The organism is Thalassovita sp. (genome assembly GCF_034670005.1).
Taxonomy (GTDB): Bacteria; Pseudomonadota; Alphaproteobacteria; order Rhodobacterales; family Rhodobacteraceae; genus Thalassobius.
Genome location: NZ_JAXMOH010000001.1, coordinates 559,392 through 674,734, shown reverse-complemented (window position 1 = coordinate 674,734; position 115,343 = coordinate 559,392). Strand labels below are relative to the sequence as shown.

Annotated in this window: 93 protein-coding genes (2 of these 93 cut by a window edge); 39 read left to right on the top strand and 54 right to left on the bottom strand. The window is 57.5% G+C overall.

Going from position 1 to position 115,343, the window contains the following annotated elements:
• The 5 genes from pip to infB all read left to right on the top strand — a co-directional run.
• Positions 1 to 618, top strand: the 3' portion of a protein-coding gene (gene pip, locus VOI23_RS03330) for a prolyl aminopeptidase (protein ID WP_323781505.1). Its footprint begins 366 nt before the window's first position; only the last 618 of its 984 coding nucleotides appear in the window; its start codon lies off the left edge, out of view; it ends in the stop codon at positions 616 to 618.
• A 283-nt stretch (positions 619 to 901) separates the two neighbouring features.
• The gene (gene rimP, locus VOI23_RS03325) at positions 902 to 1,492 is read left to right on the top strand and encodes a ribosome maturation factor RimP (RefSeq protein ID WP_323781502.1); all 591 of its coding nucleotides are present in this window, start codon (positions 902 to 904) and stop codon (positions 1,490 to 1,492) included.
• A gap of 4 nt (positions 1,493 to 1,496) precedes the next feature.
• Complete coding sequence (gene nusA / locus VOI23_RS03320; RefSeq protein ID WP_323781499.1) at positions 1,497 to 3,116, top strand: transcription termination factor NusA; 1,620 nt, start codon at positions 1,497 to 1,499, stop codon at positions 3,114 to 3,116.
• A gap of 22 nt (positions 3,117 to 3,138) precedes the next feature.
• A complete protein-coding gene (locus VOI23_RS03315) occupies positions 3,139 to 3,759 on the top strand; it encodes an RNA-binding protein (protein WP_323781496.1) in 621 nt (206 codons plus the stop codon).
• A 10-nt stretch (positions 3,760 to 3,769) separates the two neighbouring features.
• Positions 3,770 to 6,271, top strand: a complete 2,502-nt coding sequence (gene infB / locus VOI23_RS03310; protein WP_323781493.1) for a translation initiation factor IF-2 — start codon at positions 3,770 to 3,772, stop codon at positions 6,269 to 6,271.
• Positions 6,272 to 6,670: 399 nt separating this feature from the next.
• On the opposite strand, the gene mutT is transcribed toward infB, so the two are convergent.
• The 3 genes from mutT to VOI23_RS03295 are packed head-to-tail and all read right to left on the bottom strand — an operon-like array spanning position 6,671 to position 9,179.
• The gene (gene mutT / locus VOI23_RS03305; protein ID WP_323781489.1) at positions 6,671 to 7,069 is read right to left on the bottom strand and encodes an 8-oxo-dGTP diphosphatase MutT; all 399 of its coding nucleotides are present in this window, start codon (positions 7,067 to 7,069) and stop codon (positions 6,671 to 6,673) included.
• A gap of 10 nt (positions 7,070 to 7,079) precedes the next feature.
• Positions 7,080 to 8,324, bottom strand: a complete 1,245-nt coding sequence (gene argJ / locus VOI23_RS03300) for a bifunctional glutamate N-acetyltransferase/amino-acid acetyltransferase ArgJ (protein ID WP_323781486.1) — start codon at positions 8,322 to 8,324, stop codon at positions 7,080 to 7,082.
• 3 nt (positions 8,325 to 8,327) lie between these two features.
• Positions 8,328 to 9,179, bottom strand: coding sequence for a peptidylprolyl isomerase (locus VOI23_RS03295; protein ID WP_323781484.1), 852 nt, complete (start codon positions 9,177 to 9,179; stop codon positions 8,328 to 8,330).
• A 177-nt stretch (positions 9,180 to 9,356) separates the two neighbouring features.
• On the opposite strand from VOI23_RS03295, the gene secA reads away from it, so the two are divergent.
• The 3 genes from secA to VOI23_RS03280 all read left to right on the top strand — a co-directional run bounded on the left by secA (position 9,357) and on the right by VOI23_RS03280 (position 14,738).
• A complete protein-coding gene (secA, locus tag VOI23_RS03290; RefSeq protein ID WP_323781859.1) occupies positions 9,357 to 12,074 on the top strand; it encodes a preprotein translocase subunit SecA in 2,718 nt (905 codons plus the stop codon).
• 101 nt (positions 12,075 to 12,175) lie between these two features.
• On the top strand, positions 12,176 to 13,156 hold the full coding sequence (locus VOI23_RS03285; RefSeq protein WP_323781481.1) for a hypothetical protein: 981 nt from the start codon (positions 12,176 to 12,178) through the stop codon (positions 13,154 to 13,156).
• Positions 13,157 to 13,178: 22 nt separating this feature from the next.
• Positions 13,179 to 14,738 (top strand): phosphate ABC transporter substrate-binding/OmpA family protein, encoded by a 1,560-nt coding sequence (locus VOI23_RS03280; protein WP_323781478.1) that lies wholly within the window; start codon positions 13,179 to 13,181, stop codon positions 14,736 to 14,738.
• Between the two features lie 33 nt (positions 14,739 to 14,771).
• Here VOI23_RS03280 and radC read toward each other — a convergent pair whose 3' ends face one another.
• The 3 genes from radC to dnaK form a co-directional block, all read right to left on the bottom strand.
• Entirely contained in the window at positions 14,772 to 15,530 is a 759-nt protein-coding gene (radC, locus tag VOI23_RS03275; protein ID WP_323781475.1) for a RadC family protein, read from the bottom strand.
• 143 nt (positions 15,531 to 15,673) lie between these two features.
• The gene (dnaJ, locus tag VOI23_RS03270) at positions 15,674 to 16,828 is read right to left on the bottom strand and encodes a molecular chaperone DnaJ (protein ID WP_323781471.1); all 1,155 of its coding nucleotides are present in this window, start codon (positions 16,826 to 16,828) and stop codon (positions 15,674 to 15,676) included.
• 74 nt (positions 16,829 to 16,902) lie between these two features.
• Entirely contained in the window at positions 16,903 to 18,831 is a 1,929-nt protein-coding gene (dnaK, locus tag VOI23_RS03265; RefSeq protein WP_323781468.1) for a molecular chaperone DnaK, read from the bottom strand.
• 219 nt (positions 18,832 to 19,050) lie between these two features.
• On the opposite strand from dnaK, the gene VOI23_RS03260 reads away from it, so the two are divergent.
• The gene (locus VOI23_RS03260) at positions 19,051 to 19,656 is read left to right on the top strand and encodes an alpha-ketoglutarate-dependent dioxygenase AlkB (protein WP_323781465.1); all 606 of its coding nucleotides are present in this window, start codon (positions 19,051 to 19,053) and stop codon (positions 19,654 to 19,656) included.
• A gap of 195 nt (positions 19,657 to 19,851) precedes the next feature.
• Here VOI23_RS03260 and VOI23_RS03255 read toward each other — a convergent pair whose 3' ends face one another.
• Positions 19,852 to 20,673 (bottom strand): ABC transporter permease, encoded by an 822-nt coding sequence (locus VOI23_RS03255; protein ID WP_323781463.1) that lies wholly within the window; start codon positions 20,671 to 20,673, stop codon positions 19,852 to 19,854.
• Positions 20,674 to 20,809: 136 nt separating this feature from the next.
• On the opposite strand from VOI23_RS03255, the gene cysQ reads away from it, so the two are divergent.
• The 7 genes from cysQ (at position 20,810) to VOI23_RS03220 (ending at position 29,540) form a co-directional block, all read left to right on the top strand.
• Positions 20,810 to 21,607, top strand: coding sequence for a 3'(2'),5'-bisphosphate nucleotidase CysQ (cysQ, locus tag VOI23_RS03250; RefSeq protein WP_323781461.1), 798 nt, complete (start codon positions 20,810 to 20,812; stop codon positions 21,605 to 21,607).
• Between the two features lie 43 nt (positions 21,608 to 21,650).
• Positions 21,651 to 22,898, top strand: coding sequence for a glycosyltransferase family 2 protein (locus VOI23_RS03245; RefSeq protein WP_323781459.1), 1,248 nt, complete (start codon positions 21,651 to 21,653; stop codon positions 22,896 to 22,898).
• A 134-nt stretch (positions 22,899 to 23,032) separates the two neighbouring features.
• Positions 23,033 to 23,923 (top strand): UTP--glucose-1-phosphate uridylyltransferase GalU, encoded by an 891-nt coding sequence (gene galU / locus VOI23_RS03240; protein WP_323781457.1) that lies wholly within the window; start codon positions 23,033 to 23,035, stop codon positions 23,921 to 23,923.
• A 151-nt stretch (positions 23,924 to 24,074) separates the two neighbouring features.
• Positions 24,075 to 25,343, top strand: coding sequence for a glycosyltransferase family 1 protein (locus tag VOI23_RS03235; RefSeq protein ID WP_323781454.1), 1,269 nt, complete (start codon positions 24,075 to 24,077; stop codon positions 25,341 to 25,343).
• 102 nt (positions 25,344 to 25,445) lie between these two features.
• Positions 25,446 to 26,396, top strand: a complete 951-nt coding sequence (locus VOI23_RS03230; RefSeq protein ID WP_323781452.1) for a glycosyltransferase family 2 protein — start codon at positions 25,446 to 25,448, stop codon at positions 26,394 to 26,396.
• Between the two features lie 33 nt (positions 26,397 to 26,429).
• Positions 26,430 to 28,109 (top strand): beta-1,6-N-acetylglucosaminyltransferase, encoded by a 1,680-nt coding sequence (locus tag VOI23_RS03225; protein ID WP_323781857.1) that lies wholly within the window; start codon positions 26,430 to 26,432, stop codon positions 28,107 to 28,109.
• Between the two features lie 6 nt (positions 28,110 to 28,115).
• On the top strand, positions 28,116 to 29,540 hold the full coding sequence (locus VOI23_RS03220) for a sulfotransferase family 2 domain-containing protein (RefSeq protein ID WP_323781448.1): 1,425 nt from the start codon (positions 28,116 to 28,118) through the stop codon (positions 29,538 to 29,540).
• Here VOI23_RS03220 and VOI23_RS03215 read toward each other — a convergent pair whose 3' ends face one another.
• From VOI23_RS03215 to VOI23_RS03175, 9 genes are all read right to left on the bottom strand, one after another.
• Positions 29,541 to 30,005 (bottom strand): PTS sugar transporter subunit IIA, encoded by a 465-nt coding sequence (locus VOI23_RS03215; protein WP_323781445.1) that lies wholly within the window; start codon positions 30,003 to 30,005, stop codon positions 29,541 to 29,543.
• Positions 30,006 to 30,047: 42 nt separating this feature from the next.
• Positions 30,048 to 30,617 (bottom strand): ribosome hibernation-promoting factor, HPF/YfiA family, encoded by a 570-nt coding sequence (hpf, locus tag VOI23_RS03210; RefSeq protein WP_323781442.1) that lies wholly within the window; start codon positions 30,615 to 30,617, stop codon positions 30,048 to 30,050.
• 248 nt (positions 30,618 to 30,865) lie between these two features.
• Positions 30,866 to 31,624 carry an LPS export ABC transporter ATP-binding protein gene (gene lptB / locus VOI23_RS03205; protein ID WP_323781439.1) on the bottom strand — a complete coding sequence of 253 codons (759 nt, stop codon included), beginning with the start codon at positions 31,622 to 31,624 and terminating at the stop codon, positions 30,866 to 30,868.
• 4 nt (positions 31,625 to 31,628) lie between these two features.
• Complete coding sequence (gene lptA, locus VOI23_RS03200) at positions 31,629 to 32,120, bottom strand: lipopolysaccharide transport periplasmic protein LptA (protein WP_323781437.1); 492 nt, start codon at positions 32,118 to 32,120, stop codon at positions 31,629 to 31,631.
• 7 nt (positions 32,121 to 32,127) lie between these two features.
• Positions 32,128 to 32,727 carry a hypothetical protein gene (locus VOI23_RS03195; RefSeq protein WP_323781434.1) on the bottom strand — a complete coding sequence of 200 codons (600 nt, stop codon included), beginning with the start codon at positions 32,725 to 32,727 and terminating at the stop codon, positions 32,128 to 32,130.
• A 28-nt stretch (positions 32,728 to 32,755) separates the two neighbouring features.
• Entirely contained in the window at positions 32,756 to 33,367 is a 612-nt protein-coding gene (locus VOI23_RS03190; RefSeq protein ID WP_323781432.1) for a ribonuclease H-like domain-containing protein, read from the bottom strand.
• Between the two features lie 807 nt (positions 33,368 to 34,174).
• Positions 34,175 to 34,789, bottom strand: a complete 615-nt coding sequence (locus VOI23_RS03185; RefSeq protein ID WP_323781429.1) for a response regulator transcription factor — start codon at positions 34,787 to 34,789, stop codon at positions 34,175 to 34,177.
• Between the two features lie 238 nt (positions 34,790 to 35,027).
• Positions 35,028 to 35,837, bottom strand: coding sequence for an enoyl-CoA hydratase/isomerase family protein (locus VOI23_RS03180; protein WP_323781426.1), 810 nt, complete (start codon positions 35,835 to 35,837; stop codon positions 35,028 to 35,030).
• Between the two features lie 62 nt (positions 35,838 to 35,899).
• Positions 35,900 to 36,682, bottom strand: a complete 783-nt coding sequence (locus tag VOI23_RS03175; RefSeq protein WP_323781423.1) for an IclR family transcriptional regulator — start codon at positions 36,680 to 36,682, stop codon at positions 35,900 to 35,902.
• Between the two features lie 117 nt (positions 36,683 to 36,799).
• Between VOI23_RS03175 and VOI23_RS03170 the strand changes: the two genes are divergently transcribed.
• The 3 genes from VOI23_RS03170 (at position 36,800) to VOI23_RS03160 (ending at position 40,138) form a co-directional block, all read left to right on the top strand.
• A complete protein-coding gene (locus VOI23_RS03170; RefSeq protein ID WP_323781420.1) occupies positions 36,800 to 38,962 on the top strand; it encodes a malate synthase G in 2,163 nt (720 codons plus the stop codon).
• Positions 38,959 to 39,381 (top strand): heme-binding protein, encoded by a 423-nt coding sequence (locus VOI23_RS03165; RefSeq protein ID WP_323781417.1) that lies wholly within the window; start codon positions 38,959 to 38,961, stop codon positions 39,379 to 39,381. The genes VOI23_RS03170 and VOI23_RS03165 overlap by 4 nt, the downstream gene beginning before the upstream one ends.
• Positions 39,382 to 39,595: 214 nt before the next feature.
• Positions 39,596 to 40,138 carry a VOC family protein gene (locus tag VOI23_RS03160; protein ID WP_323781415.1) on the top strand — a complete coding sequence of 181 codons (543 nt, stop codon included), beginning with the start codon at positions 39,596 to 39,598 and terminating at the stop codon, positions 40,136 to 40,138.
• Here VOI23_RS03160 and VOI23_RS03155 read toward each other — a convergent pair whose 3' ends face one another.
• Positions 40,139 to 40,693, bottom strand: coding sequence for a carboxymuconolactone decarboxylase family protein (locus tag VOI23_RS03155; protein ID WP_323781413.1), 555 nt, complete (start codon positions 40,691 to 40,693; stop codon positions 40,139 to 40,141).
• A 295-nt stretch (positions 40,694 to 40,988) separates the two neighbouring features.
• Here VOI23_RS03155 and VOI23_RS03150 point away from each other — a divergent pair, with 295 nt between their 5' ends.
• The 4 genes from VOI23_RS03150 to VOI23_RS03135 all read left to right on the top strand — a co-directional run bounded on the left by VOI23_RS03150 (position 40,989) and on the right by VOI23_RS03135 (position 45,715).
• Positions 40,989 to 41,423, top strand: a complete 435-nt coding sequence (locus VOI23_RS03150) for a GtrA family protein (RefSeq protein ID WP_323781410.1) — start codon at positions 40,989 to 40,991, stop codon at positions 41,421 to 41,423.
• A gap of 14 nt (positions 41,424 to 41,437) precedes the next feature.
• A complete protein-coding gene (locus VOI23_RS03145; protein WP_323781407.1) occupies positions 41,438 to 43,018 on the top strand; it encodes an NAD(P)/FAD-dependent oxidoreductase in 1,581 nt (526 codons plus the stop codon).
• Positions 43,019 to 43,066: 48 nt separating this feature from the next.
• Positions 43,067 to 44,875 carry a hypothetical protein gene (locus tag VOI23_RS03140; protein ID WP_323781404.1) on the top strand — a complete coding sequence of 603 codons (1,809 nt, stop codon included), beginning with the start codon at positions 43,067 to 43,069 and terminating at the stop codon, positions 44,873 to 44,875.
• Between the two features lie 78 nt (positions 44,876 to 44,953).
• A complete protein-coding gene (locus VOI23_RS03135) occupies positions 44,954 to 45,715 on the top strand; it encodes an ion channel (protein ID WP_323781401.1) in 762 nt (253 codons plus the stop codon).
• Between the two features lie 63 nt (positions 45,716 to 45,778).
• Here the strand turns inward: VOI23_RS03135 and gyrB are convergent, their stop codons facing one another.
• The 12 genes from gyrB to VOI23_RS03075 form a co-directional block, all read right to left on the bottom strand.
• Positions 45,779 to 48,196, bottom strand: coding sequence for a DNA topoisomerase (ATP-hydrolyzing) subunit B (gene gyrB, locus VOI23_RS03130; RefSeq protein WP_323781398.1), 2,418 nt, complete (start codon positions 48,194 to 48,196; stop codon positions 45,779 to 45,781).
• 108 nt (positions 48,197 to 48,304) lie between these two features.
• Positions 48,305 to 50,188 (bottom strand): nucleoside-diphosphate sugar epimerase/dehydratase, encoded by a 1,884-nt coding sequence (locus VOI23_RS03125; RefSeq protein WP_323781395.1) that lies wholly within the window; start codon positions 50,186 to 50,188, stop codon positions 48,305 to 48,307.
• Positions 50,189 to 50,367: 179 nt separating this feature from the next.
• Complete coding sequence (locus VOI23_RS03120; protein ID WP_323781391.1) at positions 50,368 to 50,979, bottom strand: sugar transferase; 612 nt, start codon at positions 50,977 to 50,979, stop codon at positions 50,368 to 50,370.
• A complete protein-coding gene (locus VOI23_RS03115; protein WP_323781388.1) occupies positions 50,976 to 51,830 on the bottom strand; it encodes an NAD-dependent epimerase/dehydratase family protein in 855 nt (284 codons plus the stop codon). Before VOI23_RS03115 ends, VOI23_RS03120 begins: the two co-directional genes overlap by 4 nt.
• Positions 51,831 to 51,917: 87 nt before the next feature.
• On the bottom strand, positions 51,918 to 53,474 hold the full coding sequence (locus tag VOI23_RS03110; RefSeq protein WP_323781385.1) for a class I adenylate-forming enzyme family protein: 1,557 nt from the start codon (positions 53,472 to 53,474) through the stop codon (positions 51,918 to 51,920).
• 74 nt (positions 53,475 to 53,548) lie between these two features.
• On the bottom strand, positions 53,549 to 54,658 hold the full coding sequence (gene recF / locus VOI23_RS03105; protein WP_323781382.1) for a DNA replication/repair protein RecF: 1,110 nt from the start codon (positions 54,656 to 54,658) through the stop codon (positions 53,549 to 53,551).
• A 62-nt stretch (positions 54,659 to 54,720) separates the two neighbouring features.
• Positions 54,721 to 55,839: a DNA polymerase III subunit beta gene (dnaN, locus tag VOI23_RS03100; RefSeq protein ID WP_323781379.1), complete on the bottom strand. Its 1,119-nt coding sequence runs from the start codon at positions 55,837 to 55,839 to the stop codon at positions 54,721 to 54,723.
• Between the two features lie 165 nt (positions 55,840 to 56,004).
• On the bottom strand, positions 56,005 to 57,396 hold the full coding sequence (dnaA, locus tag VOI23_RS03095; protein WP_323781376.1) for a chromosomal replication initiator protein DnaA: 1,392 nt from the start codon (positions 57,394 to 57,396) through the stop codon (positions 56,005 to 56,007).
• A 592-nt stretch (positions 57,397 to 57,988) separates the two neighbouring features.
• Positions 57,989 to 58,252 (bottom strand): 30S ribosomal protein S20, encoded by a 264-nt coding sequence (gene rpsT, locus VOI23_RS03090; protein ID WP_323781374.1) that lies wholly within the window; start codon positions 58,250 to 58,252, stop codon positions 57,989 to 57,991.
• Between the two features lie 195 nt (positions 58,253 to 58,447).
• Positions 58,448 to 59,224, bottom strand: a complete 777-nt coding sequence (locus VOI23_RS03085) for an enoyl-CoA hydratase (RefSeq protein WP_323781371.1) — start codon at positions 59,222 to 59,224, stop codon at positions 58,448 to 58,450.
• A gap of 64 nt (positions 59,225 to 59,288) precedes the next feature.
• Positions 59,289 to 60,140, bottom strand: coding sequence for a bifunctional DNA-formamidopyrimidine glycosylase/DNA-(apurinic or apyrimidinic site) lyase (mutM, locus tag VOI23_RS03080; RefSeq protein ID WP_323781368.1), 852 nt, complete (start codon positions 60,138 to 60,140; stop codon positions 59,289 to 59,291).
• On the bottom strand, positions 60,133 to 60,753 hold the full coding sequence (locus VOI23_RS03075) for a hypothetical protein (RefSeq protein WP_323781365.1): 621 nt from the start codon (positions 60,751 to 60,753) through the stop codon (positions 60,133 to 60,135). The genes mutM and VOI23_RS03075 overlap by 8 nt, the downstream gene beginning before the upstream one ends.
• A gap of 83 nt (positions 60,754 to 60,836) precedes the next feature.
• On the opposite strand from VOI23_RS03075, the gene ubiE reads away from it, so the two are divergent.
• A complete protein-coding gene (ubiE, locus tag VOI23_RS03070) occupies positions 60,837 to 61,580 on the top strand; it encodes a bifunctional demethylmenaquinone methyltransferase/2-methoxy-6-polyprenyl-1,4-benzoquinol methylase UbiE (RefSeq protein WP_323781362.1) in 744 nt (247 codons plus the stop codon).
• Between the two features lies 1 nt (position 61,581).
• A complete protein-coding gene (gene ubiB, locus VOI23_RS03065; protein WP_323781359.1) occupies positions 61,582 to 63,114 on the top strand; it encodes a 2-polyprenylphenol 6-hydroxylase in 1,533 nt (510 codons plus the stop codon).
• A 77-nt stretch (positions 63,115 to 63,191) separates the two neighbouring features.
• Here ubiB and VOI23_RS03060 read toward each other — a convergent pair whose 3' ends face one another.
• Positions 63,192 to 64,055 carry a phosphotransferase family protein gene (locus VOI23_RS03060; protein ID WP_323781357.1) on the bottom strand — a complete coding sequence of 288 codons (864 nt, stop codon included), beginning with the start codon at positions 64,053 to 64,055 and terminating at the stop codon, positions 63,192 to 63,194.
• Positions 64,056 to 64,129: 74 nt separating this feature from the next.
• Positions 64,130 to 65,272, bottom strand: coding sequence for an alpha-D-ribose 1-methylphosphonate 5-triphosphate diphosphatase (locus VOI23_RS03055; protein WP_323781354.1), 1,143 nt, complete (start codon positions 65,270 to 65,272; stop codon positions 64,130 to 64,132).
• A gap of 56 nt (positions 65,273 to 65,328) precedes the next feature.
• Here VOI23_RS03055 and VOI23_RS03050 point away from each other — a divergent pair, with 56 nt between their 5' ends.
• A complete protein-coding gene (locus tag VOI23_RS03050) occupies positions 65,329 to 66,012 on the top strand; it encodes a DUF1045 domain-containing protein (RefSeq protein ID WP_323781352.1) in 684 nt (227 codons plus the stop codon).
• On the opposite strand, the gene phnN is transcribed toward VOI23_RS03050, so the two are convergent.
• From phnN to phnG, 7 genes are all read right to left on the bottom strand, one after another.
• Complete coding sequence (phnN, locus tag VOI23_RS03045; RefSeq protein ID WP_323781349.1) at positions 65,994 to 66,539, bottom strand: phosphonate metabolism protein/1,5-bisphosphokinase (PRPP-forming) PhnN; 546 nt, start codon at positions 66,537 to 66,539, stop codon at positions 65,994 to 65,996. The genes VOI23_RS03050 and phnN overlap by 19 nt on opposite strands.
• On the bottom strand, positions 66,536 to 67,219 hold the full coding sequence (gene phnL / locus VOI23_RS03040) for a phosphonate C-P lyase system protein PhnL (RefSeq protein ID WP_323781346.1): 684 nt from the start codon (positions 67,217 to 67,219) through the stop codon (positions 66,536 to 66,538). Before phnL ends, phnN begins: the two co-directional genes overlap by 4 nt.
• A 61-nt stretch (positions 67,220 to 67,280) precedes the next feature.
• Positions 67,281 to 68,051, bottom strand: coding sequence for a phosphonate C-P lyase system protein PhnK (phnK, locus tag VOI23_RS03035; RefSeq protein WP_323781344.1), 771 nt, complete (start codon positions 68,049 to 68,051; stop codon positions 67,281 to 67,283).
• A complete protein-coding gene (locus VOI23_RS03030) occupies positions 68,048 to 68,920 on the bottom strand; it encodes an alpha-D-ribose 1-methylphosphonate 5-phosphate C-P-lyase PhnJ (RefSeq protein ID WP_323781341.1) in 873 nt (290 codons plus the stop codon). The genes phnK and VOI23_RS03030 overlap by 4 nt, the downstream gene beginning before the upstream one ends.
• Positions 68,917 to 70,005, bottom strand: coding sequence for a carbon-phosphorus lyase complex subunit PhnI (locus VOI23_RS03025; protein WP_323781338.1), 1,089 nt, complete (start codon positions 70,003 to 70,005; stop codon positions 68,917 to 68,919). Before VOI23_RS03025 ends, VOI23_RS03030 begins: the two co-directional genes overlap by 4 nt.
• Complete coding sequence (phnH, locus tag VOI23_RS03020; protein ID WP_323781335.1) at positions 70,005 to 70,574, bottom strand: phosphonate C-P lyase system protein PhnH; 570 nt, start codon at positions 70,572 to 70,574, stop codon at positions 70,005 to 70,007. Before phnH ends, VOI23_RS03025 begins: the two co-directional genes overlap by 1 nt.
• Positions 70,574 to 71,017: a phosphonate C-P lyase system protein PhnG gene (phnG, locus tag VOI23_RS03015; RefSeq protein ID WP_323781332.1), complete on the bottom strand. Its 444-nt coding sequence runs from the start codon at positions 71,015 to 71,017 to the stop codon at positions 70,574 to 70,576. The genes phnH and phnG overlap by 1 nt, the downstream gene beginning before the upstream one ends.
• A gap of 104 nt (positions 71,018 to 71,121) precedes the next feature.
• On the opposite strand from phnG, the gene phnF reads away from it, so the two are divergent.
• Both phnF and VOI23_RS03005 read left to right on the top strand, forming a co-directional pair.
• Positions 71,122 to 71,829 carry a phosphonate metabolism transcriptional regulator PhnF gene (gene phnF / locus VOI23_RS03010; protein ID WP_323781329.1) on the top strand — a complete coding sequence of 236 codons (708 nt, stop codon included), beginning with the start codon at positions 71,122 to 71,124 and terminating at the stop codon, positions 71,827 to 71,829.
• Positions 71,830 to 71,907: 78 nt separating this feature from the next.
• Positions 71,908 to 73,089: an alpha-D-ribose 1-methylphosphonate 5-triphosphate diphosphatase gene (locus tag VOI23_RS03005; protein ID WP_323781326.1), complete on the top strand. Its 1,182-nt coding sequence runs from the start codon at positions 71,908 to 71,910 to the stop codon at positions 73,087 to 73,089.
• Between the two features lie 237 nt (positions 73,090 to 73,326).
• Here the strand turns inward: VOI23_RS03005 and VOI23_RS03000 are convergent, their stop codons facing one another.
• The 5 genes from VOI23_RS03000 to phnC all read right to left on the bottom strand — a co-directional run bounded on the left by VOI23_RS03000 (position 73,327) and on the right by phnC (position 78,020).
• Entirely contained in the window at positions 73,327 to 73,941 is a 615-nt protein-coding gene (locus VOI23_RS03000) for a chloramphenicol acetyltransferase (RefSeq protein WP_323781323.1), read from the bottom strand.
• Between the two features lie 82 nt (positions 73,942 to 74,023).
• Positions 74,024 to 75,313 carry a phosphonate ABC transporter, permease protein PhnE gene (phnE, locus tag VOI23_RS02995; protein ID WP_416376500.1) on the bottom strand — a complete coding sequence of 430 codons (1,290 nt, stop codon included), beginning with the start codon at positions 75,311 to 75,313 and terminating at the stop codon, positions 74,024 to 74,026.
• 2 nt (positions 75,314 to 75,315) lie between these two features.
• Positions 75,316 to 76,194: a phosphonate ABC transporter, permease protein PhnE gene (gene phnE, locus VOI23_RS02990; protein WP_323781318.1), complete on the bottom strand. Its 879-nt coding sequence runs from the start codon at positions 76,192 to 76,194 to the stop codon at positions 75,316 to 75,318.
• A gap of 61 nt (positions 76,195 to 76,255) precedes the next feature.
• On the bottom strand, positions 76,256 to 77,158 hold the full coding sequence (phnD, locus tag VOI23_RS02985) for a phosphonate ABC transporter substrate-binding protein (RefSeq protein WP_323781316.1): 903 nt from the start codon (positions 77,156 to 77,158) through the stop codon (positions 76,256 to 76,258).
• Positions 77,159 to 77,216: 58 nt separating this feature from the next.
• On the bottom strand, positions 77,217 to 78,020 hold the full coding sequence (phnC, locus tag VOI23_RS02980) for a phosphonate ABC transporter ATP-binding protein (protein ID WP_323781313.1): 804 nt from the start codon (positions 78,018 to 78,020) through the stop codon (positions 77,217 to 77,219).
• 257 nt (positions 78,021 to 78,277) lie between these two features.
• On the opposite strand from phnC, the gene VOI23_RS02975 reads away from it, so the two are divergent.
• The 3 genes from VOI23_RS02975 to VOI23_RS02965 are packed head-to-tail and all read left to right on the top strand — an operon-like array spanning position 78,278 to position 82,591.
• Positions 78,278 to 80,254 (top strand): acyltransferase family protein, encoded by a 1,977-nt coding sequence (locus VOI23_RS02975; protein ID WP_323781310.1) that lies wholly within the window; start codon positions 78,278 to 78,280, stop codon positions 80,252 to 80,254.
• Positions 80,251 to 81,831: a GMC family oxidoreductase gene (locus VOI23_RS02970; RefSeq protein ID WP_323781306.1), complete on the top strand. Its 1,581-nt coding sequence runs from the start codon at positions 80,251 to 80,253 to the stop codon at positions 81,829 to 81,831. The genes VOI23_RS02975 and VOI23_RS02970 overlap by 4 nt, the downstream gene beginning before the upstream one ends.
• A complete protein-coding gene (locus tag VOI23_RS02965) occupies positions 81,818 to 82,591 on the top strand; it encodes an SDR family oxidoreductase (RefSeq protein ID WP_323781304.1) in 774 nt (257 codons plus the stop codon). Before VOI23_RS02970 ends, VOI23_RS02965 begins: the two co-directional genes overlap by 14 nt.
• Here VOI23_RS02965 and VOI23_RS02960 read toward each other — a convergent pair.
• Positions 82,586 to 83,341: a WecB/TagA/CpsF family glycosyltransferase gene (locus VOI23_RS02960; protein ID WP_323781301.1), complete on the bottom strand. Its 756-nt coding sequence runs from the start codon at positions 83,339 to 83,341 to the stop codon at positions 82,586 to 82,588. The two genes, VOI23_RS02965 and VOI23_RS02960, sit on opposite strands and share 6 nt — an antisense overlap.
• A gap of 170 nt (positions 83,342 to 83,511) precedes the next feature.
• Between VOI23_RS02960 and VOI23_RS02955 the strand changes: the two genes are divergently transcribed.
• The 6 genes from VOI23_RS02955 to VOI23_RS02930 all read left to right on the top strand — a co-directional run bounded on the left by VOI23_RS02955 (position 83,512) and on the right by VOI23_RS02930 (position 91,007).
• Positions 83,512 to 84,657: a Gfo/Idh/MocA family oxidoreductase gene (locus tag VOI23_RS02955; RefSeq protein WP_323781298.1), complete on the top strand. Its 1,146-nt coding sequence runs from the start codon at positions 83,512 to 83,514 to the stop codon at positions 84,655 to 84,657.
• Positions 84,645 to 85,610 (top strand): NAD(P)-dependent oxidoreductase, encoded by a 966-nt coding sequence (locus VOI23_RS02950; RefSeq protein WP_323781295.1) that lies wholly within the window; start codon positions 84,645 to 84,647, stop codon positions 85,608 to 85,610. The genes VOI23_RS02955 and VOI23_RS02950 overlap by 13 nt, the downstream gene beginning before the upstream one ends.
• A complete protein-coding gene (locus VOI23_RS02945; RefSeq protein WP_323781291.1) occupies positions 85,603 to 86,856 on the top strand; it encodes a glycosyltransferase family 4 protein in 1,254 nt (417 codons plus the stop codon). Before VOI23_RS02950 ends, VOI23_RS02945 begins: the two co-directional genes overlap by 8 nt.
• Positions 86,853 to 87,827: a glycosyltransferase gene (locus tag VOI23_RS02940; RefSeq protein ID WP_323781288.1), complete on the top strand. Its 975-nt coding sequence runs from the start codon at positions 86,853 to 86,855 to the stop codon at positions 87,825 to 87,827. Before VOI23_RS02945 ends, VOI23_RS02940 begins: the two co-directional genes overlap by 4 nt.
• Before the next feature lie 13 nt (positions 87,828 to 87,840).
• Complete coding sequence (locus VOI23_RS02935; protein ID WP_323781285.1) at positions 87,841 to 89,934, top strand: NAD-dependent epimerase/dehydratase family protein; 2,094 nt, start codon at positions 87,841 to 87,843, stop codon at positions 89,932 to 89,934.
• 110 nt (positions 89,935 to 90,044) lie between these two features.
• On the top strand, positions 90,045 to 91,007 hold the full coding sequence (locus tag VOI23_RS02930; RefSeq protein WP_323781282.1) for a CpsD/CapB family tyrosine-protein kinase: 963 nt from the start codon (positions 90,045 to 90,047) through the stop codon (positions 91,005 to 91,007).
• Positions 91,008 to 91,086: 79 nt separating this feature from the next.
• Here VOI23_RS02930 and VOI23_RS02925 read toward each other — a convergent pair whose 3' ends face one another.
• The 7 genes from VOI23_RS02925 to VOI23_RS02895 form a co-directional block, all read right to left on the bottom strand.
• Positions 91,087 to 92,373 (bottom strand): Wzz/FepE/Etk N-terminal domain-containing protein, encoded by a 1,287-nt coding sequence (locus VOI23_RS02925; protein WP_323781279.1) that lies wholly within the window; start codon positions 92,371 to 92,373, stop codon positions 91,087 to 91,089.
• Positions 92,374 to 92,806: 433 nt separating this feature from the next.
• Positions 92,807 to 93,475 carry a 4'-phosphopantetheinyl transferase family protein gene (locus VOI23_RS02920; protein WP_323781269.1) on the bottom strand — a complete coding sequence of 223 codons (669 nt, stop codon included), beginning with the start codon at positions 93,473 to 93,475 and terminating at the stop codon, positions 92,807 to 92,809.
• Positions 93,472 to 98,058: a MupA/Atu3671 family FMN-dependent luciferase-like monooxygenase gene (locus tag VOI23_RS02915; protein WP_323781262.1), complete on the bottom strand. Its 4,587-nt coding sequence runs from the start codon at positions 98,056 to 98,058 to the stop codon at positions 93,472 to 93,474. Before VOI23_RS02915 ends, VOI23_RS02920 begins: the two co-directional genes overlap by 4 nt.
• A gap of 4 nt (positions 98,059 to 98,062) precedes the next feature.
• A complete protein-coding gene (locus tag VOI23_RS02910) occupies positions 98,063 to 99,097 on the bottom strand; it encodes a glycosyltransferase family 2 protein (protein WP_323781259.1) in 1,035 nt (344 codons plus the stop codon).
• 1 nt (position 99,098) lies between these two features.
• Positions 99,099 to 105,491 carry a type I polyketide synthase gene (locus VOI23_RS02905; RefSeq protein WP_323781256.1) on the bottom strand — a complete coding sequence of 2,131 codons (6,393 nt, stop codon included), beginning with the start codon at positions 105,489 to 105,491 and terminating at the stop codon, positions 99,099 to 99,101.
• A 138-nt stretch (positions 105,492 to 105,629) separates the two neighbouring features.
• Positions 105,630 to 106,988 (bottom strand): oligosaccharide flippase family protein, encoded by a 1,359-nt coding sequence (locus VOI23_RS02900; protein ID WP_323781253.1) that lies wholly within the window; start codon positions 106,986 to 106,988, stop codon positions 105,630 to 105,632.
• A gap of 28 nt (positions 106,989 to 107,016) precedes the next feature.
• Positions 107,017 to 107,841 (bottom strand): glycosyltransferase, encoded by an 825-nt coding sequence (locus tag VOI23_RS02895; RefSeq protein ID WP_323781251.1) that lies wholly within the window; start codon positions 107,839 to 107,841, stop codon positions 107,017 to 107,019.
• Positions 107,842 to 108,040: 199 nt separating this feature from the next.
• Between VOI23_RS02895 and epsE the strand changes: the two genes are divergently transcribed.
• Positions 108,041 to 109,237 carry an exopolysaccharide biosynthesis GT4 family glycosyltransferase EpsE gene (gene epsE, locus VOI23_RS02890; RefSeq protein ID WP_323781248.1) on the top strand — a complete coding sequence of 399 codons (1,197 nt, stop codon included), beginning with the start codon at positions 108,041 to 108,043 and terminating at the stop codon, positions 109,235 to 109,237.
• A 12-nt stretch (positions 109,238 to 109,249) separates the two neighbouring features.
• Here the strand turns inward: epsE and VOI23_RS02885 are convergent, their stop codons facing one another.
• The 3 genes from VOI23_RS02885 to VOI23_RS02875 are packed head-to-tail and all read right to left on the bottom strand — an operon-like array spanning position 109,250 to position 114,773.
• Complete coding sequence (locus tag VOI23_RS02885) at positions 109,250 to 112,051, bottom strand: calcium-binding protein (protein ID WP_323781246.1); 2,802 nt, start codon at positions 112,049 to 112,051, stop codon at positions 109,250 to 109,252.
• Positions 112,048 to 113,388 (bottom strand): glycosyltransferase family 4 protein, encoded by a 1,341-nt coding sequence (locus tag VOI23_RS02880; RefSeq protein ID WP_323781243.1) that lies wholly within the window; start codon positions 113,386 to 113,388, stop codon positions 112,048 to 112,050. The genes VOI23_RS02885 and VOI23_RS02880 overlap by 4 nt, the downstream gene beginning before the upstream one ends.
• Before the next feature lie 2 nt (positions 113,389 to 113,390).
• Entirely contained in the window at positions 113,391 to 114,773 is a 1,383-nt protein-coding gene (locus tag VOI23_RS02875) for a hypothetical protein (protein ID WP_323781240.1), read from the bottom strand.
• 210 nt (positions 114,774 to 114,983) lie between these two features.
• On the opposite strand from VOI23_RS02875, the gene VOI23_RS02870 reads away from it, so the two are divergent.
• Positions 114,984 to 115,343: the beginning of a glycosyltransferase family 4 protein gene (locus VOI23_RS02870; protein WP_323781238.1), read on the top strand. Its footprint extends 831 nt past the window's final position; 360 of the gene's 1,191 nt are visible here — the first part of the coding sequence; the start codon lies at positions 114,984 to 114,986; the stop codon falls past the right edge of the window.

The following is a 115,343-nucleotide window of genomic DNA, read 5'->3' as shown; positions in this document are numbered from 1 at the left end:
GCGACATTGGCCCTGATCTATGCCCAAAGTCATCCTGGTGCGATCAAAGGTCTGATTCTGCGCGGCGTGTTTTTGGCCACCCAGGATGAACTCGATTGGTTTTATGGCGGCGGCGCCGGCAAGTTTTGGCCCGAAACCTGGGCGCGCTTTGCAGATCTGATCCCCGAGGAAGAGCGGGGCGATCTGATTGCCGCCTATCACAAGCGATTGTTTTCAGGCCATCTGCCGACCGAAATCAAATATGCCAAGGCCTGGGCGCAGTGGGAAAATGCGCTGGCTTCGGTCTATTCCACGGGGCATGGCGGCGAAAGTCCCGGCGAATATGCCCGCGCGTTTGCGCGGTTGGAAAACCACTATTTTACCAATGCAGCTTTCTTGGAGAAGGATCAGCAGATCCTCGATAACATGGGTAAGATCGCCCATATTCCCGGGGTGATCGTACAGGGGCGGTACGATATGATATGTCCGCCGACATCTGCCTGGGCACTGGCCAAACGTTGGCCGAATGCCGATTTGAAGATGATTCGTAATGCCGGTCACGCGCTGTCCGAACCAGGGATCAGCGCCGAACTGGTGCGGGTAATGGATCAGATCGCGGAAGAGGGCGGGCTGGGCTAGCGCTAGTGCCGCATCTGCTTGACCTTGCGCGGGACCGGGTTGTGGCCGGTCCGGCTTGGTTGAGAAAGATCGCAACGCCAAACGCTCCCACCCCCCCCATTGAATATGTTCTCAAATCAGGGAAAGCTTAGGTATTTGCATGAATCGATCGAGCTGCGGCACCGGGGCTTGATCTACCTGACAAAGCGGCGTATATCCCCCTCAACAGCGGCGCGTCGGACCTCTGACGCTCCACCGGGAAAGATCGACGGGCCGCGTGCCCGTTTTTTTGTGCTTGGATAAAATGACCAACGACCTGATAGCCAAAGCCGCGATGGACCGTCGTCTGGCCGAAATCATCACCCCCGTGATCGAAGACATGGGGTTCGAGTTGGTGCGCGTGCGCCTTATGGGTGGCAAGACCCACAATCTGCAGATCATGGCCGAACGTCCCGAAGGCGGGATCGAAGTTGATGAATGTGCCAGAATTTCTACCGCCGTATCAGCGGTTCTAGATGTCGAGGATCCGATCATGGATCAGTATACCCTCGAAGTCTCCAGTCCAGGTATCGACCGGCCGCTGACCCGACTGAAGGATTTCGAAACCTTCGAAGGATACGAGGTCAAGATCGAGACCACCGAAATGATCGACGGTCGCCGTCGTTTCAAAGGTGTTCTGGCCGGGGTCGAGGGCGACGAGGTCCTGATCAATCTCGACCAGGACGGCGCAGAAGTGACCGTTGGGCTGAACTTCGATTGGCTGTCTGATGCCAAGCTGGTTCTGACCGATGACCTGATTAAAGAGATGCTCAAGCAGCGCAAGGCTGCAGGCACCCTGAACGAAGACTCATTTGACGAGATTGAAACCGAAGAACCCGGTTCTCAGGAGGACTAAAGACATGGCAATCACTTCTGCAAATCAGCTGGAGCTGTTGCAAACCGCCGAGGCCGTGGCCCGCGAAAAGATGATCGACCCGTCGTTGGTCGTGGAAGCGATGGAAGAATCGCTCGCCCGTGCGGCCAAGTCGCGTTATGGCGCGGAAATGGACATTCGGGTGGCGATCGACCGCAAAACCGGCAGGGCGACCTTTACCCGTGTCCGCACGGTGGTCGAAGATGAGGAGTTGGAAAACTACCAGTCTGAACTGACCGTCGAACAGGCGCGTCAGTACATGGAAAACCCGCAAGTGGGTGATACCCTTGTCGAAGAAGTGCCGCCCGTTGAACTGGGCCGGATCGCGGCGCAATCGGCCAAGCAGGTGATTTTGCAGAAAGTCCGCGAAGCGGAACGTGATCGCCAGTTCGAAGAATTTCAGGATCGCAAGGGCACCATCATCAACGGTGTTGTTAAGCGTGAAGAATATGGCAACGTGATCGTCGATGTGGGGCGTGGCGAAGGTATTTTGCGGCGCAACGAAAAAATCGGCCGGGAAAGCTATCGACCGAATGATCGGGTGCGCTGCTTCATCAAGGATGTGCGCCGCGAAACCCGCGGGCCGCAGATTTTCCTGTCGCGCACCGCGCCGGAATTCATGGCTGAGCTGTTCAAGATGGAAGTGCCGGAAATCTATGACGGTATCATCGAAATCAAGGCTGTGGCTCGTGATCCCGGATCGCGCGCCAAGATTGCCGTGGTATCTTATGACAATTCGATTGATCCGGTTGGTGCCTGTGTCGGTATGCGCGGCAGCCGTGTTCAGGCCGTCGTGAATGAACTGCAGGGTGAAAAGATTGACATCATCCCATGGAACGAAGATGTGCCGACGTTCTTGGTGAACGCGCTGCAGCCTGCCGAAGTCAGCAAGGTTGTTCTGGATGAAGAAGCCGAGCGTATCGAGGTTGTGGTGCCGGATGAACAGCTTTCGCTGGCCATTGGTCGCCGTGGCCAGAACGTGCGCCTGGCGAGCCAGTTGACCGGTCTGGATATCGACATCATGACCGAATCGGACGAATCGGCACGTCGTCAGAAGGAATTCGAAGAACGCACCCAGCTTTTCGTCAACACTCTGGACGTTGACGAATTCTTTGCTCAATTGCTGGTGGCCGAAGGGTTCACCAACCTCGAAGAAGTCGCTTATGTTGAGCTCGACGAGCTGCTGGTGATCGACGGTGTTGACGAAGATACCGCCAAGGAACTGCAAGCCCGTGCGCGCGATTTCTTGGAAGCCCAGGCGAAAGCAGCCATTGAAAAGGCTCGTGAATTGGGCGTCGAGGACAGCCTGTTTGACTTTGAGGGTCTGACACCCCAAATGATTCAGGCCTTGGCCGAAGACGGCGTGAAAACACTGGAAGATTTCGCCACCTGTGCCGACTGGGAACTGGCGGGCGGCTGGACCACGGTGAATGGCGAACGGGTCAAGGACGAAGGGCTGCTGGAACCTTTCGACATGTCGCTGGAAGAGGCGCAGAATATGATCATGACCGCCCGCATCGCGTTGGGCTGGGTCGATCCTGCCGAGCTTGAAGCCGGAGAAGATGCGGCTGAAGGCGAAGACAACGCCGAGGAGGCCGAGGCCTGATTGCAGGTCTCGGGGGAACCGAATGACGCGCGGCGGACGTAATAAGGACCGGGAAGACGGTTCCGAGCGCAAGTGCATCGCCACCGGCGAGGTTCGGCCCAAATTTGGGCTGATCCGTTTCGTGGTGGGGCCGGATGGTCAGATCGTGCCGGATCTTATGGAAAAGTTGCCGGGGCGTGGAATTTGGGTTTCTGCGGATCGTGCCGCGCTGGAAAAAGCGGTAAAAAAGGGGCTGTTTGCCCGCGCTGCCAAACAACAGGTGACTGTGCCTGAAGATCTGCCGGATCTTGTGGAACAGGCGCTGGTGCGGCGGGTGATTGATTTGATCAGCTTGGCCCGGAAGGGTGGCGAAGCCGTCACCGGGTTCGAAAAAGTTAAGGATTGGCTAGTCAAGGACTATGCCGAAGTTTTGATCCAGGCCAGTGATGGTTCGGGTCGGGGCAAGTCGAAACTGCACACGCCGGAAGGCGGGTCGTTTATTGGTTGGCTAACAGCGGACGAGCTGGGTCAGGCCTTTGGGCGACAAACTGTAATACATGTGGTGCTAGGCGCTGGTGGTTTGACCCAGCGTGTAGTAGAGGAAGCCGCAAGACTTAAGGGTATGCGAGCCCTGGGCGGCGACGATGACCGCCGGAAAGGATGAAGAGAGCCAGATGAGCGACAACGACGGTAAAAAGACTTTGGGTGTACGTGGCGGGCCCCGTTCGGGCAATGTGAAGCAAAGCTTCAGCCACGGTCGGACCAAAAACGTCGTGGTGGAAACCAAGCGCAAGCGCGTTGTGGTGCCGAAACCCGGCGCAGCAAACTCAGGCGCTGGCAAATCGGGCCAGACAGCGGGTGATCCGTCCAGACGTCCGGCAGGAATTTCGGATGCGGAAATGGAACGCCGGATGAAGGCGTTGCAGGCGGCCAAAGCACGCGAAGTGGAAGAAGCCGCTACGCGTGTCGCCGAAGAAAAGGCGCGCGAAGAAGAACGCATGCGCCGCCGCGAAGAGGCCGAAGCCAAGGAACGTGAAGAGCGCGAACGCGAACAGGCGTTGAAGGCCCGGGCCGAAGAAGAAGCGCGTAAGAAGCAAGAAGCCGAAGACGCCGCCAAGCGCGCGGCTGCCGCTGCTGCTGCGCCGCCGGAAGACGGCGAACAGAAAACCCCGGCGCGGGCGCAGAAATCGGCTCCGACTGGTGGCGCCGCCGCACCCGGCCGCAAGAAAGAACGCGAAGATGACCGCACCCGCAGCAAAAGCAGGGATGATGGTCGTCGGTCTGGCAAACTGACGGTCAATCAAGCGCTTTCGGGTCGTGAAGGTGGACGGACAAAATCGCTGGCAGCGATGAAGCGGAAACAGGAACGCGCGCGGCAGAAGGCGATGGGCGCTCCGGTTGAACGCGAAAAGGTTGTCCGCGACGTTCGGGTGCCCGAAACCATCGTGGTATCGGAACTGGCCAACCGGATGGCGGAACGCGTCGCCGATGTGGTCAAGTCGCTGATGAAGATGGGGATGATGGTCACGCAGAACCAACCCATTGATGCCGATACCGCCGAGCTGATCGTTGAAGAATTCGGCCACCGTATTCAACGGGTGTCAGATTCCGATGTGGAAGACGTGATTCAACATGTCGAGGAAGACGAAGGCGATCTGAAGCCGCGTCCTCCGGTCATCACTATCATGGGTCACGTTGACCACGGCAAGACGTCGCTTCTGGATGCGATCCGGAATGCCAAGGTGGTTTCCGGTGAAGCGGGTGGTATCACCCAGCACATCGGTGCCTATCAGGTGAAAACCGAAAGCGGGTCGACTCTGACTTTCCTCGACACGCCGGGTCACGCCGCCTTTACTTCGATGCGGTCACGCGGTGCACAGGTTACGGATATCGTGGTTCTGGTTGTGGCTGCCGACGATTCGGTCATGCCGCAGACGATCGAAGCGATCAACCATGCCAAGGCCGCCAAAGTGCCGATGATCGTGGCGATCAACAAATGTGACAAACCTGCCGCCGATCCGAACAAGGTGCGGGCTGAACTGCTGCAGTACGAAGTGATCGTCGAAGAAATGTCAGGCGATGTGCAAGATGTGGAAGTGTCTGCCGTTACTGGACAAGGTCTTGATGAGCTTTTGGAATCGATCGCTCTGCAAGCTGAAATCCTGGAATTGAAAGCCAATCCTGATCGCGCCGCAGAAGGCGCGGTGATCGAAGCGCAGCTGGATATCGGCCGCGGTCCGGTTGCCACCGTTCTGGTACAGAAGGGGACGTTGAAGCAGGGCGACATCTTTGTCGTTGGCGAACAATGGGGCCGTGTCCGCGCACTTGTCGATGACAAGGGTGAGCGGGTACAGGAAGCCGGACCGTCGGTTCCGGTCGAGGTTCTGGGCCTTAACGGCACACCAGAAGCGGGTGACGTTCTGAACGTTGTGGATACCGAAGCCCAGGCGCGCGAGATCGCAGAATATCGCGAAAGCGCCGCGAAGGACAAACGCGCCGCTGCCGGGGCCGCAACCACGCTCGATCAGTTGATGCAGAAAGCCAAGGAAGACGAAAACGTCAAGGAACTGCCAATTCTGGTCAAAGCCGACGTGCAGGGGTCTGCCGAAGCCATCGTTCAGGCGATGGAAAAAATTGGCAACGAAGAAGTCCGCGTACGGGTGCTGCATTACGGTGTCGGTGCGATTACCGAAACCGATGTTGGCCTTGCCGAAGCGTCGGGTGCCCCGATTATGGGCTTCAACGTGCGGGCCAACGCGTCGGCACGGAATTCGGCCAACCAGAAGGGCGTGGAGATCCGCTATTATTCGGTCATCTATGATCTGGTGGACGATGTTAAGGCTGCTGCGTCCGGTCTGTTGTCTGCGGAAATCCGCGAACATTTCATCGGCTATGCCCAGATCAAGGAAGTGTTCAAGGTCTCGGGCGTTGGCAAAGTTGCTGGCTGTCTGGTCACCGAAGGTGTTGCTCGTCGGTCCGCCGGTGTGCGTCTGCTCCGCGACGACGTGGTGATCCACGAAGGCACATTGAAGACGCTGAAGCGCTTCAAGGACGAAGTCAAAGACGTTCAGTCGGGTCAGGAATGTGGTATGGCATTCGAAAACTACGACGATATCCGTCCCGGCGATGTGATCGAGATTTTCGAACGCGAAGAGGTCGAACGCAATCTGGAGTGATTTGTCGGATCAGGATTTTCCAAAATAAAAGGGGAGAGCTGATGCTCTCCCCTTTTTCTATTCCAGTAGATATTTCGCGTCAGGCGGCCTTTTGTGATACCGGATGTCCTGCGAATTCCCGGTCACCCACCCGGACAAGAATCTTACCGTCCGGCAGGCCCCGAACAAATGTTCCCTGAACAGAAACATAATTTCCAATCACGATCGTACGAAGCATTGTCTAATCCTCCCCAAAAGATTGACTTGCTCAAAATTTACGAATTTTTTGACGGGAAACCTACGAAAAAATGACGAATTGCCCCTAAATCTATACCAATGAGAAGGCTAATACGCTCAAAAGCAGGGGCCGCGGCAGTAAAAACTTTGTTTCTATGATGAGCAGATGTCCGAAGGCGCGGGTCACAGCCAATCTCGAAGAACTGGAATCAGTGGTATATCGGCCGGAGGCATCGGGTAATCGCGAAGATCGCGGGCATGCACCCATTTTAGAGTCTGACCTTCTTGTGGGTGCGGAATACCGTCCCATTTACGACAGGCAAAGAGCGGCATCAGAAGATGGAAACTGTCATAGCTGTGGCTGGCAAAGGTCAGCGGAGCCAGGCAGCTGGACCAGGTATCTATTCCCAACTCTTCCTTCAATTCGCGGACCAGGGCGTGTTCCGGTGTTTCCCCCGGTTCGATTTTGCCACCAGGAAATTCCCACAACCCCGCCATGGATTTTCCTTCTGGCCGTTGAGCCAGAAGGATACGACCATCTGTGTCGATTAGGGCGACGGCGGATACCAGAACAGTTTTCATCGGTACCGCCTCAGGACCGATAATCGGCATTGATCGAAATATAGCCGTGGGTCAGATCGCAGGTCCAAACCGTGGCCGTGCCATTGTCGAGGCCGAGATCGACTCGAATGACAATCTCGTCCTTTTTCATGTACGCGGCGCCGGCTTCTTCAGTGTAGGACGGAGCAACCCAGCCGTTCTCAGCAACGAGAATGTCGCCGAACCAGATCGTTAGTCGATCGCGTTCGGCGCGCTCGCCCGCCTTGCCGACGGCCATGACGACACGACCCCAGTTCGGATCTTCGCCGGCCACGGCGGTTTTCACCAGCGGCGAATTGGCGATGGCCATGGCAATACGATGCGCGGGACCATTGGCATTTGCACCGGTAACCTGCACCTCAATCAACTTGGTCGCGCCTTCGCCGTCCCTTGCGATTTGGATCGCGAGATCTTTCATCACCGCATGGAACGCATTGCGGAAGACCCGTACGCGCGGATCGGCGAAATCGGTGATCGGCTCCATGTCGGCCTTGCCGGTGGCGGCAACCAGAACCGTATCGGACGTCGAGGTATCCCCATCCACCGTCACACAATTGAAGGTCGAGGCATTGTCGAGCCAGAGGCATTGCTGAAGCACGTCGCGCGAAATCGCTGTGTCGGTGAAGATATAGCAGAGCATGGTCGCCATATCAGGCGCGATCATGCCGGAGCCCTTGGCAAAACCGGCGATCTTTACCTCGACACCATCGAGTGTAGCGGTCGCTGTGGCGCCTTTCGGGAAGGTGTCGGTAGTCATGATCGCATTGGCCGCATTGGAGATGTTGCCTGCGTCTTGGTTTTCGACCAGTTCGGCCACCTTTGCGGTGATCCGGTCATGGGGCAGCCGTTCGCCGATTACCCCGGTGGAACTGGTGAAGACCCGCTCGGACGGAAGGCCCGTAGCTTCGGCCACCGCGTCACAGATCGCCGCGACGGACCCTTCACCGGCGCGACCGGTGAAGGCGTTGGAATTGCCTGAATTGACGATGATCGCAGCCCCAGCATCGCTGTCGCCTTCGATCTTCGCCTGGCAGTCCAGAACATTGGCCGACCGGGTGGACGATCGTGTGAACACGCCGGTCATGGTGGTGCCAGGCGTTAGCAACGCTAGCATCACGTCGGTGCGGTCCTTGTATTTCACTCCAGCCTGAGCGGTGGCGAAGGTTACGCCTTCGATCACCGGTAGATCGGGGAAATTAGCTGGTGCCAGCGGGGAAACGGGAAGCTTGCCAGCCATTGATCAGTCCTCGAGTAGGCTGGGATCGGACAAAACGGCGGGATCAAGAGCATCCGCAGCGGTCCGGTCGATGTTGGCCTTGGCTGTCAGGTCGTCCAACAGCGCCGTGATGATCTTTTCCTGAAGGCCGCCTTCCAGTTCAGCGCGGACTTCGTCCAGGCTGGGCTTGGGGGCATCACGGGTTTCGATCAGTTTGATCACGTGCCAGCCGAATTGGGTTTCTACCGGATCTGAAATTTGTCCGGCCTCCAGTGCGACGACGGCTTTTTCAAACGATGGCACCATCATGCCTGGGCCAAACCAACCCAAAGACCCGCCATTGGGGGCCGATGGACCGGTGGAATGAGTTTTGGCGAGTTCTGCGAAATCGGCGCCGCTGCGAGCTTCTTCGGCGATTTTTTGCGCCTCTTCCTGGGTTTTTAACAGGATATGAGCAGCGTTATATTCAGGAGTGGGTTCGAAATCGGCATAGCTAGCGTCGTATTCCGCCTGCAATGCTTCTTCGGTCATAGCCGTTTTCAACACAGCGCCAATTGCACTATTTGCCAGCGCGGCGCGGCGTTGATTGTCCAGCTCGTATTGAATGGATTTGGGAAGGTCACCTTCAAGGCTTTGTTCCAGCAGGGTCTGTTGAATCACTTGGTTCAAAATGCCGGGCAGCAACGTTTCGGGCGGAAGTTGCTGATATTGCGCAGGCAATCCCCGATGGAGTTGCAGGACATGGCCAAGAGTGATCTCTGTCCCGTTCACTGTTGCGACCACATCCTCTGATTTGGGGCCGTCCTGTGCTGCCACTGGTAGCGCCATGCTGAGTGTTAATGCGGCTGCTGACAGGAAAGTGAGGCGTTTTGACATGGGCTGGGTCCTTTCAGGGCGCACTCTGGGCGCGTAACGTTGACACTGCACCAGCGTCCCCTTACATCGCCTTGAGGCCTTTGGAGCGCTGGACTTCGCACTTGTTTTATTCGGTGCATCAGGGGGCAGCAAGCAAATGCCACGCACGATATTGTCAACGACCGGATCGGAATGAACATGCTGGGTTTCGGAACTCTCGCCAAAAAGGTCTTCGGCACGCCAAATGACCGCAAAATCAAGGCGACGCGTCCGTTGGTGGAAAAGATAAACGCGCTGGAACCGGAGTTTGAAAAACTTTCCGATGAGGGGCTCATCGAAAAAACTGAAGAATTGAAAAAACGGGTGGCGGACGGCGAAAGCGTCGATGCGATCCTGCCCGAGGCATTTGCCAATTGCCGCGAAGCCGCAAGACGGGCCTTGGGGCTACGAGCCTTTGACACTCAGCTGATGGGCGGAATTTTCCTGCATCAGGGCAATATTTCGGAAATGAAGACCGGTGAAGGTAAAACGCTGGTGGCAACTTTTCCCGCCTATCTGAATGCGCTGAGCGGTAAGGGTGTTCATATCGTTACGGTCAACGATTATCTGGCCAAGCGCGACGCCGAATGGATGAGCAACGTTTACAGCGCGCTGGGTTTGACCACTGGGGTGGTTTATCCGCAACAGCCCGAGGACGAGAAGAAATCGGCGTATGCTTGTGACGTTACCTACGCCACGAACAATGAACTGGGCTTCGATTACCTGCGCGACAATATGAAGTCGGAACTGTCCGACATGAATCAGCGCGACCATCACTATGCTATCGTTGACGAAGTCGATTCGATCCTGATCGACGAAGCGCGGACGCCGTTGATTATTTCGGGTCCTGCACAAGACCGGTCTGATTTGTATCTCGCCATCGATAAACTGATCCCGGAACTGTCCGAAGAACATTATGCGCTCGATGAAAAAACCCGGAATGTAACCTATACCGACGAAGGCAATGAATTCCTCGAAGCCACGTTGCTGAAGGGCGGTTTGTTGCCCGAAGGGCAAAGCCTGTACGATCCCGAAAGCACGACTCTGGTGCATCATGTCAATCAAGGGCTGCGGGCGCATAAGCTGTTCACCCGGGACAAGGACTATATTGTTCGCGACGGTGACGTGGTTCTGATCGATGAATTCACCGGCCGGATGATGGCGGGCCGCCGCCTGTCGGATGGCTTGCATCAGGCCATTGAAGCCAAGGAAGGGTGCCCGATTCAGGCCGAAAACGTGACCTTGGCGCAGGTGACATTCCAGAACTATTTCCGGCTTTACGACAAGCTGGCGGGAATGACCGGCACTGCTGCAACTGAGGCCGAGGAATTCATGGAAATCTACGGGCTGGGCGTGGTCGAAGTGCCGACCAACAGACCGATTGCCCGTCTGGATGAAGACGATCAGGTCTATCGCACTGCCAAGGAAAAATTCGACGCCATCGTGCGTACGATCCAGGAAGCACATGAAAAGCAGCAGCCGGTACTGGTTGGCACGACATCAATCGAAAAATCGGAATTTCTCAGTCAGTTGCTGACCGAAGCGGGTGTTCCGCATAACGTGCTCAACGCTCGCCAGCATGAAAAAGAGGCGCAGATCGTCGCTGATGCCGGCAAGCTGGGCGCGGTGACGATTGCCACCAATATGGCCGGGCGCGGTACCGACATCAAGCTGGGCGGCAATGTCGAGTTCAAGATCATGGAAGCCATCGAGGGCAATCCCGAGGCCGACCATCAGGCGATCCGTGAACGGATCGAAAAAGAACACGAAGCCGACGAACAGGCGGTAAAGGATGCCGGGGGCCTGTTCGTTCTGGCCACCGAACGGCACGAAAGCCGCCGCATCGACAACCAGCTGCGCGGTCGTTCGGGTCGCCAGGGCGACCCGGGACGGTCGTCCTTTTTCCTGTCTCTGGAAGACGACCTGATGCGGATTTTCGGGTCAGAACGGTTGGAAAAGGTGCTTTCGTCGCTCGGCATGAAAGAAGGTGAAGCGATCATTCACCCGTGGGTGAACAAATCGTTGGAACGTGCGCAGGCCAAGGTCGAAGGACGTAATTTCGACATTCGAAAACAGCTTCTGAAATTCGACGACGTGATGAACGAACAGCGCAAGGTGATTTTCAGCCAGCGCCGTGAAATCATGGAAGCCGAAGATCTGTCCGAAATCGCCAAGGACATGCGCGATCAGGTGATTGATGATCTGGTCGACACCTATATCCCGCCGAAATCCTATGCCGATCAGTGGAACACCGAAGGATTGTATGCCGCGGTGCTTGAAAAGCTGAACATGGATGTTGCGGTCATCAAATGGGCCGAAGAAGAAGGCGTAGACGGCGATGTGATCGCAGAACGCCTGGAAGAAGAAGCGGACAAATCCATGGCAGAAAAGGCCGAAGCCTTTGGTGCCGATACCATGCGTCAGATCGAAAAACAGATTCTGCTGCAAACCATCGATGGCAAGTGGCGTGAACATTTGTTGACGCTGGAACATCTCCGTTCTGTCGTGGGGTTCCGTGGCTATGCCCAGCGCGATCCATTGAACGAATATAAGACCGAAAGCTTCCAGTTGTTCGAGTCTATGCTGGACGGTCTGCGTGAAGACGTGACGCAGAAATTAGGCCAGGTTCGCCCGATGACAGAAGAAGAACAGAAGCAGATGATGCAACAGATGGTGGCACAGCAGGCAGCGATGCAGCCACCAGAGGCCGCCCCGGAACCTGCCGCGCCCGTACTTGCTGAGGCGGGCGAACAGGGTGGAGCCACCGAAGGGTTCGATGAAAACGACCCGACGACCTGGGGCAACCCGGGCCGCAATGAACTTTGCCCCTGCGGGTCGGGCAAAAAGTTCAAACACTGCCACGGTCGGCTGTCCTGATAATACCGGGCGCGGGACAGAAAGACTCCGCGCCCGCGCCACATCGCTGCCTCTTTTATGCGGTTTGATAACGACTAATCAGATCCGTTCCGGAGGCAGAAATGGCAAATTTGAATCGCATTGTAATGGGTGTTGCATCGGTAACCGCCGCTCTGGCGATCGGCTATATCATGCAAAGTGGATCGAACTCTCATCCCCAGCTCGCCAATATCAAACCACAGCCTGCATCAACGCAGCGGCTTGCACTGAATGATATAAAGCTGACGGTGGCGCCGCCGACCGTCGAAGAGGACCCGGCGATTGTTCCGGACCAGGACGATCCGATCCGGCATGCTGCTGCCACGCCGCAACTTGACGTCGAACCGATTGCCGATAATCCGGTTCTGGACATGCCTGCGACGGCTTGCGATCCGGTTATGACCGTCGCGCCAATGCCCGCGGCCATGGTCGAACTGAAACTGGTTGCCTGTTTGCCGGATCAACGAGTGACGATCCATCACAACGGAATGATGTTCAGCGACGTCACGGATGATCGGGGCAGTTTGACCGTTCGGGTGCCCGCGTTGTCACAGATTGCTGTATTCATTGCCGATTTCGGAAATGGCGATGGTGCCGTTGCTCATACTACCGTACCAGATCTGGCCGATTTCGAACGCGCTGTGCTGCAATGGCGTGGGGCAGAGGGGATGCATATCCATGCAATGGAATATGGTGCAGAATTTGGTCAGGACGGACATGTCTGGGCCGACGCTCCGGGAACTGCCGATTTGGCATTGGCGGGGCAGGGCGGTTTTCTGACGGAATTAGGTGACCGGCAGGGGCCGGAAGATTACAGGGCCGAGGTCTATACCTTTCCCTCTGGTCATGCGGCGCGCGGTGGCGGCATCGCCTTTAGCGTCGATGTCGAAGTAACGGCCGACAATTGCGATCGCGAGATCGGGGCCGAGGCGCTACAGCTAAGCACTGACGGTTCACCGCTGCAAGTGCGCGAACTTGTGCTTTCCATGCCGCAATGCGATGCGCGAGGCGACTTTCTGGTGTTGAATAACTTGCTGCAAGACCTGAAGATCGCATCGAACTAAACGCCATTTCGGGGACAAAGCCATGATACTAGCGCGTGCGGCGGTTTTCGCCGCGCTTTTTCTTTTGGCTCTGCCGCGGATTGCCGCAGCGCAGGATGTCACTCTGATGTCACGTGATGGTTCGGTAGAGATTTCCGGAACATTGCTGGGATTTGATGGTGAATATTACCGGGTTGATACGATCTATGGTGAACTGACGGTAGATGGGTCGGGGGTGAATTGCGATGGGCCCGGCTGTCCAAGCCTGACTGACTATGTGGCCGAACTGCAATTTTCTGGTGCGGGATCGATGGGCAGGGTGCTGCTGCCTGCGCTGATTGAGGTCTTTTCCCGTAAATCCGATCTTCAGGCGGACCGCGAAACCGTCGATGATTCCCATATCCGTTTTACCCTGACAGATCGTCAAAGCGGTAAGACCGTGGGTCTGTTTACCCTGAGACTGACAAATAGCGATGAAGGATTTGCCGATTTGCTGGCCAATGAGGCTGATATCGCTATGGCGTTGCGTGAATTGCGCCCGACTGAAGCGGTATTGGCACGAGAGGCCGGGCTGGGTGATATGACAGTGCCGGGCCGCAACCGGGTTCTGGCGCTGGATGCGCTGGTGCCGGTTGTCGCGCCGGGCAACGCTCTGACCCGAATCAGCGCTTTGGATTTGTCCCGCGTTCTGAGCGGTGAAGTCGATAACTGGACCGCGCTGGGTGGACCCGACGCGCCGATCACCCTCCATTTGCGCAACCGGCATTCCGGCCTTTGGCAAGCAGCCGAAGATCGCCTGTTGCGCCCAGTGGGCAAGGTATTGTCGGATCAGGCGTTACGCTATAACAGCGATCCGGCGCTGGCCCTGGCGGTGGAACGCGATCCGTTCGGGATTGGCCTGACAAGTGTGACCGAAACCGGAAATGCCAAGATGCTGGCACTAAGCGGCCATTGCGGGTTTGCCCTGTCTGCCAACAGGAACACGATCAAGACCGAAGATTACCCGTTAACCGCACCAATGTTCCTGTATCTGCCTGCGCGGCGGCTGCCGAAACTGGCGCGCGATTTTCTGACTTTCACCCGATCAGACGCAGCTCAGATTGTGATCCGGCGCGCCGGGTTTACCGATCAGATCCCGGAAGAGATCGCGATCGATGATCAGGGTAACCGGTTCGTCAACGCGATTGCGCGTTCGGGCGCGGAAATCGGGTTGGACGACTTGAAACGGATGGTTGGTGTTCTGTCTGATAAGACCAGGCTAAGCCTGTCTTTCCGGTTCGAAGCTGGATCGGCGCGGCTGGATGCGCAATCGCGCTCAAACGTGGAACAATTGGCTCATGCACTGGAAACCGGCGCATTTGATGCCCGCAGTTTGTTGTTTGTGGGCTTCAGCGATGGCGACGGGAGTGCAAAAAGCAATCAGGCGATTGCACTGCGTCGGGCGAAAGCGGTTCTGGCAGCGGTGAAAAAGGCGGCGGAGACAGCGAATTTCGACCGGTTGGATTTGCAGGCCGAGGCCTTTGGAGAGGCGATGCCGATGGCCTGTGACGACAGCGCCTGGGGCCGCAGGGCCAATCGTCGGGTCGAGGTCTGGCTGCGTTGAAACGGTCGTGTATCTGCCTTCCGAACCGGTGAGCTAAAGCAATTCTTCAGCCCGAAAGCTGAGTTCACGGGATTTTCCGATGATCAGGTGGTCATGCAGGGTCAGGCCAAGCGCCCGTGCCGCAGCTTCGATCTGTTTCGTCATGACGATATCCGCCTCGGACGGGGTGGGGTCGCCAGAGGGGTGGTTATGCACCAGGATTAATGCACTGGCGCTAAGTTCCAGCGCTCGCTTGACCACTTCGCGCGGATAAACCGGCACATGGTCAACGGTTCCTTGTGCCTGTTCCTCATCTGCGATCATCACGTTCTTGAGGTCAAGATACAGCACCCGGAATTGTTCGGTATCCCGATGCGACATGGTTGCACGGCAATAGTTCAACAGATCGTCCCAGCTGCTGACCACATGCCGTTGCAAAACACGGGAGCGGGTTAACCGATGCGCAGCGGCTTCTATGATTTTCAGTTCGGTGATGACGGCGGGGCCGATCCCTTTGACTTCTTGCAGGCGGGGGATGGGGGCAGACACTACCCGGTTGAAATCGCCGAACGTGTCGAGCAACAGCCAAGCCAGTGGTTTGACGTCCCGGCGCGGGATGGCGCGAAACAGTACCAGTTCCAGCATTTCATAATCGGGAATCGCGGCCGCACCGCCCTGCAGGAACCTGTCGCGGAGCCGTTTGCGGTGATCGGCGATGTAAGAGGGTTGCCGGAGGGAGGGCTGCGGCATTGCAGGGGCATCATCCGCCGAGAACAGCGGCAATTTTTCGGAAAAGGCGGGTTGGTCCGGCATAGGGGCAGGGTGCCCGAGATTGGTTAGCGACGGATTAAGAGCGGTGGGAAACTGGGCATGTTTCCACCTGGATATTCCGGAACAGGAGAAGACAAAAAGGGGACCCTGACGGGTCCCCTTTTACACCATGATTGGTGGCTTACTCAGCCCTTCATCGAATCCCAGAAGTTTTTCACCGAGGAAAAGAAGCTGGAACTTTCGGGATTGTTATCCTCGGAAAGCGCCGCGAATTCCTTCAGCAACTCCTTCTGTTTGGACGTCAGGTTAACCGGGGTTTCCACTGCCAGTTCGATGAACATATCGCCGTGATGACCGCCGCGTAGTGCGGGCATGCCCTTGCTGCGCAGGCGCATCTGACGGCCTGATTGGCTGCCTGCAGGGATTTTCACCCGGGACCGGCCGCCGTCGATTGTCGGTACCTCGATATCGCCGCCCATCGCTGCCGTCGCCATTGCGACCGGCACGCGGCAATAAAGGTTGGTGTCTTCGCGTTCGAAAATCTCGTGTTTCTTCACCTCGATGAAGATGTAGAGATCGCCCGAAGGACCACCGCGCATGCCCGCCTCACCTTCGCCAGCCAATCGAATCCGGGTGCCGGTTTCGACGCCTGCCGGGATATTCACCGACAAAGACCGTTCCTTGTGAACCCGGCCTTGTCCGGCGCAGGCTTTGCACGGGTTCTGGATGATCTGGCCCATGCCGGAACAGGTCGGACAGGTGCGTTCAACGGTGAAAAATCCCTGCTGAGCGCGCACCTTACCCATGCCGGAACAGGTTGGGCAGGTTTGCGGTTCAGCGCCACCTTCGGCGCCCGATCCTTCACAGGCATCGCAGGGCACCGAGGTTGGTACCTTGATGGTTTTTTGCAGGCCTGAATAGGCGTCTTCCAGAGTGACACGCAGGTTGTAGCGCAGATCGGCCCCGCGCGCCGCACGACCGCGTCCACCGCCGCCGCGACCGCCCATCATGTCGCCGAACAGGTCGTCGAACACATCCGAGAACGCGCTGGCGAAATCGCCCTGTCCGCCGCCTTGGAATCCACCGCCCGGGCGGCCGCCACCGCCCATACCGCCGTCGAAAGCGGCATGACCGAAACGGTCATAGGCGGCTTTCTTTTCGGGGTCTTTCAGGCATTCATAGGCTTCGTTCGCTTCTTTGAACTGGTCCTCGGCCTCGGGGTTGTCAGAATTGCTGTCTGGATGCAGTTCCTTGGCCTTCTTACGATAGGCTTTCTTAATTTCGTCGGCTGAGGCCCCCTTGGCCACGCCAAGCACGTCGTAGTAATCACGTTTAGCCATTGGGTTTCCCCTTATTCGGGAACGCTAAGGGCCGGTCCGGCACGGACCGGCCCCGAGAGGTTCCTTGAAAACGCTTACGCGCGCTTGTCGTCGTCGAGATCTTCGAAGTCGGCATCGACGATATCATCGTCGGCCGCGCCGCCGGAGACATCACTATCCACATCGGCCGGAGCGTCTTCGCCTTCGTCCTGGCTGGCCTTGTAGATGGCTTCGCCCAGTTTCATGGCGGCTTCGGTTACGTTCTGGATGCCCGACTTGATCTTGTCGGCAGCGATATCGTCTTTCTCGAGATCATCTTTCAGGGCCGCAACGGCAAGCTCAATCGCCTCGATGGTGGTCGGGTCGACCTTGTCGGCATGCTCTTCCATCGACTTCTCGGTCGAATGGATCAGGCTTTCGGCCTGGTTGCGCGCCTCGACCAGCTCTTTACGATCCTTATCCGCTTCGGCATTGGCTTCGGCATCCTTGACCATCTGATCGATCTCGTCGTCGGACAGACCGCCCGACGCTTGGATCGTGATGTTCTGTTCCTTGCCGGTGCCTTTGTCCTTGGCCGAAACCGATACGATGCCGTTGGCGTCGATGTCGAAAGTCACTTCGATCTGCGGCAGACCGCGCGGAGCCGGCGGAATGTCTTCGAGGTTGAACTGTCCCAACATCTTGTTATCGGAGGCCATTTCCCGTTCACCCTGGAACACCCGGATCGTCACAGCCGACTGGTTATCCTCGGCTGTCGAGAAGACCTGGCTTTTCTTGGTCGGGATCGTGGTGTTGCGGTCGATCAGGCGGGTGAATACGCCGCCCAGGGTTTCGATGCCGAGGCTCAGCGGGGTCACGTCGAGCAGAACAACGTCTTTGACGTCGCCTTGCAGTACGCCCGCCTGAATGGCGGCACCCATGGCCACAACCTCATCGGGGTTCACACCCTTATGGGGTTCCTTGCCAAAGAACTTGGTAACCTCTTCGACAACACGCGGCATCCGGGTCATACCACCGACCAGAACCACTTCATCGATATCACTGGTGGTCAGGCCCGCATCCTTCAAAGCCGCTTGGCACGGTTTGATCGAAGACTTGATCAGATCCGACACGAGGCTTTCCAGCTTGGCACGGGTCAGCTTCATCACCATGTGCAGCGGCTGACCGCCATTCGGATCCATCGAGATGAATGGCTGGTTGATTTCGGTCTGCTGCGAGCTCGACAATTCGATCTTGGCTTTCTCGGCGGCTTCTTTCAGCCGTTGCAGCGCCATCTTGTCTTTGGTCAGGTCAACGCCGTGCTCTTTCTTGAACTCGTCGGCCAGGTAATTAACGATCCGCATGTCGAAATCTTCGCCACCCAAGAAAGTGTCGCCGTTGGTCGACTTCACTTCAAACAGGCCGTCGTCGATTTCCAGAATGGTTACGTCGAAGGTCCCACCGCCAAGGTCATAGACCGCGATAGTGTGAGTTTCCTGTTTGTCGAGACCATAGGCCAGCGCGGCTGCGGTCGGTTCGTTGATGATCCGCAGCACTTCCAGACCGGCGATCTTGCCGGCGTCCTTGGTGGCCTGACGCTGGGCGTCGTTGAAATAGGCGGGAACCGTGATCACCGCTTGGGTAACCTCTTCGCCGAGATAGCTTTCGGCGGTTTCTTTCATTTTGCCCAGAATGAAGGCTGAAATCTGCGACGGGCTGTATTTTTCGCTTTTGGCTTCGACCCAAGCATCGCCATTGCCGCCATCGACAACGGAGAAGGGCAGGTTTTTCTTGTCTTTGGCCAGATGCGCATCGTCGAACCGGCGACCGATCAGACGCTTGACGCCGAAGATAGTGTTGGAGGCGTTGGTGACAGCTTGGCGTTTCGCGGCTTGTCCGACCAGACGCTCGTCGTCAGTAAACGCAACGATCGACGGCGTGGTACGCGCACCTTCGGCGTTTTCAATTACTTTGGGCTGCGACCCGTCCATGATGGAAACGCAGCTATTGGTCGTTCCGAGGTCAATACCGATGACTTTCGACATGTTTTTCGATCCCTTTACAATTTAAGGCGATGACACGAGGCGGGGACCCGTTATGGCATCCTGCCCCGATCCGGTTGTGCGATGTGCGATGCATCACCGCGCTTCTCGGCGTATATAGGGAGGCTGAAACAGCCCTGCAAGCGTTGAGAACCTGTGGCAATTGCGATTCTGCGGGAAAAATTTGACAGCCGGGGCGTTACGGCAGGAAAGGCGGGGATAATGACTGGTTGCATGACGGTCCGAGGTTTTCAGATATACTCAGAAAAGCTTGACGCCGAGACGCAGCAGGCAATGCTGGAGGACTTGCGACAGGTGATCCGGCAGGCCCCGATGTTTTCGCCGCAAACCCCCTTTGGCAAACCGATGTCGGTCAGGATGACATCCGCAGGCAGGGTTGGATGGGTTTCGGACCGCAACGGTTATCGCTATGCCCACAGGCATCCCGATGGAGGACCATGGCCGACAATCCCCGAAACCGTTCTCACAGTCTGGCGCGACCTGGTCAGTACGGATCGTGACCCCGATTGTTGCCTGATCAACTTTTATGGCGAACAAGCCCGTATGGGGATGCATCAGGACCGCGACGAGACCGATTTTTCCTGGCCGGTTCTGTCGCTGTCTTTGGGCGACGAAGGATTGTTCCGTATCGGCAACCAGACCCGTGGCGGGAAGACTGAATCGATCTGGCTACGCTCGGGCAGTGTGGTCGTTATGGGCGGCCCGGCGCGGTTGACCTATCATGGTATCGACAAGATTCGATTCAAGTCTTCGTCTTTGTTGCCAAAAGGGGGCCGCATTAACGTGACCTGCAGGGTGGTGGGCTGACGGCGCGGCTGCACCCATCCGACGCAGGTCACCCGGGGTCCGCTCCGCCGCTACACCCGCGCATTTCGTACAAAATAAGTCCATTATTCCGATTTCATCTTGGCGAAAATACTCCCGCCGGAGGCAGGTCCGAGGCGCAGGCCGGAGGCCGAAGACGAAGTAAACCTGAGCGCCCGGAACGGGCGCACAATTTGATTACCGGCGGGCGCTGAGGCTGACTGAGGTGTTTTTGCGGGCATAGAATTCGCCCATCAACCCGACCATCAGAAAGCATATGCTGATGATGAGCGGATACGTGATGGAGCTGTTGCGCGGGACGTAATTTATAAAGGTGAAACCGCGCGCCTGATCGATGCAGTGGAACAAAGGGTTCCAGTCGAACATGTTCAACATGAAGGTCGGGAGCGAGTTGGCCAGAAACATTTTTCCCGATGCGATCATGTTGGCGCGTTGATAGACGAGCGTAATCATATTGACCGCCGTGGGGTACCAAGGCTTGATCGCCAAAAGCACCATGCCGATCGCCAGTCCGGAAAACCAGGCCAGCAACAGCATCCCAAAGGCCCCGGCCGGATCCTCGATCACGAAATGTTTGATGGCGACATAGTAGACGAACAGGATCAGCGACAGCGATAAAACCTGAATATAGAGCGCGCTGAGGGCCGAAGACAGGATAGCGATGATCGTATTCATCGGAGCATGCAGCATCATCGGCGATGTCGGACCTTCCGACCCAACCACAGCGCCCAGGGTTTTGCTATGCGTCATGTAAAGGAAAATCCCCGACATGAGGTAGAGCAGGAAATCACCGCGCACCGCGGCCTTTCGAAGGCCAAGCAATGAAAACATGACGTAGAAGGCCAGCACGAAAATGACCATTTGGAGCAGATTCACCACGATCGACATCACCGCGTGGCTGTGTGATTTGCGAATTTTTCGGGCGATCGAATGATAGATCAGCTCGGCGATTGTGAAAGCCGCAGAGAGCCCGGATTGTTTCCGTGGATTGTAGAACATATCGGCGCTGCTCCCGCATGTTGCGGTTATTATTACGACCAATTCTTGCCGTTTGCTTAGCCCCCAATCATAAGGGATGCGATGTTTTTTTTCAACGAATGGCCGAAAAGGCCAATCCGACGCAAGGAGATCGCTTTTGGATTATGAAAAACTGACCCAAGTGATGCGAAGACTGTCGCTTGTTGCAGGCGACAAGATCATGGAAATCTACAACTCGGATGACTTCGAGGTGAAGGTGAAATCCGATGATAGCCCGGTCACCGAAGCAGACGAGGCGGCTGATGCGTTGATATCAGAGGGCCTCCGTTCGGCGTTTCCCGGCGTGGTGCTGGTAACCGAGGAACAGGCAGCATCGCATTCAGAGAAAGCTGATACTTTCCTGATCGTCGATCCGTTGGACGGAACCAAGGAATTTGTCCACCGTCGCGGCGATTTCACCGTCAATATCGCCTATGTCGAAAACGGTGTGCCGACACGCGGTGTCGTTTATGCGCCAGCCAAAAACCGGATGTTCTATACTCTGGCCGATGGTCAATCTGTGGAAGAAACCGGCCCTCTGGACAAGGACGTGATCGGGCGGACCCAGCCGATCAAGGTGTCACAGGCCGACAACGCGGCCCTGTTGGTGGTGGCGTCGAAATCGCACCGTGACCAGGCGACCGATGATTACATCAACAAATATCAGGTTGCCGATTCCAAAAGCGCGGGATCGTCGTTGAAATTTTGTCTGGTCGCTACCGGCGAGGCAGATCTTTATCCGCGCGTCGGACGGACGATGGAGTGGGATACCGCTGCCGGTCACGCGGTTTTGCACGGGGCCGGAGGCAAGGTGGTGCGGTTCGATGATCACAGTCCTCTTGTCTATGGCAAGGACGGCTATGCCAATCCGTTCTTTATTGCCTATTCGCCCAGCGTAGAGTTGAAAGAGGCCTGATGGCCCGGCGCGATGCTCAGATCCCTTACCGGAGGCGTCACGCATGACGATGCCTTCGGTCAGCGTTGTTGTGGTCAGCCGGCATCGGCCCGAAGCTCTGAAATATTGCCTGACCAGCCTGTCGCGGCTGATCTATCCGAATTACGAAATCATCGTAGTAACCGATCCGTCCGGGGAAGCGGCCATTCATGACATGGGGCTGACGGGGCGGGTCCGGGTGGTTCCCTTCGACATCGCCAATATCTCGATTGCCCGCAACAAGGGGATCGAAGCCGCTGCCGGGAATGTCGTTGCGTTCATCGATGACGATGCGGTGGCCGAACCGATGTGGCTGCATCATCTGGCGGCGGCGTTTGGCGACCCCGAAGTCAGTGTTGCGGGCGGTTATGTTCGCGGTCGCAATGGTATCAGTTTTCAGTGGACCGCCCGCAGTGTCGACTGTACCGGCACGGCGAAATCGCTACAGGTGGACGAGACGTTTAACACCGTGCTGACGCCGCCGCCGGATCAGGCGATCAAAACAGAGGGCACCAATATGGCGGTGCGGCGGCAGATTCTGTTGGATCAAGGCGGTTTTGATCCCGCCTACCGGTTCTATTTGGACGAAACCGATCTGAATATGCGCTTGGCAATTTCCGGGCACAAAACCGCAATCGTTCCTCTGGCGCAGGTGCATCACGCTTATGCCCCCAGCACCCGGCGGCGGCGCAACCGGTCTGTGACCGATCTGTACGATATCGGTGCCAGCAGCATGATTTTTCTGCGCTTTCATTGCCCCGAAGCATTGCATGCGGCCAGAATCGAGGCGGTCCGTCAGGAGCAGCGCAAGCGTTTGCTGATCCAAATGCGCGATGGCCTGCTGGAACCGCGCGAAGTGCGCTGGGCGATCAAACGGCTGGAACAGGGTCTGTCAGACGCGGCTGAAATGGCGCTGCAACCCCTGCTGCCATTGCGCAGTGCGCAACACCCCTTTTTGCGCTTTGAAAGTGTTGCCGATGGTGGACATGTCGAACTGGCCGGACGGATCTGGCAAAAAGGCAAACTTTGCCGACAGGCCGCGCAACTGGCTGAACAGGGAAAAACTGTGTCTGTTTTCACCTTTTCTCATACCGGGTTGTTCCATTCCGTAAGATATCACAAGCCCGGTTTCTGGCTGCAGCGTGGCGGTTTGTTCGGTCGCAGTGACCGGGGACAGAAGCTGTTCCGGTTCGGTCTGTTCAGGAAAAGATTGCAGGAGGAAGTCCTGCGGATCGCCAGAATCCGATGGGATTGTAGAAAATCCAAGCAATAGCATCCACTATTTGACCTGTAATGCGTATAATGTGACAATGCGACTGTTGTCCTTCATTTAACAGCGAGGATAAAATGCCGTTAAAGGTAAGGCCGTATCGGTCTTTTTGATTTCGGCAGAATCAAGGAATTAAAATGCGAACTAAAGTAACAAAGGCGATTTTTCCTGTAGCGGGTCTCGGTACGCGTTTCTTGCCAGCCACGAAATCGGTTCCAAAGGAAATCATGACGCTGGTGGATCGCCCGCTGATTCAATATGCGATTGACGAAGCGCGGGCAGCTGGGATCAAGGAGTTCATTTTTGTCACTTCGCGTGGTAAATCCGCGCTGGAAGATTATTTCGATCATTCCCATCAACTTGAGTCCGAGCTGCGCAAGAAGGGCAAGACCGAGCTGTTGGAGATCCTGAAAGAAACCAATATGGATTCGGGTGAAATTGCCTATGTGCGGCAGCATAAGGCGCTTGGCTTGGGGCACGCGGTATGGTGCGCACGTCGCCTGATTCACAACGAACCCTTTGCCGTCATTCTGCCTGACGATGTAATTGCTGCTGAAAAACCCTGTTTGCAGCAGATGGTCGAAGCCTATGCCGAAACCGGCGGATCGATGGTCGCAGCAATGGAAGTCCCGCCGGAAAAGGCGTCGTCCTATGGCGTGCTGGATGTTAAAGAAGACATGGGTTCAGTGGTGTCGGTCAACAACATGGTGGAAAAACCCCCGCGCGGGGAGGAACCGTCAAATCTTGCTGTGATCGGGCGCTACATCCTTTCTCCCAATGTATTGAGAACATTGAATAAAAAAGAGACTGGCGCAGGTGGGGAAATCCAGCTGACCGATGCGATCGCGAAGGAAATCCAAGGCGATGGCGTTTATGGCTTCCGTTTCCGGGGTCAGCGTTTCGACTGCGGGTCCAAGGCAGGTTTCCTGCAGGCTACGGTCAGCTTCGGTCTGTCGCGCGACGATCTGAAAGACGAATTGATGGCCTATCTGCAAGAAGTGATCGCAGTGGACAAGGCCGCTCAATAGCAACCTATAGAAGCAATGAACGCGTGGCGGTTTGTACACCAGCTCCGTGTTGACTCGGCGTCGGCAGCAGTCTTGTTGTCGGCACCGGTTCGGGTCAAGAATGGGCTTGGCTGGCCCCCCGGCCGTTCAACCTTGGACCAGATGATTGCAGATGCCTGTTGCTGCCACAAAACTGGAAACAATGAAAAATGGCCCGCCCCGGGCGCGGCTGTTGGATGTCACCCGGCTGTTGCGCCGGGCAGGCAGGGTAGCGACCGGCATAGATCGGGTCGAGGCCGCCTATCTGGATCATCTGTTGCAGGACGATGTGCCGCTCTTTGGGGTGGCGCGAACCACGCTGGGCTATGCCTTGCTGGACCGTCAAGGGATGCAGGGGTTTCGGGATCGGATTGCCGGGGAAATCCCCTGGGGTTCGCCTGACGCGTTATCGTGGGCATCGCGTCGGCTTAGCCTTGATCAGGAACAGGCCCAAGCCGATCTGCGTCGGTTGAGCGTGAAACGCTGTTTGCCGCAGCGGTTGGGCCGGATGTTGAAGCAGAAACTGCCTGCGGGTACCGTCTATTTCAATGTCGGGCATTCGAACCTGACAGACCGGGTCCTGCATGCGCTGAAACACGGGTTAGAAGCGCGGATCGTGGTGATGATACACGATACGATACCGTTGGATTTCCCGCATTATCAGCGGGTTGGAACGGTGGACCGGTTTGCAAGGATGCTGGAAAAGGTTCGGGGAAATTCCGATTTGATCCTGTGTAATTCGCATCAGACGAAGGCAGATGTGGAACGGCATATGGCGCCCAATGGGACCGTGCCGGAATGTATAGTGGGGCTGTTGGGCGTCAATGTCGCGATCCCACAACCTATATATATGCCCGAAGGCTTTGATCAGACTTGCCCCTATTTCGTGGTGCTGGGCACGATTGAACCGCGCAAGAACCATGCTTTGCTGTTGGATATCTGGGATGATCTGGCAGATGGGGAACGGCCGCCGCAATTGGTGATCTGCGGCAATCGTGGCTGGAACAATGAAACCGTGTTCGGTCGGCTGGACAAATGGTCCGCGCGGAACGGTCCGGTTTTCGAATTGCAGGGCCTGAGCGACGGGCAGGTGTCAGGGCTGTTGCAGGGCTCGGCCGGGCTGCTGTTTCCCAGCCATGCCGAAGGTTATGGCCTGCCGCCGCTAGAGGCGTTGGCGCTGGGAGCACCGGTCATCTGTTCCGATTTGCCCGTGTGCCGTGAATTGCTGGGAGAGAATGCCGTTTACGCAGATGTGAATGATCGGTATTCTTGGCAAAGAAACATAACAAAGCTGGCGACTTGCTGGCAGGCAGATAAACGGGCAAGCCAATCCCAAATGGCACGATTTGTGCCCCCTTCTTGGGAGACACATTTCAAGCAAGTGTTCAGACTGGCGCTGTAGAACCGTTACATCTGCGCTCTGGTCGATGGGTAGGGGAAAAGAGTGGGTGTTTGGCAGGCATATCGTCTGAGGGTAAAGCGGAAACGTTTTCTGATCCGTGCTATGCGTAAACGGCGGGAACTGAAACCCGTTGTCAATCGCACCTCCCAGATCAAACCGGGCGACATCCTGCTATTTTCGACCCAACGCAATGAGCAGATCAGGCTGCCCTATTTTTTGCAATATTATCGCGACATGGGGGTGAACCACTTCCTGATCGTGGACAATGACAGCAGCGACGGGTCGGTTTCCTACCTTTCGGATCAACCGGACGTTTCCGTGTGGCACACAAGGAGCAGCTATAAACGGTCGCGTTTCGGGGTTGATTGGCTGAACTGGCTGCAGCGGAAATACGGTCACGGGCATTGGACCTTGGTCGTCGATCCTGATGAATTCTTGGTCTACCCGTTCTGTGATACACGGCCCTTGCGGGCGCTGACCGACTGGCTTGATGCGTCATCGATCAAGTCCTTCAGCGCAATGTTGATGGACATGTATCCAAAGGGCCGGATTGACCAACAGCCCTATCGTGCCGGGCAGGACCCGTTGGAAATCGCCAACTGGTTCGATTCAGGCAACTACACCATCGAACGGAACTGGAAATTCGGCAATCTGTGGATTCAGGGTGGACCGCGGTCGCGGGTGTTTTTTGCTGACGCACCGGAAAAGGCGCCGGCGTTGAACAAGGTCCCGCTGGTCAAGTGGGACAAGAAATACGTCTATACCAGTTCCACCCACATGCTTCTGCCGCGTGGTTTGAACTTGGTTTACGACGAATGGGGCGGCGAAAAGGCCAGCGGCGCGCTTCTGCACACTAAATTTCTGGACACGTTCCATACAAAGGCCGAAGAAGAATTGCAGCGCAAGCAACACTATTCGGCCAGCGTAGAATATGTCGCCTATGCTCAAAGCTTGAACGACAATCCGGACCTCTGGTGTAAATGGTCCGAAAAATACATCAATTGGCGGCAGCTTGAAATTCTTGGGCTGATGTCCAAGGGCAATTGGGCGTAAGGGAGCGCATAGGTGGGAACGGTCGGGATCATCATGCTGGTGCATACCGCGCTGGGGCGGGCCGAACAGGTCGCCCGACACTGGGCGGCGGCCGGTTGCCCGGTGGTGATCCATGTGGACCGCAATGTTGACCGTCACACCTACAACACGTTCCGCAAAGCATTGTCTGATTTGCCCGATGTGCGGTTCAGCAGCCGTCATCGCTGCGAATGGGGCACTTGGGGAATCGTGGCAGCCTCGCAAAGTGCTGCCGAACTGATGCTGGCCGAGTTTCCCGATGTGCGCCATGTGTACCTGTCTTCGGGGTCCTGTCTGCCGCTGCGTCCGGTGAAGGAGCTGATCGATTATCTGGCCGACCGGCCACGGACCGATTTCATCGAAAGCGCCACAACGGCGGACGTGCCTTGGACGGTTGGCGGCCTGGATGCGGAACGGTTCACTCTGAGTTTTCCGTTCGCGTGGAAACAGCAGCGGATGCTGTTCGACAGCTGGGTAAACATTCAGCGCCGGTTTGGACTGAAGCGGAAGATGCCCAACGGCATCGTGCCGCATATGGGCAGCCAATGGTGGTGCCTGACCCGGCAAACCCTGTCGGCGATCCTGCAAGACCCGGACCGCGATCTTTACGACCGTTTCTTCAAACGGGTCTGGATTCCCGATGAAAGCTATTTTCAATCTTTGTCGCGTCTCTATTCCAGTAATATCGAGAGCCGGTCGCTTACCCTGTCGAAATTCGACTTCCAGGGTAAACCGCATATTTTCTATGATGACCACCTGCAGCTTTTGCGTCGGTCGGATTGTTTCGTTGCGCGCAAGATATGGCCTCATGCCAATCGGTTATACGAGGCATTCTTGACCGATCCGGCGGGCACGATGAAGGGGGCCGAACCTAATCCGGGCAAGATAGACCGGATTTTCGCCAAGGCGGTGGAGCGTCGAACCCGCGGTCGGCCCGGGCTTTATATGCATAGCCGTTTTCCGCATGAGGGTTGGGAAAACGGAGTGACATCTGGCCAGTATTCCATTTTCGAAGGCTTTTCCGACTTGTTCGAGGATTTCGACCGCTGGCTGACCAAGGCGACCAGCGCCCGGGTTCATGGACATCTATTCGCCAAGGAACGGGTCGAATACGCCGATGGGCAGACGGTGGTGAATGGCGCGCTGTCCGACAGCGCGCTGCATCGCGATTACAATCCACAGGCGTTTCTGACCAGCTTGATCTGGAATGCACGCGGTGAAAGGCAATGCTTACAGTTCGGGCCCAATGATGTTCAGGATATCGATTGGTTGTTCGCCAAGGACCCCAATGCGCAAGTTTCGGTGATCAGTGGTGCCTGGGCTGTGCCTTTGTTCAAGTCGAATCGAAATTTCGCTGATTTGCGGAAAGAAGCCGCGCTGCTGCAGAAGATCGAGGCGGAGCATTTGAATGTGCTACGGTCGCCTTATTCCAAGGCGCGTATCCGGATATGGACGATGGCGGAGTTCATCGAAAATCCGATGGAACCGTTGCAAACGATTATCGACGAGATTGGCAACAGGTCGATGCGCCGCCTGTCGGAAGCGCCGAAAATGGCAGATTTGACCGGGTTCGGCCAATTTCTGCAGAATCTGAAAAACCAGGGCATGCATCCTTATTTGATGGGCGATTTCGCCGTCGAGAGGGACCTGAGCAACGGCAAACGCCCGAAACGTAAACCCTATTTGGTGCGATGATATTCCATGAATGACAGGTTTGACTATTTCATCGTGTTCGCGGAGATGCGGACGGGGTCAAATTTTTTGGAGGCAAATTTGAACGCCTTTCCGGGGCTGGTTTGTCATGGCGAGGCTTTCAATCCACATTTTATTGGTTATCCGAATTCGACCGAGATTCTGGGTATCAGCCAAGAGATGCGGGAAAAAGATCCTGCACGGCTGATCGATACGATCAAACAGCATAGCGAGGGGATGGGCGGATTTCGCTACTTCCACGATCACGATCCGCGGGTGCTGGAACTATGTCTGGCCGATCCGCGCTGCGCCAAGATCGTTCTGACCCGTAACCCAGTGGACAGCTATGTCAGCTGGAAAATAGCGCAGGCGACGGGCCAGTGGAAACTGACCAATGTGAAGAAGCGCAAGGACAGCAAGGCGCATTTTGACCGGGGCGACTTCGAAACTCATCTGGCCGAGTTGCAGGCGTTTCAGGTGCTATTGCTGAACGAGCTGCAAAAGACCGGTCAGACGGCATTCTATGTCGCCTACGAAGATTTGCAGGATTTGGACGTTATGAACGGTCTGGGGCGATGGCTGGGGCAGCCCGACCAGCTCGAATCGCTTGATGGTAAGCTGAAGAAGCAGAACCCGGAACCGATTTCCGAAAAGGTAGATAATTTCGCCGAGATGGAACAGGCGCTGGCGCATCTGGATCAGTTTAACCTGACCCGGACACCGAATTTCGAACCGCGCCGCAACGCGGTGGTGCCCAGCTATGTTGCCGCCGCGAAAACCCGTCTGCTATATCTGCCGATCCGGTCGGGTCCTGAGCTCAGCGTGACCAAGTGGCTGGCAGCGCTTGATGCAGTCAGCCAAGATGAATTGACATCGCGGTTCAGTCAGAAATCTTTGCGTGATTGGAAGAAGGACAATACCGGCTTTCGCAGCTTTACTGTGCTGCGTCATCCGGTGGCACGGGCCCATGCCGCGTTCTGTGAAAAAATCCTGTCCACCGGACCTGGAAGTTTCAGCAAAATCCGCAAGACGATCGTCAAGAATTTCAAACTACCGTTGCCCGAAGAGGTTGACGATAGCTATGACGCAGCCATCCATCGGACTTGCTTCATCGGGTTTCTGGACTTTCTGAAGGCCAATTTGGCGGGGCAGACCGGTGTGCGGGTCGATGCGTCCTGGGCCAGCCAGGTACAGGTTCTGCAGGGTTTTGCCGATGTAACGCCGCCTGATTTCATTCTGCGGGAGGATGAGCTGGACACCATGCTGCCCTTCGTTGCGGCGCGTGCCGGACGCAGCGATGCGCCTGTGCCGGACATCGTGACTGAAATCGTGCCGGTGCCGCTGGAGTCGATCTACGATGCGGAGATCGAATCTCTGGTCAACAATATTTACAATAAGGACTACGTCAGCTTCGGCTTTGGCCCCTGGCGCTGATCAGGCCGCCTGCGCCCCTTGGGCGGCGGTCAGGATGGTGTAAAGCGTGCTGGGATCGTTATTCGCCCGCAGTTTGGTGCGCAGCGCGTTTTCGCGCAATGTCCGTGACACCAGCGCCAGCGCCTTCAAGTGTTCGACGCCAGCCTCTTCCGGAGCGAACAGAGCAAAGACAATATCGACAGGTTGACGGTCGATGGCTTCGAAATCGATTGGTTTTTCCATCAGGATGAAGGCGCCGACGACCCGATCAAGATCGTCCAGACGCGCATGAGGCAGGGCCACACCGTGGCCCACGCCTGTCGGTCCCAGAGTTTCGCGTTCCAGCAGAGCTTCGACCGCTGCCGAGGGGTTCACCCCATAGGCAGTTGAGGCCAGATCACCCAGATCGTGCAGCAAACGTTTCTTGCTGGAGGCCGAGGCAACAACCTTAACAGCCTCCGGCTTGAGGATACCGGAAATTTCCATAAAGCTTACGTTGCTCCGATGACGGAACGCACTGCTCCGCCGTTATTGCTGAGGGTCAATCCAGCCGATGTTGCCATCATCACGGCGATACACGACATTCAGCCCTTCTTTTCCCTCGTTTCGGAAAACAAGAACCGGTGCACCGGCTAATTCCATCTGCATGACGGCTTCTCCAACCGACAGCGTTTGAATCTTGGTTTCCATCTCTGCGACGATGACAGGTTGCAGCGTTTCACGCTCCGATTCCACATCCTCACCTTCAGGCGCGAGGATATACGATGCCGCGCCGAATTGTTCAACTGGTTCGCTTCGGGTGATGTGATGGTCTTTCAGGCGGCGCTTGTAGCGGCGCAGTTGCTTTTCCATTTTGTCGCAGCATTTTTCAAAAGCTGCATAAATTTCGTGATCATGCGCCTTGGCCTGCGCGGTCAGGCCGGTCGAAAGATGCACAGTGGCTTCACATACGAATTCGTTTGCTGATTTCGAGAAGACGACATTCGCGTCTGTCGGCCGTTCCGCGTATTTTTGAACGGCGGTGCCCAGCCCATCTTTGACGTGAACTTGTAGCGCATCGCCGATATCAATCTGTTTTCCACTGATTTGATAGCGCATCTTGTCTCCTTTACGTGACAAATCGGGTGTTATGCCGGCTGCCTTATGCGGCCGGTTGTTTTTATTCCCGAATGCTTGATTGGGACATCGCATGAGCCTGTCCACAACCGGGCCTTGGCAACAAGACCATAAGCATCAGAGGTGCAAGATCCATGAATGTCATAAGAGTATTTGAGGCGAGTCGGTGGGCAGATGTCAATCGACGGAAGTAAGAAAATTATCAGCTTGGTTCCGGATTATGCGGAATCTCAGGAAATCTTGAAACTATCGCCAAGATAAACCCGGCGGACATTTTCGTTTTCCACCACTTCCTCGGGCGTGCCCGACATCAGTACACGACCATCATGCAGGATATAGGCGCGATCGACGATATCCAGTGTTTCGCGGACATTGTGGTCGGTGATCAGAACCCCAATGCCGCGCTTTTTCAGATCGGCGACCAAATGGCGGATATCCCCGACGCTGATCGGATCGACACCGGCAAAGGGTTCGTCCAACAACAGATATTTGGGATTGGCAGCGAGGCAGCGCGCGATCTCGACCCGGCGCCGTTCGCCGCCCGACAGCGCCAAAGCAGGAGCACGACGCAAATGTTCGATGGAAAATTCCGACAACAGCTCTTCCAGCCGTTCGCGCCTTTTGTGACGGTCCTTCTCGGCGATATCCAACACGGCCGAGATATTGTCTTCGACGCTCAGACCGCGAAAGATCGACATTTCCTGCGGCAGATAGCCGATGCCGAGCTTGGCGCGGCGATACATCGGCAGGTTGGTCACGTCGCGCCCGTCGATCAGCACATGACCGCCTTCTGGATAGACCAGGCCGCAAACCGAATAGAAAGTCGTCGACTTGCCACAGCCGTTCGGACCCAGCAGCGCGACCACCTCGCCCCGGTTCAGTTTCATACTGAAATCACGAATCACGGTGCGGGTTTTGTAGCTTTTGCGCAGATTTTGGATTTCCAAACCTGACCTGCCTTCGGTCACGGTCAAATTGGGCGCTGCCATTCGGTTAATCCTTGGGTTGCAGGGTGGTTTTTACCCGGCCACCGACTTGGGCCGTCCCCGCATCGAGATTGATGGTGATCCGGTCGCCCGACATCACGTTCGTCCCTTGGCTCAGCAATACAGATCCCAGCAGCAGAACGGTGCCGGCATCGATGTCATATTCGGCGCTTTGTGCCTCGGCAGCATCGGGTCCGCTGACCAGGGTGATACCACCCGAAGCTTCGAGTCTGGAAATCTTTTTATTTTCTTCTTTGTAAACCACCAGAACGCTGGGCGCATTCAGGATCATGTCGCCTTGTGTGATCATTACATTGCCGCTAAAAGTCGCTGTCCCATCTTTCTGGCTGACCGTCAGGTTATCGGCACTGACTTCGACCGGCTGTTGCGGGTCCTGCCGCGCCGTGCCGAAGGCAACGTCTTCGGCGGCCGCGAGCGGTGCCGTCAAGGAAATGAGCAGGGCCAAAGCCGTCAGTCGTGAAAATCGCAAAGTCAGCATCCTATTTCTATGGCTGATATACCAGCTTTACGCCGTTTGTGAAAAGCAATTGGACTTCATCGCTGCCCGGATCGGTCGTCAGCAACATTTTTCCCGCCTCGACCGTCCCCGCCGGTCCTTCACCGTAAACCGGCCCGGCGGTTTCTGCGCCGATCTCGCTCATCTTTGTCTTCAGGTTATCGCTGTGCAGCGAATAGCCGGTGGAGCTGGTGATCACCACGCCACCCATCAGCTCGGCTTCTTCGTTTTGGCTGTCCAGACGCGCATTGGCTGACTGAAACGAAATATGCGTTCCACTGGTCAGATCAATTTTTGCGTCCAGATTGCTGGCATGGGCGACGTTGTCGAGGTCCGGATCGGGGCGCGCGGTTTCGGCGACAAAGGAAATCAGATCGCCCCTTGTGGTGGCGCCCGAAAAGCGCGGGGCGGCGATGATTTCTTCGCGCGCGCGTTCCTGCAGGCCGATCTGAGAAAACGGTAATACGCCGCTGTGATCCTGTCCGCGCGACAGCAAGAACAGCGTCGACAACAAAGCCAGCGCCGCCAAAGGCAGCAGGATTTTGAGCCAGGCTACCAACCTTGAATGAAAACCATCGCGCGTTGCCATCAGTGTCTACCCAGATGTTCGCTATGTATCAGTGAGCGAAAATATCAATTTCGGGCCAGCCTCCCAGATCCAGTTTGGCGCGGGTGGGCAGGAAGTCAAAACACGATTGCGCCAATTCTGCGCGACCTTCTCGTTTCAACATTCGGTCCAGTTCTGTCTTCAGCTTGTGCAGGTGCAGTACATCTGAAGCGGCATATTCGAGCTGAGCGTTGGTCAGCTCTGGTGCGCCCCAATCGCTCATCTGCTGTTGCTTTGAAACGTCCGTGGACAGCAGGTCCTGCAACAGGTTCTTCAACCCATGCCGATCAGTATAGGTGCGCACCAGTTTCGATGCGATCTTGGTGCAGTAAACCGGTGCGGTCAGTGCGCCAAAAGCGTTGTACAGCGCCGCGATGTCGAAACGCCCGAAATGAAACAGCTTCAGCACAGTCGGATCGGTCAACATCCGGCACAGGTTTGGGGCTTCGGTCTGGCCTTTCTCTATCTGTACGATGTGAGCATTTCCGTCGCCACCGGACATCTGTACCACACAAAGGCGGTCACGGTGCGGGTTCAATCCCATCGTTTCGCAATCGATGGCAACAAACGGGCCCAGATCCAGCCCGTCCGGCAGATCATTGAGGTAGAGATGGTTCGCCATTGCTTTTCCTTTTTTTAGTCTGGGAGCGGGCGGATGTGACAATCTATATCCAGGTCAAGGTTTCGATCACCCTGTTAGCAAAGGGTTCTAGGGCATTTCGTCGGGCTTTGCCAAGCAGAGCCGGTTGATCGGATTGCGGATTCCCGCCTTTCGGGAGACCAGTACCAACGGTCTGGCGGAATTTTGACATTTTTTCCAGTTTTTACGACTGTTTTTGGAAAATTTGCGATTTCTTAATCAATTGAATCAAAAGAATAAATACAGACCGTGCTGTGCTAAGGAAATATTTGACCTCTCGAAAGTATATATGCCCATACCATTACCCGGATACGCGTCGGTGGCTATTCAGGGTAAAAACGATACCAAGGTACTGGTAATGAGTTCCATCGTTCTAGATCAAGCGTAACAAGTCGTAACGAGTTTTAGGAGCGCGAGTAGAAAACACGTCTAGGCAGTCAACCGTTGTTTTCGATGTCCCCCCCTCCCTCGCGCTCCTATTTTTCTCTACTCCAGATACTCTCTCTCTGATGACTTCCGACCCCGGCGCCCACCGCCGGGGTCGTTTTCTGTATTGGGGCAGTCGTCGTGCCGATGGCGGTGAAAGCCGTCGGCAAGATTTCATGTGGTTTCCGGGTGGGGGATCGACGCGGGACGTCCGGGGGACAAAGCGAAATCCGGTGCCGGATCAGGTGCCGGCCCGATGGATGCCAATGCTATCAGGTTTGCCTGCCGGGGTCCGTCGGTAAGACAGCACGAAACCCGATATACAGGATATCGGGATTTGCTACATTTCCTATTGGATCAGGATCAGGCTAACCCGTAATCGCGGGCCAAGAGCGCCGCCTGAGTGCGATTTTGCACGTTCAGCTTCTTGTTGATCAGGGTGACGAACTGTTTCACCGTGGTTTCCTGAATGCCGAGTTCAAGTGCGATATTCTTGTTCGTTTTTCCGGTCGCCAATTCTTTCAGGATTTCGGTTTCGCGCTTTGACAGGTTTTCGAAGAACGGATTGTCGGGTTCAGAATCGTCAGAATCCAGCAGATCGTCGGGCAGGTGTTTGCCGCCCATGGCCAGATATTTAAGCGTATGGGCGAAATAGTCCGGCGTTGACGATTTGGCGATAATTCCGGATGCACCGACCCTGATCGCTTCGATCGCATCAGATCGCGGAATCTGTCCCGACATCAGCGCCACATGTGCGACATTCGGAGCGGCCAGAACCTGACGCAATCCAGTCAGGCCATTCATGCCCGGCATCAGGTAATCCAGCACGACCAGATCGAAATGCGGACCGTTTTCAATGATCTGCATCGCAGCGGGCAAATTACCGGCCTTGTCGATTTTCAGGGTATCATCATGCGACAGAAAGGTCGCCAGCATTTCGAGTAGCAAAATATGGTCGTCGGCCAAGAGAATCCGCATGGGCGTGTATTTCCCGCCTTTCCTGATTACCGGAACTTAACTAATTACAAACTCATCATACGGCTTCCCGGGTGTTTGAGGAAGCGTCTCGACCTAAAAAAATTGTTGAAAAACAGTGTTATAAGTTCAGGCTGGTGCAGCCTAAGTGATGGCGGACCACCCCTTTGGCTAGTTCTTCGTGCGAAAGTGACGCATCTACTGGGTGCGCTCATCCAAATTGGGTCGCCCTGAAATTGCGTCATTTACCATTGAATACTGCTGGTCTTTTTTCGAAAAAGGAATCGATGCCTTCGTCAAAATCCTCGGATGTATAGAGGATCGCCTGAGTATCGCGTTCCGCGGCTAGATATTCGTCAAACCCCATCGGCAGCCGGGCCAGCAATTGCTTGGTATAGCTGTTGGTCAGCGGCGCGCCAGCGGTGATTTCCTCGGCCAGGGCCAAGGCATGGAACAGCGTCGCGCCCTCTTCTGCGATGTCTTCCACCGCGCCCCAATTCATCGCGGTTTGCGCGTCGATGGTGCGGCGGGTAAAAGCCAGCCACTTGGTCCGGCCCATGCCGATACGGGCGCTCAGCGTGTGCAGCGATCCAAGGTCGGGGATCAGTCCAAGCTTGCCGAAGGGCAGTGAAAACTTGGCATCCGGCGCCGCCACGACGATATCACAGGCCGCCGCCAGCGACATGCCCGCGCCGACGCACCATCCTTCGACGGCGGCGACGATGGGTTTCGGACCCTGCACCATTACCCGCATCAGGTCAGCGGCGTTGTTCATCCGTTCGCGCCCGGCGACAGAGGTGATGCCCTTCATCGTGGACAGATCACCACCGGCGCTGAAATTGCCCTGCGCACCACAAATCACGATCGCCCTTACCGTATCGTCCTGCATCGCCTTGGCCAGCAGATCCTTCAACGCGGCGCGCAGGTCCGGCGACAGTGCGTTGCGGCGATTCGGTTGATTCAGCCAGATCAGGCGCGTCGCGCCCAGCGATACGGGAACACACAATCCGTCGTCGATGCCGGGTTCGGCAGGGGGGGTGGGCAGGGTCATGGCGGTATCCTTCTCGTTGCGGGGCATTGGTCGCATAGCAGGGGGAGGCGGCACAAGACCGTTCAGCGGGCAGGTGGGTGTCCGCCCAGAACCCCGGTCAGTTCATCGGCCAGCCGCGTTACCTCGGCGCCGGTTTCTGCCACCTTTTCCGGAGTCAGCCGTGCCGCCAGCCCGGACACCGAAATAGCGCAGGCCGCTTCGCCTTGCGGGCCCCAGACCACGGCAGCGACGCAGCGCAGGCCCAGCACGAATTCTTCGTCATCCAAGGCAAAACCGCGCTCGCGGATTCTGGCGATTTCGTCATGAACTGCGTTGCGGCTGGTCAGGCTGTGCGATGTCATCGCGCGCAGACCATGTAGGTCGATAAGCCGGTCTATGGCGTCGTCTTCCCAGGTGGCAAGGATTGCCTTGCCCATGCCGGAACACATCACCGGCACCCGGCCGCCGGGGGGCGAAATGGCGCGCATGATTTCGCGGCTTTCTACCTGCGACAGTGTGACGACCTCGCCATCTTCAATCACGCCCAGATTGGCGGTTTCGCGGGTGATGTCGCGCAACCGGCGCAGAAAGGGTAGGGCGGGGGCGACAAAACTGCGCTGTTTGGCGTAGGCGGATCCGACGGCAAAGGCGCGTTGACCCATGTGCCAACGGCCGCTGGAGGCGTCCGATTGCACGAAGCCGCGCTGTTCCAATGTGGTCAGCAAGCGGTGCGTGGTGGATACCGCAAGACCAGCGTCTTTCGCCAGATCGGACAGCCGCGCGCCATCGCTGATCTGCGCGATCCGTTCCAACAGGTCCAGTGCCCGATGAACCGACTGAACGCCGCCTGTTTGCTTCTCTGTCATACGTAGGCTTTCCATTATTGCGACCTAAGTTTCCACGATATGGAAAATTTTGACAAGGGGTGAGACGGAATCCCGTGGTATGCCTATTCTGTCCGCAAATAGGAAAGGAGAGCCGCGATGACCGAATACGTGACCCGCGCCGGGATTCAGGTGGCCAGCGAACTGGCCGAACTGGTTGAAACACAGATCCTGCCCGATCTGGGGCTGGAGACCGACGCGGTCTGGTCCGGCTATGCCAAGATGCTGGCCGATCTGGCGCCGGAAAACCGCCGCCTGCTGGAGGTCCGCGAAGACCTGCAGAAACAGATTGACGACTGGCTTGCCGCCCGCAAGGGGCAGGATTGGGACAACGACGCTTATCAGGCGTTCCTGCGCGAAATCGGTTATCTGGTGCCCGAGGGTGAGGATTTCGAAATCACCACCGCGAATGCCGATGACGAAATCGCACGCGTCGCCGGGCCGCAACTGGTTGTGCCGGTGATGAACGCGCGTTTCGCGCTGAACGCAGCCAATGCCCGTTGGGGGTCTCTCTATGATGCGCTTTACGGCACCGATGCGCTGCCGGGCGCGCCGGAAGGGACCGGTTACGATCCCAAGCGCGGTGCGCAGGCGGTGGCCTGGGCGGCGGATTTCCTCGACAAGGCGGTGCCGCTGGTTGGTGCATCGCACAGGGACGTGACCGCGTACCAGCGCGAGGGCGTTGAACTGGTCGCGCTGATCGACGCACGCGAAGTGCCGTTTGCCGATCCGGCAGCTTTCGTCGGCTACACCGAAGACGGCGATAAAGCATCTTACATGCTGTGCCACAACGGGATGCATATCGAGCTGCTGATTGACCCGTCGCACCCGGTGGGGGCAACGAGCCCGGCTGGTCTGCGCGACGTGGTGCTGGAAAGCGCCCTGACCGCGATCCAGGATTGCGAAGACAGCGTCGCGGCGGTGGATGCCGAAGACAAGACCGACGTCTATGCCAAGTGGCTGGGCCTGATGAAGGGCGACCTGACCGAGAGCTTCGAGAAGGGTGGCAAACAGATGACCCGCCGTCTGGCCGATGACAAGGTTCTGACCGCGCCGGACGGATCGACGCTGACCCTGCAGGGCCGGGCGCTTCTGCTGGTGCGCAACGTGGGTCACCTGATGACCACCGACGCGGTGCTGATGGATGGCCAGGAAACCCCCGAGGGAATGCTGGACGCGCTGATCACCGTGGCCTGCGCGATGCATGACCTGAAAAAGACCGAAGGCCCACGCAATTCGCGCGCCGGATCGGTTTACGTGGTGAAGCCGAAGATGCACGGCCCCGAGGAAGTGGCGTTTGCCAACACCATGTATGGACGGGTCGAAGACATCCTTGGCCTGCCCGCCAACACCGTCAAGCTGGGCGTGATGGACGAGGAACGCCGGACCTCGGCCAACCTCAAGGAATGCATCCGCGCCGTGAAGGAACGTCTGGTGTTCATCAATACCGGCTTCCTCGACCGCACCGGCGATGAGATCCATACCAGCATGCAGGCCGGGCCGTTCATCCCGAAAGGCGAAATGAAAGATGCCGGCTGGCTGTCCGCCTATGAGGACGGCAACGTCGACACCGGTCTTGCCACCGGGATGCAGGGCAAGGGCCAGATCGGCAAGGGCATGTGGGCGAAACCCGATGCCATGGCCGAAATGTTGGAGGCCAAGATCGGCCACCCGATGGCCGGCGCCAACACCGCATGGGTGCCCTCACCCACGGCCGCGACGCTTCACGCCACCCATTACCACATGGTCGACGTGTTCGCCCGTCAGGACGAAATCAAGCATCGCGAGGCGGCCAGCCGCGACGCGCTGCTGACCCCGCCGTTGCTGGCGGGCCGCAACCTGACCGACGATGAAGTGCGCCGCGACGTGGACAACAACTGCCAGGGCATCCTGGGTTACGTTGTGCGCTGGATCGACCAGGGCGTGGGCTGTTCCAAGGTGCCCGACATCAACGATGTCGGCCTGATGGAAGACCGCGCGACGCTGCGGATTTCGTCGCAATACCTGGCGAACTGGCTGATGCATGGGCTGGTGACCGAGGACCAGGTGATGGAAAGCCTGAAACGCATGGCGCTGGAAGTGGACCGGCAGAACGCGGGCGACGCGGCTTACACGCCGATGGCGCCGGGGTATGACGGTGTGGCCTTTGCCGCCGCCTGCGACCTGATTTTCAAGGGCGCGGTGCAGCCGTCGGGTTATACCGAGCCGGTTCTGCATGCCCGTCGCCGTGAAGCCAAAGCGCAACAAGGAGCTAGAGCATGATTACCGTGACCAGACTGGATTGCGCCGATGCGCGCGTGATGATCGAAGGCGCCCGCGCCAAGGCCGAGGAGATCGGCGTGCCGATGTGCATCGCCATCACCGACGAGGGGGGCAACCTGATCGCCTTCGAGCGGATGGATGGCGGCAAGGTGACCTCTTCCACCATCGCGATCGACAAGAGCTTCACCGCTTCGGGCGCGAAGAAGGCGACCCATGAATACGGCGCGGCGGCCCAACCGGGCGCGCCGGCCTATGGTATAGGGTCGGCCATCGGGGGACGGTTGATGGTGGTGGGCGGCGGTCTGCCGGTTTTCGTGGGCGGCGAATGCGTTGGTGGCATCGGTGTCAGCTCTGGCTCGCCAGCGCAGGATACCGAGGTGGCCCAAGCCGGGATCGATGCCTTCCTCGCCACGCTTTGAACTCGGCGCGGTTATCTAATTGTGCGCCCGGTTGTCCGGGCGCGCTTGATCAGCTTCGCCTGTGACGAAGCGGATTCGGGGCGCTGCCCCCGCCGCGCTTTGCGCGACTCCCCCGGAGTATTTTTGACCAAGAAGAAACGAAAGAGATTTCGGAAAAAGGCTTGTTGGTTACAAATGCAACCACTAGGCCCTTCTGCAAAGGAGGGCCTGAGCCATGAAAATTGAGAAGATTCACCACGTCGCCTACCGCTGCAAAGATGCCAAGGAGACGGTGGAATGGTACCGCGACATGCTGAACATGGATTTCATCCTGGCGATTGCCGAGGATCATGTTCCGTCAACCCATGAACCTGATCCCTATATGCATGTTTTCATCGATGCGGGCGACGGCAATGTTTTGGCGTTTTTCGAATTGCCGACCAAGCCGGAAATGGGCCGCGACCCCAACACGCCCGTTTGGGTGCAGCACATCGCCTTCAAGGTGAAGGACCGAGACACGCTGATCGAATTCAAGGAGCACCTTGAAGCGAAAGGTGTCGAGGTGCTGGGCGTGACCGATCATTCGATTTTCCATTCAATCTATTTCTTCGACCCGAACGGTCACCGGGTCGAGCTGGCCTGCCCGGACCCGGAAGAAGACGCAATGTTGGAAAAGCTGAACGCGGTGAAATGGGACATGCTGGAAGAATGGTCGCGCACCAAGAAAGCGCCCCGGCACGCAGATTGGATGCACAAGAAGGAATTGGGTGGGGTGTGATCACCCCGTGAAGGGCTGTTTCGCCAGATCTGCCGCGATATCGTCGTCCAGCGGCGTGTCGCAGCTGTTCAGGATATAGCCCAGCGTGGAATAGAACCCTACCGTGGCGATCACGTCGAAAAGGCCCTTTTCGCCTACCAGCGCGATCAGGGCCTTTTGCGTGAGCGGCGCAAGGCGCTTTTCGTTGAGCAATTCGTCCACGGCGGCGGCGATGATGGCGTCGTCTGTATCCATGCCCGAAAATGGCCCCCGGATCGATCCGATCCGGGTATCTGACATACCGCAGGCGCGGGCGCGATGGACATGCTGGTTCCATTCGTAGGACGAACCGAGGTTGTGGCCAGTGCGCAGGATTGCCACCTCGCTCAGCTGTGCGCCGAGCGCGTTGTCGATCACCACGTGTTGGCGCAAGGGTGCCCAGGCTTTCAGCAGATCAGGATGATACGCCATAGTGCGGTAAACGTTCAGGCGTCCGGCGAAACCGTCGCGCAGATCGGCGACCTGATCGGGCCAGTCCGCGTCGGAGATCGGGGGAAAACGAAGCGGATCGGTCATCGATTTGTCCTTATCTGGGGTGTATGTCATTTCCTAGATGGCACGAGGGCTATGGAGGCAACAGGAGAAATTGCCCCCGGTTTACCACCGGGAAGCGCTGATTGTGAGCGTTGCCGTTCTCGTTGTCGGATTATCACACTGATTGCAGGCGCATAATCGTTGTTTTCCGGGAAAGCGATTCGTAATGTCTTCTTGGTTTTGGCCTTCTTTTGTCGCTATTCGAAATTAGTCCGGTCGAGCCCTCGAGCCGGTGTATGCAAAGGCAGGTCGTCTTACAGGTAACAGAAAGGTCTGCATGTTTTTCAAGTTTCTGATTTGCTCCGGGTTGGCGGCAGCGGTGAACCTGATGACTGGGTATCTTCTGTATGCTGTGATGGGTTTCAACGATCCTGTTGAATATGCGGCATCTGTCGCCGTGGCCTTCGTGATGGGTATGGCGGTGAGTTTTATCCTGAACCGCGCATACACTTACGATCCATCTGGTCGCCATCCGAAGGAGGAGGTTCGGGATTTTTTCCTGGTCTCCGTCGTCGGTCTGGGACTGACTACGCTGTCGGCATATCTGTTTCTGACCGGATTTCACTGGGCGTCGGCAGATCAGTGGGGTTTGCCCGTCGCACCGGAAGCCACCGCTCATATCATGGCGGTGGGTTTCACTGCTTTCTATTCCTTTTTTGCCCATCGGCATGTCAGCTTCCGGCCTGCCAAACTTGATAAACCTCTTATTTGAAACAGGGACCAAGAATGCCCCAGAAAATTGCTGTAATCGTCGGTGCCGGGCCGGCCGGGCTGACCGCCGCGTACGAACTCGTCACCCGCACCGATATCAAACCGATCATTTTCGAGGCTGACACTCAGGTCGGGGGTATTTCGAAGACAGTGAATTACAAAGGCAACCGGATCGATATTGGCGGACACCGGTTTTTTTCCAAATCCGACCGGGTGATGGAATGGTGGAGCAACGTCATGCCGTTGCAGGCGCTGAAAGACGGCGAGGAAGGACTGACCATCACCTATCACAACCGTCAGCGCGAGGTTGAGGCGGGGCCGGGCCCCGATCCTGACGTGGCGGATGAGGTGATGCTGGTGCGCAACCGGGTGTCGCGTATTCTGTATAACCGCAAGATGTACGATTACCCGCTGAAATTCAGCGTGCAAACCTTTGCCAATCTCGGTTTTTTACGGACGCTGAAGATCGTGGCGAGCTATGGCAAGGCGCGATTAAGCCCGATCAAACCTGAGGTCAATCTGCGCGATTTTATCGTCAACCGCTTTGGCGAGGAGCTTTATGCGACCTTCTTCCGTGATTACACGGAAAAGGTCTGGGGTGTGCCCTGCGAAGACATTCCCGCCGATTGGGGCGCGCAACGGATCAAGGGGGTGTCGATCACCGGGCTGATCAAGAACATGCTGCGCAAGTTGAAACCTTCCAACGTTTCGCTGGCGCAAAAAGATACCGAAACCAGCCTGATAGAAAGGTTCCTCTATCCCAAGCACGGACCGGGCCAGTTATGGGAGGTGGTGGCGCGTGAGATCGTGGAAAAGGGCGGCGAGATACATTATCGGAATTTCGTCAGCGGCATTTCTCATGGCGGCGACCGGATCGAAGGCGTCACTGTCGCAGGGCCAGAGGGCGAAGCCCGCGAGGTGAAGGCCGATTACCTGTTTTCCTCAATGCCGATTACCGAATTGATCGGTGGCTGGACCCCGCCTGCACCGTCCGCAGTGCGAGAGGTGTCCGAAGGGCTGAGCTATCGTGATTTCATGACCGTCGGGTTGCTTCTGAAGCGGTTGAAACTGGGAGGTGGAACCGATGCCGCGACGCTGGCGGAAAAGGTACCGGACAACTGGATTTACATTCAGGACAACGATGTGAAGGTCGGCCGATTGCAAATCTTCAACAACTGGAGCCCCTACCTGGTCGCCGATCCCGATACGATCTGGGTGGGTCTGGAATATTTCGTCAATGAAGGTGACGATTTCTGGACCATGGATGAAGAGGCGCTGAAAAATTTCGGTGCGGCGGAACTGGACAGGCTCGGCGTGGCCGATTCTGACGACGTGCTGGACGCCGTCGTGGTGCGCACGAAAAAGGCCTATCCGGCCTATTTCGGCACCTATAGCCGGTTCAAGGAAATCGAAACCTATACCCGCCAATTCGAAAACCTGTTCTGTGTCGGGCGCAATGGTATGCATCGCTACAACAATCAGGATCATTCGATGTTGACGGCCATGATTGCAGTCGATGGTATCGTCGAAGGCCGCGATGTGCGCGACGAGTTGTGGGATATCAATACCGAAGAAGAATACCACGAAAGCAAATAGGGCAGGATCGAAGTGGCAGCGGACGCGGTGATTCAAACGGACGAAAAGATGTTTTTCGGCAGGCGCGCGGGATATCTCGTGGCGTTTGGCATTAGCTTGCTTCTGTATCTGAAACTGCAATCGCAACGTTTGGGCGGTCTGTTTGCCGATCTGAAGCTGCCGGACAATGATGATGAAATGCGTCTTGTGTCAGTGCGCGATTTCCTCGACGGCCAGGGATGGTACGATACTGTGCAACATCGCGCGATGCCACCCGAAGGATTATCTCTGCATTGGTCGCGGCTGATTGATCTGCCGTTGGCGGGGCTGAAGCAGTTCTTTTCGCTGTTTGCAACCGACGACATGGCGCTGGCGTTGACGGCTGCGACCTGGCCGGTCCTGTTGTTTATTCTCTATCTGGCCATCATCGGGCGGGTGACATCGAAGGTGTTCGGCTACGCGGCGGCCAGTTTCACATTGATTGCCGCCGCAGTGACGCCGGCATTTGGCAATAGCCTGTTCCCGCTGGGGCGGGTCGATCATCATAATGTACAGGTGATCTGCATACTGGTGGTGATTTCATCGATAATCCTGCCGGGATCGGGGGTCAGGCGTGGCGTCCTTGCCGGGCTGGCCGCTGCGTTGTCGTTGGCGGTCGGGTTGGAAATGATCGTGGTTCTGGCCGTGGCCGGGGTCGTAATGACGGTGCAACATGTTTTGGATCATTCAGGTAGTACCGATCGGCTAATGGGATACGGTATCGCGCTGGGCGGCGCTGCGCCGTTGTTGTTTTTATTGCAGACCGACCCGTCGGCATGGGCTGTTTCCCGATGCGATCAGCTCTCGCGACCGATATTGATGATCACCTCGGCGGCCATGGCCTTTGCGGTCATCACATATCTTAGCCGAGACTCTGTGCAGTCGAAAACAGGTCGTCTGGTTTTGGTGGCGGTTATGGGGGCGGGCACGTTGGTCGCGCTTTGGCCATTCCTCAGCGCCTGCCGCGAAGGTCCGTTTTCCATGTTACCGCCTGCTGTGCGCGAACTGATCCTGAACAACATCACGGAATCCCTGTCGGCAACGAAACTATTCCTCCGTGATCCGAAAATCGCGACCACACTGGTTTTGCCTCAGGCGTTGGTGGCGCTTTTGCTCGGATGGCACGTTTTTCGAAGCCCGTCCGGGCATCGGTCGTTTGCTGCGGTTTTGCTGGTCTTTGTGCTTATGGGGCTGGCAGGGCTGTTTTATCAGGCCCGCGCGGTGATTTGGGGGCTGGCGGTGATGCCGATGGCGTTCGGTGTCGCGATGTTCTGGGCGGCGACCAGCGATTGGAAGGTGCTGCGATGGTCTAAACCGCCGGTTCTGATGATCGTGGCGTTCCTGACGCTCTACCCTCAATTTTTTGCTCAGAGCCCGGTCTTCGACTCCATGCTCGGATTGACCGGGCAGTCGCCATCTGAGGAAAGGAAACTGTCACATGTCGATCAGGACTGCAGCGGTCGGACTGCTTTGGCCGGTTTGAACACGCTTGATCCTGCTGGCATTCTTGCACCACTGAACATGGGTCCCAAAATCCTGCTCTATACCCGGCATTCCATTTTCGCGGCTCCGTACCACCGCGCCCCTGAAGGGTACTTGAACGGCACACAGGCATTCATGGGATCGGAATTGGATTTGGCGCAGCGGCTCAGGGCGACGCGGGCCGACTATGTGCTGGTTTGCGATGGCCAGGCCTATGGCGACACGGACAGTATCGGGTCGCGCCTCGCGCAGGGAAACCCACCGTCCTGGCTTGATCCGATCGACACTGGCAGCGGGCCAATTCGGCTGTTGCGGGTGGACCGGTCCGGGCTGGAGCCTTTGGTGAACGGTAGCTAAAGACAGGGGCCGGGTGGCTGCCGGGCGGGTATGGCAACGGCAGCGCTAAATCCGCGGTCAGAGCGCAGGGGGGCGATCATGCTCGAAAAGATCAGAACGTTTTACGAAGGGGACACTGCGCTGGCGCACCGATTCCGCTATGCCGTTTTGTGTTTCGATTTCGTCACGATCATTTTCGTGATCGTGACCTCGTTTTTCGAACGGAATCTGGCGGTGGAAGTCACCGATGCCATTTTCGGTACCCTGATTCTGTTGGACTTTATCGTGCGCTTCCTGTTGGAGCGTGAGAAGGGGATGATGTGGCTCCGGCTGGCGACATGGGCCGATATCATCGCCGTGTTGTCGTTTCTTGCGCCGATCGCGGGCGAAGGATTCGGGTTCCTGCGTATCCTGCGCACGTTGCGGCTTATGCGCACCTATCAGCTACTGTCGCGGCTCAGAGCGGATTTCAAGTTTTTCCGCGAAAACGAAGACGTGGTGCTGGCGTCGATCAACCTTGGTGTCTTCCTGTTCGTGATGACAGGGCTGATCTATGCGACTCAAGAGGCAGTCAATCCGCAGATCGGCAATTATGCCGATGCGCTGTATTTCACCGTAACAACGCTGACCACGACCGGTTTCGGCGATATCACCCTGACCGGGCCTTGGGGGCGGATGTTGTCGGTGGGGGTGATGATTTTCGGTGTCACCCTTTTTCTACGGCTGTTGCAGGTGCTGTTCCGCCCCTCCAAGGTGCGCCACGAATGCGAAGTTTGCGGTCTGGTACTGCATGATGCCGATGCGGTGCATTGCAAACATTGCGGCACGATTATCCACATCCGCACCGAGGGCGACATTTAAGGGCACCCCGATGGGATGCCCTTAACATGCTGTAGTTGCCGGTTGTCGCCCGGTGGTTAGCGATCAGAAATCGAGGTTTTCGACGCTCAGCGCGTTTTTCTGGATGAATTCGCGCCGTGGTTCGACCACATCGCCCATCAGCTTGGTGAACAGATCGTCGGCCTCGGTCATGTCTTCGACCCGGACCTGTAGCAGGGTGCGGGCTTCGGGATCGAGCGTGGTTTCCCACAGCTGATCGGGATTCATTTCGCCCAGCCCCTTATAGCGCTGAAGCGACAGACCTTTCTCCCCTTCGCTAAGGATTGCCGACAGCAGATCCAGAGGCCCGTGGATCAAAATGCTGCGATCCTTACGGGTTAGCGTTGCGGGTTGGTCGTACACCTCTTGCAGCGATTGGGTGAAACTGCCGGTTTTCCGCGCTTCGCCCGAGCGCAGCATCGGACCATCAAGCGTGCGAACTTCTTCGACACCGCGCAGGATGCGAGCCAGACGGATACCATGATCCTGGGTGATCCGGCCATGCCAGCCACGTTCATATTCCAGTGCGATGGCATCTAGCCGCTGGGCCACTTTATCGGCGACGCCCTGAAGGTCGGCATCAACAGCGCCGGGCACGAAGGCGCCGGCAATGGCGGCCTGTTCCAGGATATGGCGCGGGTAATGGGTTGGGAAGGCATCAAGCAGGCGTTTCAGACTGCGGGCTTCCTCCACGACACGTTTCAGGTCGGCACCGGCCATTTCCATACCCGATCCAAGCTTCAGGACGGTATCTTGGGTGCCCTGTTCGATCAGATATTCATCCATCTCGGCCTGATCCTTGAGATAGACCTCGGATTTGCCGCGGCTGACCTTATAGAGAGGTGGCTGAGCGATATAGAGATAGCCGCCCTCGATCAACTCGGGCATCTGCCGGTAGAAAAAAGTCAGAAGCAAGGTGCGAATATGGGCACCGTCGACATCTGCATCGGTCATGATCACGATCTTGTGGTAGCGTAATTTCGCAATATTGAATTCATCGCGCCCGATCCCGGTGCCAAGCGCCATCACCATGTTGCCGATTTCCTGACTGCCGAGCATCCGGTCGAACCGGGCCCGTTCAACGTTCAGGATTTTGCCTTTGAGCGGTAGAATCGCCTGGGTCTTGCGATCACGCCCGGTTTGGGCCGAGCCGCCGGCGCTGTCGCCCTCGACCAAGAAAATCTCGGTATTGACCGGGTCCTTGTCGGAACAATCCTTGAGCTTGGAGCTGAGGAAGTTCATGTCCATCGGGTTCTTGCGACGAGTCAGATCGCGGGCCTTGCGGGCGGCCTCGCGGGCCAGCGCGGCTTCGACGATCTTGCTGACGATGACCTTGGCTTCATTCGGGTTTTCTTCCAACCATTCGGAAAGCTTTTCGTTCATCAGGTTTTCGACCGCCGGACGCACCTCGGAACTGACCAGCTTGTCTTTGGTTTGGGAGCTGAATTTGGGGTCAGGCACCTTGACTGACAAGACACAAGTCAGACCTTCGCGGGCGTCATCGCCGGTGAAACTGACCTTTTCTTTCTTCGCAATGCCGCTGTCCTGGGCGTATTTGCCCAAGGTCCGGGTCAACGCACCGCGGAACCCCGCAAGGTGCGTTCCCCCATCGCGCTGCGGGATGTTGTTGGTAAAGGGCAGCACCGTTTCGTGATAGCTGTCATTCCACCACATCGCCATTTCCACTACGATATCGTCGCGTTCACCGATCACATAGATCGGTTCCGCCATCAGCGAATGTTTGGAACGGTCGAGGTATTTGACGAATTCTTTCACGCCGCCATCGTAATAAAGTTCCGTCTTCAACGGTTCGGCAGGGCGTTCGTCTTCCAGAATGATGCGGACGCCGGAATTCAAGAAGGCCAGTTCGCGCAAGCGCTTTTCCAGCGTTTCGAACGAATATTCGAGGTTGGAAAAAGTGTCCGTAGACGCAAGGAATCGAACTTCGGTGCCTTTTTCGCCATTTGCGTCACCAACCACGCGCAGATGTTCGGTGCAGTCGCCATGTTCGAATTTGGCGTAATGTTCCTTGCCGTTGCGCCAGATACGCAATTCCAGCCAAACCGACAGCGCGTTCACCACCGATACGCCGACGCCGTGCAAGCCACCCGATACCTTGTAGGAGTTGCTGTCGAATTTGCCGCCTGCATGTAGCTGGGTCATGATGACCTCGGCCGCTGAAACGCCTTCTTCTTCGTGGATATCGACGGGAATTCCACGCCCATTATCGCGTACCGAAACGCTGTTATCGGCGTGAATTTTTACCCGTACGGAATCCGCATGACCCGCCAGTGCTTCGTCGATGCCGTTGTCGACGACTTCATAGACCATGTGATGCAGGCCAGAACCGTCATCGGTATCGCCGATATACATGCCTGGACGTTTGCGGACTGCCTCCAAGCCCCTGAGAACTTTGATAGAATCTGCGCCGTATTCCTGCGAATTTTGCTCGGTCTCGGACATTCCGCCCTTCCTCAATTATTGTCAGGAATATATACGAAACCTCGTGGGGAATGTCACGTCCCACACAAGAAATCGAACCTTGTGAAAAAGTGGAAATCTACCGCCTTTTCAGGCCTCGGTCATATTGACCGGCTCGGGTGCGATCGCGGCATGTTTTTCGACCCACCGGGTCACCACAGCGCGGGCAGCCTCGACATCGCTGTTTTCGACGGCGCTGCGCAAATCCTTAAGGGCCGTGGCCATTTCGATTTCCGACAGGAACCCTTCCTGTGCGCGCAGGATCTTTGGGTGCGGCGTGGTCAGCATGTCAGGGCTGATCAGCAATTCTTCGATCATCTTTTCACCGGGACGCAGCCCGGTCACTTTGATCTCGATGTCACCATCTGGGTTTTCTTCGTCCTGAACGGTGAACCCCGCCCCTTCGATCATTTGCCGCGCCAGTTTGCGGATCGGCACCAGATCGCCCATGTCCAACACGAACAGGTCGCCACCACGGGCAAAGGGTCCGGCCAGCAGTACCAGCCGCGCGGCTTCGGAAATGGTCATGAAGTAACGAGCGACGTCGTTATGTGTCAGCGTCACCGGACCGCCCCGGGCGATTTGTTCTTCGAACAGGGGGATGACCGATCCTGAGGATCCCAGTACGTTGCCGAAGCGGACCATCGAATACAACGTGTTGGTCGACCGAGTTGCCAGATCCTGCACCACCAATTCGGCCAAGCGCTTGGACGCGCCCATAATATTGGTCGGCCGCACTGCCTTGTCCGATGAAACCAGGATGAAGCGGGCGACGCCTGCATGTCCTGCTGCATCGGCGATGATGCGGGTGCCGATGACGTTGTTTTTAAGCCCGGCGATCACGTTCTTTTCCACCATGGGCACATGTTTGTAGGCGGCCGCGTGTAGAACGATGTCCGTCGAACATTCGTTGAATATCTTTTTTAGCAGAATCGGATCGCAGACCGAGCCCAGAATTGGGGTTACCCGGACATTCGGGGCAAGTTCATTAAGTTCTTTTTCGATCGAATACAGCGCCAATTCGCTGTGATCGAGAAGGATCAGGTGTGCCGGTTCGCAGGCCACTAGTTGACGGCACAGTTCGGATCCGATTGACCCGCCCGCGCCGGTGACGAGAATGCTTTGCGCCTGATAAGTATGGGCAACAGCGGGTAACTCACCATCCAACCCGTTGCGTCCCAGTAGGTCGCTGATCGATACCGGGGTACTTCTTTTCGAAATGTCGTGGTCGGTAATCAGTTCGGCAAACGACGGCAGAGAATGGACTTCACAGCCCATGCTACGCAGTCTTAGCGCGATACGAGCCTGCACCGAAGGCGCAGCGGTGGGCATGGCCAACACCACGCGGTTTATTTCTTTGCGGGCAATCAGTTCTTTCAACCGGCTGGGGGCGTGAACCGGCACGCCTGTCAGTGTCAGGCTCTGCAGTCGAGGATTGTCGTCGACAAAGGCAACCAATTCGACCTGATCGTCGGTTCGCAAGGCGGCGGCGAGCTGCTGACCAGTTTGACCGGCACCATAGACGATGACACGGGTGGGTTTCCTGCCTCGCCGATAGATCGACCGAACGATTTCGCGTAAAACCATGCGGGTGGACACGACGATAATCAGATAGACCATTGCGAAAATCATCAGCGTTTCGGGCGGAAGCGGTGATTCCAGAACGATATTCATCGCCAGCCCCGCCATTGCCAAAATGCTTGCCAGAATGGCAGTTCGATGGATGCCACCCGATTCGAAAGCGTTAAGGCGGATTCGGGGCAAACCCAGAGTCTGTGCAATTCCCGGTCCCAGAAGCGTAAGAATTCCCGCCAGTACCAAAATCTGTGATGTAACTCGTTCGTCTGGCACCGAAGCGGCGCTCAACATGACGGCAACTGCCAATGAAATTGGCACCAACATCATGTCAATAAAGAGAAAAATTAGATGTTTCTGCCGATCCTGTAGGCTAATGGCGAAATTATAAATAGTCATTGTCAGCCTCCAAGGTGGCCGGGGTATTTGAAACAAGGCGGCTGGAAAAAACAGGACATCAATAACATGCTGCGTCGACTGCCTATCAATCTATTGTGACTGTATTTTTTGCCCCATTTTTGTGCAAGTCTAGAATAAGCTATCCGAATGTTTTTTGGCGAAAAATCGCCACTCCTAAGCTACTTCAGCGGGAAGCGTCTAAACACTGTTTTAATCATCAAAGCGACATCCAGACACAGGTTGCGGCGTTTTTGATAAATCAGGTCCAGCGCTGCTTTGCGCGGTACGCAACGGCGGATATAGGCAAGTTCGGTTTCTTCCGGAGTCTTGCAATCGGCAAGAATATTTTCTTCGTGACGGTGAAACAAGATTGTGGCCAATCCGGTGATGCCCGGTCGTGATTGCAGCACATCGCGGTAGAGTTCGGGAAATATCTCGACATAACGGCGTAGCGGTGGCCGCGGTCCAACGAATGAAATATCGCCACGCAGGATATTCCAAAGCTGTGGGATTTCGTCCAACCGGTAGCGTCGCAGAAACGCGCCGGTTGGTGTGATCCGTGCTGCTTTGTCTCCGCCAGAAACGCCGCTGTCCTGATCCACCACGGTCATCGTGCGATATTTCCAGAGTTGGAAAGGGATGTCTTCGGTTTTCATCCGTTCAGAGATGTAGAGGACTGGACGGCCTTCGCGGATCAGGATTACAAGCGTCAGAATGACGATCAGGGGCAACAGCAGGGCTGTCAAAGCCAACGCCGCGGTGAGGTCAAACAGGCGCTTCGACCATGTCATGCCTGCGCCCTCCATGTCAGCCAATCGCGAACGATCCGGGCGGGATCACTGTCGGTGGCGGGCAGTGCCACCAGTTCGTGCAGCCGGTCGGTGTTCAGCACGGCGTATTCACGAGCTCCATCCGGGGCTGGTTTCCAGTCAAAGGGAATATCGGTGGCAGTCAGAAGCGCGTCCATCGTGACCGGTCGCGCAGATCCGATATTCAAACTGTCGGGAATTTCGCCAAGCGGTCGCAAGGCCAGCGTCTCTATGATCTGTGCCAGATCGGATGGTGCGATATAGCTACGTACAGGTCCGCTCCCCGAGGAGAAGCGATGCAGGTTCAATGGTGTTTTATTTTTTGCTGCCAAATAGGTGTCGACCGAAGCGGCGAGGCTTTCAGCCCCTGCGACTGATCCGATGCGTAAAGCGCAGCTGCGCGGATCGGCATCAGACCGAACAACGGTTTCCATCATGGATTTGGCCACGCCGTAAGCGTTCGGGGCAGCGATCAGATCGTTTTCGCTCAATGGTCTGTCCGACGGGGCATAAACGGCGATGGACGAACTGTGCAGTACACGATCGGCCCCGGCAGCGCGGGCGATCCGCATCGCTTCAAGCGCCAGGTCGCTGTTGACGGCCAAAGCAGCGTCACTGCCCGAGGTAGCGCCCCAGAGCGACAGCACCGTATCGATGGGACCTAAGGTTTCGACCGGATCGCCGGGGGCGAAACGGAGACACCCGGTATCGTTGGGCACGGCATCGCGAAACTGATACAGCACTCGCAGTCCGGTGGGCGGATGCGCCGACCAGATGGATCGCAAAAGGCGCCCGACTTTGCCGGACGCCCCCAGAACCAGAAGTGTTTTCACGCGTTGCCTTGTCACCGGCGGTAATACCTTTGCCGCATTTTCTTTGTGGTCTTGGTAACACCCACGCTGCGACGTGAACAGGCCTGATCATTCCCAATAGGGTGCGCGCAATTCACGTTTCAATATCTTGCCGATCGAGGAACGCGGCAGCGTATCGCGTAACTCAATTCCAGATAAGCGGTGGCTTTTGCCCAACTGCGCGTTGGCATCGGCCAAAATTTCCTCGACCGCCTTGTCCGAGCCCGGTTTCCGCACCACCAGCCCCAAAGGCGTTTCACCCCATTGGTCGGACGGAATGCCGATCACTGCGGCATCGGCGACAGCTGAGTCGCGTAGCAAGATCAGCTCCAGATCGTTGGCATAGATATTCAATCCGCCGGAAATGATCATGTCCTTCTTGCGGTCAGACAGGACCAGGAAACCGTCTTCGTCGAAATGGCCCATATCACCGGTGCGGAAGAACACCCGCCCATCCGTGTCGCGCCAGATGTAATCGGCGGTCAGGTCGTCGCGCCCGAAATAGCCCACCATCATCGCCGGGCTGCGGCCACAGATTTCACCGACCTGACCTGACGGGACCTCGTTGCCATCGGTATCGATCAGCTTTATCTCGACTCCCGGTCCAGGGGCCCCAACCGTGTGCAGCTTGTCAGGGTTTTCGTCGGCGACAAGGATTGTCGTTCCGCCGCCTTCGGTCAGCCCATAATATTCGATCAGTTTTCCGGGAAAACGGGCCAGAACATCCGCTTTCACATCTGCCCGAAGCGGAGCTGACGTGGAAAATTTCACCCGCATCGACGACAGGTCAAAATGATCAAAATCGGGAATATCCATAATGCGTTTGTACTGTACCGGTACCAGCATCGTATGGGTAATGCGTTCTTTTTCGGCAATTTCAAGATAGCGGCGGGCGTCGAATTTCCCCATCAGATGTACGGTGGACCCGCCGAACAGGGTCGGCAGGAAAGATACGATGGTGGTGTTGGAATAAAGCGGTGTCGACAATAATGTGCGGGCATTATCGCAATAGCCGCTGGGTTCGGCCCGTTCCATTTGTATCGCGCGTAGCCAGTGACTGTGCAGAATACCCTTGGGGGTGCCGGTGGTTCCGGAGGAATAGATGATGTTGAATGGGTCATCCCAATTAACCGTAACCATCGGATCGCTGTCTGGCTGATGGGCCAACAGCGTTTCGTATCCGGTAAATCCGACAGCGTCGAAATCCAGCGCGACCAGATGCGTTTCGAGGGTATCAAGAAACGGCGCGGCCAGATCGCGATAGTGATCCGCCAGGAACAGGACTTTGGAGCCGCTATCGACGATCATTTTTTCCAGCGCTTCGCTCGAGGCCATGGTCGAAAGCGGCACGATGCAGGCCCCGGCCTTGAGCGTGCCGATGAAAATTTCGGCATAGGGTGCCGAATTCGGTGACAAGATCGCAACACGGTCGCCCTTATGGATACCCAGTTCGATCAGCGCGTTGGCGCAGCGATTGCTGCGTTGGTCGAAGTCGGCCCAGCTTTGGCGGATATCGCCGCAGACGACCGCTTCTTTCTCAGGGGTTTCCTTGGCCCGTGCGCGAATGGCGTCGATTACGTTCAGTTCCGGCATAGTTTCCGGATTTGGGGGGGTGATTAGGCCCATGCGCGTCCTCCTTCGCGTTGGTCGGGCGCACTATTCATTGTTCGTGATGCGGAATCAAGTTCTGCTTTGCGGTTTCAGGTCGCTTTCGCAATGATATCGGACACTCCGCCTGATTCCTGAATTTCCAGATATTGCGCGCGATTGCCCAATGCATCGAACAGTTCGGGTCCGGTGCCCGTCATCCAAGCCTGTGCCCCGAAACCGATGATTTCATCATAAAGCGCGGCCAGACGCCCGGCATCGAGATGGGCCGCGATTTCGTCCAGCAACAGGATTGGCGGCATTCCGATCCGGTCCGACAGTGCCCGTGCATTGGCCAGAATCAGCGACACCAGCAGCGCTTTCTGTTCGCCAGTGGAGCAGTCCCTGGCGGGTACGCCCTTGGCCTCAAAGACACCAAAGAGGTCGGTACGGTGAGGGCCGACCAGGCTGCGTCCGGCGGACAGATCTCGAAACCGGCTTTCTGCCAGAGCGTCACGCAGATCGGTTTCGGTTTCCGGCATCTCTCCTTCGCTTTGCATCAGGTCCAACGTCGCAGTGGGGAAGGCGGTTTCGGTCTGCGCCTGTGCCTGTGCCAGAAAGTCTAATGTGGCGCAGCGATGGGTGTGGATTTTCCAGCCGTTCTGCGCCATCTGCGCTTCAAGCGCGCCATACCAATGGGCATCGCGGACCTGATCCTTGAGCAGCCGGTTGCGTTCTCGCATCGCCTTTTCATAGGCCAGCGTAGCGTCGGCATGTTCGGGAAAGAAGGACAGGGTCATCCGGTCCAGAAATCGCCGCCGCCCTTCTGCGCCTTCGATCCAGAGCCGATCCATCGACGGGATCAGCCAAAGCACCCGCGACAGTCGCGCCAGTTCCAGTTGCGCGGCTGATTTGCCGTCAATACGCAATTGTCGCGCGGACCCGTTTTCAGACCATATTTCGACTTCATGCAGCTGCGGCCCGCATTGCAACAGACCGGTGATTTTCCAGCCCAGCGTTTCGGGACGCCGCATCATCTCTTCTGCCGAAGCGCGCCGAAGCCCGCGACCGGGGGAAAACAGCGAAACCGCTTCCAGGATATTGGTCTTTCCCGATCCGTTTTGACCAAAGATCGCGACCGGGCGCGCATCGCACTCTATCCGGCCCGTTTTATGAGACCGAAAATGTGACAGCGTCAGCTGTTTGAGCGCAAGATCAGCCATCTGGCACCGGCGCTTTCTGATGCAGAAACCGTCCCGGAAATTGTGTCAACTGCCGCCACACCTCAGACGCGCATGGGCATGACCACATAGACTGCCGAGGTGTCATTGCCTTCGCGCATCAGAGTCGGATCACCGGCCGAGTTGAACAGGAAAACGGCATTTTCGCGGTCTACCTGACTGGCGATTTCAAGCAGGTATTTCGCGTTGAACCCAATCTCAAGCCGTTCATCGTTATAAGCCACGGCCAGTTCTTCCTCGGCAGCACCGCTATCAGGAGCGTTGACAGACAGGACCAGCTTGTCGTGGTCCAGCGCCATCTTGACCGCGCGGGATCTTTCCGACGATACCGTCGCAACCCGGTCTACCGCGGCGGCGAAATCGCCAGCGTCGACTTCCATCTTGCGGGTATTGCCGACCGGGATCACCCGGCTGTAATCGGGGAAGGTGCCGTCAATCACCTTGGAGGTCAGGGTGATGTTCGGGGTGGCGAAGCGGATTTTGGTTTCACTGACCGATACCGCGATTTTCATCTCGTCATCGTCCAAGAGCTTGCGCAGCTCTCCCACGGTTTTGCGCGGTACGATCACACCGGGCATGTCTTCTGCCCCGGAAGGTAGATCGGCATCAATCCGGGCTAACCTGTGGCCGTCGGTCGCGACCGCGCGGAGCACCTTGCCGCCATCGCCATCGGCGACATGCAGGTAAACGCCATTCAGATAGTACCGGGTTTCTTCGGTCGAAATGGCGAATTTCGATTTGTCGAACAGGCGGCGCAGCATCGGGGCAGGGGCGCTGAAATTCGACTGGTATTCCGAACTGGCCATCACCGGGAAATCTTCCCGGGGCAGGGTTGCCAGATTGAAATTCGATCGGCCTGCTTCGACGGTCAGCCGACCGGCGGTACCATCGTCGCTGAGTGTGACCAGCGCACCATCTGGCAGTTTGCGGACAATTTCATGCAGTGTTACGGCAGAAACCGTGGTGGCGCCCGCCTTCTCGACTTGCGCCGGGGCTTTGTCGACCACTTCGATGTCCAGATCGGTGGCGCGGAACGAAACATTGTCGCCTTCGGCTTCGATCAGGACATTGGCAAGGATGGGGATCGTGTTGCGCCGTTCGACGACTGATTGCGCCTGCGACACAGCTTTCAGAAGCACCCCGCGTTCGATGCTGAATTTCATTCCCTCGCTCCTATCCCTGTTCAGACCCATAGCCCGGGGGATGCAAGGTAGCGTAATCCCCAACCGGCTCAAGCCTTTTATTGGTTTGTCTTCTGGATTGGGAAGGGCGTCAAGAGGATGACGGCCGCACCGGGACCGGTGCGGCACAGTTGTGTGCGATTCTGGTTACGCTTCGAGCGCGCGGCGCAGCATTTCCAAGTCCTCCGCGATCTGACCATCCTGAACGCGCAGTTCTTCGATCCGCTTGACCCCATGCATGACCGTGGTGTGGTCACGGCCGCCGAACCGGCGCCCGATTTCGGGCAGCGACCGGCTGGTCAGTTGTTTGCACAGATACATCGCAACCTGACGCGGGCGAGCATAGGAACGCACCCGTTTCGGGCCGATCATGTCGGACAGCCGGATATTGTAATGCTCCGACACTTTGCGCTGAATTTCCTCAACCGTGATCTTGCGTTCGCTGGCACGCAGCACATCAGCCAGACAATCCTGTGTCAAATCCATAGTGATTGGACGACCAACCAGCGACGCAAAAGCGAACAGCCGGGTCAGAGCGCCCTCCAGTACGCGGACATTGGTGCTGATCCGATGTGCGAGGAATTCCAGAACCCCCGGGGCCAGTTCAAGACCGGGATATTGCGCCCGGTGCAATTCAACCTTGGATTGCAGGATGCCCAGGCGCAATTCATAGTCGGTGGGATGCAAATCGACCACCAAACCACATTGCAACCGGGATTTGATCCGGTCTTCCAAATCCTTGATTTCACCCGGTGCGCGGTCGGCGGATATGATGATCTGTTTGTTCTGATCTACCAGTGCGTTGAAGGTGTGGAAGAATTCCTCCTGAGTGCTGTCCTTGCCAGCGATGAATTGCACATCATCCACCATCAGAACGTCGACCGAGCGGAACAATTGCTTGAAATCCATCATCTTGCGGTCGCGCAGCGCCTGTACAAAGCGGTACATGAACTGTTCCGCCGACAGGTAGACAACGTTTAGATCGGGGCGCTGGGTCTGCAATTCCCAGGCGATTGCGTGCATCAGGTGTGTTTTCCCCAATCCGACGCCGCCATACAGGAACAACGGATTGAAGGTCACCGGCCCCCCTTCGGCGACGCGGCGCGCTGCAGCATGGGCCAGTTCGTTTGGTTTGCCGACGACGAAAGTGTCAAAGGTGAAGCGCGCATCAAGCGGGGCACCGGGTACAAGGTCCTCTCGCGCCGTCTGCGGGGCAGCAGCGGGTGTGGGGGCGTCTTCTTGCACTTCTTTCAGCAATTTTGCGGTCTCGGCTTTCCGGGGTGGGCGCTGAGACGAGTTCGCTGCGACGCGGAAATTGATGCGGCGTACACGTTCAGCAAATTCACTCATTTGATGTAATATCAGGTCACCGAAATTCTGCGAAACGTAGTTCCCCAGAAATGAAGTAGGAACCTCAAAGATAGCAACATCTTCGTTGATCCCCAGAAATTCCAGCGGCTCGATCCAAGTCGCATAGTTATTCTTGCCCACCGTGGTGAGCAGATTTTGTTGAAGCTTGCCCCACTGTTCTTGCGTCATGTTCCCCATTCCAGCCTGTCGTCGACCTTTACATTTTTTATGCGGCATTCTGCACGTTCGCCGCGCGATTTGTTATCTGTATTGGCGGCACAAAACATTCCTTACCGTTGCAAAGCCATGCAACAGTTGTGCCGTCCTGAACCGGACCGAACCCTGCCCCGAATCAACAACACACTGGCGTGACGCTTCTGCAACAGAAGCCTCTCCAAAGGTTGCGCGATCAGGCGCATAAAACTTGTTGGACTGGCGCGGGCAAATACCCACAGAACCCGTGCGGCATGCATTCACTGCAAGAATGCTTCCGTACAGGACCTTCGAAAATGCCGATACGTTGTGTAGCGAAAACGTTCCGGCGAGCCTGTCCCCCCAAGGCGATGTGAATCGCTAGACAGAAGCTAGCAAGTCGCTTGTGACCTGAGCAACTGATCTTCGGGGCTTGACTCGGAGAATCCCGAAAAGAATCTCTCGGGCAGAATTATTGTGCAACACATGTGTCAGTAGTGCAGCTCTAAATTGCAAAAGGGCGCCACAATTGTGACGCCCTGAAAACAGATTTGAAAGGTCTGAAGAGGCCGCAACCTCTTTCCGAGACTTAGCCCAGCGCTTTGACGCGGGCTGACAGGCGCGACATTTTGCGCGATGCGGTGTTCTTGTGGAACACGCCCTTGGTGACGCCACGCATCAGTTCGGGCTGAGCGGCGCGCAGCGCTGCTGCTGCGACTTCTTTGTCACCGGATTCGATGGCTTCTTCGACTTTGCGCAGATAGGTGCGGATGCGCGAGCGGCGGGCTTTGTTAACTGCAAAACGTGCTTCGTTCTGGCGGGCGCGTTTTTTGGACTGGGGCGAATTTGCCATTTTAAATCTTCCCTTAGGTTCGGGGTTGCATAGGTTTAACGCTGGCCCCACCGGACAGACATTCTGTCGGGAACGATTCTTGCCTAGGCGGGCTTCACGCGCATGTATCGCGCCCTTCTAGCCAAGATTCGCGGAATTGCAACTGAAAACGGGCAGGAAATCCCGCCCGTTTCGATTTGCTTTGTCAGGCTCCACCTATTTGTCGCGGAACTGCGGTGTGCGTTTGTCGATGAAGGCGGCCATGCCTTCTTTCTGATCTTCGGTTGCAAACAACGAATGAAACATCCGGCGTTCAATCAGCAGACCTTCGGAGAGTGGCACTTCGAAGCTCTTATCCACGGCTTCCTTGATCAGCATGACAGAAATCATCGATTTCTCTGAAATCTTGGCTGCCGCGCCCATCGCTTCTTCCATCAGCTTCTTGGCAGGCACGATACGGCTGACCAGACCCGAGCGTTCGGCTTCTTCGGCATCCATGAAACGCCCGGTCAGATTCATATCCATCGCCTTTGCCTTGCCTATGGCTTGGGTCAGTCGTTGGGTTCCACCGATGCCGGCCATGACGCCAAGATTGACTTCGGGCTGGCCGAATTTGGCGTTGTCGGCGGCAATGATGAAATCGCACATCATTGCCAATTCGCAACCGCCGCCCAACGCGTATCCTGCCACTGCGGCGATAACCGGTTTGCGCACGCGTTTGATTTCATCGATTTCCGGTCCGAACAGGTCTTCGGTCAAAACCTCTGTGTAGGTTTTTTCGCTCATCATCTTGATGTCCGCTCCGGCGGCAAATGCCTTTTCCGAACCCGTCAGAACGATGCAGCGCACCTTGTCATTCGCCTGCGCAGCTTTCATTGCGTCAGCCAGTTCGGTCAGCAACTGGCCGTTCAGTGCATTCATTGCATCGGGACGGTTCAGTTTTACCAGTGCGATGTGGTCTTCTATTTCGACGATGATCGTCTCATAGGCCATGAATTCATCTTTCCATTGTTCCGGTCAGTGCCGATTGATGGCCAATCTGGGCCTCCGGATCAAGCTATCTTTGACAGGTTGGGCAGTAAAAACTTGATCGACCCGACTGAACGATGCGCCGAATGGTCGAATTACAGCCGTCGCCATGACAGGTCTGGCCTTCGCGGTCATAGACATCGAAACGATGTTGAAAATAGCCTAATTCGCCATCTGCACGGCGGAAATCCTTCAGGCTGGACCCGCCTGCTTCGATGGCTTCGCTCAGCACGCTGCGGATGATGGGAACCAACGCGGCTACCCTCGCGTCAGCGATCTGCCCAGCTTTGCGTTTGGGGTTAATACCCGCCCGATAAAGCGTTTCGCAGACATAGATATTTCCCAGACCGGCGATGATTCCCTGATCCAGCAGCGCCGATTTGATCGGCGTGTTCTTCCCCCTCAGCGCCGCCATCAGGTAGGATTCGGAAAACGCGTTGCCCAAGGGTTCCGGCCCCAGCACCGATAGCAGCTTGTGATCTTCCGCCGTGGCGGTGTCCAGCAGGTCCATCGCACCGAAGCGGCGCGGATCGTTGAAGGTGATGCGCGCGCCGTTATCCATGCCGAACACCACATGGTCATGCTTTTCCGGCGCCGGATGGTCGTGCACGAACTGGCCCAATGGATCGCCCGACACCAGCATCCGACCGCTCATCCCGAGATGGATCAGCAGAGTTTCCCCCGAATCGAGATCGGCGAGGATGTATTTCGACCGCCGCCTGAGCGACAGCACCCGGTGACCCCTAAGCCGCTCGGCCATCCCTGCGGGAAATGCCCAGCGCAGATCGGGGCGGTTCACCTGCGCGCTTTCGATCACGGCACCTTCCATCGACGGGGCAAGGCCGCGGCGGACGGTTTCGACCTCGGGGAGTTCAGGCATTGTTCAACCTTTTTTCAACGAATTCGCGGAGTTCGGGCAGTCCTTGGGCGGAAACAGGTATCTGGGCATTGCCGCTCTGATTAAACTTGATCACGTAGCTTCCCCACTTATCCACCGTGCTGTCCAACTCGTCCCATCCGTGGCGATCGACTTTGAAACGCCAGTTCCTGATAAAAAGGGTGTCTTCGTCATATCCATAGAACCAAAGCTGTAGATACAACCCGATATATATAAAGAAAAAGGCCGGACACAGCCATATGGCCGCAGTTGTGAAATTGGTGGGAAGCGGTTCGGATAGAAATATTGCACAGAAAAGAAGGAACGCTCCGAAGCCACTGGTTGAGAACAAAACTCGTGAGGGCAACCGACCGTACCGAGTCCCATGTTCGTCGGGTTGCAGATTGTTGGATGCATACTGGTCGAAACCCAGTTTTTTCATGCCCCAGAAAAGTGCCCCGATGAATGACGCAAGGGTGAGAGAAAACGCGGCAATGTCTGTGGTTTCGATTATAAAATCCGGAATTTGAACTACATCTTTTCGATCGAGAATGTGCATGCCAAGGGATGCTGCGAGCAGCCCCAGTGCTAACAAGAATACTCTTAAGGTTCCCATGCCATCCCCTGCTTCAAATTGCTCGGATTGTCATCCGGCCCCCGACATCTATAAAGAGGCGAAGTCAAAGCTAGGCGATCATGATGACCGAGAAAACCACCCATTTCGGATTTAAAACCGTGCCCGAGTCGGAAAAGGCCGGGCGCGTGCAGGGGGTGTTCGGGTCGGTCGCGTCGAAATACGACGTGATGAACGACGCGATGAGCATGGGCATCCACCGCATCTGGAAAGACGCGATGATGGATTGGCTGGCGCCGCGTCCGAATACGAAGCTGCTGGATGTGGCTGGCGGCACCGGCGACATTTCCTTCCGCTACCTCAAACGCGCCGGGTACGCTCATGCAACGGTGCTGGACCTGACCGAACCGATGCTGATCGAGGGGCGCAAGCGGGCCGAGGCGGCGGCGCTGGCCGATAGCCTTGATTGGGTGACGGGCGACGCGATGAAGCTGCCATTCGCGGATAACACGTTTGACGTCTACACGATCAGCTTCGGCATTCGGAACGTGACCCGTCCGCAGGAGGCGTTGAACGAGGCCTACCGGGTGCTGAAACCGGGAGGGCGGTTGATGGTGCTGGAATTCAGCCAGATCCCGAATGACATGATGCAGAAGGTCTATGATCTCTATTCCTTCAACATCATCCCAAGATTGGGACAGGCAATCGCCAATGACCGCGATTCGTATCAGTATCTGGTGGAATCGATCCGCAAGTTTCCCGATCAGGAAACGTTCCTGAACATGGTCAAACTGGCCGGGTTCGAGAACGCGAAATACCGCAATCTGACCATGGGCATTGCCTGCCTGCATTCGGGATGGAAAATCTGACATGCGTGGACCGCACAACATCTGGCGGCTGATTCGTACTGGTGCCACGTTTGAACGCAGCGGCGCGATGCGCGAGATTCTTGACGGTATGGAAGCGCCGCGCAGCATCCGCATTGCGGCACGGGTTCTGGGCTGGCCGTTCCGGTGGTTGGGATACAAAGGTGATCCGTCCATGCCGCCCGCCACGCGGGCGCTGACCGCGCTGGGCCCGGCCTATATCAAATTCGGCCAGATCCTTTCGACGCGGCCAGATGTGGTTGGCGAAGAAATGGCGCTGCATCTGCGGGTGTTGCAGGACCAGTTGCCGCCGTTTTCGGTCGAAGAAGCCAAGGCGAGCATCGAGGCCGAACTGGGCCTGCCTGTGGATGAGCTGTTTTCGGAATTCAGCGAACCTGTCGCGGCGGCGTCAATTGCGCAGGTGCATCGGGTGCGGTTGCGCGACACGGGCGAATTGGCGGCGGTCAAGGTGCTGCGCCCCGGAATTGAACGGGCATTCCGTCGGGATATCGATGCATTCTATTTTGCCGCCGACGTGATCGAAATCCTGTCCCCTGCTTCGCGTCGATTGCGTCCGCGCGATGTGATCGAACATTTCGAAGGGGTGGTGAAGGGTGAACTGGATTTGAGGCTGGAAAGCGCCTCGGCCTCGGAATTCGCCGCTAACACGGTTAATGATCAAGGATTCCAACTGCCTCAGATAAAATGGGGACTGTCGGGGCGCCGGGTTATGACGATGGAATGGGCCGATGGCGCTCCCTTGGGCGATAATGCGGCACTGGATGCCGCAGGCCATGACCGTCGGGTGCTGGGTGAACGGGTGTTGCAACTGTTCCTCAACCATGCACTGCGCGACGGATTTTTCCATGCTGATATGCATCAGGGCAATCTGAAGGTTGCCGCGAATGGCGATATCATCGCCTATGATTTCGGCATCATGGGCTATATCGATGAATATACTCGTCGGGTTTACGCCGAGATTCTGTTCGGATTCATTAAGCGAGATTATAAGCGCGTTGCCGAAGTCCATTTCGAAGCCGGTTACGTGTCCGCGTCGCAGGATGTCGATGAATTCGCTCGTGCCCTGCGCGCTGTGGGCGAACCGATCTTCGGCATGGATGCCAGCCATATCTCGATGGGGCGGCTGCTGAATTACCTGTTCGAGGTCACCGAACGTTTCGGCATGGAAACCCGGACCGAACTGATCCTGCTGCAACGCACCATGGTCGTGGTCGAAGGTGTGGCGCGGTCGCTGCATCCCCAGATCAACATCTGGGAAGTCGCCAAACCGGTGGTCGAAGATTATATCAAGCAAAGCATCGGGCCGAAGGCCGTGTTGAACGATCTGGCGAAAACAGCCGCCGTTCTGGGCCGGTTCGGTCCGCGCTTGCCCGGGCTTGTCGAAGCGATCCTGATCCGTCAGGCAACAGATCCGGCAGAACCTGCCGGGAATGGTTGGGCTGGCCGGGCCATCTGGGGACTGGTCGGGGCGGGGCTGGGTGTGGCCGGGACAGTTCTGGCGCTGATGTTAGGCTAAGAAACCGATCTGGCCGGTATAAAGCGCGTCTATCAGCCGACGCAGCGTCATTCCACCCGCCCAGCTCACACTCCGGACTAAGCTCTCAGAGCGGCAATCTCCAACGCCCCGGCACATTCATATTTTTGCTGACCCTGTGCGGCCTTCCAGGCGCAATAGGCGGCCATGCGCCAGTGATACCAAGGTGCCATCAGTTCAATACGCTGCGATATGTTTTGGTTGTCGTAACCCATGATGAACGCGGATTTTTCTGCGCCCGAAAGCGGCCTGCCGCGGTAGATATGTTGCATCGCAGGCGACAGGAAAATCGCCAAATCCTCCACCGGATCACCGATCGCTGGGCATTGCCAATCGATCAAAGTCACCCGCGATCCGTCGACGATAACGTTGCCCGGCACCAGATCGCCATGCAGCAAGACCAAGTGATCCGTTGCAGGAACCGATCCATCGGGCCGCAAGGTGCGAAGGTGCTTTTGCGCGCTAACAGGCAAGCGGTCGACGATTCTCTCGGTCTGCGCGGTCAGGTGATCAGATCCGCCCTCCAGATGCCGCAATCCGTCCGGTAAGTCATTGAGGTCTTGCCGATGCAACAGCGACAGCGCGCGTGCGGCAAGCGCCGGATCACCGTGCCACGGGGAACCTTCCTGATAGGTGTAGAGCAGGCAGGGACCGAACGCCGTTGTCTGCGCGTCGATCAACCGCGGTGCCAGCCCGATCGGAGCCAACCGGCGCAGCAGTGCCGTTTCATTTCGGGCGGAATTCGGAAACAAAGGATTGTCGGCGTCCTGACTAAAAAGCTTTACCACCCACGCCGCACCACCAACCTGCACACGCCATGACCGGTTGGTCTGCCCGCCGGTCAGTGGGGTCCAGCCGTCGGCTTCCGGACCCCCGTGCCTTTGCGCCAACAGCGCAACCAATTCTTCCGGCGGGCCTTGCATGGTGACTCGGTTCCAGATTTCGCGAAAATCCGGCGGACGCTATGCGTTTTGCCCCATAACGGCAAGTGGGATGGTCAGGCGACCCGCTTGCCCTGTACCCAGGTCGACCGCACCATAGGGGCGTCGCCGATACGAGCCACCCGGATCATGTCCGCACGTTCGCCCGTGGCGATCCGGCCTCGGTCGGTCAGGCCCGACGCATCCGCCGGGGCCTTGGTCACGGTCGCGATGCCGCGTGCCGTGTTGCCCCACATATCGCCCAGCAGCAACGCCGAAGATAGCAGCGCGGCGGGAACGTAATCCGACGACACGATATCCAACAGGCCCAGTTCAGCCAGTTCCCCGGCGGCGACATTGCCAGAATGCGATCCGCCACGGATCAGGTTCGGAGCCCCCATCATCACCGCGATACCATGGTCGTGACAGGCCCGCGCCGCTTCGACAGTGGTGGGGAATTCAGCCAACCTGATGCCATGACGGGCGGAAACCGCAACATGGTCTGCGGTGGTGTCGTCATGACTGGCCAGTACTGCGCCATAACGATTGGCCTCGGACACGGCCACGGTTTCGTGGCGTTCGCCATTGCGGTCCCGCATATCCTTCAGATTGGCGACGTGATCGGCGAAGTCGTCCTCTGACATGTTGTTCTTGCCCATGACATAGGATTTGAGCTTGCTGATATCGCGGAATTGACGCTGGCCCGGGGTGTGATCCATCAGGCTGACGATACCGACACGATCCTCGGGCCCGAATTCGGCCATTTCCTCTTCCAGCGTTTCCGAACAGACCTCGGCGCGAAGGTGCAGATAATGGCTGATCCGAAGCGCCCCGGCTTCGCGCAGGCCCCACAATTCCTTCGACAGGGATCGTGCATATTTCAGGTAACGCCCCTTGCCACTTGGAATCGATCCGACCCGCATTGCGTCGAATACGGTGGTAATCCCGACCCCGGCCAGTTCCGCGTCATGGGCTACGATGGCGGCGGCATGGGGCCAATCGACCTTGGGGCGCGGCTGAATATGACGTTCCAGATTGTCTGTGTGCAATTCGATCAGGCCCGGGCAAAGCAGATCGCCCTCCATATCCTCGGCCCCTGATGGAATCGCCATGCCCGGATCGATAGCGGTGATGACACCGTTGATCACGGTGACCGCACCGCGGATCACTTCGTTTTCCAGAACCACATTTGCGTTCGCAAGGATAAGCTGTTTTGTCATTGTCCTGTTACCTTTAGGCGTCATGCCGCCGTGCAGAAAATATCAGAGGCCATCAGATGACCGTATTCAAACGTTTCGCCATGTATTACGCGCCCGAGGCCGGGGATCTGGCTGATTTCGGCGCGTCCTGGCTGGGCTGGGATCTGACGACGGGGAAGGCCACCACCCATCCGCAGATCGAAGGGCTGGATGTCGCGGCCCTGACCGCGACTCCGCGCAAATACGGGCTGCACGGGACGATGAAACCGCCGTTCCGGCTGGCCGAAGATACAGATTTCAACGCTCTGTCCGCGGCGGCCGAAACACTCTGTGCGGCGCAGGCCCCTGTGCGTCTGGAGGGTCTGGCCCTGGCCCGGTTGGGCGGCTTTCTGGCGCTGACCGTGACAGGTGATACTCAGCCGCTCAGCACGTTGGCGGCGACCATCGTGCGAGGGTTGGACGATTACCGCGCTGCCCCGTCCGACGCGGAACTGAACCGTCGCCGCAAAGCCAATCTGACCGATCGGCAAGAGGCGCTTCTGACGCAATGGGGCTATCCTTATGTGATGGAGGAATTCCGCTTCCACATCACGCTTACCGGCAGGTTGGACAGGGTCGAGGCCGATACCGTTCGGAACCGTCTGGCCTCGATTGTCACCCCGCTTTTGCCCAGACCTTTCATCGTCAGCGACCTGTGTCTGGTGGGCGAGGATGAGGCCGGCATGTTTCACTTGATTCACCGTTACGCCCTTTCCGGCTGAAGCGCCGCGCTGAAGGCCGCGACGGCTTCGCCCAGAGTGCCGTCGTTGCGGATCACCACCGGGTTCAGCCCTTCGGCCAGCCGAAAATCGGCGCGTTGCAGGCGTTTGGTCTGTTCCTCTTCGGTCTCGCGCCCGCGCGCGGCCAGTCGTGCCGCCAGAACCTGCGCCGAGGCGGTGATCGAAAAAATCATCGACCGATCGAAGCGCGTTTCCAGCTCTGGCAAGACCGCGCGCGACAGGTTGGCCAGAACATCGCGCCCCTCGGCCAGATCGACATAGACCGATGCCGGAATGCCATAGCGCAGCCCGTGGGCATCCCAGAACAGGGCGAAATCGCCGCGCTGTGCCCGCGCCTCGAACTCCTCAAACGTGACCGCATCGGCGTCTTCGCCGCCGGCCTCGGCGCTGCGGGTGATCACCCGGCGCACCCGGCGAATCTCGGGATGGCGGTCGCAGACGGCCTCCATCACCGTGTCCTTGCCGACGCCCGAGGGGCCGACCACCGCTATGAACCGGCCCGGGATCATGCGGCCATCCCGGGGGTGAAACCGGTCACGTCGATTTCGCGGTCGCAAACCCGGTCGCGCGCCGCCTCGTCGTGGAAGATGCCGACGATGGCCGCGCCGCGCGCTTTCGCATCCTCGATGAGCGACAGCACCACTTCGCGATTGGTCGCGTCCAGGCTGGCGGTGGGTTCGTCCAGCAGCAGCGCGGGGAAGTCATGCGCGAAACCGCGCGCGATATTCACCCGCTGCTGTTCGCCGCCCGAAAAGGTCGTGGGCGACAGCGACCACAGCCGTTCGGGGATGTTCAGCCGGTGCAGCAGCTCTTCGGCCCGCGCCCGGGCCGCCACGCCATTTACCCCGACCTTCAGCAGCGGTTCGGCCACCACGTCGATCGTGGACACCCGCGGCACCACGCGCAGGAACTGGCTGACATAGCCCAAAACCTCACGCCGCAGTTCCAAAATCTCGCGCGGCTCGGCCTGAGCTACATCGGTGCCGCCCACCACAATCCGCCCCGCATTGGCGAGGTAATTGCCGTAAATCATCCGCATCAGGGTCGATTTTCCCGCCCCCGACGCGCCCACGAGCGCCACGCATTCACCGGGCGCTACCATCATTTCCGCATCCTGCATCACCGGGATCACCGCCGATCCCTGGTTGTGCAGCACGAAGCTTTTCGAAACACCGCTGATCTCAATCATCTCTTCTGCCTTTTCTTTTTGGCACAAATACTCCGGGGGTGTGGGGGCAGGGCCCCCACGATCACACCTGCAACACCGAACTGACCAGCAGCTGGGTATAGCCGTGCTGCGGATCGTCCAGCACCTGATCGGTCAGACCGGTTTCCACCACATGCCCGTCCTTCATCACCATCAGCCGGTCGGCCAGCAGCCGCACCACCGCCAGATCGTGCGTCACGATGATGGCGCTCAGCCCCATTTCACGCACCAAGCCGCGCAGCAGGTCCAGCAGGCGCGCCTGTACCGAAACATCCAGACCGCCTGTAGGTTCGTCCATGAAGACCAGCCGCGGCCCGGTCACAAGGTTGCGCGCGATTTGCAGTCGCTGCTGCATGCCGCCGGAAAAGGCACTTGGCCGATCATCGACGCGATCAGAACTGATCTCGACACGGCCCAGCCAGTCGACCGCCTGTTCGCGGATATCGCCGTAATGGCGCGCGCCGACAGCCATCAGTCTTTCGCCGACATTGCCGCCCGCGCTCACACCCATGCGCAGACCGTCGCGGGCGTGCTGATGGACAAAGGCCCAATCGGTACGGCTTAGCATGCGGCGTTCGGGTTCGCTCATTCGTATTGTGTCGCGCATACCATCGGTGCGGGTGTCGAAAAGAACTTCGCCGCTATCGGGGGGTAAATGTCCGGCCAGACAGTTCAGCAGGGTCGATTTACCAGAGCCGGACTCGCCCACAATCCCCATCACTTCGCCGGGATAGAGGTCGAAGGACACGTCCTTGCATCCGATCCGGTTGCCGTAGAATTTGGTCAGATCCCTGACCTGGAACAGCGGGGTCATGTCGTTTCCTCCTCATAAGGGACGCCCTGCGCGCCGACATGGCCTTCGGCGCGGCGCGACCGGCAATAATCGGTGTCGGAACAGACGAACATCCGCCCGCCCGCATCGTCCACGATCACCTCGTCGAGATAGGACGTTTCCGACGCGCACAGATCGCAGGCGTGATCGGCCTTGCTGGCCTCGAACGGGTAGTCTTCGAAATCCAGGCTGACCACCTTCGTATAGGGCGGCAGCGCGTAAATCCGCTGTTCGCGGCCCGCGCCGAACAGCTGCACAGCGGCCATTTCCAGCTTGGGATTGTCGAATTTCGGGATCGGCGACGGGTCCATCACGTAGCGCCCCTCAACCTTGACCGGGTAGGCGTAGGAGGTCGAGATCGCGCCGTTCTTGGAAATATCCTCGTAGAGCTTCACATGCATCAGCCCGTATTCTTCCAAGGCATGCATCTTGCGGGTCTCGGTTTCGCGCGGCTCAAGAAATCGCAGCGGCTCCGGGATCGGCACCTGATAGACGAGGATCTGGTCTTCGCGCAGATCCTGTTCAGGAATTCGGTGGCGGGTCTGGATCACGTCGGCCTTGGCGGTTTCTTCGCTGGTCGCCACGCCTGCGGTCTTTTCGAAAAACTTGCGGATCGACACCGCGTTGGTGGTGTCGTCGGCGCCCTGGTCGATCACCTTCATCGTGTCCTCGGGCGTCAGCACCGAGGCGCTGACCTGCACCCCGCCGGTGCCCCAACCATAGGGCATGGGCATTTCGCGCGACGCGAAAGGTACCTGATATCCGGGCACCGCCAGCCCCTTCAGGATGGCGCGGCGGATCATCCGCTTGGTCTGTTCATCAAGATAGGCGAAGTTGTATTCTTCGTTCATTCCGCCGCCTCCGGCATTTCCTGGGCCTGTGCTTCGGCCCGCATTTTCCGCACCAGTTCCAGTTCCGACTGGAAATCGACGTAATGGGGCAGCTTGATGTGTTCGAGGAACCCGGTCGCCTGGATATTGTCGGCGTGATAGAGCACGAATTCCTCGTCCTGCGCGGGCGCGCCCATGTTGTCTTCGCCCATTTCCTTCCAGCGCAGCGCGCGGTCGACCAGCGCCATTGAAATCGCCTTGCGCTCGGTCTGGCCGAAGACCAACCCGTAGCCGCGGGTGAATTGCGGCGGCTCGGTCTTGGACCCGGCGAACTGGTTTACCGTTTCGCATTCGGTCAGTTCGATCTCGCCGATCTCGACCGCGAAACCGAGTTCGGGAATGTCCATTTCCACCGCGCAGGTGCCGATCCGCAGCTCGCCGACAAAGGCGTGGTTGCGGCCGTAGCCGCGCTGCGTCGAATAGGCCATGCCGAGGATGAACCCCTCGTCGCCGCGGGTCAGCGATTGCAGCCGCAGCGCCCGGTCGGCGGGCAGTTCTAGCGGTTCACGGGTCAAGTCGCGCGGTGCCGCGTCGCTTGCCGCCTCGGTCTGGATCAGCCCCTCCTGATTCAGGAAATCAGTGATATGAGGCACCGGGCCGGTTTGCGTTTCGCGCGTCGGGGCCTCGGGAACCTCGCCATCGGCGGCCAGTTTGAAATCCAGCAGACGGTGGGTGTAATCGAAGGTCGGACCCAGAACCTGACCGCCCGGCGCGTCCTTGAAGGTCGCGCTGATCCGGCGGTCGCAGGCCATCGTTTCAGTGTTCACCGGATTGGTGTAACCAAAACGGGGCAGGGTGGTGCGATAGGCGCGAATGAGGAAGATCGCCTCGATCAGGTCGCCGCGCGCCTGCTTGATCGCCAGCGCCGCCAGATCGGGATCGTACAGCGATCCTTCCGCCATCACCCGGTTCACCGCCAATGTCATCTGTTCGCGGATCTGTTCGACCGACAGTTCCGGCACATTCACATCGCCGTGCCGTTCCTCGGCCAGCCACGCGTGTGCGGCATCGATCGCCTTTTCGCCGCCTTTGACTGCTACATACATCAGGCTGCCTCCACTTTCGTACTGCGCGGCAGGGCCGCGATCCGGTCGCCGCAGGTGAAGAAGAAATCCAGCCCCAGCGGGTATAGCTTCACGTTGGCCTGGAACGCTGCCAGATCGGGCAGGTTCAGCGCCGCGGTATCCTTGATTCCCGGCCCGCGGAGCATGGCGCCAGCGGTTTCAAGCACGGGCATTTCTACTACCAGGGTGGTGCCGCGATCGGGATATTCGGGATTGCCAACCGGATAGCCGCTGAGCGGCAGCAAATCATCCCATGCACCGAAGGCAAAGGCGCAGTGTTCGCGCCCGGCAAAGGGCGCGCCGGTGTGGAAGGTGATCCAGTCCTGCACGTCGGGACAATCTAGCCCCCCCGCCAGATGCACCGGCGTATTGCCGTCCAGCAGCGTCAGCGCCAGGGTTCCCGCGGCGGTGGACATCGGTGCAGGCGGTTCCGCGCCGGTCAGCGTTTCGATCAGGCCCGGCCGGGCCATCACATTCATCACCGCGCGGAAGGCGCGGGCGGACTCTTGTGGCGCTTTGGCGAAACCGCCGGTCAATGCGGTGGTTTGCATCAGTCTTCCCCCCTTACCATGGTGAAGAAATCGACTTTGGTCGCCGCTGCTTTTGCGGCGCGGGCGGTCCGGGCTGTTTCCATTTCGGCCTGTAATGGGGTCAGGATCGTGTCGCGGATCGCTTCGGCGGCGTGGGTTTGCATCAAAGCGTCGATCAGCGCGGCGGTTTCCGCCTTGGCCATGTCGCGCCCCTGCACGTAGCCATGACCGACCTCGCCGCTGTTGATCTGGACAGAACAACGGGTCACCGTCATTTCGCCCAGATTGAAGGCGGCACCCGTGCCCCCCATGCGTCCCCGCACCATTGCGCCGCCGATTTCCGGCCTGCGCAGATAGGTGAAACCGGGCCTTTCGACCACTTTGTTCCACAAGGCCGCCAGCCGGTCTGCGGGCGCTTTGGCCAGCAAGCCTATCCAGGCCTTTCTGTTTTCCATCTTGTGCATCTAGACACCTTGTCGATTTGTCTACTATTCTATACAACTAGACAAATCATACGCTTGGACCATCCGAATTTGAAGACTCAAAATTGTGAAACATTGGTGACAGAATGGCGAAGACATCTATTTGGCGGTCAATCGCCAACGCTTTGACCGGAGAGATTGCGGCCGGGCATTATCGACCCGGAGACAAGCTTCCAACCGAAGCGGAGCTGGCCGTGCGGTTCGGGGTGAACCGCCACACGGTACGTCGTGCATTGCAGGATATGCAGGAACAGGGGCTGACCCATGCAAGACGCGGCGCAGGTGTTTTCGTTCTGGCCGAACCCACCGATTATCCGATCGGAAAACGGGTCAGGTTTCACCAAAACCTGAAAGCCGCCGGCCGTATGCCAGCCAAGCGCGTCCTGACCCTGCAAACCCGTCCTTGTGACAAGGAAGAGGCCGCCGCGTTGCAAATAGAACCGGGTGATCCGGTGCATGTTTACGAAGGTCTGTCGCTGGCCGACAATGTCGCGGTCGCTATATTTCGCTCGGTGTTTTCGGCGGAACGGTTTCCCGGGCTTCTGAACGAATTCGATCAGTTACAGTCGGTGACACGGGCCTTGGCGGCGGCGGGGGTCAGGGATTACACCCGTGCCTCAACGCGTCTGACGGCCAAACTGGCGACCGCGACGCAGGCGCTTCAGCTCAATATCGCTGAGGGCGCACCGATTCTGCGCACAGTAGGGATCAATGTCGATCCGGATGGCTGCCCAGTGGAATATGGCCATACCTGGTTCGTCGGGGATCGCATCACCTTGGTCGTAGAAGGCTAGAAATATGTGCTTTTGTCATACGCCCGATACAGATCGGCTCTAGAAAACTGAAAACGTTATTACAGTCAGAGCAGAACCATGTGTCGGATATTACCCCCCTTGCGCCTGACCGGCGCGACCGTGCTGCGCGACGGTCAGATGCAGGATCGGTCCGTGGTGATAGAGCAAGGACGGGTTTCCAAAGGCCCGCAGCCAGCGGTCGATCTGTCAGGATATTACATTCTGCCGGGGATAATTGACCTGCATGGCGACGCGTTTGAACGACATATCGCACCACGTCCCAGCGCGCCGTTTCCGATTGAAACTGGGTTACGCGCGACGGACCGCGATGCGGCTGCCAATGGGGTGACCACCGCTTGGTTGGCACAATGCTGGTCTTGGGAAGGCGGCATGCGCGGTCCGGATTTCGCCGAAGACGTGATGAAGGCATTGGATCGGTTCCGGTCCCACGCACTGACCGACCTGCGGCTACAGTTGCGCTATGAAACCCATATGATCGAAGAAGAAGACCGCCTGTTATCCGCGATCCGCAGGCATCGCATCGATTATGTCGTGTTCAACAACCATCTGGACGAAGCGGTTGACGCAGCGGACAACAATCCGGGAATGATTGCGCATTGGGCGGCGCGCAATGGCCGCACCTCCAAGGAACATATGGCGATCGTACATCGGGCCGCTGCCCGTCACCAAGAGGTTCCGCGCCATTTGTGCCGTCTGGCAGAAGCCTTTGATACTCTGGGCGTAAGCTATGGGTCGCATGACGATGGTTCCGCAGAAGTGCGCGAACGCTATGCTATGATCGGCGCACGGATCTGCGAATTCCCAACCAGACGTGCCCCTGCGGCTGCCGCCTCGGCGATGGGCGACCCGGTGTTGATGGGGGCCCCCAACGTGGTGCGTGGCGGATCGCAATCGGGCAATATCCCGGCCGTCCAACTGGTGCGCGAGGGTCTGTGCGATGCCTTGGTTTCGGACTATTTCTATCCTGCCCTATCGCAAGCGGCGTTCCGTTTGAACGATATGGGCATCCTATCACTGCCGCAGGCTTGGGCGCTGATTTCAGAACGCCCGGCGCAGATCCTGCGTCTGGCCGACCGCGGTGTGATCGATTACGGCAAGCGCGCCGATCTTGTGGTGGTCAACAAACAGTCCCGGGCGATCGAGGCGACGATCACCAACGGGCGTCTGGCCTTTCTGGCCGGGGAAGCGGCGCACCGCTTCCTGACCCAACCGGATGCGCTTCGTATGGCGGCGGAATGAATTGTCGCGGTTCTGTTACCAAAGCATCATCCCGGTGTCAGGTCTGGCGGTCACAGTAGTGGCGTAACGCGTAACCGGACAGGTCATCCCCGACTGTCCCGGTTGCACTGGAAATTGGGAATTTCAAACGTGGCACCGCCACCGATTTCATATCCCCCAATTTCGTTTTCAGTACCAAATGCGGTCCCCTTGGGGACCGCTCTTTTTTGGGATACAGCTGGTATTCTTCGTTCGTGGCTATTCGTATTTTTCCAGAAACGCTTCGATGCTTAACTGCCGGAAATCCGTCAGCGCGTCGCGCAGCGCTTCATGCGGCCAATCCCACCAGGCCAGAGCCATCAACCGCTTGGCGATGACGGCGGAAAAGCGTTCGCGGATCGGCTGCGCCGGAATGCCCGCGACAATCATGTAGGGCGCCACGTCCTTGGTCACCACAGCGCCCGAAGCGACGATGGCTCCATGCCCGATGGTCACTTCGGGTTTCACTTGTGCGTTATGCCCAACCCATGTGTCATGACCGATCACCGCGCGGCGGCTGTGGCGATGTACAAAGAAGTCTTCGTCATGCCCGACATCGTCCCAGTAGTCGGCGCTGCGATACAGGAAATGGTGCAGGCTGGCGCGCTCCATCGGGTGATCGGTCGCGCCGATCCGCACGAAGCTGGCGATATTGGCGAACTTGCCGACCTGCGTATTGGCGATGTCGTCATAGCGGTCGCAATAGGAATAATCGCCGATATGGCTGTGGCCGATCCGGCTGCCCTTGCCGATTTCACAATAGCGCCCGAATGTCACTTCGGTCAGGCTCACATCCTTATGGATCACAGAGTCGTCTGCGCTCAGCTTAGCCATGCGTCTTTCCTTTCTTTGTTCCGACAAATGCTCGCCCGCCGCAGGCGATCCGAACAGAACGCCTGCGCGAGGCCCGGTCGCTTCACCCCTTGATCAGCCTGCGCCGCAGCATGCCTGAAATCCAGTCCATCAGCATGACCATCAGGATGATCAGTACGATGTAATAAGACACCTCTTCCCAATCCTTCTGGGTGATCATCGCCTGGGTCAGCAGCAAACCGATACCGCCGCCCGTGATCGCCCCGATGATCGTGGCCGAGCGCGTGTTCGATTCAAGGAAATAGAGAACCTGTGACAGCAAAACCGGCGTGATCTGCGGGATAACCCCGAACCGGTAACGTTGCAGCGGTTTGGCACCGGTGGACTGAATGCCTTCGATCTGTTTGCCGTCCACATTTTCCAGCGCTTCGGAAAACATTTTTCCGAAACTGCCGGTATCGGTGATCAGGATCGCCAGAGCACCGGTCAAGGGCCCGGGACCAAAGGCGCGGGCCAGAACGATGGTCCAGATCAGTGCATCCACCCCACGGAAGAAATCGAACAGGCGCCGCGCCGCAAAGCGAATCGCCATTAGAGGGGCAAAATTTTTGGCAGCCAAAAAGGCCAGCGGCAACGCCACCACAGCCGCACCCATCGTTCCAAGGAAGGCCATCAGGATGGTTTCGAACAGTGCCCAGGCCACATCGGCATGGCGCCACATCTTGTTGTTCCAGACATCCGAAACAATCGCGCCAGCCTCGCCATCAAGAGCATGGCTCAATAAGTCGCCCGCGCCCATGCCATGATAAGGGCTGTCGAGTGTGAAAAAGAACAATTCCCACCCAAGGCTGTAGCGGAACACTTCTGATCGGTTGCGGGTGATGGTCAGCCGCCCGGCGTCGCTGTTGATTGTCAGCCGGTTTTTCGACGCGTTGATCCAGTCTGGCGTATTGCCTTCGGGCAGGACCGCCTGAACGCCTTTGCGGCCCGGTTCGGCAGTGATTAACCCATATCCCGGAACATCATAGCTGACGGTTTTTTCACCGAAGGTGACGACATGGCCGTCACCCAGATTGACCACCGTGTCGTCGCCCAGTTTCACCCAGCCGGGTGCCGTACCAGCGGCGTAGGTACCTTTGCGTTCGCCCTCTACCGCAATGGTGATGTCGCCATTGCGATTGTCGCGGGTGACATGGGTTTTGTAGCTGTAGCTGTCGCGGATCAGCGTGCGGCCATTTTCCAGATCGGCCCGTTCGCTGAGCCCCAATATGTCGAAGGAAAAAAAGATATAGGTCAGATAAATGAGGAGCAGCACCGGCAAGCCGAATGCAGTCAAACGTTTGCGCAGGAACAGGCTGTCGGCGCGGCCCTTCAATTCAGCGGTTGCGGTCATGGTCATAGCGTGGCCTCCAAATGCGTGCCGTAGGTCAGGCGGTGGCGCAGAATGGACGAGATTTGATCGACAACGACGATCGCGCCGAACAGAAGAAGAAAGATCGCGGCGGCTTCGTCATATTGACCCTGCCCCCATGACATGGCGTTTTTCAGGTCATAGCCGATACCGCCAGCACCAACGAAGCCAAGGATAGCCGAAGCACGGATGTTGATCTCAAACCTTAGCAAAGCGTAGCTCAGGTAATTCGGTGACACCTGTGGGATCACCCCCAGAACCATTCGCTGCGACCAACTGGCTCCGACCGATTGCAGCCCTTCGACAGGTTTCAAAGAGGCATTTTCGTTGACTTCGGAAAACAGCTTGCCGAGCGCACCACTGGTATGGAAAGCGATGGCGATCATCGCAGGTACGGGGCCGCCGCCCAGAACGAAGATCAGCACCAGCGCGATGACGATTTCAGGAATAGCGCGCATAATGTCCATCATGCGGCGGAAGACGGGGATCAAACGCGGCCAGCGCGCCAGGCCGTTGGTCGCCAGCAGCGACAGGAAGATCGCGATGATCGCGCCCACTAGCGTCGCCGCCCCGGCGATATTGATCGTCTCGATCAGCGAGGGGAAGAATTTCACGAAATGCGCGGGCATTTCGGTCAGCTTGCCGCTGGCTTCGCCCAGCACCTCGGCGGGGAAATCGAAAAGCTGGTGCAACCCGTCCCAGAAACCACCCGCATTGCGGTCATCGGCAGTCACGAAGCCGGCAGCCATCAGGGCCACGAAAATGGCCAGCATGATGGCATTGTAGGCCCTTTTCTTGCGGGTCATGTCCATATAGCTGGATCGGATATCCTCGACGGGGGGATGGGTGGTCAGGTTGGACATGGGCACCTCGGGCAGAAAAACAGGCCCCGAAAGCGGGGCCTGTTTAAAGGAATTGAAGTGATTAGTTTGACTTCAGTTTGCGGGCTTCGATGATCACTTTGTAGGCGTCGTGAGTGATCGGCATGAAGCCTTTGGCTTCACCTGCAGCAACACCGTAGAAGCACTCTTCGTCCATCGATTTCAGTGACGCCATCAGGCCGGTCATCTTCAACTTGACGTCTTCCGGCAGCGCCTTGCGCAGGACGACGGGGCCTTCCGGGATCGGCTTCGACTGCCAGATTTTGACGAGGTCGTTCATGTCGACCAGACCCGCGTCGACGGCCTTGCGCAGCGCGCCCGAGTTGTAGCCGTCTTCCCAGTTGCCCAGACCGTCGGCCCAGGTTACGCCGCCGTCGAAATCACCGTTGTTGACGCCAACGATGGTTTGTTCGTGGCCGCCAGAGAATTTCACTTCACCGAAATAATCGCCAGACGTCATGGTGGCGCCGGTCGCCTGCGGGATTTCGATCGAGGGGATCAGGAAGCCCGAGGTCGAGTTCGGGTCGCCGAAGCCGAAAGTCTTGCCCTTCATACCGGCCAGGTCGGTGATGCCGCTGTCCTTGCGGGCGAAGCCGATCGAATAGTAGCCGTAGCCGCCGTCGTTGTTCACCTTCACTAGGATCGGTTCAACCGCTTCGGGATCGGACAGGAAAGTCTTGGCATAGCCCGAGGCACCCAGCCAAGCCATGTCGATGGTGCCGCCCAGCAGGCCCTGGATCACGCCGTTATAGTCGGCCGGTGCGAACAGTTTGGTTTCGACGCCCAGCAGGTCTTCGGTCTTGGCGCGCAGGCATTCGTTGTTGTTCATGCGGTCTTGGGCGTTTTCGCCGCCCAGAATGCCGATGCGGAATTCGTTGATGTTTTCTGCCATGGCCGGGGCGGTCAGGGCGGTTGTTGCCAGAACGGCTGCGATTAGTTTTTTCATCGTTTCTCTCCGGTTTGATGAAACCCGCGGCTTCACCGCCGCAGGCGATGGTGGGGATTCAGGCGAGTTGCGGTGCTTTTTGCTCCAAAGCGTCGATGCTGGTACTCGTCGCGGCTTCGCTGAAACTTGCATCGGCACCATAGATGTCGCGGGCGACACCGGTGGTCAGTTGTTCGGGGGTGCCGTCGAATACAACGCGGCCCTGACGCATTCCGATCACCCGATCGCAATACCGCCGCGCAGTGTCCAAAGTGTGCAGGTTGGCGATGACCATGCGGCCATCTTCGTCGTGAATGCGGCGCAGATCGTCCATGACGATCTGGGCGTTCATCGGATCGAGTGACGCAATCGGTTCGTCGGCCAGAACGATTTTCGGATCCTGCATTACGGCCCGGGCAATGGCGACGCGTTGCTGCTGGCCACCCGATAGCGCCTCGGCCCGTTTGGCGGCATGAGCTGCGATACCCAACCGGTCCAGAATGTCGATGGCGCGGTGAATATCTGCAGAGGGATACAGGCTGAACATAGTTGCCAGCGTCGACCGCTGGTTCAACGTGCCATGCAGAACGTTGGAAACCACGTCCATCCGCGGCACAAGATTGAACTGCTGAAAAATCATCGCGCAATCGCGCTGCCAGCGGCGCTTGTCAGCACCTTTCAGGCGGGTGATTTCCTGACCTTCCACGGTGATCTTGCCGCTGGTCGCGTTTTCCAGCCGGTTCAACATCCGCAACAGGGTTGATTTCCCCGCTCCCGAAGCGCCGATCACTCCGATCATCATCGGACGGTCCACTTCGATGGTCACGTTATCCACCGCTTTCACCGACCCGAAGGCCTTGGTCAGATTTTCGATCTTCAGCATGTATCGCCCCATTCGTATGCCGCCCGGCTTAGGTCTGCTGCGCTTCGAAAATTTGACGGTTTGATTAACCTTTTGTGACACCGCAAACGGGAAGGTGACGTTGAATAAGGTCCAGAAGATTAGGAAAACTCTTGCAAATTATCGATTCTGGCCGGATTCCTGACGCAATTAGCTATATGCTGCGCCGCAAAGTGCCGTCGTGGTGGATGAAAACCAGTCAACGCTTTGCGATGTATTAGGGGCTAAAGAAACAGCGAATGGTTTCAAACGGATACAGGCCAGAAATCGATGGGTTGCGCGCCATCGCGGTGTTGTCGGTGGTGTTTTATCATTTCGGTGTCCCGGGCATCGGCGGTGGGTTCGTCGGGGTCGACATTTTCTTTGTTATTTCCGGTTTTCTGATCGGCGGTTTGCTGTGGTCAGAGCTGGACCAGACCGGCCGTGTGTCGCTGCACCGGTTCTATCTGCGTCGCTTCAAACGTTTGGCTCCGGCCTTTTTCAGCATGGTGTTGGTGGTGTCCGTCGTGGCCTGGAAGGTGCTATTGCCTTTCGAATACCGCGAATTTGGCAAAAGCCTGATCGCGGCGACAGTATATCTATCGAATGTGCAGTTTTACCGCGAGGCGGGCTATTTCGACGCTGCCGCCGACGAAAAGCCGATGTTGCACACCTGGTCACTGGCGGTGGAAGAACAGTTTTATCTGTTCCTGCCCCTGTTGATCCTGTTGATCGGACGGCGGCGCTGGTTGTCGCCAGTGCTGCAGGGGACCTTTGGAGTATCGCTGCTCGCCTGCGTGGTCTTCACTGTAACCAATTCCACGGCGACGTTTTACCTGTTCCCGTTCCGGGCATGGGAATTGCTGGCGGGCGTATTATTGGCAATCTGGGGCTACAAGGCGCGGAGCGATTGGGCCCTGCATCCGGCACTATCCTTTGTCGGGGTGGCGTTGCTTCTCTATGCGGTAATCTTCATTGATGCCGGGCCGGGATTTCCCGGGGCTTGGGCGATGATCCCGACCTTGGGCACGGTACTGATCTTATTGAACGGGCAGGATGACAATGTGGTCAACCGTTTGTTGCGGTCAGGGCCGGTGGTGTTCGTTGGGCTGATTTCCTATTCGCTTTACCTGTGGCACTGGCCAGTGGCGGTATTTTCGAAATATGTCGTCGAAACCTATTCCGGGCCGTTGGAGTCTGCGGGATGGATGGCGTTGTCGGTGCTGCTGGCGCTGCTGTCATGGCGTTTCGTGGAACGCCCCACCCGCCATGCTACATGGATGGGGTTTTCAGCAACCGTGACAGGAGTTGCCGCTTTGTCGCTGGTAACGCTGGGTATTGGCGCGGTGGTGTTCAAGGCGAACGGTTTCCCGGGCCGGTTCCCTGCCGATATTCGCAGTCATGTCGATGCGTCGGCTGATTTCATTCAGGATTGGAGCCGGTGTAAAGTCTCTGATACCGGGCCTCTCGCCGGGGTCGAAACCTGTACCATCGGCCCCGAGGGCGCCCCGGAAGTGTTGTTCTGGGGTGACAGCCATTTGCGTGCCCTGATGGACGGGATTGCAGCCGAAGCGATGCGGAGCGGAACGCCGGGCCTGATTATCTGGCACGCTGGATGCCCGCCGGTTTTCGGTGTGAAGAAACGAGAAAGCTCTGCAACACCGGCGCAAGATGCCGCCTGCAGTGCGGATAACGTCCGTATCCGGCAGGCCCTGCCGTCGCTGGGCGTTCGGGATGTCGTGCTTATCGGGCGGTGGAGTTATTACGCCGAAGGACGTGGTGTGGGGCGCGACGTGCCAAACACGATTACATTGCTGCCGGAGGGCAATCCGCGATCCGGGACATTGCGCAATCTTTTACGACAGACGGTTCATGAAATCGGATCTTATGCAAAGGTTTATATCCTTCGGCAAATTCCCGAACTCGCGCTTTACGATTCCCGACGGACCGCACGGCGGCTGGCGCATGGCCGCGGAGCCGGGCTTGAGGCGAGCTATTCGATCCCGCTAAGTGAGGTTGCGGCGCGGCAGGCAAGCTCGGACCCGATGTTGCGGGACATCGCCAATGAGGAAAACGCCACGCTTCTCGATCCGCGTCCCTATCTGTGCGATGCTGAAACCTGTTCGATCTGGTCTGGGGACGAGGTGGTCTATTTCGACAACAATCACCTGAACAATGCGGGGGCTGCGTTGGTCGCGCCGTTGTTCAGGCCGGTTTTCGAAAGGGGGGGTGGATGACATTAGACGACGCCCTTGGCGAAACTTGGGACGCGATTGTCGTCGGCACCGGGATTGGTGGCGGTATGGCAGGGCGACGATTGGCCGAACGCGGGCTGCGGGTGTTGTTTCTGGAACAGGGGCCTGAGGGATACCGGGCCGAGGAAACCGCGCTGAATCTGGAAATGTTCGACCCGGTTGCGCGCAGCATCCGTGGGTTCTGGCCAACCCCGATGCAGGCCCGGGTAGACGGTCGGGCAAGCCAATTCTTTGGACCCATTGGCGGCGGAGTCGGCGGGTCGTCGGTGTTTTATGCCGCGACATTGGAACGTCCCGAACCGCACGATCTGGACGACGATCCGGACAAGCCGCACCCGACCCGGGGCTGGCCGGTGACTTATGCGCAGATGCGGCCCTATTTCGATCAGGCTGAAGACCTGTTCAGCGTCGGCGGCGAACCCGATCCGCTGGCCGCATTTCCAAGTGCCAAGTTGCGCGATCCGGCCCCGATGTCGGGATCTGATCGGGGGATGAAAAACCGTCTGAGCGCGCGTGGATTGCACCCCTATCAACTTCATTCAGCTTTGCGGCGGGTTGAGGGCTGCAAGTCATGCCTGGGTTTCAAATGCCCAAGGGCGTGTAAAATGGATGGCCGCTCGGCCGGGGTGGAACCGGCATTGGACACGGCGCGCGCAGCGCTGCTGGATCGCTGCGCAGTGCGACGGCTGGTTTCCGAAAACGGGCGCATAACCGGGCTGCAGGCGGAACGGAACGGCAAGGTGGTGACGTTCTCGGCTAAAATTGTCGTTTTGGCGGCGGGTGCATTTGGGTCACCCCGACTGCTGCTGGAATCGCAAGAGGGTGGGCTTGCCAACAGCAATGGCATGGTTGGGCGCAACTTGATGTTTCACCTCAACGAGATGATTGCGGTCTGGCCCGGCAAATCCGCTGCGGCCGACGGGCTCAGCAAATCGCTGGGCTTTCGCGATCTCTATCATGTTGATGGCGACCGTCTGGGTATGGTGCAGGCGATGGGGATCGATGTGTCATATGGTGAAATCGTGCATTACCTGAAGCAACTGATAGAGCGCTCTTTTATGCGCCGGTTCAGGTTGTTGAAGGAACTGACCCGAATCCCAGCTCTTATCGCGGTCAAGCTGTTTGGCAATGCGCAAATCTATGTCGGGCTGTTGGAGGACCTGCCCTATGCCGAAAACCGGGTTCTGCTGGATCCGCATGATCCGGATGCGATCCGATTCGATTACACGATTTCCAGGGAACTGCTGACCCGTCGGCGCAAATTTCGCCGTTTGATCCGTCGGGCATTCAAAGGACAATGGCGCATGTTTCTGGGGTTCCAGCCCGAGCTGAATTTCGGCCACCCCTGCGGTACGCTGCGATTTGGCAATGATCCTGAAACCAGCGTGCTGAATCCCGATTGCCGGGCGCATGAGCTGGAAAACCTTTACGTTACCGATGCGTCGGTGTTTCCGACCTCGATGGGAGTCAATCCCAGCCTGACGATTGCAGCGAATGCATTGCGGGTGGCCGATCATATTGCTGATCAATTCGAAAGGAAAGCCGATGTCGCGGAATGACCCCAGGTTGCTGCAAGGCGTTGTCGTGGTTACAGGTGCCGGTGCCGGTTTGGGTCGAGCCTTGAGCGTGGAACTGGTCCGGCGCGGTGTAACTGTCGCGGGGTTTGGGCGTGGTGAAGAGGGGCTGCAACAGACCGCTGAATTGGCCGGAGCAGCGTTTCACCCGTTTCAAGTCGATGTGTCCGATTCTCGCGCAGTAGATGCTGCATTTGAAAAGTTGACACTGGATCTGGGTGATCCGGTGCTGTTGATTAATAACGCCGCAGTCTATCCACGCCGTGATCTGCTGGATGAAACAGCAAGCAGTTTCATGGCGACAGTTGGGGTCAATTTAGGTGGCGTGGTGGCCTGTACCCAAGCGGCCTTGCGGAGCATGGCGCAGACCGGCTTTGGCCGCATCGTAAATGTATCAACATTTGCGGATATGTTCCCGTTGCCTGCCAGTGCGGCCTATTCCGTGTCCAAAGGGGCGGCGCGCATTTTCACCCGCGCAGCGCTGGCCGATCTGGGCGACCGGTTTCCGGATATCGTCATCAATGATTGGATGCCCGGCATGCTGGCGACAAAGATTGGCGTGCCTGACGGGCTGGACCCCGCCCAATCCGCAATTTGGGGGGCCGAAATGGCTTTATGGCATGATCCGTCGCTAAGCGGCACCGTGTTCGAGAGGGATCACGAAATCCCACCGTCCCGTGGATTGAAGGGCCGGATCAAGGATGCCTTGCTGTTACGTAGGCCCGTTCCGGCGCGGCATCTATAAAGGCTGTTTTCGGACCACTGATCGCAGCACATGCCCTGGCAGGACAGCGAAATTTCGGGCATAGCGCCCGGCCAAGCGTCCTGGGCTGGATAGCAGACGCCACAGCCATTCCAGCGCCAATTTTCGCACCCATCGCGGTGCGCGAGTTTGTGATCCGGACAGAAAATCCAAACCTGCTCCGACCGACGCAAATCCGATATGTGGCGTCAACTCGCGCCCAAGTGCAGCAAAGCGTTCCTGTTTAGGTGCCCCAAGAGCCAGGAAACAGAATCGCGCGCCCGACAAAGCAACCTGATGCAGAATGCGTCTGGCTTCTTCTCGTTCAGGATTGAACCCGAAGGCAGGCGCGATGCAGGCAACGATCTGAAGCCCGGGTGCCTGTCGGTGCAACACATCGGCCGCTCGCTCCAGACTGTCTTGCGTACTGCCCACCAACGCCATCGGCACATCATGTGCCGCACAAAGTCGCGTGAGCGGCAGCACGAGGTCGGATCCAGGCATAAGGTCGACCGGTCGTCCTGCCAGCTTCGACATCCAGACGATGGGATTGCCATCTGCCACAACCAAATCCTGCGCGGCATAAGCGGTTTGGAATGCGCTGTCGCGGCGTAGTTTATCCAAGTGATCCATATTGAGCGTCGCAAGGGCAAAGCCTTGATCGTCGTTAAAGCGGTCCTCGACTGCCCGTTCCAACGCCGCCTGACTGGCGATGTTGATGTCTATTTCATAGGTTCCAACCCAGAATTTCATGCCGGTTTCCTAAAAAATACCTGAAATTGCCCGAATGGCTTATTGAAATGGCTAGCAGGCAATCGCGGTGTTGCACAGACAGCATTTCCCCGTCAGCGCTATAAGCGCGACAAACTGTTGACATGATCCTATGATCAGAAAGGCCGCAAAATGACAGGCAGACGTGCAGGATGAGCAGTAAGACTATACAAGGCCCGGCGGTGACGCTGATCGGTTGCGGCTTTGTCGCGGACCTTTATATGCGATCGCTCCAAAGCGTGCCGCACGTGCAGGTGGTTGGCGCCTTCGATATAGATCCGGATCGCGCAGAGGCATTCTGTTCCCATTGGGGGGTCACACGTTTCACCGCCGTGGAAGATCTCTTTGCTACGTTGCCGCGCGATGGCGTTGTGTTAAACCTGACAAATCCTGATGCGCATTTTGACGTTAACCGGGCCTGTTTGCAGGCCGGATTCCACACGTATTCGGAAAAGCCGTTGGCGATGCAGATGGATCAGGCTCGTGAACTTCACCGTTTAGCGGCGGAAAAGGGTTTACTGTTGGCTTCCGCCCCCTGCAGCGTGCTGGGCCAGGCGGCGCAGACGCTGGCCTATGCGGTTCGGAACAATATCGCTGGTAAACCCCGGTTGATCTATGCGGAACTGGATGACGGGTTCATTCCGCAAGCTCCGGTTGAATCCTGGATCAGTGAAAGCGGCGCACCTTGGCCATTCGAGGATGAATTCCGGGTCGGCTGCACCTTGGAACATGCCGGATACTATCTTAGCTGGCTGATCGCCATGTTCGGGACGGTTCGCCGGGTCGTTGCCGCATCGGGGCAGGCGATTCCGGACAAGAAAGGTGTTGCTGACGCCGCACCGGATTTTTCTGTCGCCACACTGTTTTTCGAAACTGGTCCGATGGTGCGGCTGACCTGCTCTATCGTCGCGCAACATGATCATCAGATCAGGGTGATCGGCGACAATGGCGTGTTGCAGGTAAAAAAGGCCTGGGCCAATGGCGCGCCGGTGAAATTCCATAAACGTTTCCGCATTCGGCGGCGGCTGATTGATAGTCCCATTGGTCGGCGGGTGTCGTTGCCCGGACCTACCCACCCGATGGTTGGGCGCTGGGGGGCGGCATCGATGAATTTTGCGCTGGGACCGGTCGAGATGTTGGAAGCGATTGCCGAACGGCGTCCTTGCAGGTTGTCGTCGGATTTCGCCCTGCACCTGAACGAGGTAACGTTGGCGATCCAGAACGCGGGCGATCACGCTGGTGCGCAGGATATGACCACGCGATGTGACCCGATGGAGCCGATGACATGGGCGCTCTGAAGCTGTTGATAACCGGGGCATCAGGATATGTAGGACGTCATACGGTTTCGTATGCAGTTGCGGCCGGTCATGAGGTTACTGCCGTGGTCCGGGATCGAACGGTTACTCTGCAAACTTGGCCTGATTCCGTGAAATTTATCACCAGTGACCTCAATTCGTTGACGGTATTTCCACAGGATGTGGATGTTGTGCTGCATCTGGCCGCGTCGATGGAGGGCGACGATGCCGCGCAGCAACGCGATACGGTAGAGGCGACCAAAGCGTTGCTTTCAGCGTGCTTGTCGGCTCAGAAGCCGCCTGCGCTTGTGCTGGCAAGCTCGATGTCGGTTTATTCCGGTATGCGGCTGGACGAAGGCGATGTGATTAACGAAGACAGCCCGCTTGATGACCGCGCGGATCAACGTGACGCCTATTGTAGGGGCAAGATCGCCCAGGAAATGCTGTGTGCCACTGTTGCGGCGGATTCCGGATTGCCGCTGCAAATCCTGAGGATTGGTGCGATTTATGGGCCGGGACAGGTCTGGAACGCTCATATTGGCATCGGTCTGGGTCCGGTTCTGCTACGGATCGGGAATAGCGGCGAAATCCCGCTCTGTCATGTTCGCCATGCGGCGCAGGCGCTGATATTGGCTGCCGAACAGGTGGGGCAGGGCGTGTCGGGTGTTGTGAATGTCGTGGACAGCGACTTGCCGGACCGGAACCGATTTATCGCGGCGCTGAAACGGGGTGGATGGCCCAGGCTGACTTTTTCCATACCTTTGCGTATGTTTGAGATTGCGGCGCGGTGTCTTGAGCGTTGGAAAGGTCGACCGGGTCTCTTGCGTGTGCCGGTATTGCGGGCGCGGATGATGCCGAAACGATATAGCAATCGGCGTTTGCAGGACATGGGTTGGCAGCCCGAAGCCGATTTTGAAGCTCTGATGCAAGAAGCGTTGGAGGGTGGTCATGACTGAGCCGACGCGCATAGCTTATCTGACCGGAGAATATCCGCGCGCTACTGACACGTTTATTCAGCGTGAAGTGGCAGAGTTGCGCAAACAGGGGTTCGAGGTCGAAACAACGTCAATTCGGCGCACAGGTGTGGAACATCTGGTCGGACCGGAACAGCGCGAGGAGGCTTCGAACACTTTTTATGTGCTCAGCGCCGCCGCCAAACCAATGATCAGCCTGCGGGCTCATATGCGGGCGCTGCGCCGACCCGCAGCCTATTTTCGAGCGCTGCGCCTGGCGTTGAAGACCTCACCTGGAGGGGCAAAGGCAACGCTTTACCAGCTGTTTTATTTTGCCGAAGCGGTGGTTCTGGCAGCGTATCTGCAGGACAAGCGTGTGCAGCATCTGCACAACCACATTGCCAAGGCCAGCTGCACCGTGGCGATGCTGTGTCATGAACTCAGCGGCATTCCCTACAGTTTCACACTGCATGGCCCGGACATTTTTTTTGAACCCATACGCTGGCGTCTGGATGAAAAAATCGCGCGGGCCAGATTCACGGCATGTATCAGCGATTTTTGCCGGTCGCAGGGGATGAGCTTTGCCGATCGCGGTCATTGGAACCGTATGCATATCGTCCATTGCGGGATCGATCCCGAACGCTACGCCGGGCAAAGCGAGCGAAAAGGCAATCACCTGCTTTTCGTCGGACGACTGGCGGCGGTGAAGGGGTTGCCGGTTCTGTTTGAAGCCATGATCGGGGTGTTGGAACAATACCCCGACCTGCATTTGACTGTAATTGGCGACGGGCCGGAACGGGCTGCGCTGGAGGCAGAGGCGAACAGGGCGGGATTGGCGTCGCAAGTGGATTTCATTGGGTACAAATCGCAATCCGAAGTGGCCGCGATGCTGCAACAGGTCGATGCGCTGGTCCTGCCCAGCTTTGCCGAAGGCGTCCCCGTAGTTCTGATGGAGGCGATGGCGGCGGGACTGCCCGTGGTGACGACGCAAATTGCCGGCATCCCGGAACTGGTCGAACAAGGGCAAAGTGGCATTCTGGTGCCGCCGGGCGATGCACCGGCGTTGCAGCGGGCCATTTCGCAAACATTGTCCAACCCGGGCAAGGCGGATGAGATGGGTCAACGAGGCCGGGCGAAAGTGATGACGGATTTCAATATCACCACCGAAGCGACATGGCTGGGGACCTTGATCCGCAGCTATCTGAACGGCACACCGCCGCAAAACAAACGACCGGAGTCGCCAGAATGACCGCGACAATTGCCGCGGTCGCGATTGGCCGCAACGAGGGGGATCGCCTGATCCGTTGCCTGACAACGCTGAAGGATCAACTGGATCGCATCGTCTATGTCGATAGCGGGTCGTCTGACGGGTCGGTACAGGCGGCGCGTGATTTGGGGGTCGAGGTTGTCGAGCTGGACACTTCTGTTCCTTTCACCGCCGCGCGGGCACGCAATGCGGGTTTCGAAGCGTTGAAGCCGGGTGGGTTGCCCGATTTTGTGCAGTTCGTCGATGGGGATTGCGGTGTTGAACCGGGATGGATCGCGGCGGGCTTGAGCGAATTCGAGGGTCAGGAGGAGTTGGGTATTGTCACCGGCTGGCGTTCCGAAATCCACCCGGATGTCAGCATCTACAACGTCCTAGCTGATTTCGAATGGCACCGACCGGCGGGCGAAATCGCGGCTTGCGGCGGCGACATGATGGTGCGTTGCGACGTGTTCGATGCTGTGGGCGGTTTCAACCCGACTGTGGTCGCGGCCGAAGATGATGAATTCTGCACAAGGATACGCAAATCCGGACGCCGGATCATTCGCCTGCCTCAGCCGATGACCCGGCACGATGCGGCGATGACCCGGTTTTCGCAATGGTGGCAGCGCGCAGTGCGTAGCGGTCATGGGTTTGCACAAGTCGGAGATTTGCATCCTGACTATTTCGTCAAGGAACGGCGGCGGGTCATTCTTTATGGTGGTGCTCTGCCGACTATTGCGCTGCTATCGTTGGTCTTCACCGCCCCGCTTTACTTGATCGGAGTGCTGGCGGTCTATGCCCTGTCTTACCTTCGGACCGTCCGGGGTCTGCAGCGCGAAGGATTAGGCCGATCAATGGCGTTGCGCCAAGCGGTCTACCTGAGCATTTCCAAATTTCCCAATCTGATCGGCATGGCCCGCTATCACCTGCGGAAAATCCGTGGCAGCGCCATGCGCATTATCGAATATAAGTGAGGAAGGAATTCCCGTGACCAACCCCCCGATCCGAGTAGGCATTATTGGTGCCGGTTACATTGCCAATTGGCATGCCGATGCGATCCGCGCCGCACAGGATGCCGAACTGGCTTGTATCTGCGATGTTTCGCGGACTGCGGCACAGGATATGGCCAATGGGTATGGCGTGCCGGCTTACGAGTCGGTCGAGGACATGATTGCGGCCAAGGTTTGCGATGCGGTGCATATCCTGACCCCGCCTGATTTACATAAAGGTATCGCGCTGACCTGCTTCCAATCCGGATTGCACTGCCTGGTGGAAAAACCCGTCGCACTTTCGGCCAAGGACACGCGGGAAATGGTCGTTGCCGCAGACCAAAACGGGGTGCGGTTTGCCGCCGGGCATAACTTTCTAAGCATTCCTGCCTATCGTCGGCTGAAATCGGCGAAAGAAGCCGGAAAAATCGGGCGTGTTTCGGCGGTCGAGATCAACTGGTGTTTTCCGCTCGCCCCGCTGCGGTCGGGGCCTTATGGCATTTGGCTGTTGCGTGAGGCCAGGAACCTGCTTTTGGAACTTGGCCCGCATCCTTTCGCGTTTGCGGTCGATTTATTCGGGCCCTTGCAGGTGTCGCATCTGGAATTGGGGCAACCGATCACCTTGCCCGGTGGTGCGGTGCGGCATCAATCCTGGCGCGTGATTGCCAAGGCAGGGGATGTTGATGTGACGATCAACCTGTCTTTGGTGGAAACCCATGATGATCGTTCGTTGACGTTGCGCGGCTCGTCAGGCGTGGCGCGGATGGATTACGCGGCCGATACGCTGGTGATCGCACAGGACAACGCTGCCGATCTGGTGTTGAACCCATTTCTGAAACAGATGGGAATGGCCGGGCAGCATCTGCGCGAAGGGGTTGTGAATGCTGCACGGCAGTTCGTTTCCCTGAACCAGAAATCGCCGTACGGGCTAAGCTTCCGCGGCACAGTAGATGCGGTTTATGGCGCGTTGCGCGCCGATCAAACCGAAGATCCTCGTTATACGGGCCACGCCGCATTGCATGTGATGCAGGCCATCGATGATACACTGACCCTGATGCCCGACCCGGTCGAAGCGGTGCCCGTCAGGGGGACCCCGAACCCAACCGTCATGGTGATTGGCGGTACAGGGTTCATCGGGCGCAACCTGACCCGGACGCTTGTCGCGCGCGGCTATGACGTGCGGGTGTTGAGTCGCGGCCAATATGGACCGTTCGACGATATTGCAGACCACGTCGAAACCGTGTCCGTGTCCTTGAAGGATGAAGACGGGTTACGCCGCGCGATGAAGGGGATCAGCGCGGTTTTCAACTTGGCCAAATCTATGGACAAGACATGGGATGCCGCGTTGGAAAACGACGTCGGCGTTGCTGTGCGAGTCGCCGAAGCGGCGTTGGATGCCGGCGTCAAGCGGCTGATCTATACCGGCACGATTGCATCTTTCGACATGTCGGACCCGTCGGTGACAATTACAGAGGATACCGATTTCGGCGATATGTCGGACCGCAATCTATATGCCCGGTCCAAAGCTGAATGCGAAAAGCGGTTGATGCAAATGCATGAAGAACGCGGATTGCCGTTGGTCATTGCGCGACCTGGGATCGTGATCGGTAAAGGTGGACCGTTGCAGCATTGGGGTATTGGGCGCTGGCACGGCGCGGGCGCGGTGCGGATCTGGGGCGATGGCAAACATATTCTGCCCTTTGTTCTGGCCGATGATGTGTCGGACGGTTTGATCCGGATGATGGAAAAAGACGAAGCGGTCGGTCAAAGCTTCAACTTGATCGGGGAACCGATCTATTCGGCGCGTGGCTATTTCGACGCCATTCAGTCGACGCTTGGTGCCAGAATAAAGGTCCGCCCCGGCAACCTGAAGGCATTCTGGATGTCAGATGCAGTGAAATACCTGTTAAAGACGAAAGTGCTGCGCCGGAAAGGGGTTGTGCGGCCTTCGCTGAGCGACTGGAAATCGCGGGCGCATTTTTCACCGTTTGACAACCGGCATCCCAAGAACCTGTTGGGATGGCAACCGGAAACAGATCCGGTTCGTTTTGCGGAACGCGGTATCGTTCAGGCCAACCTGTTCGGGCTTTAGCCTTGTGATAGGCTTAATTTTGCCCAGTTTGTCGGGTTTTCTGACGTTGAGTATGAGTGTGATTCACTGAATTGCCGAAAAGAGCATCCCGATAAACGGGGAAAGTCCAGATGGTAGAGCAGACCAAACGATACCGCCGGAAGACGCGGCAGCAAAACCCGAAGTCGTCCGGATTTCTGGTGCCCAAAAACCTGTCTGAGTCCGACGTCGAATCGGAAGAAAAGGCGCTGCGCGAAGCCTTCATCTGGTTTGACCCGGATGAGGTGACCAAACAGGATTACGATGCGTTAGACCGGGTTCCCGAAGCGGCTGTGATCGAACAGCCTGTTCCAGAACCCGAAGCAGGTCCCAACTATTGGCCGTTGCTTTCCCGTATCACCGCCAACCCCTTGCAGATGGATCGCAACCTGATCATTACCGCCCGCCGTCAGGACCCGTCGAACGCCGCGTTCGACGTGTTGCGTGCGCGGTTGTTCCAAGCGCTGAATGAACATGGCTGGAAACGGGTCGCGATTACATCGCCGACCCGGGATTGCGGCAAAACCTTCGTGTCGATAAATCTTGCGATTGCGCTTTCGCGATACGAGAACTGCCGTACCGTTCTCATGGATATGGATATGCGCAATCCCAGCATAGCAAAGGCATTGGAGGAACAGGATGTGGGAAGCATCGGTGATTACCTGCGTGGGTTGGTTCCTATGACAGAGCAGTTTCACCGCTTTGCAGAAAATGACCTGAACATCGGTACCAATCTGGCGATCGCGATGAATGACAGAGTGGAACAATTTTCTTCGGAATTGTTGCAGGAACCCGAAACCAGAATCTGTATCGAAGAAATGGAACGGGCTCTGAAACCGGATGTCATGCTATTCGATCTGCCGCCAGCCTTGGCACATGACGATGTAATGGCATTCCGGGACAATTTCGATGGTGCCCTTCTCGTGATCGACGGCACCGCCACTACAGGATCGCAGGTGCGCGAGGTCATGCGCCGCTTAGGCGACGATTGCCCGCTGCTTGGTGTCGTGCTGAACAAAGCTGAAGACGCCACGGGCGAAGAGTACGGCTACTAAACGCCGCCCGGGAACAGACACCGCGCCGCGGCGGTGCTGATATTAGTATGTGAACGGCTATGCACCGACAGTTCTGGATTCAGGTCGCGTTGGACATTAGTTCGGCAACCCGGTCTTTCACCGCAAGCGGGACAGATGCGATGACCAGAGTTAATGCGCTGACCAGCCCCATCCGTTGCCGAAAACCGCTGCGTGGTTTTTTCAGCGTCGGAATGATCACGACAGGTCGGATCGCCAGTTCCCGTTCCACTTGGGCGCTGGTGCGCAAAACCGGGCTGAGCATTTCAAACATAACGGCGATTCCTAGCCCGGCCATCATGGATGCAATGGCACCGGCCATCACCAGCTTGGACTTGCCTGAAGATACGGCATATTCCGGGACCAGCGCTGTTTCCAGAACTTCAAATCTTTCGACCTGATCCTGACGTTCCAGTTGCTGCGCCATTGCCGCTTCGGTGCGGCGCTGGGTTATTGCTTCATAGCGACCCTGCAGCTGTTCCAGTTCGCGGTCCATCACGTTGTAGAGCCGCTCTACTTCGGGGGCATCAGAAAGCGCTTTTTCGATCTCGGTGATGCGGCTTTCGACTAGCAATAGCTGCTGCTGCAGAACTTCAGATTGTCGCTGACGTTCTTCCGTGCGCAGTCGGGCGGTGTTGGTTTCCAATCCGACAAAACGGGTTTCAATTTCCAGCTGCGATTCTTTCAACTGAGCCAGCCGTTCGCGCTGCGCGGTCATATTGGTCGGTAGGGACGCGGCGTTCTGTTCCTTGAAGCGGGCGAATTCCAGGGACAAGGTTTCGATTTCCGCCCCAACCTGATCTTCTTCAGCTTCGAAAAATGCCAGAGTCTGGGTGGCGCGGCTTTCACTGCGTTTTTTTCCTTCTACCAGAACCTGGGATAGAAATTCATTTGCAATATCTGCTGCTTGCTGCGCGTCGGCCATGCGGACAGTGATCGACAGCCCGGATGGCTGTACATCAGGTCGCCACGCTTGGGCCGGATCAACCAAATCGTTCAACTGTACTGAATCTCTGAGCAGACCCACTTTGGTCGATTCTGATACGGTGGGATCATCGGAAAACAGGTCGAATTTTTCCACGATCGCCATCACACTATCCCGCGACATCAACTTCTGCTTGATCAGCTTCAACCGATTGTTGCTGGTGGTGACCGTGCCGCCATTGGCAAGGTTTGTGGTGATTTTCGGCGCTTCGATCTGAACCAAGGCGGTTGCTTCGTAAACCGCAGGACGGCTGATCGCCATTAACAACGCCAAAAGCGTCCCGCAAATGAACACACTGAGGATCACCAGCATGCGCCGTTTCAGCACGCGCTGTAGACCAGAGAGAGAGAGAAATGTGTTCATTGCGGGACCGCTTACTGGAGACGTTTGAGAATGTGATTCCAACCGGGGTCGAGATCATGCCTTGATTGCGTCACAATCTAACAGATCGGGTCAAAATTTACCAATAATTCGGCCAGATTTTGTGGAAACAGTCTATTTCTAAAACGACTTTTTGCGCCATATTTTTTCCTTATTTACAAATAGATACGCCGAAATCGACGGCTGAGTTTTGCATTCTCCCTGCAGGTTGATCAATCGTCGTCAAAAGCAGGTATTGTCCGCCCGTTAGTATCATTCGAAGAGGGGTTTCGACATTTCAGCCGGAATCCAAAATGTCTCAAATTCGCTCGCCTGGATCAGAAGAAGGCGGCTGCGTATTCAGGGCGAATCAGGGCCGACATGAAATCATGTCGAACGATGTGAGTCGCATTGCCCGGAATAGGTTGGCGCGGGTTCAGGAATTGGGAATGAAGGCAGCAGAAAAGATGTGACCGTCCTGTTCGAAAACCCCGCCGTGGATGGTGTCGCCGATTTCAAATGGCGACACGTTCCTGCAGAATTTTGCAACGAATTTGTTTCCGCGCAGATCCACATGCAGAGTCTGAAAATCGAATAGCATGTTACTGACGGGATATTGCGCCTTATAAGTTGCTTCCTTGATGGAAAAAATCTTCTTAGCCTGAATGCCGCCCAGTTTTTCCGGCAACAGCCTGAGCAAATTATGTTCTTCGTTGGTCAGAACGATATCCCATATGTCGCTAGACAACGGTTCGGCGGGTTCGATATCCAAGCCGATCGCTTTGCAGTTCTGAATTTTGGTCGCAACGGCCATACAGATGGTTTCGGTATGAGAAATAGAACCTGTAAAACCTTCGGGCCAGATCGGCGAGCGGTCGGCACCTGCGGGAATGGCGACTTGTGGCAAACCCAGTTCGAACAAAGCGGTACGGGCAGCTGCCCGGCCCGCGGCGAATTCGCGGAGTCGTTTGGGAACTGCATTCGCCACGGCCGCTTGTTCTTCTGGCATCAGGTCGTGATCTTGTGATCTGGGATCGGCCTGACCGATCCCGATCTTGTTGCCGAAAACCTGAATCAGGTTGTGGCGAATGCGGTCGCTGTTCATTCAGCGTTACGCGACATGCGACGCGCGCGCATTTGTTTGCGTCGGGACATTGCATCGTCGCGCACCGAACTGTCGACCGCCGATTCGGGTGCCTTTGGCTGTGCTTTGCCCAATGTTTCCGAAACACGTCCCGCCAGGGCCGCAAGAACGGGGAACCTGAAAATGTCAGTGATACCGAGCTTGGTCGCGCCCAATTTTTTGCGGATTTCCCGATGCGCCTGCACGGCCAACAAAGAATGTCCGCCAAGTTCAAAGAAATTGTCGCGCGATCCGATGGTTTGCAGGCCCAGAATGCGTGCCCAGATATCGGCAATTTCTTTTTCCACCGAATTTTCCGGCGCAACAAAGGCAGCGCTTTTCGCCGCGGCTTGCTGGGTTTCAGGGGCGGGTAGGGCGTTGCGGTCGACTTTCTTGTTCGGGGTCAGCGGGAACACATCCAGCGTAAGGAACGTGGTCGGCACCATGAATTCAGGCAGAACCGCAGACAGACGTTTGCGCAGCGCGGTTTCTTCTACATGGCCGTCAGTGGTCATATAGCCAACCAACCGGGTTACGCCCGGCGTGTCTTCGCGTGCGATAACGACCGCTTGGGTGACATGGGGGTGATCGGTCATTACCGCTTCGATTTCGCCCAGTTCGATACGGTAGCCGCGCAGCTTGACCTGATGATCGGCACGCCCCATGAAATCCAGCTTGCCATCGGCGCGCCAGCGGACCAGATCGCCGGTTCGATACATGCGCGCCCCGCCGGGTGCAGTGTTTTCGGGTTTCACGAACGGATCGGCGACGAAACGGTCCGCCGTCAGGTCTTCGCGTTGCCAATAGCCGCGGGTCACACCATCGCCACCGATATAAAGTTCGCCCGGAACGCCGACTGGCACTGGCTGCAATTTCTCGTCCAGCACATAGACTTGGGTGTTGGCGATGGGCGTGCCGATATTTACCACATTATGGGCCGCACTGGCAGTTTCGGTGGTCGACCAGATCGTCGTCTCGGTCGGTCCGTACATATTTTCGATGTCGGATTCGGTAATTTCGGCAAACTCTTCAACCAAGGCCCCGGGCAAGGCTTCGCCACCGATCATCAGATGCTGTACCCGGTTCAGCGCGGCGCGGGCTTCGTCGTTCATCGAAATCATGCGCGCCATTGACGGGGTGCATTGCATATGTGTCACGCCATGGCGCACGATCTGGGCCGCGATGGAAAAATCGTCATGGTCCAGTTCGACTTCAGTATTCGACCGTTTCAGAACCTCGGCCAGACAGATCAGGCCATTGAGAACCTTTTTCTTTCCAATGCCATAATCGATCAGACAAGCGATTTCATCAACGCCGATCCGTTTCAGTTGCTCGACCCGGTCGAGACAATCCTCAACGGTGCCGAACAGACCGGAATCTTCGAAATACCGCAGGAAGGCGAATTCAAGGATCGCATCCAGTTCTTCGGCGTCCAGCGTACCCAGATCCAGCTCGAACGGGTTGCTCACCCCTTCGGGCCGTTTGAAGGCCGGGAAAACCCATGCGAATTGCTTGATCAGGCCAGCGGCGGAGTTCAGGTAATCCTTCATCGGACCACGGGCGATTTCGCGGGCCTGTTCCCGGTCATCCGCCACATAGGTGTGCAGCATTAGCGAAACAGTGAATTCCTTGGGGTCATGCCCCGCTTCGCGCAGCGCCTCGTGATAGAGTTTGATCTTGTCGCCAACTTCCGGAATGCTTTGTCCCAGCAGGTGGGTCAGCACGTTGGCGCCGATCCGACCCGCTTCTTTCCAGGTTTCTGGATTGCCGGCAGTGGTCACCCAGACGTTCAGTTTCTTCGACACCGGGCGCGGCTGGGTCACAACGGCGTGCATGTCTCCATTGGCCATCGGGAATTCGACCTCTTCCCCGATCCAGAGGCGGCGGAGCGTGTCGATGGTTTCAAGCATCGCCTTTTTGTTGTTAGGCGGGCTGTTTTCCGGCCGCAGCACGAAATCATGCGGCTGCCAGCCCGATGCGATGCCGATCCCGGTGCGCCCGTTGGTCAGGTTGTCGATTACCGCCCATTCCTCGGCGATTCGGGCGGGATGGTGCAGTGGTGCGACGCAGCTACCGGCGCGTACGGCGAGGTTCTTGGTCAGCGCCGCAACCGCTGCCCCGGTGACCGACGGGTTCGGGTAGGGGCCGCCGAACGCATGAAAATGGCGTTCCGGCGTCCACACGGCGCAGAATCCGTTTTCATCGGCGAATTTTGCCCCTTCGAACAGAACTTCGTATTTATCCCGGCCGACGCCATCGTCATTGCCCCAGTAATAGAGGCTGAACTCCATGCCCTTGCCGGTCATCGGCATCCGCCCGTTGGACACCAGCGCCCGGTTTTCATCGCTGGACAGCACCAGCTTGAAACCGCGGGCTAGTGTATAAAACAGCTCCAGCACGGAGATGTCGAAACTCAGGCTGGTCACGGCCAGCCAGACGCCCCCGTTTTTGTGGTCGATCCGGTCGTCCATGCCGGTGAAAAAATTCGACACGTTGCGGTGTTCGACCATTACCCCCTTGGGCCGCCCCGTCGATCCCGAGGTGTAGATCATGTAGGCCATGTCGGCCCCCCGAACACCGCTGTCGATATTGTCGGTCGGTGCCGACAGGACATTGGAATCGGCATCCAAGGCCAAGACTTGCGCCTTGTGGCCGGGTAGATCAGCCGTCATGGCTTTCTGCGTCACAATCACCGGACAGGCGCTGTCTTCGATATACAGCGCGATGCGATCGGCGGGATAAGCGGGGTCGAGAGGCACATAGGCACCGCCCGCTTTCAGAATGCCCAAAGCCCCGATCAGCAGATAGGGCGAACGTTGGGTATAAAGGCCCACCAAGGTGCCGGGTTTGACGCCCATCTGGCGCAACCTGTAGGCCACCTGATTGGCGCGTGTGTTCAGTTCGGCATAGCTGAGGCTGTCACCATCGACGACCAACGCTTCGGCATCCGGTGTTTTGGCGACCTGACGTTCGAACATCTGGTGGATGCAGAGATCGGGATCATAGTCCGTCTTGGTCGCGTTCCAGTCGTACAGGATCAGGTCGCGTTCGCTGTCGGGCAGGATGTCGAGCGTTTTCAGCGGGGTCCGGGACGCGGTCCCGGCGGTGATCTTTTCGATCCGCTTGGCCATCAGGTCCAGATAGGCAGGTGTGACCAGTGCCGCATCGCCCAGCAACCTGACCCCGCCTTGGGTGGCAAGGGTGATTGCGGTGCCGGGGATCAGCGTTGCTTCGTCGCTCAGCCCGATCTGCGGTGTTGCGACACGCGGATGGCCTGCCAGCCGGGCTATGATATCAGCCGGGGGCGGCCCGAATTTCCGGGCCTTGTCCAATGAGGCAATGAAGCTTGCGGTGGCGGCTTCGACATCGCCCTGCGCATCCACACGAACCGGGGCCCAGGACATCAGGCAGCCATTTGGCGCGTCGGCAGACAGGCCAAGCGCCAGATCGACGTGATCCGTTTCCGCCAATCGACCTGCGATTAGCGCCAGCGCGGTCATGGCGGTGTTGGCGTCAACGGCAATCGGGTGTTCCAGAATTCCTTCGGCCTTGACTGCAGTCAACGCCAGATGGGCAGGCGCGAAGTCGTCGAACAGGCTGCGATACTCAGCTTCGCCCTTGATTGCCAGCTGCAGGGCTTTGTCGAGACGGTCAGTCAGTGCCGCATCAGGGCTGGGCAGAAGGTCGCCCTTTGCGATCAGCCTTGCAGGATCAAGATCGGACCCGTCTGTGGTGCGAAACCCGCTGAGCCACAGCGCACCGTCGCCGGTGGCGATGGTCACACCGTCCTTTTCAACCCGTAATATCTCGCCCGGCGTGCCACTGCCATCGGCCAGCGATGACTTGGCAACTAATGCGATCTGCCCGGCCAATTCCAGCTTGGCACAAAATAACGGGTTCCAGTATTCACCATGATCCAGCGCTCGCACCAGCGCATCCAGTTCGGTCGCCGGTTTGTTGAAATCCAAACGGCCCGCTGCCACCGGGCGACGCGACAGGCTGAAGTAACTGCGCTGCGATAGGTCCTGTTTCTGTCGCTGTGGCGCGCCGGAGGCCAAGGCGTCTGCCAATTCCGGGAAACTGTCGATCGCCGCTTCAAAGCAGCGGGTGTTCAGCGTCAACGCTGTGTCGGTTTCCGCGATATCGAATCTGCGCTGAACCAGAATGTCCCCTTCGTCGATACCGCCTTCGATCATATGCCAGGTGATGCCATGCTGCGTTTCGCCCGCGGCCAATGCCCAGACCGGCGCGTTCAGGCCGGCATAGGCAGGCAGCGGCCCGTCATGGAAATTCACTGCGCCTTTGGTAGGCAGGGTCAGTACGTCATCGGGGATGATATCCAGATTGGCGATGCTCAGCAGCCAGTCAACGGCTGTGCCGCCCAGCCGTGCGCCAAGGTCTTTGCCCGGTGCTTCGACCCGCAATCCCGCATTCGTTGCCCATTTCGCAACATCGTCGTTTCGGGTAATCACTGCGGTAATTGCGTGGCCTTTGCCGCGCAGGATTTCCCCGCATTGGATCACAAGGGATTCATTGCCAATCAGAACGCTGGAAAAGGTCGACATGGGGTCACTCCGATACGATTGCTGAACCGTCCGGCCGGGATACTGGATCGGTCAGGCGGGGTTCCGCGGCGTGGCGGTGGGGTTTGAACATCGCAGCCATGTCGTGGCGCAGCAATGTTCGCAGGAAATGAGGCGGATCGGCAGGGCGGCGGCCCCGCAGGTATTGGCGCAGCCGGTGCAGGACGCCGCCGGTCAGATGCGCCAGCGTCGCCAGCGCGGCATAGAACGCGCTATGGTTCTTGGTGAAATAATGCAGCCGGGAATCGAACCAGTAACCGGGCACCTGTTGCCATTCTTTCATTCCGGTGCTGACCGATCCGATATGGGCGACTTCGCTTTCGCGTACGAAAACGGTCCTATACCCAGCGCGCCGGGCGCGCAGGCACAGGTCGGTTTCTTCGAAATAGAGAAAGAATGTTTCGTCAAAAAGCCCGATCTCGTCTAACACTTCGCGCCGCATCATCAGGCTGGCCCCGGCCAGCCAATCGACCGTCCGGGTGTGATCGGGGATATCCACCGGAACGCGCTTTTCCGCCAGCATCCGGCTGACGGGCCCAAATCTGATCGCGGCTTCGAATTCGCTGGAAACTGACGGGAAGCGGAAAGTGGTCAGATGCGGATCGCCGTCGGGACCGTGGATATAACTGCCTGCGAAACCGGCTTCAGGATGGGTTTGCAGATAGTCGATAAGCCGCCGGATCGCATCGGGGGCGGGAAAGGCATCGGAATTCAGCACGTAAACGTAATCTGGGCGGGTGCCGTCGCTCAGCCCGGTCTGGATACCATGGTTGTTACCGGCGCCGAAGCCGCCATTTCGGCCCGACTGCACTACCCTGACCCGGCCCGCAGCGGTCCAGCCGATTGTATCCGCATGAGCAAGCATTTTCTCGAATGACCCGTCGCCGGAGGCGTTGTCTACCACCACGATCTGTCCATTGATCCCGTCCATCGCGCGCAGCGCTGCCGCGACGGCCTGCAGGGTCATGTCGGGCGTGCGGTAATTCAGGATTACGGTCAAAAGGCGCGGGTCGCTTTTCATTTTACTCTGCCGCCTTGTCTTGAGGGACGCTGCGACGGGTCGTGGTTTCCAAAGCGTCAATTCCAGCGCGAATTCGGGACGCCAAGACACGCACATTGGGTTCCAGAACCATGGAATCATGATCGCCGGGCACTTCGAATACCTGCACCTGAGGGGCCCATTGGGTCCAATCATTGTCAGGCAATACATAGGCGCGTTCTGAATTTACCAGCCGGTCCGGGGCGACCTGCCATTTGCCCTGAAGAGGCGGGCGGTAAAGGTGCAATGGCCCAGTCCACTGCTTTGGGTGATACCTGTTTACCGCTTGCAGGAAAGCCGCCTCAATTTCGGCGTTGTGGAATTGTGCCGGGCCTTGGTCGGTGACGTCCTGACCGCGCCGCTTGGTGAATTCCCAGCGGATTCGGTTCGTGGCCCATTGTATTGGGTAAAGCGGTCCTTTTTCCTTGATCTGCAACCATTGGATCATCGCCCGGTCGCGTTTCGACAGTGGTCGGCGTACCGGCAAAGGCGTGTCGAGCATGATCAGCATCGACACCTCTTCACCTGCTTCTGTCAGTTGCTGAGCGATCTCATAGGCGGTGATACCGCCGCCTGAAAACCCGCCGACCATGTAAGGCCCATGCGGTTGCACCTGACGCATTTCGGCGATGTAATCGCGCGCGGCGTCGGTGATCGACCTATGCGGTTCGGCATCGCCATACAGCCCTCGCGCCTGCAATCCATAGAAAGGCCGATCAGTGCCCAGAAGATGCGCCAGATGGCGCAGGTTCAGAACATTGCCGAACATCCCGGCAACGAGGAAGAACGGGGTTTGCGCCCCACCTTCACCCTGATGCATCGGCACCACATGGGTGAACCGGCGTTCCGGTACGGCGGCGATCTCCGCGTCCTCGGGCGCGGTGTCGCCAAGATTTGGGATCATCGCGGCGATTTTACGGATTGTGGGGGCTTCGAACAGCACCGAGATCGGGAATTCGGTGCCAAAGCTTTTCTTGATCTTGGCAAACAGCCGCACCGCGATCAGCGAGTGGCCGCCAAGATCGAAGAAACTGTCGTCGATGCCGATCTGATCGACGCCCAGCAATTCCTCGAAGAACCCGGCGAGACGCTTTTCCACCTCGGTTTCCGGTGCGGCATAGTCCTGATCGAGTTCGGGGCGCTGGAATTTCTGTTCGCTGCTTTCGGTCTGCATCGTGTCGCTGGCCTGTTCGATCAGTTTGTGCAGGTCAAGCGAGGACACAACGATTTGCGATTGTCCGCTGGCGAGCGCACGGAAAAACGCCTCGGCCCCTTCTTCGCGGCGGATGCCCTGCGACAGGTTGTGTCGCAGCCGTTCTTCGGCCGGCGAGAGCGGACGGTGGTCAATCTCTGCCAATTGTGCCTCGGTCCGGGCAAAGGCGATATCGTCCTCCAGTTTGCGGATCGAAAACCCTTCGATATCCAGTAGGACAGTGCCATCGGGCGCGGCGATTGTGATGTCAAAGGTCGCCATCGGACCGTCGCCGGAATTTTTCCCGGCATTGCGGACCCAGCTGATAACTTCACTCTGAAGCGGCGCAAAGACGCGCAGTCGGTGATAGGATGCCGGCACCCAAAGATGGCTGGGTTGATAGCCGTTGATCAACTGCATCGCCCAGCCGGTGGCGATATCCAAGAGCCCGGGATGCAGGGCATAGTCGTTAAGGTCGTCATGGAATTGCGGCGGTAGGGTCAGTCGCGCCAGACCTTCATCTGTTCCATACGATACCGTATTCAAGACGCGCCAGCGTGGGCCGAAATTCAGATGCTGTTCTTGCGGCGTGGTCAACGAACCGCCCTTGGGTGCGATTTCCACTGCGCCGCACCGTACGGAGATACCGGCAAGGTCGATCTTGTTAGGCTGGGTCAAGGGCATCAGGGCAACAGAGCCTTGTGCATTCGCTTCAAACCGCCCGGTGCCGCTGTCGGCACTTTGAATTTCAATTTCGTAGCCCTGTTCGCTGCGCAGCAAGCGTAGGCGCATTTGGATTTCGCTATCGGCGCCAAGTTGCATCGGTGACAGGAAAAACAGATCCTTGATTTCATAGGGGCCGGATTCCCCTTGGGATCGCAATGCTTCTTGGATCAGTTCCAGATAGCCGGTGCCGGGCAAAATAATATCGTTTTGCGCCGTGCGGTGTTCGTTAAACACCCAGCGGCCGCGCGCCGAGAACGCGCTGGTGAACAACCGCGCACCATCCGCGTCAAAGCTTTTCAGATCGAGCAGGGCTTGTCCTGCGGGTTCCGGTTCCACCTTGTTGGCAGCGCCGGTGCGCGCGGCCATGGCATCGGCCGCCATGCCGGTATCGGCCCAGATGCCCCAGTCGATCGCTATCACTCGTGTCTGTCCCCCAGCACGGGATTTGGCAAAGGCGTTCAGGTATTCATTGGCGGCGACATAATCGACCTGCCCCGCCGGGGTGGTCGCAGTCGAACTGGAGGAAAACAGCACCATCCAGTCGAGCGTTCCATCGGGGAAAAGCGTGTCCAGCACTTGAGTGCCGTGGATTTTTGGGGTGAAAACATCTTCGATATCAGACAGCGATTTTCCAAGGATTGGTGCATCAGCAATCACACCGGCGGCATGGATCACGCCGTTGATTTCCCCGAAGCGGTCAGTCGCGGCCTTGACCGCGTCGCGCATGTCTTCGACATTGCTGACATCGGCGGGCAGAACCAGAACCTGACCGCCAGCCTTTTCCAGCCGCTGCACGGCGCGGATGCGCCGCGCGACCGGGTCGCTGGGGGCTGTTTTGTCCAGAATGCCGGGCCATTCCACACGTGCGGGCAGCGGGGTGCGGGCCAGCAGAACGATATTCGCCTGAGCGCGATCGATCAGCGCCTCGGCCAGTGTCACGCCGATCCCACCAAATCCCCCGGTGATCATGTAGGTTCCGCCTTGACGGATGGCGATGTCATCCGTCGGTGCAAACGGGGTTTCTGCGAAATCCAGTTCGAACCGTTTATCGCTGCGGATCGCTGCAATCGTGTTCGCAGGGGTGGAAAGAGCTTCTTCCAGAAGGTGACCAAGGATCGGGTCGTTGGCGCGTTTCTTCCCGCGCCCGATGCGTTCGACGTCCAGAACTGAACATGTGATTCCGGGGAATTCACGCGGGATGACCCGCGCCGGTCCCATCACGGTGGCCTTATCGGGGTATCGCAAGGGTTCATCGCGCAGCTGGGTCGCATCCGATGTCACCACCGTAATATGAAGTGGCGAGGGCACATTTTGTTCACTGGTCGCCTGTGCGAGGAACAGCAGAGAATAGAAACCGTATTCTTGATTGCGGTGGAAAAAGCTGCTGCCTGGGCGGGATTTTTCGTCTTCGGTCAGCAGCCAAAGATGCAGAATACGGCTGGGCAAATTGCCATGCGTTGATAGATCCTGCAGCAGTTGATCGTAGCCCGTGCGCCCGTGTTCGGGTGCCAGAACATATCCGGTTTCGGTCTTGGCGAAGGCATCGCCCGGACGGACCGAGCTTACCTGATGTCCTGCCAAACGTAGGCGTTTGGAAATATCCGCCCCTATACCGGTGTCGTCTTCGAAGATCAGCCAGGTTTCTTTGGAAATATCGGTCAGATCACCGGTCACGTCCACCGCGCAATCGGCATAGCGGGCCTTCCAGACCGGCCGATAGGCCCAATCTCCCATGTCTTCCCGACGCATCAGCCATTCATCGGCAGGCGCGTCGCCCGCGGCAGCCGGTTCGATAAAATATTCCTGACGCTGGAAAGCGTAGGAGGGCAGAACCACCCGGTTGCGCCGGGCGTCGCCCCAGATCTGATGCCAGTCGAAATCGATGCCGACGGCCCAAGCCCGGCCCAGCATGGTGGCGAAATAGGTATCGTCTGCGATATCGTCCTGAGGATGGCGCAGCGATCCGATTACCTGATTGGGTGTTACGTCGGGATGTTGACCGGCCAGAGACGCCAGCGCCTTGCCCGGTCCGACTTCGATAAACACCTTGTCGCCAGCTTCGGACAGCGTGCCGATGCAGTCGGCGAACAGGACCGTGTTGCGCAGATGGTCAACCCAGTAATCGGGATCGGTGGCTTGGTTCGGAGTGATAAACGCACCGGTCCGGTTCGAGGTGAACGGGATTTGTGGCGCATTCAGCGGGATGGACTGAAGATAGGCGCGAAATGAATCGAGGATCGGGTCCAGCATCCGGGAATGTGCGGCAATGTCGATCAGAATACGCTGACAGTCGATGTCACGCGATTTCAACTCGGTCTCCAGCCGATCCAGGGCCGCCTGTGGCCCCGACGCGACGCTGAGCCCCGGCGCATTTACAGCAGCAAGGTTGAGGTCGTCGCCCAGAAGTGGCTTCAGTTCTGTCGCCGGCAGCGTTACGCTGAGCATGCCGCCAGCTGGGACTGTATCGAACAACGTTCCGCGCAGATGCACCAACCCGATGCAATCCTCGAAGCTCATCACGCCAGCCAGACAGGCGGCGGTGTTTTCGCCCATTGAATGCCCGGTCAGGGCGGCAGGTTTTACACCCCAGCTGATCCAGAGCTGGGCCAGCGCATATTCAACGATCATGATCAGCGGCAGCTGGATCGAGGGGGTTTTTAGGGCCTCATCCGCACTGTCTTCCTGCCCCGGTTCCGGCATCCACAGGGCGCGGATATCGTAATCGATCTTGCCTTGTAAAACCTCAAGCCCCCGATCCATCCATTCGGCAAAAACTGGTTCGGTTTCATACAAATCTCGCGCCATGCCCGCATATTGCGCGCCGCCGCCGGGGAACATGAACACCACCTCGGGCCGGTCGCCTACCACGGTATGGGTGAAAACCCGGCGGGGGTCGTTCGTCTCCAATAATTCGGCGGCTTGCTCATGCGTTTCAGCCACAATAACGCGGCGGCGCTCAAACGCACGGCGGCCTTGCTTGAGCGTCCAGGCGACATCGGCAAGCGGCTGTTCTGGATTGGCGCGCAGATGCGCGGCCAGATTGGCGCTATTGGCCTCCAGCGCGGATTTATTGCGGCCTGAAACGGTCAGGATCTGGAATGGCCAGTCGCTTTCGTCCGACGCGGTCCGTTCGGGGGCTTCTTCCAGAATCACATGCGCGTTGGTGCCGCCGACGCCCAGCGAATTAACACCGGCGCGGCGCGGGCCCTTATGCGACACCCAGTCGGTCAGTTTGTCGTTCACCAGGAACGGCGAATGGTCGAAGTCGATCGCCGGGTTGGGGCTTTCATACCCCAGGGTCGGCGGCATCTGTTTGTGCTTCAGCGCCAGACTGGTCTTGATAAGGCTGGCCGCCCCCGCCGCCGTATCCAGATGGCCGATATTAGTTTTTACCGACCCGATCCGGCAGAAGCCGGTCTCGTCGGTGGTTTGCTGAAACGCCTGAGTCAAAGCCGCAACCTCTATCGGGTCGCCCAGATAGGTGCCGGTGCCGTGGCATTCGACGTAGTCGATAGTGTCGGCGCTGACATCGGACAGCGCCTGTGCATCGGCAATCGCTGCCGCCTGCCCGTCGACCGAGGGGGCCAGATATCCGGCCTTGGCGGCGCCATCGTTATTGACCGCAGATCCCTTGATCACGGCCCAGATATGATCGCCGTCGGCAATCGCGTTTTCCAATCGCCGCAGAACGACGACCCCCGCTCCGGACCCGAACACTGTGCCTTGCGCGCGGTGATCGAAAGCGTGGCAATGGCCGTCGGGCGACAGGATTTCGCCCTCTTTGTAAAGATAGCCACGCCCATGCGGCAGTTCGATTGTCACGCCACCCGCCAACGCCATATCGCATTCGCCGTTCAACAGCGACTGGCAGGCGTAATGGGTCGCGACCAGTGATGTGGAACATGCCGTCTGCAGATTAACCGACGGTCCCTTCAGATCCAGAATATGGGACAGCCGCGTGACCATGAAATCCTTGTCATTGCCGGTATGGCGCAACAGGAACATGCCGGTACTGTCGACCAGATCGCGGTTCGAACAGATGTTGAAATAGAAATAGCTGCCCATCCCACTGCCACCGAAAACACCGACCGGACCTTGGAAATTCTCCGGTGGGTGACCGGCGTTTTCCAGCGCCTCCCACGCGGTTTCAAGAAAATGCCGGTGCTGTGGATCGAGGATTGCGGCTTCTTTCGGGGAGAAGCCAAAAAACTCTGCGTCAAAATCCTTGAACCCGTCCAGAACCGCAGCGGCAGGTACATAGTCGTCGCGTTCCAGCATATGCGGGGCTTCACCCGCCGCCAGCAACGCTTCCTTGGATAGGTGGCGGATCGATTCAATGCCGTCGCGCAGATTGGCCCAATAGTCCTCAATTGTCGGCGCACCGGGAAGGTGTGCCGCCATACCCACGATCGCAATGTCGGCACTGGTGTCTGGGGCGGTTTCTATTGTTTCCGACATTAAGACAAACTCATTCTGGTCACTAAGTGCTTATGAGAGTGATACGGGTAAAATGGGGTTGTTTTGAGGCAGTGCATCGGCTTTTTAGCCATATTTGCTAAAATATTTGGAGATCAGAGTGTCTGAAATGGGAACAATTCACTGCGCCAGTTTCAAGATATCGACCCAATGCAGCCACAGGATCAGGGGTATGATCAAGGCGCTAATCAGCGCGAATATGGCGTCATGAAATGGATCCCAGGCCCCTTGGTGACGCGATAGCCATACAACAACCGGGTAGGCGCAAACATACGCCAAACCCAGCCCCAGAAGTGCCCCCAAAAGACCGGCCAGTTCTAGCCCGATCAGCAATCCCGCAAAAATTAGAACGCCGCGCGCTGCTGCCAAAACGAAAAATCGCTTCGAATCTCCGGCCGCCAGCGCCGCCTGATCATAGGTTAGAACGATGATCTGCGGCAGCTGAGCACAGGCCAGCACCACCACTACCGCCCCTGCGCGCAGATAGCGGGGGTCATATAGCAGGTCGACCAGCCAGACCCCCAAAAGCGCCACGCTCGTCACCATCGCCAGAAGGAGTCCGGTGGCATAGAACCGCATTTTCCGCAGCCGAAGGAAGTTATCAACCGATTGTTTGGGCGGGTTTTCCCGATAGATCGGAATCAGCACCTTGCGGGTAACCATACCGCCCAGAAGCAGCGGAAAAGAGGCTAGGAAGAAACCGACATTGTAGACGCCGAATTCATCCAGCGACAGGAATTTTCCGATCACCAGCTTATCGCTTTGCCCGATGAAAAACCCACATATAGTACTGAGGAATATCCATTTCCCAAAATTGATCAATTCGTCCGCGGCCGATTTTTCCCAACGCAGCCGGTTCGGTTCGCCGGGCAGGAAATAGGACAGAAAAAATACTTGAGCAATCGCGCTGACCAGACCGCTGAGCACTAGCGCCCAGACCGACCCGGTGATCCATGCGGCGATGACGGCAACCATCAACCCGACGACCTGTACACCTATGTCGATCAACGTGACCCGTCCGGCCCGCAGATGGCGATTTGCGGTTTCCAATTTGGTCGGGTTGAATCCGTTGATCAACAGCGTCATCCCAGCCACCGGCAACAGGTAAAGAAGTTGCGGTTCCTGATAGAAAACAGATACCGGGTAGGCCAGAAGGCAGGTCACGATCCACAGATTGACGCCCCGGATAATCTGGATCGTCCATGCGGTGTTCAGGAAATCTGTTTCATCACCGCGTTCGGATTGCATGATCGAGGGGCTGACGCCGACATCGGAAAACATTGCCAGTCCCATCATCACAACCGAAACCAAAGCCATCAGGCCGAAAGCTTCGGGGAACAAGATGCGGGTCAGGACCAGATTCGATATCAACCGCAGGCCCTGATAAACAACGAACCCCATCGAGGTAATTGCCGAACTGCGCAAAGCACGCTCTGTCAGGCTGCTTCCCAGACTGAAACGGCGGAAGGTGTTGATCATGGGTGTCGAAACCTCAGGCAGGGTGCCGTCATCTTCCACGGCTCCAGCTGGAATGATTTGAGCCGAATTTAACCATCAGCGCAACCGTGGCGTAGAGGAAAAAGCCCAGCGGGTGGCGCAGGATATTCCCGACAAGTCGGCCCGGGCCATAGGATGTTTTGTCATCATTTTTCAACAGTTCCGGATAGCGGGTCACGATTTCATCCACACCGGAATTCTGCCGCCGTCGCACCCTGACGAGGTTTCCAAACCCTTCAACAAGCGGCCAGTCATAGCTGGCGTCGACGCCGATGCGTTCTTCGGGTGTAAAGCTGAGCCGGACAAAGGTGTCGTCGGAAATGATGTCGGGAAACGTGCCCCATCTGGCCCGGCCCGCAGCGTTTACCGCAAAAAGCCCGCAGCCCGGCACCCCGTCGGTCATGAAAGGAACGGTCAGGTAAAAGGCACGATAGGCCCGGCTGGCCCAGCTTGACGGCATAGGGATGTGAACGCGGCCACTGGCATAGCGCGGCGCGTGTGTTTCAAGCGCTTGTACAAGTTGCCGCATCAGTCCGGGGCTGACCACGACATCGGCATCCAGATAGGCGCGGCAATCGCCGTTGGCCGCGTCATCGCCCGCATTCAGTGCGCCCAGTTTACCGCCTTCGGTCAATTCGATCACACTCAGGGGCCATCCCTTGGCGGCGGCATCGGTTTCGAACCTCCGCGCCCGGACGGCAGTGTCGTCGGTGCAACCATTGGCGACAACAAGAATTTCCATCGCACCGCGTGGCAGGTCCGTCGCCAGAAGCGCGGACAGGCAGGCACCGATCAACGGGCCTTCGTTATTGGCGGGGAGGATCACAGAAATCATCAGGGTATTCGAAACGCTCTTTTCCTGTGTCGTCGGCAGCCCTAATGACGACGAATTTGATTCAATATTGCAACAGCGCCGGAACATGTGCCAGCGCAATAGATGTTCACCATCCGTTTGTGGTCTAAATTTGACCTGATGGTGAATTTGTTTCGCTAAAGCTTTTACTATCCAATCTGACGGAGAAAAGGGGTCGGCCGTGCCGAAAATTTCCAAGCTCGGATATCTAGTGCCGCAGTTTCCGGGGCAGACCCATATTTTTTTCTGGCGCGAGATTCAGAAGATCGAAGATGCGGGTGTCGAGGTTTGCCTGTTTTCCACCCGACCGCCTCCGCCCGGCCTGATATCTCATGCCTGGTCACAATCCGCGATGGAGCGAACAGAATACCTGGCCAGCACGTCGCTTTCATCCTTGCTGCTGAGTTTGCCGCGCTTGCCGCTGGGTGAATTGCTGCGCGAAGGAATCGGCAGGGAATTCTGGCGCGACGTTTTGATTTCCTTGCCTGCAGCACGCAGGTTGGCGCAGTTATGCCGAGCACGGGGTATTTCCCATGTGCATGCCCATTCCTGTGGCCGCGCAGCGATGATCGCGGCGCTGGCGAAACGACTTTACGGGCTGAACTACAGTATCAGCCTGCATGGCCCGCTAGAGGATTATGGTCCAGGTCAGCGCTTCAAGTGGCGTGGTGCGAAATTCGCTACGATAATTACCGAGGCACTATTGCAAGATGTCCGGCCCAAGCTGGGCGAGGCGTTGCCAGACCGGGTCGTCATTCAGCCAATGGGCGTGGATACTGACCGGTTGCATCGAACGGCACCTTACCAGCCGCCACAGCCGGGCGAAACGCTGCGCCTGTTCACCTGTGCGCGGTTGCATCTGGTGAAAGGGCATATCGATGTTTTGCAGGCGGTGCGCCTGCTGCTGGATCGCGGCATGGATGTGCGGTTGGAAATCGCCGGTGAAGACGATGCGGGCGGTGGCGGGTTTCACACCGTTCTGGATGAAAAAATTCAGGAACTTGGCTTGCAGGATCATGTCACCCTGATGGGTGCGGTGCCGGAAGAAACTGTGCGGGCCAAGTTGTTTGAGGCTCATCTGTTCGTCTTGGCCAGCTGGAGCGAACCGCTGGGCGTGGCCTATATGGAGGCGATGAGCTGTGAGGTGCCGGTGATCGGCACCGATGCCGGTGGCGTGCGCGAATTGATTACGGATGGGCAGGACGGCATTCTGGTGCCGCCGAAAGCGCCCGAAGCCTTGGCTGACGCAATCAGCGATCTGGCTTCGGACCCGAAAAAATGCCTTGGCCTTTCCGTTGCGGGCCGACGGACCGTGGTTGATCGGTTCGGTGCGGGTCGGGGGGCGGACACCTTGATCCGGGAAGCCTCTCGGGTTTAGCGCTGTCGTGGTTCAGCCGCGCGGCGCGACCGCGTAAAGCTGCCCCGGGGCGCTGTCGAATTCCAGCCGTTCCACCGATAACATCTGCACTTCGCCATCTGGGCCATCAGCCATCAGAAACGGCCCCATCCATGTGAACGCATAATCGCCCGGCGCACCGGGCAGAACGGCAGTATCGGTGCCGTCACCGCCATGCAGTGCATCGGCGCCACCATGGCTGATCAGCCAATCGTCGCCGTCACGGCCAACAAGAATGTCGCGTAACGCCGTCCCGTCAATCAGGTCCGGATCGGGCCCGCCACCGAGCGATGTTCCGTTTTGAAATGCGGAGGCGGGACGCGGATCCCAATCGGTGGGCAATTCGGCGTTATAGGTCATCAGGGTCGCCCAACGGGGATTTTCATCTTCCAGATATCGCTTTGAACCCCAACTGCCCCACTGGGATGCGTTAGAGACATCGACAAAGGCGTTGAACAACGTGCCGCCCGCCTGTTCCCAACCATCCATAACATCGCCATAAATCGCTGCCATTTCCTGCGTATAGTTGAAACGCTGGTAAAACGCGGTCAGCGCTTCGTCGTTCAGCCAAGTGCCGTGGCCGACAACATGTGTGCCGCCTTCGTACATGATCAGATCCATGTTGTTGTCGCGGGCGACCTTGGCGTGATAGGGAAACAGGTCGTCAATAAGTTCCTTTACAGAACCGGCTTTCAGCGCTTTGTAGGTCTGCTTGGTCGCCTCGCTTTCACTGATTTTCAGCCAATCCTTGATGCGGGGCGCGAATTCATCGCTGCCCATTTCAAAGCCGAAATAACCGGTTACGGCATAGGCGTCGAAGCGTGTGACCGGCGGCAGGATATTGCGGTCTTCCTGTTGCCAAAGCGGGGCTTGCAACAGGCCTTCTTCCAGTCCCGGCCAGCCTGTATGGGTGGCTATGACCCGGACCAGTCGGGTATCGGTTTCAGCCCCGAAAACATCGGTCCAGATGTCTGCGACCTGTGCTGCGCGCATCCCGGCGAATTGGAGCCAGGCATCCTTGTCCTTCTTGCCGGGCCAGCGCTGGGCGGCCTGAGCGAGCGCCCATTGCGTTTGCTCAAATCCGAAATTCCACAGCTCGTTAGAAAATTCGACATAGGCTTTCAATTCGGGTTTCAGGCCCGCTTTGACAGTTTCGGCGAACCGCCTGACATAGCTGTCATCGGCCAGATGAGGCATGTTGAACCATGGGTCGGCCCCGATTTCATTTGCCAGCCGCAGCATCAATTCCAACGGCACCCCTCGGCGTACGAAGGTGTAATCGGACAGAACCGGACGGTCGTCCCAGCTTTGGATTGTGGAATTATTGGTATTCATCCAATCCATGAACCGCACCGCACGCAAATCCGAGATCAGGGCCAGCCAGTCGGGATTAAAAACGGCACCCATTTCATGAAATGGAATGTGATTTTCATGCATAACCTGAATATTGCGGATCGGATCTTCGGCATCGATCCCGGTCAGAGACAGGGCCACCAATCCCTCGCCCGGGGTGAAGGTGAACCAGATTTCGCCGGGTTTTCTGACGATATCCTTGACCAGCCCGAGCACCTCCAGTTTGCCCTTGCCCTGATAGGTTAGCCGATATCGGCCGCGAAAACTGAGCGCTTCAACAGGCACTTCGGTCAAGATGAAGCTTTCCAGCCGTTCGACATCGTCGGGCATCCGCAGTGGCCAGCCGTTTTCATCAAGATACCCTTCCGCCTGCAACCGCGCAGAATCCCAGCCGCCCCATTCACCTTTGCGGTGGCCGATCCACGGGCGGGCCGATTTCATCAGGTCGATGAACGGGTATTGAGTGGACCAGTCGGATATACCGTTCAGCCCCATTGCCAATGCCGGGACTGCTGGATGGCCCAGACTGCGGGCGGGGGCTGAATGAGGCCGGACCGATCCCGTATGCGCCGTCGTCAGGTAAGATGCAATTTCGGTGTAATGTTGCCGTACCAACGGATGAATGCTGTCGGGCAATGTGATTTCGGCAGGTAATTGGTCCTGAAAAAGCGGACCATAGGTGATAAGCGCGGCCAGGAAATAAAGCGTCGGTGTGCCATGCGGGGCATCATCGCTGTACAGGTCCAGCGCCTGCAACCCGGACAGCGCGGTATCGGACAAAAGATCGGACAGAGTCGAGGCAACCGGAATCAGGGTCAGGTCCAGATTTGGGCGGGCTTCTTGCACTGCGTTGGCGTAATCCCGGAACCAGCCGTGGTAATCACCTTTGTTGGCTTGCAAATAGGTTTTCAGACCATCGGCATCGGGTGGAAATGCTGGCACCTTGCCTGCCATTTCCGCCCAGCCTTCGTAGATGAAAAAACGCGCTTGCGGTGTTTGACCCGCGGCCCAGTCGACCACTTTCAGTGTCGCGCTCAGAGGGCTTTCCTTGCGGGGATTGTCGCCATCGAATTTGGTGCTGGACGGTTGGTATTGAATGAAATTCGCAGGTGTTATGACGACTGCATCAAACCCGGCCTCAGCAAAGCTTTGGCGCTCGGAATTCCAAGCATTGGGCAGCGATTTGAACGACCATTGCGGTTCTGGCGGCAGTTTGCCGCTGAATTGCATCAGAAATCCCCAAGTGCCGTCAGCCGCAAATCGTTTGTCGCGCGCACGCGCAATTTCATGCAGCCAATGCGGAACCGAGGTTTCGGGACTGTCGCTGAGATGTTGAACCAGTGAATTGGCGAAGAAGAACGCCTTCAGCCCGTCGCTATCCTGTGCCCGCGAAACTTGCGGAGCAAGCAGCAGAAACAGGCTGAACAGGGCGACAAATCTCATCCGGTATCCTTTCGGGAATTTTCGGTTGCGGCAAATGGGTCCGGTCTATCCGAACGATGACCTAGAACCCAGTCATAGACTGCCAAGACCTGATCGGCTTTTCTATCCCAGGTAAAGAACCATTCGATCCTGTTGCGGGCATTTTCTCCGATCCTGGTCAATTGTTCGGGACGGGCGGCCAGTTCGGTCAAACTGTCGCGAAATCCCGCGACAATCTGATCGCGCGGGCCGATTGGAACCTTGAAGCCAGTTCCCGGTTTGACCAATTCACCGGGTCCGGCGTAATCGACGATCAGCGGAACAAGCCCAAGCGCCATTGCTTCCAACACGACGCCCCCGCCAAATTCACGCACCGAAGGGAAGGCCAGAATCTGTGATTGCGCCGCGACGCTCTGCACTTTGGTATGGTCCATCCAGCCGTGGAAAGTAACGGCGCTTTCGATCCCGTGATCGGCGACGAAGCGCTGCAAACTTTCCATCAAGGGCCCGTCACCGATCAAATCCAGTTGTAGCTGACCCGTCTGCAACAGCGGCAAAGCCGCCTCCAGCAGCATATCGGGGCCCTTATAGGGAACCAGCCGTCCGATGAAACAGGCGCGTAACACGTCCTTGACCGGGGCTGCGCGGGCGTTGAAACGGTCCGGGTCGATGGCGTTTTCGGGAATATAGACGGTTTTGTCCTGAAACCGGCTGGGGATTTCCGAACGGGTGTGGTGCGATCCCACAAGTATGGCCGCCGCATGGCGCAGCATACCGCGCCGTCCGGGCATCAATTTGTAGACCACCCGCAGATAGGACAGCCATTCCCGTTCCCGTCGCCGTTCGGCATCAAATCCCTTTGGCCATGGGACACCGCCATTCAGCGGACCAACCACGAAAGGCACACCAATTCGGGCGCATTTGCGCGCGATGGGGCTTGATATAGTCGGGCTGAGCGGGGTGACGCGATGCACCACGTCATATTTCCCCTGTCGCAATAGCGGGCCGAACTGTTTCCAGATCAGGTATTCGAAATAGGGGTAGGACAGCGCATTGATCAACTGCAAAGCCGTCCAGCCCTTGCCTTCACCCATACGCAACAGCCTGCCCAGGGTCCATAGGGGGCGGGCGACGGTTTCGGAGTCAATGGCGGTGAAATCGCGCCCTTCAACCAGACCCGCGCGCAGAAACGCATCGCGATTCCGGATTTGGGTGACGATATGGACATCGGCCTTGCGTCCAATGGCGCGGGCCAGAGACCATCCCACCAGCGGCACGCTGACCCATTCGGGGTTGGCGGCCTCGGCGATGATCAGAACGCGCAAGGGATGGGGAACGGGGGAAGTCTTGGCCAGCATGGTTACATTATGCTTCGTAATTTCATTTTCGGCTCTTTGTGCGCCACCGCCGACGTTTCCGCATACCCCAGCAATGCCCCTGCCATCAGCCAGGTAATTGGCGTCAGCGTCGCATTTGGCATCAGATCCAGAACATTAACACCCAGAAGCAGGCACATGCCCCCGACAAAGGGGGGGATAATTGCTGTTCGGTCGTTGCGGTATTTTGTCCAGAGCAGGAAAATCGGTGAAGTCATCAACAGGAATTGGGCGAAAAAACCGACCCAGCCATATACGCCGAGGGTAATAACCCACAACCCGTCCGTCACAGTCATGATACGCCCGGTCACTGGATCGAGAATATGATTGCGCCCCCAGCTGCCCCAGCCGAGAATCGGCCGTTCCAATGCGCGGTCCAGCAGAACGTTTTCGTTTTCCAGGCGGAACTGCAGCGATCCGGCGCGATCTGCATCGAACCGGGCGGCCTGTTCCAGAATTTTGGCTTCGGGTATCAGATGGGCTGCTTTGAGTGTCGGATAGGCTAAGGCCAATACAGCCAGTACGACCGCGATCCGCAGTTGTAGCGCAGCGGGTATGACCAGCAGCAAAGGCAGCAGGAACATCGCATAAATGATCGAACCGGCTGATTTACACAGGACAAGAACCGTTGCCATATAGATCATTGCGATGATCAGCATCGCCTTTTTCGGGCCGGTTTCGGATCGGAACAGGATTGTCATCGATACCAAAGCTGTCATGGCAAAAAAGGCCACCCACAGACCATGATACAGGAAAACGATGGGCCGGAACCCGCCATAGCGCACCATCTGCTCGAAACTGTGCTGAAAATAACCGTAGACCCAGACATTCAGTTGTGGGCTTAGCCGAACCTCGAGCAGCATCGGCAGAGAATAGACAAGACCGGCGACGCTCAGCGCGATCAGCAGTTCTTTCAGATTTCGATCACTGGCTAGAAATGCCCGGGCCAGCAGCATCGGTGTAATCAGGATGAATTGTTGCAACACCAGTGACACCGCGTCCTTGATCCCCATGCCCGGAAGGCCAACGCGGCCATAAAACACAGGATCAAGATTGCTCAACGTGGTCAGGACCGGAACGCAGACAAAGGCGATCACGGCGGCGGTTGCCAATTTGCTTTCTGGCAGGAGCCGAAATTTGCCGCGATACATGATCAGGCATATCAAGAGCACCGACAAGCTGGGCAACGTTTCCTTGGTCATCGGTGGAACCAGCGGAAAATCGAATGCCGCTGGCGGTGGTGGAAGGAACAGATAAGCCAGAATCAGACTGGCCAGCAGGGCGCGACCGACCGGGAAAGTGCGAAACAGCCCGACAGAAACAAGAGGCCACAGCCCCAAAACCAGAAATGCAAATGCGTTTGGCATTCAGCGCCTGTTTTGTCCTCTTGGGGTCAAAGTCACATTCTGACCCAGTTTCTTTCACATAGTTTACGTGATCTGTTTATAGTCACCTTAGGGCAGAATGATGGCGGTTCGGCGTTTTTGATGAAATATTTTCGAATTTTGTCAGGTTTGTCGGCCGAGCCTCCGTTTAACAGGACTAAATAAGATCGCGGACCGGCAAAGAATTTGACTTTGGAAAATGCTTCTTCACCCAAAAGCCCACTCAGGGTCGCGTATCTCTGCGATGCCGACCCGCGTGATCGGAACCTCTATTCCGGCGGCAATGCGCGGCTGTTCGATGCACTGAGCACCCGGTTCGAAAACATCCACATACTGTCGCAGGGATGGGGATGGGCCGAACCTGTCCGCCGATTGGTTCTTGCGTTGCCTGAGCCGATTATTCTGCGCGCTAAATGGCGGCTGCATCTGCTGCTGTCATCGGTTATCGCCCGGGCCGTGCGGAAGGAACTGGAACAGCAGCAATTCGACGTGTTGTTTTGTGCTTACAGTTTTCATTCGCTGTACGGTCTGAAACCGTCCTATCCGATCACG

What these genes read in the sequence shown, in the direction of transcription:
- rimP (WP_323781502.1), top strand. Translation starts at nt 902, where the DNA reads ATGACCAACGACCTGATAGCCAAAGCCGCGATGGACCGTCGTCTGGCC.
- nusA (WP_323781499.1), top strand. Translation starts at nt 1,497, where the DNA reads ATGGCAATCACTTCTGCAAATCAGCTGGAGCTGTTGCAAACCGCCGAG.
- VOI23_RS03315 (WP_323781496.1), top strand. Translation starts at nt 3,139, where the DNA reads ATGACGCGCGGCGGACGTAATAAGGACCGGGAAGACGGTTCCGAGCGC.
- infB (WP_323781493.1), top strand. Translation starts at nt 3,770, where the DNA reads ATGAGCGACAACGACGGTAAAAAGACTTTGGGTGTACGTGGCGGGCCC.
- mutT (WP_323781489.1), bottom strand. Translation starts at nt 7,069, where the DNA reads ATGAAAACTGTTCTGGTATCCGCCGTCGCCCTAATCGACACAGATGGT.
- argJ (WP_323781486.1), bottom strand. Translation starts at nt 8,324, where the DNA reads ATGGCTGGCAAGCTTCCCGTTTCCCCGCTGGCACCAGCTAATTTCCCC.
- VOI23_RS03295 (WP_323781484.1), bottom strand. Translation starts at nt 9,179, where the DNA reads ATGTCAAAACGCCTCACTTTCCTGTCAGCAGCCGCATTAACACTCAGC.
- secA (WP_323781859.1), top strand. Translation starts at nt 9,357, where the DNA reads ATGCTGGGTTTCGGAACTCTCGCCAAAAAGGTCTTCGGCACGCCAAAT.
- VOI23_RS03285 (WP_323781481.1), top strand. Translation starts at nt 12,176, where the DNA reads ATGGCAAATTTGAATCGCATTGTAATGGGTGTTGCATCGGTAACCGCC.
- VOI23_RS03280 (WP_323781478.1), top strand. Translation starts at nt 13,179, where the DNA reads ATGATACTAGCGCGTGCGGCGGTTTTCGCCGCGCTTTTTCTTTTGGCT.
- radC (WP_323781475.1), bottom strand. Translation starts at nt 15,530, where the DNA reads ATGCCGGACCAACCCGCCTTTTCCGAAAAATTGCCGCTGTTCTCGGCG.
- dnaJ (WP_323781471.1), bottom strand. Translation starts at nt 16,828, where the DNA reads ATGGCTAAACGTGATTACTACGACGTGCTTGGCGTGGCCAAGGGGGCC.
- dnaK (WP_323781468.1), bottom strand. Translation starts at nt 18,831, where the DNA reads ATGTCGAAAGTCATCGGTATTGACCTCGGAACGACCAATAGCTGCGTT.
- VOI23_RS03260 (WP_323781465.1), top strand. Translation starts at nt 19,051, where the DNA reads ATGACTGGTTGCATGACGGTCCGAGGTTTTCAGATATACTCAGAAAAG.
- VOI23_RS03255 (WP_323781463.1), bottom strand. Translation starts at nt 20,673, where the DNA reads ATGTTCTACAATCCACGGAAACAATCCGGGCTCTCTGCGGCTTTCACA.
- VOI23_RS03245 (WP_323781459.1), top strand. Translation starts at nt 21,651, where the DNA reads ATGACGATGCCTTCGGTCAGCGTTGTTGTGGTCAGCCGGCATCGGCCC.
- galU (WP_323781457.1), top strand. Translation starts at nt 23,033, where the DNA reads ATGCGAACTAAAGTAACAAAGGCGATTTTTCCTGTAGCGGGTCTCGGT.
- VOI23_RS03235 (WP_323781454.1), top strand. Translation starts at nt 24,075, where the DNA reads ATGCCTGTTGCTGCCACAAAACTGGAAACAATGAAAAATGGCCCGCCC.
- VOI23_RS03230 (WP_323781452.1), top strand. Translation starts at nt 25,446, where the DNA reads ATGCGTAAACGGCGGGAACTGAAACCCGTTGTCAATCGCACCTCCCAG.
- VOI23_RS03225 (WP_323781857.1), top strand. Translation starts at nt 26,430, where the DNA reads ATGCTGGTGCATACCGCGCTGGGGCGGGCCGAACAGGTCGCCCGACAC.
- VOI23_RS03220 (WP_323781448.1), top strand. Translation starts at nt 28,116, where the DNA reads ATGAATGACAGGTTTGACTATTTCATCGTGTTCGCGGAGATGCGGACG.
- VOI23_RS03215 (WP_323781445.1), bottom strand. Translation starts at nt 30,005, where the DNA reads ATGGAAATTTCCGGTATCCTCAAGCCGGAGGCTGTTAAGGTTGTTGCC.
- hpf (WP_323781442.1), bottom strand. Translation starts at nt 30,617, where the DNA reads ATGCGCTATCAAATCAGTGGAAAACAGATTGATATCGGCGATGCGCTA.
- lptB (WP_323781439.1), bottom strand. Translation starts at nt 31,624, where the DNA reads ATGGCAGCGCCCAATTTGACCGTGACCGAAGGCAGGTCAGGTTTGGAA.
- lptA (WP_323781437.1), bottom strand. Translation starts at nt 32,120, where the DNA reads ATGCTGACTTTGCGATTTTCACGACTGACGGCTTTGGCCCTGCTCATT.
- VOI23_RS03195 (WP_323781434.1), bottom strand. Translation starts at nt 32,727, where the DNA reads ATGGCAACGCGCGATGGTTTTCATTCAAGGTTGGTAGCCTGGCTCAAA.
- VOI23_RS03190 (WP_323781432.1), bottom strand. Translation starts at nt 33,367, where the DNA reads ATGGCGAACCATCTCTACCTCAATGATCTGCCGGACGGGCTGGATCTG.
- VOI23_RS03185 (WP_323781429.1), bottom strand. Translation starts at nt 34,789, where the DNA reads ATGCGGATTCTCTTGGCCGACGACCATATTTTGCTACTCGAAATGCTG.
- VOI23_RS03180 (WP_323781426.1), bottom strand. Translation starts at nt 35,837, where the DNA reads ATGACCCTGCCCACCCCCCCTGCCGAACCCGGCATCGACGACGGATTG.
- VOI23_RS03175 (WP_323781423.1), bottom strand. Translation starts at nt 36,682, where the DNA reads ATGACAGAGAAGCAAACAGGCGGCGTTCAGTCGGTTCATCGGGCACTG.
- VOI23_RS03170 (WP_323781420.1), top strand. Translation starts at nt 36,800, where the DNA reads ATGACCGAATACGTGACCCGCGCCGGGATTCAGGTGGCCAGCGAACTG.
- VOI23_RS03165 (WP_323781417.1), top strand. Translation starts at nt 38,959, where the DNA reads ATGATTACCGTGACCAGACTGGATTGCGCCGATGCGCGCGTGATGATC.
- VOI23_RS03160 (WP_323781415.1), top strand. Translation starts at nt 39,596, where the DNA reads ATGAAAATTGAGAAGATTCACCACGTCGCCTACCGCTGCAAAGATGCC.
- VOI23_RS03155 (WP_323781413.1), bottom strand. Translation starts at nt 40,693, where the DNA reads ATGACCGATCCGCTTCGTTTTCCCCCGATCTCCGACGCGGACTGGCCC.
- VOI23_RS03150 (WP_323781410.1), top strand. Translation starts at nt 40,989, where the DNA reads ATGTTTTTCAAGTTTCTGATTTGCTCCGGGTTGGCGGCAGCGGTGAAC.
- VOI23_RS03145 (WP_323781407.1), top strand. Translation starts at nt 41,438, where the DNA reads ATGCCCCAGAAAATTGCTGTAATCGTCGGTGCCGGGCCGGCCGGGCTG.
- VOI23_RS03140 (WP_323781404.1), top strand. Translation starts at nt 43,067, where the DNA reads ATGTTTTTCGGCAGGCGCGCGGGATATCTCGTGGCGTTTGGCATTAGC.
- VOI23_RS03135 (WP_323781401.1), top strand. Translation starts at nt 44,954, where the DNA reads ATGCTCGAAAAGATCAGAACGTTTTACGAAGGGGACACTGCGCTGGCG.
- gyrB (WP_323781398.1), bottom strand. Translation starts at nt 48,196, where the DNA reads ATGTCCGAGACCGAGCAAAATTCGCAGGAATACGGCGCAGATTCTATC.
- VOI23_RS03125 (WP_323781395.1), bottom strand. Translation starts at nt 50,188, where the DNA reads ATGACTATTTATAATTTCGCCATTAGCCTACAGGATCGGCAGAAACAT.
- VOI23_RS03120 (WP_323781391.1), bottom strand. Translation starts at nt 50,979, where the DNA reads ATGACATGGTCGAAGCGCCTGTTTGACCTCACCGCGGCGTTGGCTTTG.
- VOI23_RS03110 (WP_323781385.1), bottom strand. Translation starts at nt 53,474, where the DNA reads ATGGGCCTAATCACCCCCCCAAATCCGGAAACTATGCCGGAACTGAAC.
- recF (WP_323781382.1), bottom strand. Translation starts at nt 54,658, where the DNA reads ATGGCTGATCTTGCGCTCAAACAGCTGACGCTGTCACATTTTCGGTCT.
- dnaN (WP_323781379.1), bottom strand. Translation starts at nt 55,839, where the DNA reads ATGAAATTCAGCATCGAACGCGGGGTGCTTCTGAAAGCTGTGTCGCAG.
- dnaA (WP_323781376.1), bottom strand. Translation starts at nt 57,396, where the DNA reads ATGACGCAAGAACAGTGGGGCAAGCTTCAACAAAATCTGCTCACCACG.
- rpsT (WP_323781374.1), bottom strand. Translation starts at nt 58,252, where the DNA reads ATGGCAAATTCGCCCCAGTCCAAAAAACGCGCCCGCCAGAACGAAGCA.
- VOI23_RS03085 (WP_323781371.1), bottom strand. Translation starts at nt 59,224, where the DNA reads ATGGCCTATGAGACGATCATCGTCGAAATAGAAGACCACATCGCACTG.
- mutM (WP_323781368.1), bottom strand. Translation starts at nt 60,140, where the DNA reads ATGCCTGAACTCCCCGAGGTCGAAACCGTCCGCCGCGGCCTTGCCCCG.
- VOI23_RS03075 (WP_323781365.1), bottom strand. Translation starts at nt 60,753, where the DNA reads ATGGGAACCTTAAGAGTATTCTTGTTAGCACTGGGGCTGCTCGCAGCA.
- ubiE (WP_323781362.1), top strand. Translation starts at nt 60,837, where the DNA reads ATGACCGAGAAAACCACCCATTTCGGATTTAAAACCGTGCCCGAGTCG.
- ubiB (WP_323781359.1), top strand. Translation starts at nt 61,582, where the DNA reads ATGCGTGGACCGCACAACATCTGGCGGCTGATTCGTACTGGTGCCACG.
- VOI23_RS03060 (WP_323781357.1), bottom strand. Translation starts at nt 64,055, where the DNA reads ATGCAAGGCCCGCCGGAAGAATTGGTTGCGCTGTTGGCGCAAAGGCAC.
- VOI23_RS03055 (WP_323781354.1), bottom strand. Translation starts at nt 65,272, where the DNA reads ATGACAAAACAGCTTATCCTTGCGAACGCAAATGTGGTTCTGGAAAAC.
- VOI23_RS03050 (WP_323781352.1), top strand. Translation starts at nt 65,329, where the DNA reads ATGACCGTATTCAAACGTTTCGCCATGTATTACGCGCCCGAGGCCGGG.
- phnN (WP_323781349.1), bottom strand. Translation starts at nt 66,539, where the DNA reads ATGATCCCGGGCCGGTTCATAGCGGTGGTCGGCCCCTCGGGCGTCGGC.
- phnL (WP_323781346.1), bottom strand. Translation starts at nt 67,219, where the DNA reads ATGATTGAGATCAGCGGTGTTTCGAAAAGCTTCGTGCTGCACAACCAG.
- phnK (WP_323781344.1), bottom strand. Translation starts at nt 68,051, where the DNA reads ATGACCCCGCTGTTCCAGGTCAGGGATCTGACCAAATTCTACGGCAAC.
- VOI23_RS03030 (WP_323781341.1), bottom strand. Translation starts at nt 68,920, where the DNA reads ATGAACGAAGAATACAACTTCGCCTATCTTGATGAACAGACCAAGCGG.
- VOI23_RS03025 (WP_323781338.1), bottom strand. Translation starts at nt 70,005, where the DNA reads ATGTATGTAGCAGTCAAAGGCGGCGAAAAGGCGATCGATGCCGCACAC.
- phnH (WP_323781335.1), bottom strand. Translation starts at nt 70,574, where the DNA reads ATGCAAACCACCGCATTGACCGGCGGTTTCGCCAAAGCGCCACAAGAG.
- phnG (WP_323781332.1), bottom strand. Translation starts at nt 71,017, where the DNA reads ATGCACAAGATGGAAAACAGAAAGGCCTGGATAGGCTTGCTGGCCAAA.
- phnF (WP_323781329.1), top strand. Translation starts at nt 71,122, where the DNA reads ATGGCGAAGACATCTATTTGGCGGTCAATCGCCAACGCTTTGACCGGA.
- VOI23_RS03005 (WP_323781326.1), top strand. Translation starts at nt 71,908, where the DNA reads ATGTGTCGGATATTACCCCCCTTGCGCCTGACCGGCGCGACCGTGCTG.
- VOI23_RS03000 (WP_323781323.1), bottom strand. Translation starts at nt 73,941, where the DNA reads ATGGCTAAGCTGAGCGCAGACGACTCTGTGATCCATAAGGATGTGAGC.
- phnE (WP_416376500.1), bottom strand. Translation starts at nt 75,313, where the DNA reads ATGACCGCAACCGCTGAATTGAAGGGCCGCGCCGACAGCCTGTTCCTG.
- phnE (WP_323781318.1), bottom strand. Translation starts at nt 76,194, where the DNA reads ATGTCCAACCTGACCACCCATCCCCCCGTCGAGGATATCCGATCCAGC.
- phnD (WP_323781316.1), bottom strand. Translation starts at nt 77,158, where the DNA reads ATGAAAAAACTAATCGCAGCCGTTCTGGCAACAACCGCCCTGACCGCC.
- phnC (WP_323781313.1), bottom strand. Translation starts at nt 78,020, where the DNA reads ATGCTGAAGATCGAAAATCTGACCAAGGCCTTCGGGTCGGTGAAAGCG.
- VOI23_RS02975 (WP_323781310.1), top strand. Translation starts at nt 78,278, where the DNA reads ATGGTTTCAAACGGATACAGGCCAGAAATCGATGGGTTGCGCGCCATC.
- VOI23_RS02970 (WP_323781306.1), top strand. Translation starts at nt 80,251, where the DNA reads ATGACATTAGACGACGCCCTTGGCGAAACTTGGGACGCGATTGTCGTC.
- VOI23_RS02965 (WP_323781304.1), top strand. Translation starts at nt 81,818, where the DNA reads ATGTCGCGGAATGACCCCAGGTTGCTGCAAGGCGTTGTCGTGGTTACA.
- VOI23_RS02960 (WP_323781301.1), bottom strand. Translation starts at nt 83,341, where the DNA reads ATGAAATTCTGGGTTGGAACCTATGAAATAGACATCAACATCGCCAGT.
- VOI23_RS02955 (WP_323781298.1), top strand. Translation starts at nt 83,512, where the DNA reads ATGAGCAGTAAGACTATACAAGGCCCGGCGGTGACGCTGATCGGTTGC.
- VOI23_RS02950 (WP_323781295.1), top strand. Translation starts at nt 84,645, where the DNA reads ATGGGCGCTCTGAAGCTGTTGATAACCGGGGCATCAGGATATGTAGGA.
- VOI23_RS02945 (WP_323781291.1), top strand. Translation starts at nt 85,603, where the DNA reads ATGACTGAGCCGACGCGCATAGCTTATCTGACCGGAGAATATCCGCGC.
- VOI23_RS02940 (WP_323781288.1), top strand. Translation starts at nt 86,853, where the DNA reads ATGACCGCGACAATTGCCGCGGTCGCGATTGGCCGCAACGAGGGGGAT.
- VOI23_RS02930 (WP_323781282.1), top strand. Translation starts at nt 90,045, where the DNA reads ATGGTAGAGCAGACCAAACGATACCGCCGGAAGACGCGGCAGCAAAAC.
- VOI23_RS02925 (WP_323781279.1), bottom strand. Translation starts at nt 92,373, where the DNA reads ATGAACACATTTCTCTCTCTCTCTGGTCTACAGCGCGTGCTGAAACGG.
- VOI23_RS02920 (WP_323781269.1), bottom strand. Translation starts at nt 93,475, where the DNA reads ATGAACAGCGACCGCATTCGCCACAACCTGATTCAGGTTTTCGGCAAC.
- VOI23_RS02915 (WP_323781262.1), bottom strand. Translation starts at nt 98,058, where the DNA reads ATGTCGACCTTTTCCAGCGTTCTGATTGGCAATGAATCCCTTGTGATC.
- VOI23_RS02910 (WP_323781259.1), bottom strand. Translation starts at nt 99,097, where the DNA reads ATGAAAAGCGACCCGCGCCTTTTGACCGTAATCCTGAATTACCGCACG.
- VOI23_RS02905 (WP_323781256.1), bottom strand. Translation starts at nt 105,491, where the DNA reads ATGTCGGAAACAATAGAAACCGCCCCAGACACCAGTGCCGACATTGCG.
- VOI23_RS02900 (WP_323781253.1), bottom strand. Translation starts at nt 106,988, where the DNA reads ATGATCAACACCTTCCGCCGTTTCAGTCTGGGAAGCAGCCTGACAGAG.
- VOI23_RS02895 (WP_323781251.1), bottom strand. Translation starts at nt 107,841, where the DNA reads ATGATTTCTGTGATCCTCCCCGCCAATAACGAAGGCCCGTTGATCGGT.
- VOI23_RS02885 (WP_323781246.1), bottom strand. Translation starts at nt 112,051, where the DNA reads ATGAGATTTGTCGCCCTGTTCAGCCTGTTTCTGCTGCTTGCTCCGCAA.
- VOI23_RS02880 (WP_323781243.1), bottom strand. Translation starts at nt 113,388, where the DNA reads ATGCTGGCCAAGACTTCCCCCGTTCCCCATCCCTTGCGCGTTCTGATC.
- VOI23_RS02875 (WP_323781240.1), bottom strand. Translation starts at nt 114,773, where the DNA reads ATGCCAAACGCATTTGCATTTCTGGTTTTGGGGCTGTGGCCTCTTGTT.